The sequence below is a fragment of the Sporocytophaga myxococcoides DSM 11118 genome (genome assembly GCF_000426725.1).
Taxonomy (GTDB): Bacteria; Bacteroidota; Bacteroidia; order Cytophagales; family Cytophagaceae; genus Sporocytophaga; species Sporocytophaga myxococcoides.
Window position 1 is genome coordinate 1 of sequence record NZ_AUFX01000003.1, and the last position, 115,343, is coordinate 115,343.

Here is a 115,343-nt window from a genome sequence, read left to right on the forward strand (position 1 = left end):
AACGCTCTCCTTCAAAGGGAGATGTCCTGCCAGTTAGACGAAGGGAAAGTCAGTAGGGCAGGATTCGAACCTGCGTGCTCCTCCTTCCAAGGGAGGCTAGATAAACCTGACTCCTATACCTACTGATATAAATAAAAAGCCCCTAAGATTTCTCCAAGGGGCTTTATGGACATTATAGTATATCTCAACTACATAGTATTCCCCTTGATGTCTTCCGGCATCTGCTGCGGCTGATGGATATGTAATTGTATTGTTGTCATCTTATTGATTATTATTTATTCTTATAAAATAAAGTTCTTTTGTGTACATTAATTAAGTACCTCATTTAAGTAAATGATTAACCTCTAACAAACTGATATAAAACAAAAAGCCCCTAAGATTTCTCCAAGGGGCTTTATATATAATATATTTTTTAAATTACATAATGATCCCCTGGATGCTTTGTGGCACCTGCTGTGTGTGGGGGATATGTAATTTTATTGTGGTCATGATACAAATGTCGCTAGTTACAATTTCTCCTGCAAGAAATTTGTGTAAAATATTTTTTGAGGTAATTCATGTCATTACTTTTTAATAATAGTTGATGTGATAAAATAAGACATAGTTTTAAGGATGATTTATTATGTTTCTTTAATGTATCAGCAGGATATGACAGCTGTATCATTCATAGCAAGAATGTTTAAATTATGGTAATATAATGCTATCTATCAGACTAGCTTTATTATTTTATATAATTCAATCTTCCAATGACATCATCTTCATTATTGAAATTTACTATAGTAAAACTATTTTTTCATTAATATACATTTATAGGAATGATTTGATACTCAGAGTTAAATATGTTGTAGGTTTAAAAACTAAATTAAAAGAGGGAAAGATATACTAAAAAAAACTTAACTTTCTTAAATATTTAACTTCTTTACCAGACTGATTGATGTCTTGTTTTCAGAAATTGGATTGATCATAAATAGGTGGTAGTTAATTTTTATAAAGTTTTATTGATGAATTTTTGTTGAATATATAGTTAATTGTTTTAATCAGAGTTTTTATGCGAAAGCTTACTTTATTCTTTATTTGTATCCTTTTGTTAAAGGGTGCTTATGCTCAAAATTGTTATTTTAGTTCTGGTTCTATCATTAAGGACCTTTTTATTGTAAGCAAAGACACAGTCTTCATGGTTGGTACGGAGGGGCGTATACTTCGGTCTACAGATTCCGGAAGAAAATGGCAGGTAGTATACAATGATCCTAAATTCAGGACTTTGAATACATTATTTTTTTTAGACTCAAAAACAGGTTTTGTGGGTGGATATGAAGGGCTTTTGTTAAAAACAACTGATGGAGGAGTTAATTGGGATGTATTAACGACAAGCCTCGGGATTGTTCCGGTATTTAAACTTCATTTTAACGGACTTAAGGGAAACGCAGTATTAGGTGGCAGCATCGCTTATACTGAAGATGGGGGGGTAAACTGGACAAGTAAAAGTGTCTGTAACCAATGCGGTGATTTTACTTTTCCAGAGCCTTTGGTAGGTTATAATGGGAACTGTTACACATATGATGGAGGCGTGACATGGATAGCAACACCCTGGAGCTATGCAAATTCTGTTTTCATAACAAAGGAAGTTGGGTTTAGAACTTCATCGGGGGTTTCCCGGACAAGAGATGGCGGACTAACCTGGATATATGAAGGAGATCCCATTGAAATTGTAGATGCTTGGTTTATAGACTCTTTAAACGGCTATGGGATTTCTCGAAATTTAGGGTTCTTTTCCACTTCTGATGCCGGAAGGAACTGGACATCGGCAAATAATCCCAGTGATATAAACAACATAGATGTAATCAAATACGCATATGGGGTAGGATTTGCATATGATTCTGAATCTAAAAATCTATTACGATTAGAAAATGACAAGTCTGAAATTGTATTTGGACAAATTACTTCAATAAACTCAACTAAACCGGATGGTAATTCGATTAATGTAAATGTAACACCGGATAGTTCAGTGTTTGTATCTAGAGGAAACGATATTTATAAATTAACTAGAGGAGAACAGAAGTGGACAAAAAGCTCTGTTTCAGATTATATTCTGGATATGTTTTTTATAGATAAGGATACAGGGTATCTTGCATCCCATATTTTAGCTAAGACTACTGACGGAGGAAAAACATGGAGTTCATCAAAAACAATAGATGCTCAGACAATTTTCTTTCCAGATGCCAAAACAGGATATTATGGTCACGAAACAGGCAATCAGATTGGTAAAACTACGAACTATGGAGCATCCTGGAATTTTCAATATATAACTTCGGCTGGAAGCGGTATAAGATCTATCTTTTTCCCTGATGCATCAACAGGATATCTGGCTAGTACAAATGGAAAGATAAGTAAATGTACTAATGGATTAAACTGGGTAGGTCAGACTACCGGAGTTTCCGCAACTCTTAATGATATTTATTTTGTTGATGCAAATAAAGGAGTGGTTGTTGGCAATTCAGGAACACTCTTAACAACAAATAATGGAGGCACTCAGTGGAACAAAGTTCAACTGCCTACCACTGTCAATTTGAATTCTGTATATTTTGTAAATAAGGAAACAGGGTATGTAGTAGGTAACACAGGCACCGTTTTAGTTACCAATAATGGGGGAGAAACGTGGGATGTTTATCCACTTCCTTTGTTAGATAATCTATACTCCATTTATTTTTACAATGGCATAGGTTATATTGCAGGTGAAAATAACCTTGTCTTAGAACTTAATCATTCACTTAAACCTTCCGGAGAACTTCCTTCTGTGGTTACAACGCACCTCTCATTGGAGAGCGAAACAAGTGCAAATGTGGAAGGTAATATTACTAATGATGGGGGGAATGATATTATTTCCAGGGGATTTTGTTGGAGTACTACTCCTGGCCCGACCATCAATGATTATAAAACAACGATAGGATCAGGTGTTGGTATCTTCTCAAGCCTCTTGGCCAATCTTACCCAGGAAACAACATATTATGTAAGAGCTTATGCAACTAATGGAATTGGCACGTCCTATGGAAATGAAATTATCTTTAGCACGGCTATTGGTACAGGAATAAGCAATAACTTCATGGGGAACAATATAACTATTTATCCAAATCCCGGAAATGGAAAGCTGAAATTGAATGGAAAGTTAACAGATTGGTCAGATTTTGAAGTCAGACTTATGAATTGTATAGGTGTTATTGTGTATAGTAAAGAAGTACATAACTATTCAGACTCTTATGATGGATTGTTAGATCTTGAGTTATTATCTCCAGGAATATACACTATTCATATAGTAGGTAAAAATAAAGTGTATTCAGATAAACTTGTAATTTCCAAATAACATTTATTAATTTATAATGTGTTAATGAAAGAAGTGCAATGTTTGACATTGCACTTCTTTCATTATGTATTATTTTTGTTTTTTTTATATGTTGTTGGTGTCTTTAATTCACATTTTTTTGTATTGAGTTAAGCACGAAAAACTCCTGCTGGGACGTAATTACAATTATGCAGCTAGAGTTTCTTTTTTAATGATAGTATATTTTTCTTGAGTTCAGTTTTATCAGATTCTTCAACTATCAGATTACTTATTTGCAGAGCTTTCAGGAATTTTAAATCCCTTTCATCCGGAAGATCAATTTCATATTTATAGAATGAATTTAAAGGAGACACATCAATGGTTGTTGTCATCCTGTCGTCCATTTATATACAAACATTCCTGATCTCGTACCGATTTTTCTATTGGTATTCCAGTCTTAGTATGAACATAATTAGTAACTTTTTCTAAAACAGGAAATATTGAATCACCTTTAAAAGCAATGGCATCCACAACTCATCAACTAGGGAATCTGGAATCAGAAGTGGTTCCGTTCGTTATTTAAGATCAATTAAAACTAGAATATTTTTTTTCAAATCAACAGCATCCTTGGATTTATATCCATTAAAATAGTATTGTATGCTCACTTTAGCCAAATCATAGTCACTTAACTTCAAATGCGGGATAGTAAGTTTTATTCTGAACCAGATGAAGCATCATTAAGTATTGAGAGATATAGTAGATTTTTTGAAGTTCAGATTTGGCTGTCAGTGATTTGGAAAGAAGTAGTTCCGCGTATTCATTTGATCCATCATTCTTGATAGCAGTAAGAATAAATTCTTCAAATTCATTTAATGGTTTAAGGGGTTCATAATTTGAACCTATAGTCCATAAAAGGTTGTAACGGACACTATCGTTTTAAATTGGTAAATCATTTGCTGTAGGAGACCAGACAGAATAAGCAGTGTTAGATTTTATTGCTTCCAGATAGTCTTTAAATTTCGGAACAGACTTTATATTCTTTTCCAGATATTTTATTCTAACCTTATCAGAGTGTGAGGCGTTTAAAAAAAGTACATATCGTTTTCCAATCTTAAAGGTATTTATCGGTCCATACCTGTTACTAAAACCTCTAACATATATTTCATTAACTGGGACTTTGCCTTTTAGTATCTTTAAAGGTTTAAGCCATTACTGTCCGGTAAAAAAAATTAAAGGAGGCGATTAGGCCTCCTTTTTTGTTTGTAGTTTTCTGGTGACCAAACCTTAAACCAAACAATGAACAAAAGTACTCATTTTACCGGACAGCCGACATATTGTCAATTAATAAATCTCATCCCCAAAGAGTTAGTTTTAAAGCTTGCCAATCAGTATCAGTCTGATCGATATTGCAAAAAGTTTACGACTTGGAATCACTTAGCAACCATGCTTTTTTCATGTTGGGGAGGCTGTACCTCATTGCGTGAAGTTTCAACAGGAATGAGGGCTTTAGAGGGTAAGCTAGTTTCTTCCAGGGTAAATTATTTCCCTACTCGTAGTACTTTTTCAGATGCCAATGCAAGACACAGCAGCAAAGTTTTTGAAGAGATATATTTTAAACTGAAAGATTATTGGGACTCTGTTTTATCGGACAGCCGAAAAGATAATAATATTTTCTTTATGGACTCTACTGTCATAAGCTTATTCCAGGAGATATTCAAAAATTCAGGATCAAGTAAAGCTGATGGAAGAAGGAAAGGTGGATTAAAGGTTCATACAGTAATCAATGAGCAGTCCTTTAGCCCTCAAATTGTTAATATAACTGATGGAGCCGTCAATGATATTTCTTTTATGTCTAAAGTTACAGTACCTGCAGGAAGCACCATTATAATGGACAGAGGATACAGATCATATAAATATTACAATTTATGGACGAAGCAGAATATCAGATGGGTGACCAGGTTGCGTGAACCTTGTTATTGGCGTCCCAAAGAATACTATCTGGTTAGTGAGGAGCAGAAACAAGCTGGAGTATTGTCTGATGAACGTGTTTGTCTTGGATTTCCTCAAAAGAAGACAGAAAAAGTAAAATGTAGATTGATTCGTTTCTGGGACCCAAAAAATAAGAAAGAGTTTGAGTATTTAACCAATGACTTTATAAGCGAACCTGCTACTATTGCGGATTTATATAAGAAAAGATGGGCTGTAGAGCTCTTATTTAAAAGGCTAAAGCAAAATATGCCTTTACAATACTTTCTGGGAGAAAATCAGAATGCTATACGAATTCAAATATGGTGTGCATTAATCGCTGACCTATTAATAAATGTCATAAAGAAACAGGTAAAAAAGTCTTGGGCTTTTTCGTCAATAGTTTCATTGATCAGACTTCACTTGTTTAATTATTTAAATCTTATTTCATTTTTAAATAATCCGGAAAGCGCAATTATAACATCTCAACCAAGCAAGCAAATCAAAATAGTATTTTCAGGGTAGGCCTCTTTTTATTAAATGAAAAAAAGTGTCCTATTTTAATAGTAGGAGCACTTTTTTATGTCTTTTCATTTTTTACCGGACAGTAATGGGTTTAAGCTTTGCGCCGAAAGCCCCTTCTTTAGTAACTTCTGCAATCGTAATCAAATCAGATTCACCAATCATTTCGTCCCATTCAGGATCTTCCCATTGATCAGCTTTAAGGGGATTAGTTAACAATAGAGGTAAAAGACAAATAAGAATTTTTAAGATACTATTCATAGGTAATGATATTACTTATGAATAGAAGGTTCTTATATTTTATAAGAAACAGTACAAAGGTATGCATTTCATTCAGGATGAAACAAAAGTTTAGCGGTGGGAATGCGGGAAGTCGTGCATCTCATTTCAATGAAGTTATTATGTTTAAAAGCTAAATTATAAATCATTCAATTCATCATACTTGCGTTAAATATGTAGAAATAATTTGCGAAAATGAATGGTTGCGCATATATTTGCAACTGTTCGGTTTCGAAAATAAATGAACTGATAAATGAGAAGAGATATTTTCCAGGCAATTGCCGATCCTACTAGGAGGGCTATTATTGCTTTAATTGCAATACAGGCAATGACTCCTAATGCTATTGCTGAAAACTTCAATACAACACGTCAGGCTGTTTCAAAACATTTACGCATTCTTACTGAATGTGAACTTGTAAAACAGGAACATCAGGGCAGAGAGATTTACTATTCACTTGAAATTGATAAAATGAAAGAGATAGACAAATGGCTTGAACAGTTCCGCAAAATATGGGAGACACGTTTTTCCCAACTTGACGACTTATTATCCACTATTAAAAAGCAAAAAAATGAAAAGTAATCTCCTATTTGATTTTACCGTAAATAAGGAAAATAAAACCATTCACATAAAACGTGAGTTTGATGCCGGTATCGAACTGGTATGGCAAGCATGGACAAAAGCGGAGTTGTTGGACCAATGGTGGGCACCGAAACCTTATCATATTGAGACAAAATCATTAGATATAAGAGTAGGGGGAATGTGGCTTTATGCAATGGTTAGTCCTGAGAATGAAAAAATGTGGTGTAAAGCGGATTACAAGGCCATTGAGTCATGCAAACTGCTATCATGGTTAGATGCATTTTGTGATGAAAACGGAATTGAAAATACCATTAAACCACGTTCCTTATGGACAAACAACTTTACAGAAAACACTGGGATCACCACTGTAAACATTACTTTAAAGCATGACAAACTTGAAGACATTGAAATGATGATTGAGATGGGCTTTAAAGAAGGGCTTACAATGGCACTAGAGAATCTGGATGAATATTTATTAACCATTAAAAAATAAAACTAATGAAAAAGAACAGAATAATTTTCTGGATTACAACAAGTATCATATTCCTTTGGGAAGGACTGATGCCTCTTAGCACACTTTTGTTTAAACCTGAATATGCTACAGTAGGGACAAGACCTTTGGGCTATCCTGACTATTTTGCTTATGCTTTAATAGTTTTCAAAGCGTTAGGTGCAACATCATTAATGCTTCCTAAGCTACCAGGAAAATTGAGAGAATGGGCTTATGCAGGACTTACATTCAATTTAATATTTGCCGTAATCAGCCATGTTGCGGTGGATAAAAATATCAGCTATATTTTAATGCCAATAGTAGTATGGGCTATTCTTGCAGTATCATATATTTATAATCAAAAAATTCAAAACAATAGCTAAATCAGAATATTTCTCGCGATATACCTTTGGCAAAAGACCTGATAATCGGAGGTTGTGATTTTTAATCTTATGATATATGATAAAAGATAAATTATTAAGTATGCACAATGTCGGCATCGTTGTAGAGTCACTCGATGGTGCCATTTCTTTTTTCACCGAGTTAGGACTGAAACTTGAAGGGCGTGCCTTTGTGGAAGGAGAGTGGGCTGGTCGTGTTACCGGACTGGGTTCTCAACGTGTAGAAATTGCTATGATGGTTACACCTGATGGGCATAGCCGACTTGAACTCTCGAGATTTCTTACTCCATCAACTATCTCAGATCACCGCACTGCGCCTGTGAACGCTCTCGGTTACCTACGCGTCATGTTCAATGTTCAAGACATTGACGAGGTAGTATTCAGGCTTAAGAAGCATGGTGCCGAGATCGTCGGCGAAGTGGTTCAATACGAGAATATATATCGACTCTGTTACATACGCGGACACGAAGGAATTCTTATAGGATTGGCAGAAGATATTCGATAACCGGCAGCGATACCCATCTATCTTTTATATGAACATCCTCTAATCAGTATTAACAATCCAAACGAAATAAGATGAGAAAATTAATTGCAGGAATAAATATGACTTTGGACGGAATAAGTGACCATACAGTCATCAGTCCCGATAGTGAAATACATCAGCATTACAGTGATTTATTAAAAAATTCAGGTGCTGTTATATATGGCAGGATTACATATCAACTTATGGAGTATTGGCCTACTGTAGTTAAAAATCCTACCGGTAACAAAGCAACGGATGATTTTGCAGTTACCATAGATAACATTGATAAAATTGTTTTTTCCCGAACTTTGAAAGACGTAACATGGAAAAATACAAGGCTGGTAAAAGGAGGAATTAAGGAAGAAATAATAGCGCTCAAGCGACAGTCTGGAAAAGATTTATTAGTTGGTAGTCCTAGTTTGATTATAGAATCAATGAACCTTGGTTTAGTTGATGAATTTCAGTTATGTGTTCATCCGGTAATACAGGGAAAGGGTTCACAATTATTTATAAACATAAGTGAAAGAATTAACCTAAAACTTTTAAAGACAAAGACTTTTACTGGCGGAGCAGTGATTCTTTACTATGAGCCAATAAAGATTTGACATTAATGTGAGACATCAAGGATTTCTGCCCATAGCTCATTCAACGAGGGCTTGTCAGCTTTTGTAAAGATTACAGTATGAGATAGTTGAAATATTAAGGAAGAAAGGTATATATAGTATAAAGAGTAATTCTAATTTGTAATGCGGTTTTTTTGAGAAAAGATATAGAAGTAGCCAGTTTTAGAGCTGGCTATTTTTTATTTTGAAAAAGAGTTGTTTTAGAATACAGCTGGGTATGCATTTAAGCATGCCTGCCACTTATTAGTTGAGCATGAGATAGATATTGTAGCAAGTAAGGATTAATCTCGTGAGTAGGAATTCTGCCTCAATATAGTTTTGAAAGTATATAGAAGGGGAGAGTGTTGGTTCTCTTTCCAAAAGAGCGACAGTCAGTAATAAAGATTCACAAGAAGGATTTTAATAAACTTTACTTGCTCCATCAATACCTGAATGTTCGTCGATGCTTTATTGCCTTTTTTATTTTTTTATAATCATACCTTTTGTTTTCCATCCTCACAATCACATAATTCTAAAACGAATCCATAAAAACAGTTGAATTAGGTTTATTGTCCGGTTTACTTTTGGGAGCCTTAAACGTAGTACGTGCAGTTTAGTTGAGTCGTATTGTGTAAATCGAAAAATTGTACTTTAGGTATAATAAATTGGATAAAAGATGATAAAAATGACGGGATTTAATAGGTTTAGTGCAATTTTAAATAGAAAATTATTATTCATGGGAAGTCAATTCAATGCATTGAATTACATACTATGCACTTTTTTATTATTTCTTGTTGTAACAAAAACAGCCAATGCCCAAACCTGGCCAGGAGATACCATTCATGTAAACATAAACACCAACAATCCGGCTTTTCCGTTTCCGCAGTTTTTAGAGTACCAAGGAGGTAAATCCTTAGCTGCCAATAATGCTGTAGGAGTAACACACGCTGATATGGAAAAATCCATGCGTGAAGCTTATCAGATTATGATGCGGAGAGCCCTAACTGTTCCTGGAAAAACGCTGGGCACCGGGGCAAATGCAACTCCCTATATCGTTTTTAACCATCCTACTGTTCCACAAGGGTATGGTACTTTTGTATCGGAAGGCGATGGATATGCCATGCTGGCAGCAGCACATTTTGCTGATAAAAAGACTTTTGACGGATTGTGGCTTTGGGTTCATGACAACCGTCTGAGCGGAGTTAAAAAGTACTATGATTGTTCACCGCTAAGGCCCACATATACTTATGGAGCTGGTTTTGCAGGGTGGGAGTGTGATGAAAATACAAATATCAGCTCTACCAATATCAACTCTGCTGCAGATGGGGATTTAGATATTGCCATGGCTCTATTGATGGCTCATAAACAATGGGGTGATAATATGGGAATAACTGATGCCTGCGGTAATCAGATCAGTTATAAAGGTGAAGCGTTGAAAATGATCAAGCTTCTTGTTGATACATTATATTATACAACAAGTCCGTTAGGTGCCCAGGCAGGAATGAAAGGCTATTTATCAGGTATTGTGGGTATTGATGGGTATCTGAAAAGTGGTAATACATGGGGGGAAGTTACTAATTGGAGGTATTCAGCAGCCAATACTGCATATCCCTGGGCATCGGTTAAGCCTGATCCTATTCAGGTAACCAGTAAATATGTGGATTATAATGCACCAGCATATTTCAGAGAATTTGCAAAGTTTTTAGAGGCCAACGGAGGGACTGCCTGGCAGATAAGTCAGTGTAAACGATGTGAGGCTTCAGCTGACTGGACGATAAAACAAATGTATGATAAAGGATATATTGCAAGTGCTGGTGACTACACGGTTAGTGATAATGGAGCGACAACAACATTTGGACCGTTTGCTGCAGGAGAAGATTTCAGGTGTTCATGGCGAACAATATTGAATTATGTCTGGCATGGTAATCCCGATTCAACCTGGAATCCTGTTACACATCAGGTTGTGCCGGGAGGCAATACCTATGAATATGATATGGCTTTAAGGCACAAAGAGTTTTTGAAATTCCCAGGCTCAATTCCAAGCAATTCAGCAAGTGCCTTTTGCAGTAAACTGGGAGCTTCTCCCGATCCCGGCCAGCCACAATGGAAAGGAGTAGCACAAATAAAACAGCAATATCTTCCAAACGGTAATGTATTAGCTAATTATGGAGTAAACTGGATGGCTGGAACTGGCACTCCTGCTGCTGTTGCTTCAGGTGATTTGGATTTAACTGCAGAATTGTACAGACAATGTGAACTAGCCTGGGACGACCAGAGTGGCTCAGCAAAAATGCCTACACCTTACCAGCGCTATATAGGAAGCACTCCCAAATATTTTCATGGATTTTTCAGGATATTAGGTATGTTAACGGCCTCCGGTAACCTGCATGCACCAGAAGACATGAAACCGGGTGCCAATATGAAGGTTTATATGGATGTAGACAAAACCTTTGCTTATGAAGGAGACCTTCTGACCTATGAAGTAAGCTACCGAAATTACGGAGTCATTGATGCAACCAATGTTTCGATAACAACGACTTTAGATCCCAATTATGAAATTGTTTCGGTGAGTGGTGGTGGAACAGCTTCAGGTGTAAGCATCACATGGAATATCGGAACTGTACCGGGTTTTAAAACCGGTGAGCTGGCTAAAACAATGGGAGTCAGAAAATTTGTTGTAAGAGTAAGGCCAATTGATATGGCAACTACAGTCTGCCTGACAAGCACCGTCACTTCAACTAACGCACCATCCTGGACAAGTAATGAATATCCAAACAACGCTACCTATACGATGGAGCGAAACTGTGTTGATCTTTTGAAAGACAGAGTTTTGGCAATCAAAAAAACTACTGATAGAAGCGTAATGAATCCCGGAGATGTTGTCAATTTTACATTGGATTTTGAGAATAAAACGGGTTCAAATCTGTGGCTGAACGGTGGTCGTGAGCGTGTGGTTGTTTCATATGCAAACTATGCAGAAGCCAGCGGATCAAGCGAACGGAATTTTTATCAGTTTTATAGAATCTGGCACACGGCACATGAGGCTTATATAGATCTGGGCAACTACCGTGTTTCTTATTTCATGAATGACGCTGCTGCAATCGGTGAATACAACGCAGGAACAAACCCTACTGGTTGGACTGCGGAAGTAGATAACAAGAATGATCTTCAAAAATACGGTTATAACCCTCCGTCTGATCCTATGAAATTTACTTATCAGAAAATTCCATGGGGACAGGATGCGAACGGATCATGGAACCAGCGTATCGTAACACAATTTGCTCATGTATTGACTGCCCCTTCCATGCATGTGTATGATAAACTGGATAGTGAATACCTCATACATAAAGGAGTAGTAGGGCCGAGTATTATAAGGACAGTCCTCAAGTCAAATCCTTCAACACTTTTAATGCCCAGATTGATAGATGACTGGTCTTATGATGGAACCATTAAAACAACAGATAATGACGGGCAGGAGGATAGCTATTTCCCTGTCAGTCCGGCTTATACAAATTTTAATTCAGTACCCAAATTTGAACCTGAGCCTGTCAACAACTATAGCAAAGATGCCTGCGGTGGACCTGTTAAGAACTTTTCAAAAGTCTTGGTTGAGGAATTTGATGGATACACCTGGAGAAGAATCGCCGGTAATGGACCGCTTCCAGGTCGTGAAACATACAATGTAGTGGTGACTGATTCTATTCCAATCGAATTGGCATGGAGTGCATTTACGGATGATAATGCAGTTGGTGTTACAGCAACTTATACACCTTTAACAGGTAATCCGAAATTTTCCGGATATGTAAAATGGACCATACCTGCAATGCTTACAGGAGAAAAAGCTAATTTATCCTATAGAACTATAGCTAAGGCTCCATGCTCAGAAAAAACGTTTATCAATGCTGGCTGGATCTGGTCAGATGTAGATTCACCGGATTCTGCTGCGGTCATTTTAAAACTTACTTGTAATCCTGTACCTCCAACACCACCTAAAGAAACTTCTTTGGTGAAAACAGCCAATACGGCTTCAGCAGTTGTTGGCGATGTAATCAATTATACATTAACGTTTACTAACAAAGACGGATCAACAGCCTCATGGGCAGGAGCAAGCACACAGCTTACAGACTGGCAGACATTAGGTACAGGAGTTGCCATGCCTAAATTAAACGGGACCGTTATTTCGTTGGATCAGAATGGTGGTAACAATCCTCCAGGGGCCAATGGTTATGCCTTTGGACCTAAGAAAGCACATGGAGTAAACGGTTGGGTTGAATCTACTATAGCACCTACCAATTCCAGTTCATTCTCTTTTCTATACCGATATCAATCTGGAACACCGGGCTTAGCGGATTTCAAAGGATTAAGGCTTGAGATTTCTCCAAACATTGGTGGAAATAATTTCATAGAAATTAAGCTTTATCAGAATGGAAGCAGCACACCCATCGCTTCATTTTCAGGTCTGACATTTCCTGGAAGCTTTAGTTCTGTAAAGGTTCGTACCGAGTTACTGGATGATAAATTATATATCTGGATAAATGATTTTACCGGAGCTCCTCTTAAAGTAATTACTGGTATTACAGAACTGGGAGCGGGTTATGCAGGGATATACGGAAAAGGCTCCCAGCAGGCACTTTCAGCTTATACTGCTCATTTTGATTCAGCATTTGATTTGATAATCACAGATCCTGTACCTGCTCAATTAAATAATATTACGAATATATCGAATAGTGGAGTATTGACAGGATCAACAATTACCTGGCCAACGGTTGCCGGTCCTATTTTGGCCAATGCCGTAATTGAAAGGACTTTTGATGCAACAGTTAATACCTGCACAGACTTTATCACAAATATTGGTAAAGCTACTGTTTATGGTGTAACCAATATTCAATCTCAGTATGTAGTTAACTGCGGTGCAATTAACACCTGTATACCGCCAACAACAGTTACAATTTCCGTATCTAAACCGAATATTTGTTTAGGTGCTCCATTAAGTATAGCTGGTGTTGTTACACCAGCGAATCCGAACTACTACTATACATGGTATAAGGGTGGTGTTGCAGTAACGACAGCAAGCAATACTTATGCGCCATATACAAAAGCAGTCACTACTTTGGCAGACACTGGAACATACGTACTCCGTGTAGAAGATGGGAACGATGGTGCCGCTGCCTGTTATAAAGAGTCAGCAAAATTAGTGATCAGGATTACAGCTCCTACGGTAGCAGGTACGATTTCTTCAGACCAGAACCTGTGCTCAGGTTCCACTCCGGCACCGCTCACAGGAACTGCAAGCACAGGAGGAGAAACGGTAAAGAATTATAAATGGCAGAGCTCTACAACGAATGGTACAACTGGCCCTTGGACAGACCTTGGACCATATAGTACAACTGCTACAGGATATGCTCCGGGAGTATTGACTGCTACTACCTATTATAGGAGAATAGATTCTTCCGGATACTGCCTGGGTGTGCCAACCACAAGTATTGCGATCACAGTGACACCGGCAACAGTAGCAGGTACAATTTCTTCAAATCAATCTATCTGTTCAGGTGAAACTCCGGTACCACTTACTGGTGCAGCAAGTACTGGGGGAGTCGCTAATAAGTATTATAAGTGGCAGAGTTCGACAACAAACGGTACAACAGGCCCATGGACAGATCTTGGACCTTATAACACAACGACGATAGGTTATGCACCTGGTGCATTGACCAGCACTACTTATTACAGAAGAATAGATTCGTCAGGTTATTGCTTAGGCATGCCAACAGCAAGCATTGTAATTACGGTTACTCCAACAGTTGCCACATCTGTTGTAATTTCGACCCCTTCAATTACAACCTGCGCAAATACTGCTGTTACATTTACTGCCGTAGAAACAAACGGTGGTACTCCAACTTATCAATGGTATAAAGGTATCATTGGTTCCGGCACTGCGATTCCATCAGCAACCGGAGTTACATATACAACTCCGGCTTCGGGAGCAGGAGCTATAAGTAATGGTGACAGTTATTATGTAGAAATGACAAGCTCATTGGCCTGTGCAACCCCTGATCCGGCAGTATCAAATGCAATTGTGATGACAGTTACTAACGTGGTAGCTCCAGCGGTAACAATAACAGCTAATCCGGGCAATACAATCTGTGAAAATACAAGCGTAACGTTTACAGCCGTTCCAGGTAATGGTGGTACTCTTCCGACTTATGAATGGTTTGTACAGAAAACTACAGATATGACTCCTGTAAGTCAGGGCCCTGCAAGCTCAGCAGTTGATTCTGATAAGTTTACAATCAGTACATTAGGAGACGGAGATAAAATCACTGTTAAAATGGTGAGTAACTCGGATTGTGCAAGTCCTTCGGATGCCACCTCAGCAGCAATTATAATGACGGTAAAGCCGAACGTGAGCCCATCTGTAACGGTATCAGCGGACAAGTCAAGCATCTGTCCGAACGAGAGCGTTACATTTACAGCTATAGTGACCAACGGTGGCACCAATCCTTCTTATGTATGGAGAAACGGTACTACCACTGTAAGCAACTCTGGTGCAACGTATACAACAAACAGTCTTGTCTCAGCTAATTCCATCACAGTAACCATAACAAGTACAGAATTGTGTGCAAGTCCAACGACCGAGGTATCAATGCCTGTAAGTGTGACGGTCAAGCCTGTACCAGCTCCTGCGGTAAGCATAACAGCTGATCTCGTGGGCGTTTGTGAAGGAAACGCAGTAAACTTTACAGCTACTCCTACAGATGGCGGATCATCTCCGCAATACCAGTGGTATATCGGCACAACGAAGCAAGGAGCTGCCACCTCTTCCAATACCTTTACTACCAGTGATCTTACGGTTTCCACGTCAAGTCCGGGTAATACGGTAAAAGTTGAACTTGTAAGCAATGAAGAATGCGCGAATGCTACACCAGCAGCATCAAATGTAATAACGATAGCAGTGAATCCGGGAATAAAGCCAGGTAAAATCAGCGGTGACCAGATCATCTGCAATAATACATCAGCAGCTAAACTGGAAGAAATAGCAGCTTCAGACGCCATTACTGCAATGTATACCTGGCAGCAGACAGAAACTCCTGCAATTGAGGCAAGTTGGGTCCCTGCAACAGGTATACCTAGTAACGGTGGAAAAGACTTTACCCCAACAGCGAAACTAACCACGACCACCTATTACCGTCGTAGAGTAGATGATGGAGCTGCTCCTGCACCATGCAATAAAGCATTTACAACTCCAGTAAAGATCATAGTTAATTCTATACTTGTTGCCGGGAAAATTGGCGCAGATCAGTCAATTTGTTCAGGAGAAACTCCGGATCCCTTTATCAGTGTAAATGCTCCAACGGGCGGATCAGGATCTTACACTTACCAGTGGCAATACACAGATGCAACGCATCCAATCATGACTGATATCGTTAATGCCACCAATGCATCTTATACATCAGGAGCCTTGTCATCGACGACACAATTCCAGCGGATAGAGATTTCCGGTAATTGCGGTTCAGTAATTAGCAATGTGATTACGGTTACTGTAGCAACCCCGGAAGTAGTAACTGCAAGTATAAACGACCCGGGACAGGTCTGTTCAGGTTCAGCCGCATTCAACTTTGTAGCTAACTCAAGCACAACAGGCACAGGAACACTTAGCTACAAGTGGTACCTTGGTTCTGGCAGCACACCGGTAAGTAACGCATCATCATATTTATATAACCCTGTTAGTGGTGATAATGGTAAAACAGTAAAAGTTGTAGTTTCTACCTCTAATGCTTGTAATGCAGGAGATGCAATTTCTAATACTGTTACCTTAAATATAGTAGATGCAGAGCCTGCTGCTGTATCGATTGATGTGAATCCTAATCCGAACTGCGAAGGTATGTTAACTACCTTTAATGTTACATCCTCAAGCGGTACAGGTTCATCACCGGCGTATAAGTGGTATGTGAATAATCCAAATGTTTCTGTAGGAACTGGAACAACTTTTAGCAGTTCAACTTTAATAACCGACGATCAGGTTTGGGTAGGGATGACTTCGAACCTGGCATGTGTAACAGGACCTAACTTTGTGGAATCGGCTAAAATCACTATGAATATCAAACCGATTCCGAATCCTGTGATCAATGAAGGTGATCAGACAATTTGTTCTCCAAACACGGTAACGTTTACTGCTTCGGGAAGTGCCGGAACTACATATCAGTGGATGCGTGATGGGAACGTTATTTTAGGAGCAACGAACCCAAGTTATACAGCGACAGAGAGCGGTTTGTATACTGTCATTGAAGACAATGGAGCCTGTAGTCAGACTTCAGCAGGAAGAAAGTTAACAGTCATCCAGACGCCTGTGGCGTATGCAGGAGAAGATATATACATTAAGGATGGAGAACCAGGACGATTATTGGGAGCTGGAGGCGCATTGTATAGCTGGTCACCTGCAACAGGCCTGAGCGATGCTTATGTGAGCACCCCGACCTTTATAGCCGATCAAACTATTGTATATACGTTAACAGTAGCTGATGCAACAAATATGTGTAAGAGTCAGGATTCAGTAAAAGTATATGTGGAAAGACCGATAAGGATACCTAATGCAATTACAGTAAACGGAGATGGAAACAATGATACGTGGGAGATAGGGAATATAGAGAGCTTCCCTAATGCAGAGTTTTTGATTTACAATCGTTGGGGTAATCTGGTTTGGAAGAGTACTGGTTATCTGAAGAATTGGGATGGGACAAACTATAGAAACGGGGAAGTATTGCCGGACGGAACCTACTTCTACGTCATTAACCTGAACAGTCAGATTTACAAAGAGTCATACAGTGGTTATGTACAAGTCATAAAATAGAACTGGGATTTAGGAGATGCTAGGTTAGGCAGGATTAATTAAAAAACAGAGCCCTATATTATATAAAAAAGAAAAATATAATAAATGCATGTAATGACCTAAAAATCGCAAAAGAACTTGGAGGATATCATATAACTAAAGATCTAATAAATAAATATTGTAAGGAAGGAGAGTAGGTTCCGAGCAGATTCGAACCGCGGTAGTTTTTTACTGAATTAATGGCGGCGACTAAAAATATGCTTTTTTAGACAAGTACTTATCAACTGCAAAACTTAAAACTAATAAGGAATTTGATAGTGTAAAAATCAAAACGACTTTATAAGGTCTGTATTGAAAATTCAGAAAGAGCCAGTTATCGAAAATTATGAGTAATATGATTAAAAGTATAATGGTTATTTTTCGAATGTCAAAGAAAGTCAGTAACAGGTTCAGAGCTGCAACCAAAAAGCCGTAAAATATGAAAGTGTAATGTAATGTTATTCCCCAACTCAAATCATTATGGGGAGTATATTGATAGATTTTTTTATGTAAAAGGACAGCGAAATCGTAAAGTAATCCAAATGAAAATATCTGAAATACTGATGTTAAAATTCCTAAGAGTATAAATCTCGGCAGCATTAATTCTTTATTACTTTAACAAAGGTATGGATTTACATTGAAGTTGGAGGAGAATATTTATAAAAGGGCAGGAGAGGAGGGAAATTGGAGTTCGGAGAAGTAAGGGGTAAAATTTGTATTTGGACTGAATGGTAGGATTATTTTTTTTAAGCTCCTCTCCTGTTAAAATTTTTCGATTGCATGGTTATTAAATTCTCAGCCTCGGAGTTGTTCATTTCTTTTTCTTGATAAAAAGAAACGAACCAAAGAAAAATCAAGAACCATCAAAGCTCCTCTCCACGTGCTTACGCTCCCCTCGCTGATGGTTCGGCCACCGCCCTTTTTAAAGTTATATGATTTACCCATGCCGGATATCCGATCCTGAAAATTCTGTCCTGGAGTCCAGGTCGGGAATTTGGGAAATTGACCGTCCTCCTGAGAATCGCCTGTACGGATTTGAAAAAAATTTTTCCGGTCGTACAGGACACCGACAATTGTCTGAACTGTGATTTTTGTGATTAAATGATTGGCTATGATCGGCCGAACGAAATTGGAAAATTTAGGCGGTCTGAGAATTGTCTGTACGGATTCAAAATGGATTTTGTGGGCGTATACGAGGACGGAAATTGTGTCTTGGAGTCCAGTCGGAAATTTGGAAAATTGGTCGGCTGGAGAATCGCCTGTACGGTTTTAAAAAGATTTTTTCCGGCTGTACGGGAGGGACACCGACATTGTCTGAACTGTGATTTTTTTGATTAAATGATTGGCTATGATAGGCCGAACGAAATTGGAAAATTGGGTCGATCTGTGAATCGTCTGTACGGATTCAAAATGGATTTTGTCGTCGTATACGAGGACGGAAATTCCGTCCTGGGAGTCCACGGTCGGGAATTTGGAAATTTGGTCGTCTGGAGAATTGACTGTACGATTTTGAAAATGATTTTTCCGGCTGTACGAGACTCCAAATCCCGGTCGAAATTGGGAATTCTGATCGGACTGAGAATCGTCTGTACGGGTTCAGAATGGATTTTGTCTGCGTATATGAGGTAAAAACCGGTCTGCCGGAGAATCGCCTGTACGGATTCAAAATGGAATTTGTCTGCGTATATGAGGACGAAAATTCCGTCCTGGAGTCCAGGTCAGGAATTTGAGAAATAGATTGGCTGCGGAATCGCCTGTACGGTTTTGAAATGAAATTTTCTGGCTGTAGGAGATTCCGAAATCCTGCCGGACGAAACTCAGGAAATTAGTTGGCCGGAGAATCGGCTGTGGGGAGCCTAAATGGATTTTGCCCACATATACGAGGACAGAAATTCCGTCCAGGAGTCCAGGTTGGGAATTGAAAAATTGGCCAGTCTGAGAATCGTCTGTTCGGTTTCGAAAAGAATTTTATTTGTAGTAAAAATACTGATAGAATTTCCAGAAATGGGATACTAAAAATTTATTTCAGAAATAGAAAGTAAATGATAATGCCAGTTAATAGGTAGTTCAAGTGTTAGTTTTGTATGAAATATATTTGTTTAATAGCCAAGTATTTAAGTATATTTTAGTTGTATAATTTATATTATGTTAAATTGAGTCCAATGTTCATAATGTTCATAATTGCTAGATCCGCTCCCAATAAACCTATTCTCTTTAATTATGAGAACGTAGAAAATTTTACAAATAAGTTTAAATAACATATACTTGTACCCAGATCGCGACACATAATTATTTTAAAAAAGCACATGAATGATTTATCAGGTGATTTATCATTCATATGAATATATAATTATTCTTAGTGTCGGTCTTATGAACATAATTTATTGTAAGTTCTCCAATGGCTTAAGATTCCCGATTCTCAAACGGGTGCCTGAAAATATCCCTTATATACTGCCATTCACTTTTTCTATCATTTGCTTAAAAGGAAAATCTAATAAAACCATAATTAATACAGTTTCAAGCATTAAGATTTTTTACCAATTCTTTGCTGAATTAAACATTGATATTGAAGAAGAAATTCTTAATGGTAATTTTGCACCAATTACTGAAGAAATTAAAAACTTCTGTAGTTGGGTTTATCTTGGCAAATACAAATCAAATAAATCCAATCTTCCTATTTCCAATCAATCTAACGATTCACATCTAGCGGCAATAAAGCTATTCTTGAGATGGTGCACAATTAGATATAAATGTGATAAAGATATTAGGTTTTCAATAGATGAAAATTTGGCGATAAACTATATTCATCAGTCTCCAAAGCTAAGATCCTATAGAAGCTTAAAACCTGATGAAGTTGTAATAATAAGAAATCACGTTCTTCCGAACTCTCCTACAAATCCATATAGAGAATCATTACAAATTCGAAATTTTTTGATCATAGAACTATTATATAAGACCGGTATGCGTCTAGGTGAATTGCTAACTTTAAAGGTAAATGATCTTAGGAAAAATGAAGACTATCACTATTTGAGAATACGTTATAAAGTTAATGACATTGAAGATAATCGGAGAATCAAGCCTTCCATTAAGAATGCATACTCAGAAAGAGAAATTGGAATTAATCAGGAGCTTTATTCTTTAATTGAACATTACATTAAATATAATAGAAAACCCAAAAATAAGCCCTTGGCTCACGCATATTTAATAACAAGTGAACGAGGTAATGCACTTTCTCAAAATACTCTTGCAAGTTTGTTCAAAGTTCTGGAGATGTCCCTTCATACAAAGGGTATAACTTTTGATATTGCCCTCACTCCTCATGCATTTCGTCATACTTTTTGTGAGCTGTACTTAGAATATTTAATTGAAACTTTAAATATAGATATGGAAAGAGCAAAAGATAAATTACGAGAATGTTGTGGGTGGTCACCAAATTCTGTAATGCCCAATTTCTATGCTTCTAGATATATTAATAAAATGGCTAATAAAGCGAATATAGAAAGACTCAACAATAAATATTAATTTATTATATATGGCATTCATTTTTAATAATCCAGGTAAAGTAAGAGTACGAGATCGTTTAATCGAAGATCAAATAATAGATACTAGTACAGAAGTATGGTCATGGAGAGATGGAGGAATTCAAACTAAAATCGACTGGAAAAAATATCAACTAAATAATGAACTTGAAGAAATATTAAAAGCCTATATTTTTCATAGACTTCAAACAAGGTCTCTTTATACAATCAAATCAAATGATCTTACATTAATCAAGGCTTTTATTACTAATAGGCTAGCTATTGTATATCCTTGGTCGTTAGAACATATACAAAGGTTTATGCTTGATATTCTGAAAATAAATCCCGATGTACTAGTTCCGACTTTCAGAGCCTTTTATACCTGGTGTTTAAAAAAAAACATTCAGGGGGTTAATAAAGATGTATTAGAGTTCATCTACGAAATTAAATTCGAAAATAGAAAACCATATGCTAATGCATTTTTAAATCCAACATACTTAACAAGCGAAGATGAAGCCCTAATAATAAATTATTTAAACAAAGATGATCATAAAAATTACAATAAATTTAGAGATAAGGTACTTTTACAAATTGCTTTTGAATTAGGACCTAGGCCTATACAAATATATTCCCTTAATACCTCTGATCTAATATCCATAAGCTCCCCAAACATGGATTCTTCTTTTTATTCTTTGTCATTGCAAATGGCAAAAAAGATATCAAATACTAATATGGAAAAAAGAACAAGAAGCATATCATCTTCATTAGGAGAAAAGTTATCTAAATTAATATCATGGGGATCAAAGGAATTTTCAGAAAATGATTCATTGGCATTATTTTTAAAAAACTGTGGCAGAACAAATAAAGCAGAACGGTTAACAACTATTGACATTCGCAAAATCATTGTTCAAGAATTGGGAAAACTTGGTTTTAAAAAAGGAGACGGAGCAACATTACTTCGTCATCATCTTGCCCAGTCCTTAGCTGATCAAGGTGCTCCTGCTGAAGTAATCGCTGAAATTCTGGGCCACAACTCTACCCTGCCGGCTCGAGCATATATTGCTGCAACACCTGAGATATCAAAAATAAAGACGAAGGCATTAGGTAAAAGTAATTCTTATAAAAACATTATGGGAATGCTTTTAACTGGTGAAATTATTGATAAAGCATCTGTTCCTAAAGAAAGATGGGTTAAAGGTTTGTTAGGTTCTCAATATATAGGAGGAATTGGCTCATGCGGATTACCTGAAAATACTGCTTGTCCCAAGAATCCAGTTTATGCCTGCTATACCTGTCATAAATACCATCCCTTCTCTGATGGTAATCATGATGCGGTAAAACAAGGTCTGCAGAAGCAGGCTCAATTTTTTATAGATCATGCAGAAGCAGGAAATGACCTTAAAACAAACAGAGCTGTAATTCAGCTTGAAAAGACAATTGAAGCTGTTGATGCAGTGATTGAAAGGTGCAAGTCTCATAAAAAATAATGCTCATGCAATTCCAAGATAGATTAACCGATTTCATTAAAAATGAAAGAGAAATATTCCAATCATACAACACCGGAATAAATTGGGATGAAGATGTTTGGTACGTTAAAAATTGGCTTTTTCATAGAGGCGGTGAAAATTCAATATCATTTAAGACCCAATCTAAAATACTTAAAACATTCCCTGATGGTTTTGAAATTCCTCCGTCACAAGCCCTCCCCTGTCCTTATATTGATTTTACTAAAGCTGTGATTGTCTATTTGCAGAGAACTAAAAATATAAATTACATGGCAGTACGAACTTATGCAATTGAATGTAGAAGGCTACATTTAATAATGCATCAAAGAGGTGAAACAAGCCCATACAATTTAACCAGATGGCACTTTGAAGAAACAATAAATATTCTAAAAGCAGTTGGTTACAAAAATATTTTCGATGCAGCTGCAAATTTGCAAGTAATAGCTGAATTGATTGATAAGAAAGAGTTAACTGAGTATCCACTTAATTTCAAACATGGACTAAAGGCTGGTCACAAATATTTTGAATATAAGACTCTAAAGGAAATAGATATTGAAGACAAAAGAAAAGATGAAGAAAAGCTTCCTTCATTAGAAGCAATGAAAGCCTATGCATTATGCACTAATAATCCAATAAATGAAAGCGAAGAAATTCTACTTCGAACTATAGATCTTTTGATTGCAATGGGACAAAGAGCAAACGAAGTAGCTTTGCTTCCATATGATTGTTGGGTTGAAAAAGCTGTTATTGGAAAGGACGGACAAGTAGTAAAAGATGCTTATGGCGGAATTATATTGGACGTAGGGATAAAATATTTCGCTGAAAAACAATTTCAATCAAGAGTACATTGGTTGGCTGAACAAGATGTTCCATTTGCACGAAGGGCTGTTGAAAGACTAAAAGCTTTAACTGAAGAACCTAGGAAAATAGCTAATTGGCAAGAACATAACCCGGGGAAATTGTGGAAACTAAATCCCGAAGATAAAATTACTGATGATGATTTGATGCAATTCATTCAATATAAACATGTATTTAATTTACAAAACTTTTTAAAAGTAAATAAAGTAACGCCTGTATTGATTGATAAAAATCCTGATAGAGGTGTCCGGTTTGTTCAAGGTGGATACCAGAAACGATATTTAACCCGATTTCATTTTCGGATTGCTGATGTAGAAAGTGTATTACTACAAAAGCTTCCCGATCATGATGCTCTTAAAGAAAAAGTAAACGGTCGTTGGAAGACGGTCCTTAAAACAAGTGAATTGTTATGCATCTCTTTTGATGGTGCATTTAATTTTAAAGAAAGAGCTACTGTATTTAGAGTATATCCCAGAAGGGTGACAGTAAAAGACATTAATGCAGCATTGGGTTCTGTTAATAGCTTAGAATCCATTTTCCAAAGACGAGGCTTAACAGAAGCTGATGGAAGTAAAATTGTAATGACGAGTCATCAGCCAAGGCATTGGAGGAATACATTGTATGAGTTGGCTGGGATGAGCAATGTTCAGCAAGCATTAGCCATGGGGAGACAAAGATTGGATCAAAATCCTACATATCAACATACCACTTTGAAAGAAAGAACACAATCCCAGGTTGACTTTTTAACTTTTAATAGTGTTGCAGACAAAGTTAACTTTTTGCATAATGGAATTAGAAATAATAAAATTATGGGAAGCATTACGGATACGTATAATTTCCTGAAAAAAGAGAAAGGTATTGAGACTGCTGAATCCTTTCTTAAAACTCATGCCCTTGCATTACATATTACTCCATTTGGTGGATGTACTCATGACTTTAGTCAAGAACCTTGTCAAAAACATTTACAATGTTGGAATGGATGTTCACACCTTCATAGAACCAATGAGCCTGGAGAACTAGAACGGATAAAGGAACAATTAGAGTTGAACGAAAAGGTATTGAAGGAGATGAGGTATAACTCTGAAGAATATGGATCGGACGTATGGATAAAAGATTTAGAAAAGAAGATTGAAAACTTGAAAAAAGGATTAAAATTAAAGCCGTCCTCCTCTCCCATTCAAGTCTTTCCGGATGGTATTCAGATGACTATACCACTTGATCACAAAAGAAGTAGTTCAGTAAGCGAATAAATTATGTCAAAGAAAAAACCAAGAGGCAGAAGTCTTGATGAAAGGCTTAAATTGGAGCTTGAAGAAATGATTCAACTTGGCGTTGAGCTAGCTCCTATTTCCAGATCTGCATTACAGAAAAGATTAGGATTAACCAGCAGGGGAACATTAGCAGTAAAGAGCAGAGCTGCATTGATAGAAAAGGCCCGAGAAATGCAGTTTAAAGCTGCAGGTTTAAATGAATCAGGAACCAAAAGAAGGAATACTGTTCTTGAACAAAATCAAAACCTAAAAGGTAAAATCAAATCATTGGAGAGTGAAAGGGATACACTATTAGAAAAGCTCGCAATGATTATAAATGGTATACAGGCCAGAGGTTTAAATCTTGAAGAAATAATGATACCTTTAAGACCTAATTTTAATAAACATGGAAAGCAATAGTAGCTTCTCTATCAATGAGTTTTTAAGTAATAAGGATCATATTCGGTTAAAGAACCACCAATATGCTTTACTTAAGTATGTCGATACAGAAAACATAATTTCAATTATGTGGAAACATGAAAAACCTCAACTTTCCATTTCATATCCTAATGATTTAGTAGAGCCGGAAGTTAAAGTAATTGATTTGAGCGATGATTTTTATGTTCTCGTTAATAGCGAAGAGACAAACTATGAGGCTCTTTTTCTAATAAAAAAGATTCAATCTCATTTTAAAGTTAGTTTAATAAGAAAGCCTAATTTAATGGTGGAACAGATTGATGTGATTGTTAATGGGGAAAAGGTTGATTTAGAAATTGATACAGTTTAGGTCTGACAGAAAATTATTAAAAATTGTTAATAACCTCTTTCCTGTATTCTTTTTATTTTATCCTGACTAATTGCTTTTTTGTACTTTTCCATCCATTCTATCAATATATTACTTACCAAGGCTCCCATCTCAATATCATAAAAAGTAGCTGTTTCTTTATAAAATCGGTGTGTAAATTCATAAATATTTATGGGTTTAGTACCCTGATTTTCATTGTTCTTTTCAAAATAACTACGGAAGTCATTGTTATTCATATATTTTAAATCTGATTTGGGAAATTTTTTTTTCAATTATAAATCTACAAAAAATCCTCTTGCTGTCTATAGACAGTGGATAGAAAATTCGACTAATCATACTTTACGCATTCTTAAAATTAAAGAATGCTGCAGCAAATTTTTGGTAAGGTTGTAAGAGAATTAAGGATCGAAAAAGGTATTACTCAAGAAAAGCTTGCAGAACTTGCTGATCTAGACAGGGCTTTTATATATCATTTGGAAGCTGGAAATAAAGAACCTTCGCTTACTACAATTTTTAAAATTTCAGATGGTCTGAAGGTCTCCCCTTCTGTGATTATTGGAAAAATCGATGAAATTAGAAGAGGTTAACACTATATAATACTTTTCCATTTAATTGTTATCCCCCTATTTCTGTAATAAATTTTGTTTGTACTAATTGTTAATATTATTTAACTTTAGATATCAAACCCTAATATCCTTTTTATCGGCTTATTAAAATTTTTATTTATTAATGCAATTAGATTTTTCCGAATTAGAAACTAAAAAAAATCCGAAAGAAGCAGGAAAGAGATTTGAGGAACTTGTTGCGGCATATTTTAGAAAGTTAAAAGAAGATCCTATTAATAGAATAATGGATGTTAAAGTGGAACCTTCTGGAGAAGGTGGAGATGGAGGACGAGATATTTTAGTTACATTTAACATAAATGATTCAGTAGTTACTTTTTCTCGTAAATGGGTAATTCAATGTAAATTTCATAATAGTTCGATTTCAACTTCTCATTTGAATAAGGTTAATATACCTTCTTTGATTCATCAATATTCTGCCGATGGTTATCTTTTAATTTGTAAGGATGTTCCTGCAATTTCAACAACAAATATGTTTGAAAGCTTAAGAAAGAATTGCAGGTTTTGTTATAACTATGAAATATGGTCTGGTTCAAGATTTAAGGATTTGCTGTATACTCAAACTGACATACATAAATCATTCTTTCCCAAATATTATCAAGAAACGTTACAATTTATCAGGAATAACAAATGAAGGCCTTTATATCTTGTTCAATAAATGAAACCGAAAAATATATAATTTCAATTCTAGCAATAGAACTTGGTCAAAAAGGCTTTGTATTAAAATCATCATTTAATACGGATCATGGTTCTGAGGTAATGGCAGATATTTCAACAAATGAAATTATTAATTCAAGACTTTTTATTGGAATCCTTTCATCAAAAGGAAATAATAAAACAAAAGTGCTTCAGGATTATAAATATGCTAGATTTATGCGAATTCCGAGCCTACTATTAGTTGAAAATAATGTCAAATTTAGACAAGATATAGATAAGTTACCTAATGTAATTAGATTTGATAGAGATAATCCAGAGTTATCTATTCAAAAAGTTAAAAAAATTATTTCTCCTGATAAAAAGCGCCAATTAAAGCCCATTGCGAAAAAAAATAGCATAACTAAAAAGGAAGAATTTTTTGATAATAACGATGGTTTAGCCTTGGTTCTTGGAGGTGCTGCTTTAATAGCTTTAATAGCGTTACTTTCATCTAATGATAAATGACATTCCGGTAACGTTCAATTCTATCTGAACTGCTAAAACCTAATTCAATGTCATAATGAGACAAGCATTTATATTTTTTATAGAGATTACAACTTTTGGTATGGAACAATCAAGTAACTGATACTGCTCATAAAAGAGTGAATCCTTTAAATATATAATTATGAAATTATTAGTGTAAGTTTTGTCCTGAATTGTTCAGCGAATTTGAAAGCTTTAAGAATCCTAGGGAAACAATGTTTATTAGAAACAGGAGAAAACATAACAATTTAAAAAGTAAGTTAAAATAAACATGGCTATAAGTTTAAGAAAGATATTTAGAGCGGAAATAAAACAAAAATGTCCTGAGTTATTGAGAAGGGAAAAATCCTTACTCGACTATGTAGCTGATAAATACATCGCCCTGTTTATAGTAGTTCCAATATACATCATTCTTTATCTTTCAACTATTTTAATCCCATCTCCTGAGTGTTTAAAGGTAATTACTCTTAATAATGCCAAGGACTTGAACAATTCGAGTAATGGCATATTAGCTTCAATCGTGGGAATTACGATGGTGATAATTGGTTTTATTTTCACCGAAATAAAATCAAAAACATTTGTAAGCTTCAAATTCTTCAGCGAAAAAACTTTTTTATTCCCAATTTTCTATTCTTCCTTAGTGAATATTGTAGGTATGCTAATTATAAGTTTATTAGCGGATACTATTACCAAAGACAACAGTATAAACAATGCAGTATTACTAAGTAATTATTTGATTATCCTTGTTAATATTCCTTTGATAATTGTAATTTTTATTAGAGTTGCTAAATACATGGATTACAAGCCTGTATTTAATACTTACAAAGAAATGGTTTTGAAAAAGGCTACTTGCATTTTGTTTAAAGAAAAGATAGTAGAACTGTTTAGCAATAGACTCACTAAAGTTCTTAAAGATAACAATATTAAAACCACATACACTATAAGTGAAATACACAATCCACAAAGGGTAATTCTTAGTAGTCGAAACAATAGTGGAGTATTGTATGATGTATACATTGATAAGTTTGAGGAAGCCATAACTTCAATTAAAAAATCTCACCCTGATAATGATTTTCAATATTCACAATTTCTAATTGGCAAAAACATTGGAGCAGATACTCCTATTCTTTATGCTAATGAAGATTATGCAATTACTCCCAAAGTAATAAAACTATTTAAAGTAAAAGAATCTCAAAGAGAGGATGAAATAGAGTATACAGAATACATGAAAGATATTCATCAACAGTATATTGATGCAGTTAGAAATAACAATGGAAATTTAGCAGTAGATTATCTTTCCATATATAAAGAGCTAAACGAATTATATTGTAACTCCAACAAAAGTTTAAGATGAGAAGACGAAGAACACTATTTAATAGTGTATCTACAACAATTGATGGAATAGAGGAAGTATTATACGATGGCATTGTCCTGTCTTATCAGAACAACAATCAAGAAATACTTTTTGAGACAATATCAACCCTTGATGATATTATCTATAAGTCTATTGGAACAGCTACAAGTATAGTTTTTTATAGAAATCTTCCATTAATCAAAAATCTTTATAAAATTTCATTATCAAGTGGCAAATACTCTTCTAACTTAAAAAATAAATCTTATGAGAGTATAAGAACTAAAATAACACATATTCTTTTTAGAATAGAACAAAAAGTTGACGCAAGAGACAATGAGGTTTTAGTTAAAGAATTCCTCCGCTATTCATTAACCCAGTATAACGGTCTTCTTCATGATATACTACTAAATAAGGATTTAGAATTATACAAAGAAGCAACAAATGAATATTATTCATATATTTTCAAAAAATACCTATATTCTGAAAGAAATAAAGCCAAAGAAGCTTTAGATTATGAGATAGAATATTATGTAAATTCAGTTGCCATATTTCAATACAGTTGGATTATATATCTCTACAGAGAGGGAAAAATTACAACAAAAGAATGTATTGATTATCTAAATACAAATAGACTTTCTGCAAGAAATTATGAAAGAATTTTAGATACATTAATATACATAGATACAATGTCACATTTCGATGCTTTTGGAGTAGATGAATGGGAAAATGATGTTGTTAAAATCAACCACACATTAGCAAGGTCTCCCTTAAAGCCTCAGACATGGACAAATTTAGGAATGATGATTTTTCTTATTAAAAATTCAGGTCTTGTCACCCGTGAGATAAATCCTAATCGGATAAGGAGTACACAAAGATTTTTCGAATTGTACTTTAATGAATTTCAAGTTACATTATCAGAAATAAGAGCAAATAAAGACATATGGATTCCTATCATTTTTAACAATACATTATCAGATATAACTAAAAATTCAACTGAAGAGGATGACTTTATAAAGAGGATAGATTATATATCTGATTCATTAAAGAGAGCTGCTTCTCAATTGATGAAAATAGAGTTTGTTGACAATAATAACCGATTGGCTTCTGAACCTTTCTCAGAAGCTAAGGCTATTGAGTATCGAGAATCTGTAGGTTCTAAATGGTATAAAAGGTCTTTTTTACATAGACTATTTGAAAATTATGGTAATTGGAAAAACTCTGAAGACTCAGATTCAATTACCCCTGTAGGGTACTTTATATTTCAACAAGGAATGAAAATGATGTTTGTCGAAGAGGGGTATAACCTTGTACATGGAAGTGGTGATTTAGGAAGTTCAATAGCTGACTATGAAGACGGTGATTTTCTCAACAACATTAAAAAAGATGATACACCTGTAAGGTCATTTAATAGTATTGTTAAATGTTTAGATAAGCTAATCAAAGTTATAAAAGCAAATAAATTTACTCCAACTGTAATTATTATTGGGGCGCATTGGGCACATTCTACTAATGATTTAGCTTTTCATAAAGACTTTATTCCTGATTGGAAATTAAAAGAGGAGTCGGAGGAATATAGTTCTAATTTTTCTCTTTATAAAGACATCCCCCTTTATACATCATACAATAAGGATTTTGAAGAATACATTGTGGTTGCTGATTTTCAAAATGCTTTTCTGTTAAATCAAGTGCGCAATGATAAATGGTATAAAGAGCAGTTACAGGTAGATACTATTCCTGTAGATGATAATGAAGCAAGGCGTATATTTAATGAAAACCCTAAAGGATGGAAAATTAGTCCTAAAGGTCATGAATTATCCGAAGAAGAAGCATTAAACTACATAAAGACAGGTATTGTATGGGATATTCATGTTAGAGAAACATTTGAGATAAGCAATCCTTTAGCTTATGCCGTAGGTAGAATACCTCTCCCCAAGAAAGGTTGAGAGAGCATTAATCTCAATGGTAAGATATCATATTTCCCCTTATTGTTATAATCCAATGGAAAAAATTGATAAAGACTCCCCTTGTCCTTGTGGAAGCGGAAAAAAATATAAGCACTGCCATTCAGATAAAGAAGATGTTCATATCAACCATCTAGAAATGGTTAAAGGATCCACAATAGACTTTACAGATTTACTTAAGAACCATAGGTCTGTTCAAATTTTAGGGCTATTAGCGGCATTACAACTGCACCCTGAAAATCATGGTAGAAATGTTCGGTTTGAGCGGTTGTGCCGAGAAACCTTGTTAAATTTTAGCTCTAATGATATTAAGCCATTGGCTTCCTGGGAATTAATGAAAGAAGCGATTGAGAGTTATTCCTCAGGAAGTTATGAAGAAGATCCACTGGCGAACGCTTTTACTGAGACCGCAATTTTTGAAGGAGGTAATTATGTTGTGTACTCCGGTATTTACGTCGGATTTACCGACATCCTCAACCAACTCACCGAGTGTATTTTTCAGGTAAAAAATGACCTAAATAAAGAGTTTGTAAAAAAAGTTGGGGACGCAATTGGATTATTGTTATTCATGAGCAATGCCGTCGCTCATTACTCTGGCCATGTTGCTTATATACATCGAAAAAGTGGTACCAGAAATATTGAATTTCCTGATTATAATAAAACCGTTCAATATACCGAAGCCGTTTACTTTACGAGAGAGTTCTTAAACGAAGCTTGCGAAATTCAGGGATATGATATTGCAATATTGGATGACTTTATATTGCAACCTGGAGGAGATGAACTTCAGAATGACGCACCTGAAGAAAATGTGGTTAATTTCAAACCGATTATTGAGCTACAGGATGCCATCCTACTTTATATGCCAACGGGTATCTTGAATTCACTCATTACATACGTAAATCAAAAAGCAAAGGAATATAACTGTTATGATGAACTACTTGAACTATTTTATGCTAGGCAGTTTCATCTAAGTTGCGCAGCACTGGGTAGCAGTGGCTGGTGGGCTGCGGATATAGAATTACCTCCACTTAAAGGTTCTCTATTTGTGCGGGAGAAGGTATTTCAGTTCGATAATCAAAAATTAGGCTATGTATGCTTTGTTCAACCCATTAAAAGCGTACCGACAGAATTTGCTGGCAATTCTGGTAAAGAGGCAACAGATCCATATAAGGAAAGAACTAGTGAGGTAGTTGATTTTCTAAGAAACCTCCATGGGCAGCAACCTTTTGACGTCTTCAGCCTCTATATTATTGGAGAAGCCTGGCAAGATTTCTTTTTTGTATGGTCAAAACCCTCTGCAGGTAATCAATCATTGGCTTTAACTTATCGAGAACTTTGGACAATAACACATTCGTCCACAATTAACAGCTTAACATTATGGAAATTTGCAAAGTGTTACAGCAGAACTAATGAACGTACAAGAGTTATGTCCACGGGTGGGACTTTGGATACTTATGCAGTATACCGGAATAATTATGGCAGTTTGATGGACTCAGATGAAGCTAATCCGTTAGATGGCTTGCTCATAATTGAAAATGGAAGTTCAGACGATTTCAAAAGGGAAATACAAAAGCAGCAAAATGAACATGCTGCTCCGATCTTTTACAAAGGGCAATTAGCTTATACTAAAGTTACACGTTATAAAAATTATGCCCCAATATATGTAGAAAGAGAGTTGAGTGAAAGTTTTCGTATAGTTATAGAGAGCTACAAAATGCCCATCTGGGTGACTAACCCGCAGACGAAAGGAAGGAGAGAAAGTTGGGGTACCTATGTGTGTGAAGCCATTGCTTTTTGGTTGAATAAAATGTCTTACCTCCTATCTCCATATCTAAATGAACAAGATTTCATACAGTTTGAAATAGAAGTTATTGTAGCTGATGAAATGTTAAATCTGCAACAATTTCAGGTTAGACAAGTAGCCCTCACAGAAATACATATCAAGAGCGAAGTAATTCCGCCCACTATAAGGATCACTATCCCCTTTAACTATATCTATGTTGTAAGCCTGCCCGACAACACTGCTGATAAAATGATGATGAGAACAGTAATGCAGGGAATGGTAAATTATATAAAGGCAGCAGGAAATAATACAAAACTTAATGGACAAATTATTGAAGAAATTATTAATAGCACGCTACGTCCTGCTAATGCGAAAATGCTTCTTTTTAATGATGCTTCTTTAAATATAAAAATTGACGATCGAGACCTTCCACCGCTTTATTATATAAATGATACTGACGTATCTTATGTTTTGGATAATCTTGTAAGCTATCTACCTGAAGAATATGAAATATCCATCGATATTCTGGAAAAGAAAAATAAGATTAAGCTCTGTGACGATATTGTAACTGCTCTTATAAATCAGATTTCTGATCGGATTGCTTTATTTGATGGAGCCGGATTACTAAAGTGGCTAATCAAGCTGAATGAAAAGTGCATACAGGTGAGGGAATTTCGGGAAATACTTATTCCTGCGAAAATTGCCTGCTTCAGTGACTTTAATTCTGAAGTTCGGCTGTTAATGGATGACGAAAAAAATCTGGTGATAACTGCCCATGCAATTAGGACATTGATAGAGTTTATAGCTACCCAAATTCCTTCTGGTCATAAATGGCCAAACTATGACGATATAGGCGAGCTCCTTGCTTTAACTAATCAACTTACTGAATGGGGCGCATTGAGCGAAGCTATGCGATTGGGCCTTGACGATCCAAAGATGGGATTATTGCCGTCAGGTCGTATTGGTACTGACAAAACATTGGAGCGGGAAGCATTTAAACCATACGCCGTAGCTAAAACTGAAAGTACATTGTTTAAAAATGTAGAAGATTTTGAATCCAATTATGTTCAGTCGAAGAAATCAAAGGACGTGAGTGAAACAGATGAATCAAAAGCACTCGATACAGCTTTTAGAGCAGAGTTTGGAATAACTCTTACCAATTTATCAAAAATTATCGGTGCTCTAGTAAACGAGGCCTTCACCAAAGGTAAGTCTTGCATGGATATAGAGGAATCTGCAATAATAAAAATTCTATCCTCAATTCAAGGTGTTAGCACCGATGATCTCAATTGCGCGCTTAAATTACTGACGTTATTAGAAAGAACTGGGATTGGTATACCCCCTGTCGGCTACACCCCTATTGATATTTTCCCTTGGCGGTATAATAGATCAATTTCTTATATCAGGAGGCCATTGATTAAACTTCAGAATGAAGGTAGTTACTATTATTATTATGGACATAGGCATTTAATTCAATTTATTGATAACTTATTCTATTTACTTTATTCAGGTAAATTGCCTAATGTTAAATCTGAACTAATGACAAGTTGGCTTGCCGGAGTTTCAGGAGACAAAGGCAAGCCATTCAGGAAAGCAGTAAAAACTTGGATTGAGCAGAACTCAGATTTTCAGGTAATACCTCATGAAGTTAAAATGGAAAATTTAGTTCCTCATGGCTATAAAGAAAGTGATAAGCCCGAAGGGGATATTGATCTTCTTGTGATAGATCATATCAAATACATAATTTATCCCATTGAATGTAAAAACATTCAAGGAGGTAGAAATGTACATGAAATGAAGGTTGAAATAGATGATTATATTGGTCGTAACGGTAATGATAAAAAAGCTAAAATAAAAAAGCATTTGATACGACATCAGTGGCTTAATACAAATAAGAATTCTTTAGCCAGCCTAGTTCCAAATGCAGAAGAATATGAAATTAAATCATTCATATTAACTGCAGATGAGATTCCACTTGGTTATCTAAAAAAAGATACCCTCCCCTTACCTTTGAAGTCATTTGCTTTTTTGAGAAAACTTGGTGTATCTTATTTGTCGGATTTAAAATAATTCGTTCTTTGTGTTACGGTCAACCCAAAAAAGCCATGGATTATAGCCGAGTTAAGATAATTCAGAAAATTATAATTAAACAAATAGTATAACAAATGTCCGCAATTGCTGCCTTAAAAGGTTATAGAACCCAATTCTTATACTCATTACATTTTATCCTATCCAATATGAAAGAAGATTTCATATTTCGTTTGGAAGGAGAAGAGGATTTAGATGTCTTAGACAAGAATGGTAGTCTTTTATACGCCATACAATTAAAAAATTTAGGAAAGACAATAACATTATCAGATATCTTATCAGATAACAAAACATCATTTATAAAAAGATTTTTAGATAAATATCCAAGCGCAATTCCTATACTTGTTTCATATGGTGAGATAAATGCGGAATTAAAGAATTGGACGGTTTATAAAGACAGTATCAGTGAAAAAGATAAAGCGACTTTAAAAAAATATAGGATAGCCGCAGATGAGTGGAAACTAGTTAAGAGCAAAACTCAATTCAAAGAAATTAATGAGGGGGTAATTGCAGAGGAAGTAAAGAAAATGATGAAGGAAAGTTTTTCTTCAGTTGATCCAATTCCTACAATAGGTTTTATGTTAAACTGGTTGCAATTCATTGCTGAGAAGCAGCAGCCCATTACAACAAAAGAGTTTTACAGAAAGGTTGAAGATTTTGCGAAATATATCTCTGAGAGAATTTCAATACATGAACAGTATGGTTTAGTTTTAAAACCATTGCATAAAGTCACAACAGAAGGTGTAAATCAAAGATTATTAGAAAAGGAATTCTATAATGCCACATTGACTAGATATGAGCATATTTTATTAGGGCTTGAAGTAAACAGAGAAAATTACTTAGAAAAAATCAATGAAGAAATAAAAGAGCATAATACCATCATATTAAAAGGTGCTTCTGGGCAAGGAAAGACAGCGTTATTATATAGTTATGTAAATCAATATATCAATGATTGGCTTTCTTTTGAATTAAAAATTCAACAAGATCCTATTATTACTCAAAAGTCCATTCAGGCCATTTCTTCAATAAGTAAGAATCTTGATATTCCAGCTGTTTTTGTAATCAATATAAATCCTAACTCCACTGAGTGGATTCAGATAATTAAAGAATCCGCACATTTAAATCATATAAAGTTTTTGGTTGCAATCAGATATGAAGACTGGTATAGAGCTACAGCAATTGGAATTGAATTTGAATACAAAGAAATTGATTTGTCTCTTTCAAAAGAAGAGGCTGAAGTTATTTATTCAAGATTGAACCAACGAAATAAAATCAGTCATTTTGCTGATTTTGATGAAGCCTGGATTCAAATTGGGAGCAATACGCCGTTATTGGAATTTGTTTATTCTATTACTCAAGGAGATTCATTGCGTAACAAATTAAAACAACAAGTTCAGCAAATTTTAAAGGAAGACGGTCTAAGTAATAATCAACCAATTGAGTTTTTAAGGATCGTCAGCCTTGCCGATTCTATGGGAGCCAAAATTGATGTTTCAAAACTTGATTCAAATTTTGATTACCAGTTTATAATTGAAAAGCTAGAGAATGAATACCTAATTAAAAAATCAGCAGACAAACAATATATACAAGGACTTCATATAGTTCGTTCGCAAAAGCTTCTTGAAATACTTTTCAATGAATATACTAATCATAAAGAAGAATATGGCTATAAATGTATCTCCCTATTAGCGGAAGAAGATGTGTATTTATTTCTAGTACAATTGCTTTATCTTGAAATATTTAAACCTGATCAATTTATATCTGATTTAAATAAGAAGTTCTCTGTAAATGACTGGTCTGTTTATGCATCAATAATAAAAGCCTTTATATGGGCAGGTACTCGTGAGTATGTTGAAAAAAATCGGGAAATTATAGATGAATGTAGAGCAAATTATGGTGATGCATGGACAATGATTTTGGATTTTTTGTTTGGAACTAATTATGATAGAAATGGGATGCTTGACATGCTCAATGTGGATGAAGAGCATAGAAAAAAGATTGATGATATTAATAAAAGATTATCATCCAATCAATTAGTTTATAACTTAGCATCTAATGTTATAAATAAACTTAATTATCCAATTGATACTCCAACTACAAAAATTGAATGGAAATCGTTTGGGGAAACCTTATTTTGGCTAAAAAATATTCCTAATAGTAAGGAAAGTATACCTCTTTTTACGGATAATAGATTTGAAGCTGCTTTTAAAATATTAGACAGTAGTAGCTTGTCAAAACTTATGTTGGGAATGCATTTTTATTCACCTGAAATGAATGCGATTAGAATAAAATATGCTGGTTATTTGGTTGATCGAATAAAAAGTGATTTTGATATTATTCACTTACCTATGGATGAAGATGAAGTAAGCATACATTATATAATTGACATCTTAAAGGCTGATGATGAAAGATCAACAAATGATTTTGTTGTGAATATTCTAGAATTATTAAGAACTGCGTTTCCAGAAAAGAAACAATTCAACTCTCAAGGATATGGTCATAGATTGCAAACACTTTCAGTTGATTATGATCCTACGCATAAAACCATTCCTATTGAAAGTTTACCCTTAGAGGAATGGGTAAACATAAATTCTTGCATTATTAAATTATATGAATATAAAAATCGACCTAAAGATTGGAATGACTATTGTATAAATTTAAACCAATGGGAAACACAAATTAAGGATAAAATTAATGAGTTTAATAGATCTTTTGATTTGCTGCTTAAAGGAAGTAAAACCTATGCACCAGTGACGCGAGTTATGGAGAATATTTTTTTTAATAGACTTGAAAAAATTAAGGAGCCAAAATCAATTATCGATCCTTTAGGTATATTTGTAGGTAAGAAAAAAAGACAAAATTCTGAAAACGAAAGAGAGCAATTAAATCAAGCATTATACTCAAAGTTTGAAATGTTTTTTAAAAGCTTTTCTGATTTTAAAGGAGATATCGAAAATTTTATTCACCAGTCTGCACAAACTTTGACATCAAAGATTAAATTAAAAACAGAAGAAGGACACATTCATAATGAAAATATAGAGCGCTTATCTCAAGTTAATTTATACAATGCAATTAATAAACTTAAAGAATATAATAATCAATATAATCATACTTTAGGCACCATCGATGTTTATCACAAAACCAAAATTGAGATTAATAATTTACTCACTGCCGCAACTTATTGGAAAGATTTTTTGAGTGATAATACCAAAGGACAGCACTCCTATGAAAGAATATTTAAGCTTAAAAGTGATTTTGAAAACCGAATAATTAGAGATTGTAAACAGGCTTCTAAAGCAAATCAATTTTCAATACAATATATTAATAGTAAAACTACAGAGGGAAAGCCAATATTACTTATTGATGGCGAAAATCCTTTCTTGTCATTACAAGGGATGAAAGAAGCCTATAATATAATACAGCAGGCAATAAATAATCCTGAATTTACAAGTCTTAAATACCTAATGTTGCAACTATGGTTTTCTAATATTTATTTCATTCAAACGGTTTATAATAAAAGCGTTAATAATAAATGGAATGTGATAATGCTAAACATTATCAAGGATGATTTATTGGAAGAGTTGTCCCTTATTAATTTTATACAAAAACCTATTGCAACTGATATTCTTGAAAGCCTTAATATCCAGAGTTGGGCACATTTGTATCCTGAATTCAATGAGATAAACAAAGCTATTGAGTCATATGGTAGATTGATTTCATTGGTTGATCATTTTTATGATTTACGATTGTTTGATCAAATTGAATTAAAAGATGAAGACCAGAAAAATTTATCCCACCATATAGAAAAAATAGGTTTAGAATTACAGCGATCTCTTCAATCTGTATTAGATTCAGTGGTGGTTTGGCTTAATATGTTTCCTTTAGATGAACCCACTTACAACTGCAGCGAAGACGAGCAGGAATATTTTAAAGCATTGATCAATATTAGGGATAATATTTTTCCAGAACCTAAAGGCGAAGAAGAAGATTATCAGGTTGTAATAAACATGGAAATTATCTCTAAATGGATTGACAGATTAAGAGTGTGTAATGAAAACTGGGAAGTATTTATACTCTTGCTTTATGGCAAATATGTAAATAAGTACAAATAAATCAATTACAAATTAGAAGCGTTTTTTTTGTGATCCAGTTGTCATTGGATAAAATTCAACAGATATTATTTTGTAACCTTTCCATTGTTAGGACAGCTCTAAAGTAGAACAACTATGGTTTATAATTATCCTGTTAAAGAGTAATGAAATCACCCTTTTGAAAGACATATAGTTCTTTCTTCTAAATCTTCATAGTTAGTATTTTCATTAAAATCCTTAAGAGCTTTTAAAAATTGTCTTAAAAAAATATTACTAGCAAAAGTCAACAAATGATCAGATTAAATTTCATTTTTATATTTATAGGGAAAATTAAGAACAGATGTCCATTCTTGAGAAAGAACTAATTTAAAATATCTTCTTGATTAAATTTTCATTACAAATTATATTAAAATTAGAAATTGATGTTTGTTCAATGGAAGGTTAGTAATTATTATAAATAAGCTTAACTTTTTACCCAGTCTCCTAACTTCATATCTTCTTGCAGTATATGTTTTAGGAGTATTATTTTTTCCTTTCCAACTATTTCGTGGTGATTAGGAATAGCTACAAGAGCATTCTTAAGTTCTTCAGAAAGTTTGTGTTTCTCTATAAGTTGATTTATTATTATAGAGCTAAAGAAAAATTTTAGAGAGATGTTCTTATCAACAAATAATTGAATTAGTGGAATAATATGGCTCTCAAGTTCAGGCACTTTAATCACTTGTTCAATTAATTTTATTACAGTAAAATCAGGATCTAATGCTGGATATAATTTATCAAATATAAAATTTTTGCCCCAAAATTTAAATAGGTCTCTCTTATCCCCAGTTTGTTGCAGTAATTCAATATGTTCTACAATTATTGAAACTAATTCTTTTTCATTTTCTTCATGTTGATATGCTTTAATTATGATATTCCATAATTTTTCTGTTGCGACAAGCGCACAACTTGTAGTAGCAGTTTCATAAATTAATCTTAAAAGTTGTTCCCTTTGCTTATATGGACTTCGACACATATTTCTCCATATCCAAAAACCATCTCGCCAATCGATTGAAAATCCATTCACCCCTTTATTCAAAAGTTCTCTTAAACATAAGTGGTAAAACGGATCCTTCTTTGAATTCAATATATATCTAACTAATATATTCCAAAAATTTTTATTATGATGATGCACTGCAAGCCACCATAAAGGCTGTGGGTGTCCAAAGTAAACATGCAAACAATCCAACAATAGATTTTCAGGGAAGGATTTTACGATCTGTTGAATTTCCATTTGAAAAAAATTGGGATTTCCTAAAATCTCTTGTTGAATTTCTAAAGGGGGATTAGTATATGAATTTAATAAAACTGCCTTGATCCACCGAACATCTTTTCTTGTGGACTTCACTAATGAAATCACCTTTTCCTTTTCTGAAATATGCATATCTTCCCAATACTCAACAATCCACTTTATATTTGAAATCAAAAAAATTGTTACTGGATATGTAATTAACTTATCGAATAATACTTCCCTAACCTTATAATCCATCTTCGTAAACTTCATTAAGTAATCAGCCACGGACATTTCATATTCATCCGGGTATGCACCATTTTTTATTCGATAATCTATTCTTTCATACCATACTTGTAATATTGTCAAACCTGCTTCTTTAGTCAAATAGTTAAGTGATTCCGTTATTGTAAGTCCGAAGAGTCCTGGGTTAAAGTAAACATCTATAGGAATTTGTTTTATGAAAACAGGAAATAATTCTCCCCACACTGTCCAAAGGTCTTTCTTCTCAACTTCATTCATGTTTTCCCAATCAATACCATCAAGCTGATAGTCTTTAGCAAATGTTGTAAACAATTTGTTTAACCGAATAGCTATTGGCCTTTTAATTAGCATTTGCTTAAGTAATCGAAGAAGTTGTTCTTTATTGGAATTCGAAAACATTTTCCAAGCCATTAAGCAAGATCGCACTCCTTCAAACACTACAGAAGGATGTTCATCTGCAAAAATTATATTTAGTTGATCAACTCCAATGGTTTTGCCAGTTCTTAATACAAATATGTGGGCAGCAGATTCCCGAATAAATACTTCTTTATATTTTAAAAATTTTTCAAATACTATATCTGATATTCTTTTATCTTCATCATTTCGAATAGCAAGTAAATAATGCCATGATTCGTATGAAGAAACAAATTCATTTCTTTGAAATCTATTTTCAATATCAATAATTTCTTTATCCTCAATTGAAACAAGATACTCTTCAAAACCTATTCCACCTTCAGTACTTATAAAGGGTATAGATTCATTATTCCAAAAAATGTGAGAAGATGATACTCCTCCAGATTCCAATTTGGAAATTAATATAGTTTTATGATCTTCATCAAGTAAATCCATGTATTCTATTAAGAATACCAAAATTCTGTCCTCAACAGAAGGGTATATTGAATTCAAGCCTTTGAAAGCAATGTCAAATATTTCAGCTTTAAATTCATTTGGAATATATTTAATTAAAAAGGAAAGTTGACTTGCTACTATAAATGAAGTTTTAGGATCAATACAAAATAATGCTTTTTTGACCTTATCTAGAAATCTCTTTTGTGCAGTCCTACTGCTATCAAAAAATAAATAACGTCCAGCCTCTAGATAATTAGGATGAGAAAAAAATAACGTATCATCTTGATTAGTGATAAAAAAACGCCTTTCTAAATATTCTAGAGTGTTAAGGATTTCTTCTTTCAAAGTAGGTTCTGCATCGTATTTAGGATAATTGGCATCTTCAGGTTTCAATGCTGTGGCTAAATAAAAATCTTTATCGATTAACGTATAATAGTTTTCGTCTTCCGAAAGTATATATGCAAGTTCTCGTTTATTTACGCCTTCCGTTGTGTTAGACGTTAAAGCTAATAAAGATAAAATTTCTGCAATTTTTATATTTTTATCACGAATATTTTCTCCAATTTCTAGAGAATTCATTCTAGCAATATGTTCTAACTGATCTTTTGTTTTGCCCCGCAAATCAGAAATATCAGTTCCAGCTAAAAATTGCAATTGCCCTATTTGAAGTTTTCCTTCACCTTCCGTTTTTGCAATAATCTTTTCAATTTCTATTATTATTTCTCTTGGTATATTTCTTTCATTTGTGATAGTCCTCCAGTAATCTATTAAGAAATCACTATTAGTAAGGGTTAAGTCGTGCCATTGTTTTCCATTTATCTTTTTATAATTGAACTCTCTAATGGAATGAATTTCTTTAAGTATCTCACGGCGGGTTGTAATAATTAATTTATGATTAGAAGAAAGGTTTTTGCCTAAACTTTCAATTTTACTCCAAATACTTAAACTTTCAGGTAATTTTTCAATATGTCCCCAGGGGTCTTCTAATATGGCAATTTTGTCTTCTACAGTGTTTTGTGAAAAGAACTGATTTATGAATTGAAAATCAGTGTTAATGGTGTAATTATATCCTTCACAAAAAAAATGGTAAGCAATATGTTTTGCTAATTCACTTTTGCCACAAAGAGTAGTTCCAGTTAACAATAATAGATTATTGTGCTTCAATTCTTCAATTAAAACTTCTTCTTCTATTCTTTTTTTATAGTTATTATCAATTATAGGTGCCGCTGCTTTCTTTTGATTGATCAGGTCTTGAACCAGTGGTACAACATTTAATTTTTTATCTCTACCATCTCTTATTATATCTAATAAATTAGCTTGAACATTGTCTGTTAATGATTGAGCTATATGATATTTTTTATTTAGTAATGATTTTAATTCACGCGTTAAAACATTCTCTAATGCTTCTTCCCAAATAATGACCTTTTTCAATACATCTGTCAAATGGTTCTTGTCTTGAAAAACTTTAGATTGTGATATACAATAATTTTGACGTAATGTTAATAGCTTAGTGGTGTTGTCAGAATATTCAGATAAGGCCTTTGTAAATTCTTGATTCCATTTATGGGTAATAGAAATAGCATTATGAGGAGCTATTTCGGATACTGCCCTTTTTAATTGAACTACATCATCGTTACACCTCCCTTGGGTAATAAATAATACTAAATGATTACTATTATTAATCCTATGTAATAAATTATTATCCACACTACCCTCTTGGAAATGGGTAAGCCAGCTGGTTAGCTTAGGAATATCTAGTTTTGAAGCTTCCCTTTTTACTTGTATTTCTATACAAAACTGTTTAGATTCTAAAGTAATCACAACATAAGCGTCCTCACTACCTTTTTTTTCCACAAAAAAAGATTGTATTTTGTCTAATCCGATAACTAAAGCCAAATATGCAGTTGCTAAATATTGATATTCGTAACCTTGTACACCTGAAGAAGTGATTGACATAATCAGAAAGGAATTGTTAAATGTAAAAGATCAAAAAAGAATAATTTATGATTATGCAATTTTGTTTTTATTCTCTAATTGGAAAAAAAAATATTGAAAAAAAATTGAGCAACGATTAAAGTATTTTTAGTTATGAACATTATATATGAACAATACCTCAAACTGAAGCAAACGAAATTGCATGTAATTATCTATTATTCAGATTTATATATATAAATTATGAACAAATAACATTGAGCACTTGTTAAATAGAAAATATAGAAACCATCCCACTGATTTACCCAGATTTTAAGTTTTGACTTTAATACTATACATCCTATAACTTGTAGAGTTTTACTTAAGAATAATCTCCCAACTTCTACTCTGATTTCTGATTCTATAATTAAAGGAATGCCTTTTATAATCCTTTGATTAAATCCATCTCGATAATTGACTTTGTATAGGTTTTAATCAAAGGATTATAAAATATCACAATTCCAATTTCAATTCTGGTTACGTTTGATTTCTTTTTCTGAAAATTATCGTCTTTTCCTTAGTCATTTACCGGATTTCAGACTCTTATACAATCTTTCAACTACAGTTGACCTCTACCTATATTTTACTTTAATGTATTGATAATCAATATGTTAAGTTGTGTTTTCCTAACAGTAATTCTACTTTTTCCTTAGTTTTTTCTTTAATTCTTTCGTTTCCAATTGGTTAAATTCTGATTCCAGATGAAGAATCCCATCAGTTGACGGTGCTGTTGTCCTCTTTGTCTTTATTCCGGTAAAGCTTCTGGCTGTTGACCAATTTTAAATTTGACCAGGTAAAGGCTTTGCCAAAGAATTTTTTATTAACACACCTAATTCAAGCTTTTAGAATAGAATTTACATTTGTAAACAGTCATCTGAAAAAATGATAGCTAGCTATAAAAAGTTGTAAGACAGTGTGTAAATTATAGTTTAGTTTTGTGAATTATAAAAAAAAGGGTTCTTCTCAATAAGAAAAACCCCTTCTTAAAATTGCGTAAATAGACTCTATTGCTGTTATGCTTTATCTTCCCCTGAATCTTTAATAATCACTACTATTAAATTATTTTAACTCTGATTTTATCGAATACTTCTGGTAAGAACCAAACACTCCTAGTCCTCCTTTTATATTTGTATAAATATTCTGAGGTTCAGAGAATGGATCATCCTGATAATTTGAATCGTAGCTTTTATAAAATTCATAATAATTTCTATCAATATTCAGAAGACTGAGGCCAATATTGCTGAAACGTTTTTTCATAGATTCTAATGGTGTATCCGCCTTGAATGGTCCCAATTTACCGTTTGCAAAACCGATATCTTTAATCACAATACTTTTAGTATCAAAATTCAGGCTATATTGGTAATTATACATGGGATAATTGTAATAGGTGGAGTCATATAAAACCCCTATCTCACCAAAGATTCTATAATAATTGCTCTGATTTTGTATATCATCCCACCACACCGAAATCCGGATGCTCTTGCCTGAATATCCATAATTGGATGTACCTTCTACAGTATCTATTTTGAATGTGAGGCTTGAATTGATTTCTTCCGGAACAGTTGTTTCTGCTTCCGCATAAAGGCCTGCAGGAGTTGAAACAGTCAGATGGTACGTTGCTCCGGGAACTATCGGAAATTGAGAAGCCGGAACTGTATAAGAAGATGATTTTTCATCAAAAAGCAGCGAAGCAGAAACTCCATTACCTGATAACAACACCGACGCATCTTTCACAGGAGGATTTAAATTATACATCTGATCGCTCTTCTTGTAAATCGGAACTGATTTTCCTACAAATATTTTAACTACAGTGTCTTGAGGCGAAATGTATCCCCCAATAACAAGTTTAGGCTCTATTTTGGGCATATCTTTTTCGTCTAATGTCCTGATGCAGCCTGACAAAAAGGAAGACACGAATAAGATAAAAATGATATAAAGATATATACGAGACATATTCTGGTATTAAAATTTGAAGTTATAGGTTATTGAAGGAATGATTGGAAAAAGAGATACTTGTTTAATGACATTCATTCCATTTTCACTACTCATAAAATAGAAGTATGGGTTTCTCCTTGAATAAGCATTGTATATACTTAAATCCCATGTCCTCTCACGACCTGAAGGAAACTTTTTGATAAATTTAATGCCTATATCAAGCCGATGGTATGCTCTCATTCTGTATTCATTTTTTATTCCATAATCTGTAAGGCTTCTGCCGCCAATACTACCATTGCTTCCAGGATTATGCTCAATACCTCCATATTCAGCATTGGGGATAGTGATGGCATTACCTGTTCCGTATACCCAGGTTGCTGAAAGATGAACCTTATCAGAAAGTTTGTACATTCCAACAAGTGAGATATCATGCCTTCTATCGTAACGAGCATAAAACTTCTTTCCAAAATTCACGGAGTCAAATTGCAACTGGCTCCATGACAATGTATATCCTATCCAACCTGAAAATTTCCCTGCTCTTTTATGAAGTAAAAATTCCAGACCATATGACCATCCTTGACCCTGGGTAAGATTTTTTTTCCAACTGCTTTCATTCTTCTCTACAATATCTTCAGATAATAAAAAAGTAGCACCTTCTTTAAATCCTACACTTCTGTTGGTTTTCTTATAATACCCTTCAATACTGCATACCATATTTTTTCCAGGAATATCTTTTGCCAACCCTAAAGCAATTTGCTTTGATTGTGCAGGTTTTATATTGTCGGTTGTGGGAACCCAAAGGTCCAATGGTAAACCAATTCCCCCGCTTGTCACCTGATATATATACTGATTCATTATTGCAAATCCTCCTTTAATTGCAATATTGTCCGTTATCTTATATCCTGCGCTTATTCTGGGTTCCGGAAATACATAACTTTTGTTTGCTGTAATATAGCCTGACAGTCGCACACCAGCATTGATTGTAAGTCTTGGAATGGGTTTAAAGGTATCCTGAAGATAAACTGAAGTTTCAACTGCTTGTATCTTATTGTCAACCTTCACATCGTTAAAACCTGTTTCACGGTATGTTACGGCTTCCGGTTTAAAAGTATGAAGTGTAGAGATCAATCCTATTTTTAATGTATGACTGGAAGATGCTGATATATTGAATTCATGTTTTAATGAAATATCTTTTACATTAGAAATGTAGCGCAGTTTATAGTTATCTGTTCCATATTTCTCATCTATATTAATATCAAAAACATAATTACTATAAATGAGCGATGTCTGAGAATTTATCTTTTCATTATAAATATGATCCCATGCCAGAGTGCTTGCAGCATTGCCCCACCTTAACCAGGCACGGGAATCACTTTCACCATCTTTAAATCTTGCCCAGAATTTGTCTCTCCCAAAATAACCGCTCAGATAGATTCTGTTTTTAGGGTTGATGTCAAAATTGAATTTCCAGTTGAGGTCATAAAAAAAATAGCCACCCTTGTTATCAGATGGAAGTAACGGATACATCAATGCATCCAGATAAGTCCGTCGACCTGAAATAATAAAGGAAGACTTCCCTTTTTTTATTGGCCCTTCTACCGTCAGACGTGAGGCGATAAGGCCCACTCCTCCTTCTGCATGTATTTTTTCGTTGTTTCCATTTCTTATTTCCATATCCACTACAGAAGAAAGTCTTCCTCCATATTTGGCAGGAAATCCTCCTTTGGTAAGTTCTACACTTTTGAGCGCATCACCATTGAACGAAGAGAAAAATCCGAAAAGATGATAAGGATTGTATACTGTTGCATTGTCGAGCAGGAAGAGGTTTTCACCTGGACCTCCACCTCTTACATACAAACCAGCTGTACCTTCACTTCCTTTTTGAACACCAGGCATCAGTTGAATGGTTTTCAAAACATCCTTCTCTCCCATTAGTGTTGGTACATCCTTAATCTGATCTATGGGAATTTCGATATTACTTATGTCAGCCCCATCACTTACTGTTTTAAACCTCTTCCCTTCAACAATTACTTCCTTTATTTCGGCAGCTTCTTCAGAGAGCGGTACATCTAGACGCAAGTCACCTTTTATAGCTATCACTTTCTTAACAGTGCTGTAACCGACAAATGAAAAGGTAATTTCGGCAGAATCAGAAGGTGTAACAGAAAGATTGTAATAGCCTTTAGTATCAGTCGTCGTTCCATCACCTCCGGGGGATACCTGTATCATTACACCTGGCAATCCTGTTTTGGTTTTTGCATCTCTCACGTAGCCACTTATATCATAGTGTATATCTTGTGCCATGACGTTCGAATACATTATTGAAATAAGCAAAAAGAGAAACAGATAATTTAAAAGTTTCATTATAAAAGTTGTTAAAAATTATTTTTATAAAATTATTTAAAAACAAGATCTCAACGGGTTATAGTATGAATTATTTTCTTTGATTCTTGAAAAGTATATTTTGAGGAATTTTATTTATCTTATATTTCTCTCTGTGATTTAATTTCCTTAATCCATTTATTCATCAATTAATTATTATACTTTATAATATGACCAATCTGTGAAGTTAAGATCGTAGCTCCTTAAATAATGTAACTTTTGATACCAACAGATTTTTGCAAACTAATAATGATCCACAGGACATGGATTATAATACACTAAAAAATTAAGCTAAACTTCAACCATGCATAGAGCTCAACCTTGTGTTTACAGAATACCACCCTCTCCTGGGCTTGAGGAAAATTTTACTTGATGATACCAGCCCTGGAAGGGCGACTTTATGCCAATATAGGGTGAAGCCCTATGTTGATTGCTATGCAAAGGGTATGAAGATTAAGTAGCTCAGATGTTTCGCAAGCTCAACATGACCAGAGTAAAGAATCCTTAAGCTGAAAAAATTTCTTAAAGGAGAAAGAAAAAGCCGGCGAAAAAATATTAAAGATCTTTTATATTTTCAAATCTTATAACTTTTTCAGTAGTCCTAAAAACTCTTCCTTTCTTTTTTCTTTCTGAAAAACTCCTGAATAATTTGCAGTTATTGTACTGCTGGATGTGTCCTGAATACCTCGTGAAGATACGCAGAGATGAACAGCATCTACAATGACTGCAACGTCTTCGGATTGCAAAGCTTCTTTTAAGCCTTCTGAAATCTGGTTGGTGAGGCGCTCCTGGACCTGTGGGCGCTTTGCATAATATTGTACCAAGCGATTTATCTTAGAAAGACCAATTACTTTTCCTCCGGAGATATACGCTACATGGACTTTACCTATAATAGGAACGAAATGATGTTCACAATAGGAATATAAGGTTATATCCTTTTCAATCAACATTTCATTATACCTGTACTTATTATCAAACAGTTTAATGTTTGGTTTATTAGCGGGATTTAATCCGCTAAAAACTTCCTTTACATACATTTTAGCTACCCTGTGCGGTGTTCCGCTTAAGCTGTCATCCCTCAGGTCAAGTCCTAACAGATACATAATTTCTCTAAAATGTTTCTGTATTAGTTTGATCTTGACTTCGTCATTCATTTCAAAAGCATCATCACGTAAGGGAGTATCTATGGAAGTCCCGATGTGCTCATCTCCTATTGTATCCGTTGTTTCAGTGACCAGATTCATGCAATTATAGTTTTATTTCCGCCATCACTCTTTTTACCATGGCATCGCAATACACCAGGTTAAACTCAAAAATTTCAGAAGGTGTATATGATTTTTCAATTTCTTTCTTCAACATGCCCTTAGCTCTATTGAGTCTCACTTTAACGTTAGATTCGCTTATACCCAATATGTCAGATGTTTCAGCTACATTCATTCCGTTTATTTCCCTTAAGGAAAAAACCATTCGATAGTCCAAAGGTAATTGCTGTAAGGCATTTTCTATAACCAGTCCAAGCTCTTTGGTTAGAATGGTTTTGGTCATATCAGCGGACTGATCATCAGAAAACATAGGAGTACACTCGGTTTTTATTTCATCAGGGATTTCGTTCTTAAAACCTGATTTTTGTTTTTTCCTAAAGCAATTGTTAAGCATTATTTTGGTTATCCAGGTCTTGAATGATGCACGATTTTCATAACTGGATAAATTTACATAAGCATTTATAAAAGTATCCTGCATGAGATCCTGTGTGTCCTCATGATTGTAGTTATATGCCCTGCCTGTTTTATATAGGTGGGCATTGTTTCTCCGGATAAGTATTTCGAATAATGCTATCTCCCCTGCCAGAATCTTTTGTATTATTTCTCCGTCAGAATATTGGTCAGATTTCATGTTGCTACTCCTAGATTGAGTTGGAGCATTTGATTGTTGTGGTACTAAAATTGGCATTTCCCTGTTACGCTTTAATAAATGTGGCTAGTCTTGACATGGAAAATGCTCCTATAGCCATTGTTAGGTCTCGGACGGCTATGTCAAAATATCGACCGCTTGTGATCAGCGTTATGGCGATAAGTGTTAACCATGCTGCAACAATCAGCCCTCCGATTTGAGGTTTTATTAATACGATGACTCCTGCTACTATTTCAATAACTCCTACTATCATCATAAATATGTGAGGGGAAAATGGCAACATGGGCTCAAGACTTGGGTTCAGATAATTTTCCCAGGTGGTGAGAATATTCGTGAATTTGTCAAGGCCAGCGACAATTGGCACTATTACATAAGTGAATTTTAATAAATTAAAAACAGATCTAAGTGAGTTTGAATTAGCTGTTACCATTTCTATTTTTGTTTTGAGTTATACTACATTAGAGTAACTGAACAAGTAAATGGTTACAAAAAAGTTTTAAGTTTAATTAGTAAGTTTTAAGTGGTGCCTTGTGAATGTAATTTTAAGTGGCAAGTTGCTAATCAGAACTTACCACTTAAAACTTGTCACTTATCACTTTTTTTTTGGTACTTTAGCTCCTTCTTTTCTGGCTTCTGAAAGTCCTATTGCTATTGCTTGTTTTTTGCTTTTTACCGGCTTTCTTGAACGGCCTGATTTAAGCTTGCCTTCTTTCATCTCTTTGATATTTTCTGCAACTTTTTCCTGAGCCTTTTTACTATATTTTGCCATACGTTTTTAATCGATTTTTCCTTATCAAATAACAAGTGAAATTGATTTAAAGTTGGCTTTTATTCCCTTAAATATGTTTAAAGTATTTAATTAAATACTTTAAGTTGTTGTGGTAAATGCAATTGATAATCAATTGATTGGTCGAAAATAAAAAATCCATTCTTTAAGGAATGGATTTTTTATTTTCAGATAAAGCTCATGGACTTAGATTATTCAATTTTAAGTAATTTACCTGAACTTACAGAACCATTTTCATCTTCAATCAGGTAGAAGTAATAACCATTTTTTAAGTTACCTACCGCAAGTATTTTTTCTGATCCATTCAGCGTAGCACTAAGTACAGTTTTTCCATAGATATCTGAAACCTTTACATTATAGTGTCCTGATGCATATGAATTTGCATTTATTATCAGATAATCTGAAAATGGATTAGGTGAAAGAGAAATGTCAATATTTAAAGGTTCTACTGTATTTGTAACATCTGGATTATAATCTATTTCAATATCTTTTCCCTGATTTAAATCTTCTCCGCACTTTTCTACTATCGTTTGTTCCAATTCATTTGTTATTATTGGGCTATTGAAGTCAAAATATATCAGGGATTTATTTTTAATTACAGTCCCAGGAAGTACAGCTGCTTTTGGCTTTATTTTAAATGATATAAAACCATGGCTATTTTTTTCATCGTTGATGCTATCTGGTAAATAAATATTATTAAAGTATATCTTCAACACAGGATATCCTTTTCCCTGCAAATTCCATGTGAAGTTATGAGACCCTCCTGCAAGTGATAAGGTCTCTATATCCAGGCTTTTATCCAGTGTATCTTCAACTATTACGTTATATGCAACATCATTTCCTGTATTCTGAAACCTGATGGTATAGTTGATCCAATCAGTCGAAAAAATACCATGTTCCTGACCGCATCCTCTTGGTAAGACTGATTTGTCATTAGGGTCAAAGCTATCTCTTACTTCAAAGCATTTGGTGCTTTGTTGAAACCCTCCATCTTCAACCGGAAGGTCATTAACAAAATTTTTAGCTATACTACCATCGGTTAATTTCCCACATCCTTCATATGTAGTTATTGCTTTTTCTTTCTCAGGATGAAAAGGATTCTGATCAGCTTCTATTCTGATTGTTTTTCCAGGAGCGGAGATCTTTAATGTTATTGATTTACCAGCTGGAATTTTTATTTTATTCTTATATACAAGCAGTGAATTATAAAATATTCTGAGTTGCGTGCTATCAGACATATCTCCCGTTCCCTGATTTGAAATTACTGCTTGTAGAATTCCATTGGCTAAACAGCGGGTTTTAATAATCAGATCCGATTTATCCCAATATTGATAATTGCTACATGAATTTGCCGGTGAAATTTTTGCTTCCATACAATAAGTTCTACCTCTTATACTTTCATCACCACACATAATAGAATCATTCAAAATGATAGTCCCTCCTCCTGATTGAGGAATAAAGCCAGTTTGGAAGATTAAGGTTGTATCATTCAACCTGGAAAACGGCATTGATGAGTTCTGTATTCTTAAGACGGATGGAATTGTTAATTTAATCTGAGCATCTTCAACATATTCACTTCCTTCGTTTGAATAGTGAATAAATGTTTGTCCTGGAAAACATCTCCTCATGCGGTCTTTTACCAGAGAGACGTTTAGCAGTGCACAAAACTGTCCTTTATTGCCAAAATTGTACCCTGAGTATACTTTACCAGAACCTGTTAAGGAAACTGATATACTTTGATTATTGGCAGGACAGCTTTGCTCTGCAACATAATCCAGATTAGGTTTAATTACCTGTCGTATCTTTAGATCACGACTGCCTTCATCAACAACTATTCTGAAATTTCCGTTGATGTCAGTCATATCATAATAATCTCCAGGCTCTGCAACTACTATCCGACCTGCTAAGCCTCTTTCATTTTCATCTTTATTGCAATTACCATTTTCATCTATAAAAACCTTTCCCTGGATATAATTATAGTTTTTAGAAGTCGTGAAGTCATCTTTGATTAGTAACAATGTTGCATCGCTAAATAGGATATTAAATGTTTTATTTCCTATTTTATAAACATCATCTCTCCTATTGCAAATTGCTATTAATCCTTTTTTATCTATATCAATTCCTCCTTTACGTTCTGCTGTAAAATAGTTTTCTGACCATATAAAGTTACCGGATGGATCAACTTTGGAAACGAAGGCATTGGTAGCACCTTGTGGTTCAGCAAAAAGTGTCTTATCTCCATAATTAAAAAGATTGCCAAAACATCCGAAAATAAAGGCATTACTTAAATTATCCAGTCGAACACCATATGCCTGATCATCTCTTCCTACCTGACCCCATGAATTTTGCCATATAGCAGTCCCCTCTGCATCATATCGGCATGCAAAGATCTGGCTACTATTTTGTCCCAATGAAGTTTGTCCTACCACTACAGTATTTCCATCATTATCAGCACTTATATCCCAGGGGTAATAAAAGTCAGACCTAAGTTGTTTAGCCCATAAGGGAGTTCCACTAGAGTTGAGTTTTGTTAAATAACTTCCCTGTTGAGCTTCGGGGTCAGACAATTGAATAGTACCAAAATTTACATCTTTAGAAAACCTACCGGTTATAAATATATTGCCAAGTGAATCAAGGCATATCCCCGAAGCATTTACATAACCTTCATATGAATCTCCAGCCGCTACCGTTCCCCAAATCCCTGTTCTATCGGGACTTAATTTAATGACGTAAAGACTAGCTGAAGATGATTTTTGATTTCCGGTTAATTCAATTCCGTAATAGAAACTTCTCTGTTCAAATGTACCTGTGATGTAGATATTGTTATTGTTATCAGTGGCTATGGCTGCTATATTATTAGACTGGAGATTTCCCCAAATCATATTACCATTCTTGTCAAGTTTAATAAAAGCATATGGACCGGATCCTGGGATTGGAACATCTCCAATTTTAACATCACTGCCTTGAATATTTCCAACCATAATGATATTATCGTCAGAATCAAGTGTTATAGCTAAAGGTTCATCATAATATATACTTTCATTTCCGCCTATATTTTTTGCCCAAAGGCATATTCCTCTTTTATCAAATTTAGCTATATAGATATCTCCACTTCCATTGGCTGTTAATTTTATGTTGCCAAAAGTCGTGGATTCCATAAAATATCCTATCATGATAATATTCCCCTGACTGTCAAATGCAGGTTTATCAGCATATGTGTATGAAGGGCCTGTTGAAGTTGTTCCCCATAAAATACTTTGAGCATTGCATTCCAAGCGCAAAAGTGTGCAGAATACTAATAAGACATTTAGAAAAAATTTACACATGTTATTTATGCTTATTCTATTATTAAAAACTTACCTGATTTTACAACTTCTCCATTATCTTTTAGAAAATAATAATGAATGCCCTTTTTGAATAGTGATTTAGATATTTCAATCTTATTTGAATATACTTTCTCATGGAAAAGCAAACTCCCTGTTACGTCTAATATCTCAAGATCAAGATCCTTATGTTGGTCTATTTCAAAATAAACATTTCCGTTTGATGGATTCGGATAAACCATCAGAGCTTTCATTTCATTTTTAGAAGAGATGTCAGTCGATACATCTTCAAAAGTAATCAGGTCTGCTTGTGAAAAATCACTTATGTATTCACTTTTAATAGTATGGAAAACGGTATTGGTTAATATAGGGCTATTATAATCAAAGTATATTCCAGCCTGGTTTTTAATAACAGTTCCTTCCGTTACTGAAAGCTTAGGTTTTATTGAGAAATCAATAAAGCCATTGCTCATTAAAGAATTAGTTGAGCTGTCGGGCATATTAATATCATTGAATACAAATGTGAGTACTGGTTTTTTCTCACTTCTTAAGCTCCATTGAAATGGATGAGAAGCAGCTCCTACAGACAATGTAGAAAGATCAAGGGCATCATCAAGAGTATCTTTAAGGATTACAGTGAAAACAGTATCGCTACCTGTATTTTGAAAGTAAATTTTATAATTAAAAGTCTCACCTGGTTTAATTGCATTATCACTTCCAATTCCTGTTGGAATTGATTCTTTCAAATTAGGATCATAGCTACCTACTATTTCTGCGCATGATATAGAAGATTCTGGTCTTGCATCATCTTGTGGCAATGCATTCACAAGACCTTTTGCAACTTCTCCTTCAGTGCTTTTACACATCTCAACTGTAAGAAATACATACTTAAGTTCAGGATGATTTTTAGTCTGATTTGCCTCTACCCTTAGTGTTCTTCCTATTCCTGATACCAAAAAACTTAAAAGGTCAAGAGACTTGAGTTGAAGCTTAGAAGTATAAATTAATTTATTATTGCTAAGTATCCTGTATTCAGTTGGTTCCTGCATATTTCCGGTGCCTACATTTTTTATAACAAATCTGACTAATCCGTTATCCAGGCATTGGCTGAATATCTCAAGGCTGGACCTGTCCCATTCTGGGCTGGCAATTCTGCAGGAGGATGATTTGGGACTTATTACTGCTTTGATACATTCCGTTAATCCAAGTAATTTCTCATTCCCACATACAACAGAATCGACTATATTGATTGACAATCTTTCCCCCGATTTGAGAACAGGAATTTTGTATGTTACTATACTATCGTTTGCAGAGTTCCAGGAAATTGATGAAGAAACAGGTTTTACATTTTGAGGGAACAATACTTTTAATGTTAAATCGGAAGCATCTATACTTCCGGAATTTTCACATAAAACAGACAAGTTGTTTGTAAAGCACCGTCTTAATCTGGCCTGGGTAACACTAACAGAAACGTCGGTGCATGGATTGGTCTTTATACCAAAGTTTTTATTGGAATAAACTTCTCCCATAGCAGTTGCTGAAATTTTTAATTGCTTGTCAGCAGGACAATATGCATTGATTGTCGATGATCCGAAATTTTCTTTTAGTAATGCAATCGTATAATCACCGGGAGGAAGCACAAAATCATAATTACCCTGCGGATCTGTCAAAGCATAAAATGGCCCAGGAGTGGCCATTAACAGTGTATTTCTGACACTTTTTTCACTATTGTCTTTCTTGCAATCTGAATTGAAATCATAAAACACATTTCCATTAATGATTGCAGAGCTATTCATAATTGGGGTATTGAGAAAAGGAACAGTTCTACCCATTGCATTGCCAGGATTACTTATAGTATCATAAGACATATAATACCCTCCGCATAGAAGTTTATTATCTTTATTTACAGCAATGCTTTTAATTATGAATGTTGAAGAAAATACCGGAATCCGACCAGGATCTCCTATTGTTTTAGAAGATAAAAGTTCGTTGGTTTCAGCATCATGTGTTTGTATATAAACCTGCCAACCGACAGTATAGTTGACCACTGGATTTCCGGCAGTATCCAGACATAAGTTGTCTCCCCCATTGTCATGATTTAATGTATTTGTATTTAAAATGATGTCCCAGGCCTTACTTCCATCAGCATTAAATTTCCCCAGAACTCTTGGAATTGGATCAATACTATTATTTCCGTATACACCACGGAAACCTGTATAAAAAATATCACCTTTTTTATTTACAGCAATATCAGTAATTCCATCATCATTAAAGTTGCTGTAATTCATAAATGATAAACAATACCCATTTTGGTTAAATTTAATAATATATCCATCAGAACCAGTACCATAGTTACTGGAACTACCGCAATCGGTTACGTATCCACAATGCGTTGCTCCTGCTAGATAAAAATTATCGTATTGGTCCACCGTAACTGCTCCGGCATATTCTCCGGTACAAATAGATGATGGATTTGCAATACTTTTTGCCCAGTAAAAATTTCCTGAAGGGTTTAATCTTGCAACAAAGGCACGTCCTGCCTCCTTACCTATGTTCACGCCATTGATAATTGTATTGTTAGCGATAGATCCACATATAATAACATTTCCTTTACTATCCACGGCAATGTCCCTTCCACAATCTACTGACCATCCAAAACTACTTACAAGAAGATATGGATTTTGAGTAGGTCCTTCCCCTCCTCCACCATTTACCCAAACTGTTTTTCCCTGTGAGGTAATTTTACATACGAATAAATCATTGCCTCCTCTTGATGGCCAATTGATCTGCCCTAATTTAAGCATAGATGAAAAGGTACCGGTGGCATAAATATCTCCTTTCTTATCAATAGCTAAACTTAATACTGCGCTCGGCCCTTCATTAGATGAAGAAGTTTTTAACCAGACAATTTCTCCTGAGCTGGTTAATTTTGCTATGAATAATCCAGTATAATTCTTGGAGCCAACCAACTGGTGATTTTGCCATTTAACAGAATCAGTGAATACGCCACCTACAAACAGATTACCATAATCATCCTGAATAATTTTGTATATGTTTAATGCTCCTGGTCCCTCTGTTTTAGCATACCAGTTGGGTTGTTGTGAAAAAAGGTTATTACAATTGAATACAAAGAAAAAAATGAAAATGATAAAAGTTTTCATAGATAAAATGACTAAAATTTATGACACTAAATTTATGACACTAAATTTATCATTTTATATTTTATTAGAAAAATTTCAGGAGGTACAGTTTTAAATAAGTGAAATTTTAAGCCTACCTAAATAAACTCATCAATTCCTTCTTAGTAAGAGATTTAACTATATCTGCATCTGTTTTTACAAGATCATTTACCAGTTCCTTCTTGGTCTGCTGCAATTTCATGATCTTTTCCTCAATGGTATTGGGACATATAAGCCTGACTGCTACTACATTTTTCTGCTGTCCTATTCTGTAACTTCTGTCAATTGCCTGATTTTCTACTGCAGGGTTCCACCATGGATCTACCAGGTAGACATAATCGGCTTCCGTCAGATTGAGACCTGTACCACCTGCCTTCAGACTGATTAGAAAAACTCTTACCTGATCGTTATTCTGAAAGTTATTGATCACAGCACCTCGTTCTTTTGTCTGTCCTGTCAGATATACATGTGATATGCCTTTATCATCGAGCTTTGCTTTTATGAGGTCAAGCATGGATACAAATTGAGAAAAAACAAGGATCTTGTGCTCCTTATGTTTGTTCCCAATCTCTTCCATCAATACTTCTATTTTTGCAGAATCTTCTCCATAGGCTTTGTTTTCACTGATCAATGCAGTGGAGTTACAAAGCTGTCTTAATCTGGTGAGACCTTTCAGGAAGTGCATATTTTCCTTATTTAGCTCATCCTCGTTTCTGGAAGCAATAAAGTCACGCATATCCTGCTCATATGCATCATATATACTTCTCTGGTTCTCTCCCATTTCACAGTACAGAACCATCTCCGTCTTTTCAGGCAGCTCTTTCGCCACTTGCTTTTTTGTCCTTCTCAACAAGAATGGATTAATCTTTTGGCGAAGCTCCTTTGCCCTTCCGCTATCTTCGAATTTGTCTATAGGCATAGAATAATGCCCTTTAAACTGTTGCTTGTTGCCAAGCAATCCCGGACAGACAAAGGAAAATTGTCCGAAGAGATCAAAGGTGTTGTTTTCAACAGGAGTACCAGTAAGTACAAGCTTATTCCTGGATTTAAGAAGACAGGCTGCCTTGTATCTCTGAGATTCAGGATTTTTTATAGCCTGAGATTCGTCCAGAATAATATAGTTGAAGTTGTATTTCTTCAGAGTAGAAATGTCTGATAATAATGTTCCATAGGTTGTGATAATGATTTCATAATTATCAAAATCAGACGGGTCTTTTATTCTTCCTGCACCATGAAAGGTGTGTACTTTGATTGAAGGCGCAAATCTATCTATTTCCTCCTGCCAGTTAAAAATAAGGGATGCAGGAACCACAATAAGATTTGTATTATGAGCTTGCTTCTTTCTCTGCAAAAGGATAAACGTAATGATCTGAATCGTTTTCCCCAGACCCATATCATCTGCAAGACAACCACCGAATCCGAAGTCATCAAGAAAGTTAAGCCAGTTAAGGCCTTGTTTCTGGTAGTCACGAAGGGTAGCATTAAGTTCCTTAGGGATTTCTATTTCCTGAATAGATTCGAAATGCTCAAATGCATTTCTGAAATTTTTTAGTTGTTGCAGTGTCTCATTTGTCAGAAGATGTTCTTCATACAGTTCAGCGATCTCATTAAAATTTGTTTTGGGAGTTTTCAGCATTCCTGCTACCACATCTATATCTGCAGCATTGAAGTAAGCCGAAAATTTCTTCAGCCAGTCAGCAGGAAGGATTCCCAGAGTTCCATTATCCAGCTGGATATAGCGGCTTTTATCTTTAACAGATTTCTGTAATTGCTTCAATGAAACTTTCTGATCGCCGAATTTTATATCAATAGTTGTTTCAAACCATTTGATACCACTGTTGACTTTTATGTTAATGGAAGCTTTGTTCGGGTTGTATTGAATACTCTTTAATTCATTGAATCCTAAAATAGTAATGCCATAACGCTTCCATTCTTCAAAGGCATCAAGAAACCAGTCGTTTTCCAGCAGCCTCTGTTTGTGAAGGTAGTAGCAATCGCCATTCACCTGTTCCTGGAAGAATGGATGTTGTCTTAATAAAAAAGAAACGTAACGAACTTCAGCTTCCTGGTCTCTTTCCACCAGAAAAGTATTTCCATTCTGATCTTTTGTATAAATCTGTCTTTTGGAAAGAATTGGTATTTCAACATTACCATACTTCATGACAGGTGTGATGAGGACAAAATTTTCCGAATCGGAAAGGTAAATGATTTTTTCTGAAAGCGCTGTAAATCCTTGTTCTTCCAGAAGAGTGGGTGGTGCTTTTTTTATATGTGAATAGGTAATCCGGAATTTATTCTCCAGTCCGACTAATAAGTTTTGCTGAAAAGCATCAAACTTGGATGGATGGATCAGTACTTTGTGGTTTTGTTGTCTGAAGAAACTGATAACCCGCGCAAGATCTTCATCCTGTATAAGATGCATGGTATCTCCTATTCTGATGAAATATCCGAATTTCATCTGCAGGCTCTTTAGATCATAAAGTTGGTCTTCAATGACAAGTTCTGCAGATACTTCATGAAAGCGCTCTTTCAGATCAACAGAAAGCGAAAGTTCCATTCTTGAGCTTTTAAGCTTCACAGGAATGATGGATTGAGCCGATATTTTTTCAGAGATATTATTATCATGAAAAAATGCCGGATGGCTCAATGGATTTTTTACAACAGCCTTTAATCCTTCTATGTCAGATTGGGATTTTGTTTCAGAATAGTTATTCTGGAAACCTACAATAGCAGCATAAAACTTAAGAACATCAACTTCTTGTGTTTTCCAGACAGCATCTGTTGAATTAACCGGAACGAGTGGGTTTCTGACATTTCCATCTTTTGTTGTTTCAGCTTCAAACAGTTCAATAACAAAGTGATCGTAATACCGATGTTTTCCAAAAACAAGAATTGTCTGTTTATATGAGGCAAAGTCCTCTTCCTGCTGAGCTTCTCTCTTGGGCAGGACCTGTTCTTTAAAATATGCATCTGTTACTTCGTTAACAGCAAAGAGCCCTTTCAGCTTCGGTTTTACAGATAATGATCTCCTGTCATATTCTATTTGAAATAGTTCATCAGGATCTGGCTCATTTTCAAGCCCATATTCTCTGGCAGCATCTCTTATTTTTTCATGCCTTAGTTTTTCATCAAAAAAGGTCCGCAGGTTGGGACGATCCATTATGTTATATAGAATCTGAATCTGATGGCTGCAAAGTTTATCTCCCGGAAATCCGCAGGTGCAAGTAAACTTTAAAGAGCTCTCCTCCTTTTTGACTGAAACTGTTGGTGAATCTCTGAGATTGGAAAGTGTTGTAAACGAGACAAAATTAATGTCAATGATTTCAGGCTGAATATCAAAGAATCCTCTTGAATCTGTGGCGACAAGGGTTGAGCTATGTGTAAAAAGAAGTCCTTTGTTTAATGAAGCAAAGTTTACGTCTTCAATAATATATCCATGAATTGGCTTGCTCATTTATTGTCCTTTCCTATTCAAAATTAAAGGAATTTGTTGGGATGGGAAAGGAATTAGAAAAATTGATAGCAGAGATATTTGTTTTGGTTTTAACTTTCTGAATTTAATGGATTTAACAGGTTTGTCTAATTCCAAAATTCAACCAAATTGGGTGAAGAACGCAAATAATTATTTATTAGAAACAGAATTTCCCTTTTTAATTAAGTGAAGTTTATTGCTTGATGATTGATCGGATTTTAATTTATCCTTAAGAGCTCTAAGCTTCAATTGTTTTGTTATCTTTTCTAACAAAATTTCCTCCTGAACTTTATAGATAAAATTGAACCATAAAGTTATTAAAGCAAATGTGCCAACTATGATCAGGGTAGGTAAAAAAGATTTGCTCATAAGTGCAGCAATAAAACTCAGGATGAAGGCGAATCCAAAGAAGTAATTTTCTGGTCTAAGACAGGTATATATTTTAACGATCTGTTCTTCTGGAAAGCGTTCTTCAATGGTTACATGAACTTTAATAGAAAAGCCGCCACCTCCCGAGAAGTTAAGTGTCCCCCATGATATATTGGCATATACGGTATATTCACTTTTATTTTTATGAAATAAAATCTTATCCGTATTTTTGCCTTGAGAAGAAGACCCCATTTTTTGTTTAAGATCGTCCAGGCTTCCTTTATATCTAAAGGATTTATTCATAATAAAAAGTGATCTTATTTTTTTCATATTTTGATGTACATTATGAGTTCCTATACTTCTATTTGCTTAGAGATCAGAAAAATTAAGTGCAGACTTGTCCTTCTCTTAAAAGGAAATAATTCTTTTTAAAATGCTCAATTTTATATTGTTTCTTTACTTCTTCTCCGTTTCTTTTGAAAGCTTGAAAAATTGATTTTTAAAAGTAATTTATTCATCCATAAACATTTCAAGTTAAAAAAAGATTTATAAATTTCTTCAAAAAGGTAATGACAATTTTTCGATGAAATTTATTGAAGTTAAACGGAGTTAGTAGCTTTTGGGAAAAATCAATTTTCATTTTTTTGAAATTTTAAAGTCCTTGTATAAAAAAAATATTTGAATAATATTTCGAACAGGAAATTGACTCTATGTATTTTACTGTTAAACGATTAATAGAGCATTTAAAACCCGAAATTTAACTTAAACACAAACCATTATTATGAAAAAGATTGTTTCATTTATTGCATTCTCTCTATTACTAACATTTGCATCCTTTGCACAACAACAACAGAAACATCAACCTACAGATCAAAAGGAACCTAAAACACCTGAAGAAAAAGCTCAGAAGCATTCAGCTCATCTTGCAAAGGAGCTTGGTCTGACACCTGATCAAACCGCTCAGATTAAAACAATAATTTTAAACCGCGAACAAAAGCAGGATGAGATCAAAGCCAAATATAAAGATGCACCAAACAAAAAAGGTCAACATCAGGAATTGGAAGCTGCAAAGAATAGTAGTGAAGCTGAAATTGAAAAAGTGTTAACTCCTGAGCAGTTGGCTAAGTTTAAGGAAAAGAAAAGTGAGAAGCAAAATGCAAAGCAAGGCGGAGGCAATAAAGGAGGACATAAAAAGACTAACCAATAGTTAAAGTAATATATTCTTTCAAACATAAGTCACCCTACCCAGGTGACTTCTCTATGTTTTTTTTAGTTTTAACCAAAAATTCAAGAAAACGATCTCAACATTCTAATAACACTCCAGCAATATTAAAATAATATCTGACATATACTTTTGGCTCATAAAAATAAAGTATAGTTCAAATGAAAAAGATTATCAGACACTCTCTTTTGCTATTTGTGATCTTATCTGGATTAATTTCCTGCAAAAAGAACAGCGATGATGTCCAACCAACTAACCCTTCAACTGTCTCTTCAGAAAGACACATCGCACTTGCCGGAGAAGACAATATGCGAGATCTGGGAGGTTATCCGAGCAGTGATGGAAAGAAGGTTAAATTCAGAATGCTTTACCGATCAGGTGAGTTATCAGGACTTACAAACGAGGATGTGGCTAAGTTAAATGCATTCGGGATAAGAAGAGTCATTGATTTAAGAACTTCCTCAGAGCGCAAAAGCCAACCTGATAAGAATATTGAAAGAACAATAATATACTACCTATCTCTGATCGCTTCTGATGTTTCTGGTGGTATATCGCAAATAATGGGTCAGATTATTTCCGGAAAAATTACTGCAGAACAGATCATGCTTCCTGCATATGCAGTTAACTCTGTTAAAATAGCTAACTGGAAAATAATCTTTGATCTGCTCAGAACAGGTGATCCAACATTATTTCACTGTACTGCGGGAAAAGACCGTGCAGGGATGACCGCAGCTCTAATTCTTTCTTCTTTGGATGTGCCAAGAGATACAATTGTTGCAGACTTTATGAAATCAAATGTTTATTTGTCAGAATCAATTGAGAAGACAGTATCTCAAATCAATATTGCTTATGGCGCCGGATCAGGAGATAAGCTAAGACCTTTGCTTGGTGTAGAACTGTCATTTATTCAGACATTCTTCCAGGACATTGAACGTCAATATGGAACAGTTGACAACTTCCTGACGAATGTTCTGGAAGTTGATAAAGCAGAGATGAAAAAGTTGTACCTTGAATGGGTATATCTATAGTTGAGTAACCCACCAATGAAGGGAAATAGAGAATTGGTTATTTATAAAAGAATGCCATGTAAGTCTTTACATGGCATTTCTTGTATAGGTGATTTTATAAAATTAGGAATTCTTGGCAAATGAAACTGCCATGTATACCTTTTTGTCTTTGTTATTTTTGAGGAATGGAAATATACTAGAACTGTTATCAACTGAAAGAGTCCAGTTTTTAGATGAGTCGATGGTTAGAGGGACGATCTGTGTTCCGATATTCAATTTGTTTTTACTCCAGTCGATGCAGCAGAAAGTAAGATTAATAACATCGTCCATACCAAGTTTATTAACCCAATATGGGAACATATCCTTGTTCAAAGAAATACTGAGCGTCCTGTCGGCGTCTTTTGAAGCTGATTCAAATCGGTACCACGCAGTGCTGAAATCGTAATTAAGACAGAATAACTGAACTGAATTTGGTTCTGTCAAAACATTTTCTTTGATAAAATCAACGGCTTTCGTTTTCAGCAATCCAGCTTCTCTTGCGGTATAACGGATATGCAAGACCACATCTGAAATAGATTCAAAATCGAACTGCGGTATGTCGTTTGGTAGTTCCAATTTCCATGTACTTTCTGCTCCAGCCCCTTCAAAAGGTAAGAATCTCTCATCTTTAAGATTCATTTCAAACATACCATTATCATTTTGGCCTGTGCTTGTAACGATAGATTGAATAGTTCCCGTAAAGTCTCGGAATCTGTCGTCCTCCTCGCTTAATACTCGAGCATACTCTCCATCTTTGAGAAGATTAGATGTCCTGATAGAGCTTTTTACCAAGGCCAATTTACAATGCACTCCAGTGTAAGGTCCGGTAATACATGGAATTGATAATGCAACAGTCTTGATTCTTCTCATATACTGTCCAGGGCTATCCATGTCGTACACCCATTCCGGAATTTTAATCTCACAACTACCAGTGGCTTTTAGTTTCAGAAGTCCGATAGGATCAAGCTTGCGAAGAGACACATGTTTTACCATTTCATAGTCACGAGCATTTTGCTTCAGATAAGCCATTTCGAGCCTTTTCAAATCCAGATAGAGCGTTTCTCCAGCCAACAGGCCTTTCCTTGTGCTATCCCAGTAACCAAATTGAATGATATTTAAATTGTCAAATTCTTTTCTCATCAATTCGTATTTCATGGTCTCTTCTGCAGCTTTCGCGGTATCATATGCGAATTTATAAGTATCAAAATAAGTCTTGGATATCGTACTTTTCATCCACGAGTATAAGTCTTCCTGAGTAAATTTATTTGTCATGAAATCGTATACCTCCTGAGACTGTTCCATCTGCTTAAGGTGATTCTCATATTCCTTTTTGGCCATTTGTTCTCTTATCAAAGAGCTTACTATTTGACGTCCATATTGAACCAGCTCGCTAGCAGCAAGGTTAGACTGTAACACGTACTCTTCTGCTCTGCGATAATATCCAGCCATTTTGGATGCCCTTTCAGCACTTCCAGCAAATGCATTTGCCACTTCTTTAGTTGCTTTTGTAGCTGCTTTTACACTATCACCAAATTGATCCCCACCAATTTCTAATTTTCCACCGACTCCAAGGGGAGTGCCATGAAGAGCAGACTTAGGAATTAATTTAAGGCCTGCTTCCGCTATCTGAATTCCCATAGCGATTTTATTAAATGTATCAGATGTTGGCAGGAAGATATTTAGCTCAGCATTTTCATTCTTATTTAAAGGAAGAGTTTTTCCAAGTTTCCCTCCAAAAATATCAGTTACGACATTACCTGCAAATTCCATTAAACCTCCAACGGAATCTTCTACTCTGTAGGGTTCATTGGTAATATCTGCAGCATATTTGCCTACCCATTCAGTATAAATTCCATCAAATGATTCTTCATTCAGGTTATTTCTATCCAGATCAAGTTTCTTCAGTGGGTCTAAATCGCCATCCTGGCTGCCAAGTATTTTCTTATAATGCTTGTACCTTTCAAAGGCTGTATTTCTACTTTTTACCAATGCTTCGGTTGAAGATTCGGACTCTTTCCATTGCAAGAACCGCACATCTCTTACAAGTTTCTGAAGGTTTATCTCATGTTTTTGTCTGAGAACGGCAAGATGCTCTGCTTCTCCTTTTTCTATAGAAGAAAGTAGTGAGTTACCCAATGATTTCAGTTCATTGCATATCTCCATCGCCTTCTGAAGAAGCAAAGGACCTCTGACTACAGATAATGGTTGATTGATATTATTCACTATACTTGCTATATCAAGTCCTGCGGCAGTTGCTTTTACCAACAATCCAACATCTATGGGAGGATCAAAAAGAGCAAGCTTCTGAACAATACCTTCAATATTCATACAATGCCTTATCTTGTAAAGACGATCTTCTACTGTATCCCAATAGCCAAGTAGCTTATCGTTTTGTGGAATGCAGAAATACAGACTTCTGGTTATTCCGAATACTGAATTACTTCCTTGATTCTGATTTATAGAACTCGTGGACGCAGTATTAAAAGGAAAATCATTTTCCATTTCAGCAAACGTATTACCGAAAGCATCAATCCCCATTGCTTTAAGCTCTGCATAACTTTTCGGTTTTAATTTTCCCCTAGGTGGTATTTTTTCTGGTCGGAGTCCAAGTATATTAGATGCGAGCACATATATCTGAGTGGCTTCATTAATGGATTCAATGGTATTTTGTCTGAACAAACTATCTCCCCAGGCAATAAGATTGTCAAGATACTTCATTAATACATTTAACTGGTACGCAAGATATCTGCCCCGGGCGATCACATGTGGTTGAAACGGCTTGTCTCTCCAGGCCTGTATGCTTTTCTCTATCCTGGTTTTAAGTTCTGAATCTTCAGGAGCACTTAATTTCTTCATCATTTCCTGAATAAACTCAGGAGATGTTTCCTGTCTGAAACGAAGGAACTTCCAAAAGCGCTGGGGAGCTTCTACTGTATAATCATTGCTCGTAGGATCGAATATATGGTGAAACCATCGTTGTGCTTCTTCAAACTTCTGATTTGAACTTAAGTGGCAAGCTATTGCAAGAGGAGCATGAAAGAAAAGTTCCCAATTATAAATTGAATATGCGCCATCATCACTAACATCAATATTCTCCTGAGCAAAAGTTTTTTTAATGGTGCCGTTTGTAAAGTCTACAGGTTTGAGTATATGGTTTTGGGCAATATAGTAATCAGAAAGATTTGCTTTTAGTGAAGCCAGTTTATTCACATCAAACAATGAATTCAGTCCTTTTTTATTAAGCAATTGAATAAGTTCATCTACATAAGGATGATAATGTACCGATAACTTATAATTTATTACTCTTTTATTTTTTTTAGTCTGCACCCATGAGCCTAACTTTGATTGCAGCTCCTTATTGATTGTATATTCATGGAAGTTTCCTGAGTTTTTCATCTTTATTATTTTAGAAATTCAATGAGTTAAAATGAATATTTAATTAAAAATTTCTACTGATGATTGAAGACTGTTCTGCAGTTTTCCATCCACTCCGAAATTAACTTTGCCAAGAGAGAATATGTCAGTAGAAGGAAGAATAACAGTATAATTTGGATTGGATGTAATTGCCAGCCCATCCCAAGGATTAACAACTGGTCCTTTAGGGTCCTTGAATTTCGGCTTTTCAGCCAATTGAGGAATTTCTTTAATTGGAGGTACCGTCAGTATTCCAAAATCATAATAACCGGTAAAATCTTTAATTGGTACTAGCTCCTCATCAGGCTGGCCATAAAATATACTTCTTTCATCACGATAAAAGAAAGGGGCTTCCCATTGATTTCCGGTAACCTTATATCTCATCGGAAATAACTGAAAACTTCCTATGCTACCTGATTTTCTTGTAAGCAATAATTCTGTAATGCTTGCTTTATTATTAGGCTGATCAACATTTACTTTGAATTCTGATGAATTGGTATCAATGAATATTCCTGCATTAGATTGAGCTCCAGAAGACTCGTAAGGTTTTCTAAATAGAGCAGCATTGAATTCACCCGCTGATTTTAATTTTGAATCTTCTTCCTGAGTTATTATTGGAGGACTATTTTTACTTGTGTAAGTAATTTTATAGATATAATTTATATCGCCGTAATAGTATAGACTAAAAATCAATCTTTCAGATGTATTACCTGTTGCAGGTTCTATTCTTCCATATAGAATTATATTTTTTATATCAAAAGAAGATAAATAACTTAGTACAATTGGCTTATCCAGATCGGATGATTTAGGAGAACTCCATTTACCATCGTAGTATTCCAACCAATGCATAGTGAGTTCCACTCTAATCTTTACATTGTCTTTCCAATCACCAGTGCTCAAATTTTCCATTGAAAAATTAGCACCTCCACTTTGAGCTCCCTGGGCTTTTTGAGAAGATTTTAACCAGAAAATAAACAATCTATTCTTCCACATGACAGGATATATATAATCTCCATCAATGGTCACAGATATCTTTTCCCATGGTGTCCAGTAGCCATATTCGAAGCGACGATAGTAATGTTCTCTGTGTTGGCCATTTGTTCTTCCGAAAACGTGGACTATATCATCATTCTGATTTCCTTTTTCATTTTCTTCAAGATACATCCCTACAATTTCAAGCCTTGCTACTTCATCCAGCTTTTTAAGGTAAGTGAGATATGCCTTTTCTGCCAGATCCTGATTGAGATCAGATTGGAAAAGTTCTCCTTCCAGTTCTTTATAAAATGATGATTTATTGTCACGTAATTCCGGCTCCAGCCAGTTTTCCGGATAAAGGAATACTTTTCTGTTTGCCTCCCATATTCTGTATCTTCTCATCCACTCCCATTGTTCTGCCTTTATGGATGATGGCGCTACCTTTGGCTCCAGGTTTATAAGGCATCTGTTAATAAATAACTGAACGCTAGATAGTGCCTGTCTGATTCTGGATGTCTGCATACAGGCATCCATTTCAACATCTATTAAGAAATACTCAAATAGCTTATTTGCAGTATTAACCTCTTCAGAAGGTTTGTAATAAGTTAATATAAAACTAACCAAGGCATCGCGCTGTCTATTTCGCAAAGGGTCACTAATGCTTTGCATTGTTTCAAGCCAGACAGTTCCATCAATCTTTGCTTTTATCTGGGCTTTAATATCACGAATAGTCTCTGCATCAGGACTATTTGTTATCCAATTCAAAACCTGTAATGTTGGATATCCGGTAGTAGTGACAAAAGCCATTGCATTCAGCACCTTTTTAAGATTACTGATAGAAGTCAGATTATTTTTATTCCAAGAGAATTTTTCTAAAACCTTATCTAAGTCTGTTTCATTCCAATAGTTTATGGAAAGCAACAGATTTTTTCCCTGACCATTTTTTACTTCAGGATCTTTCAGAATGTTTATCCAATTGTCTTCTTCTGAATCATAATCGTTTTTAATCTTAACAAATTCCAACAGCAATAACACCTTATCCCATAACTCATGCAATGCTGGATCTGAAATGTTATGCCCGGTATCCAGGTCGTTCAGAATATTCTTTGTCTCTTCATTATTACCTGTCAACCATGAAAGTTCCATCGGAGTAAGCTTAAGAATATTGTGAAGATAGACCGCCTTCTGAAGTCTGATAAGAGAAGCCTTTGCATTGAGAATACTTCCTTTATCAAAAATATTGTTGGCTGGCACTATGCTCTTTGCCATGGCTTTTGTTCGCCACAAAAGATTTACTTCACCACCTGTTGGTAAATTATTAATTTGCAGACTGGCAGCATAGATAACACCAGTCTTCAGTGGAACAGGAACGGTTATTACAGCTTCTTTAGACATTCCTACTGAAATATTATCCAAAACTTTTATTCCGTCAAAGGTGAATGTAATTAAAGTATTTTCGGGAGCCTGGATATACAAAAGATAATCATCAGTGGCAATTGGATCTACATAGAATTCATATATCTGATTATTATTAAAGAGAACTTTCTTCTGAAGATTGATAAAATCATTTACTACAGATTTACTATTATCTGACATGGCCTGAACAACTTCAGGTCTCTCTGTAAGGATACCGGTTATTTCAATGTCCGATTTTAATATAGCGGATAAAGTATTCTTCAACCCGAAAACTTTAAGTCTGAGTTTCAGATCTGGTAATATTTCATCCAATAATGCCTGTGTTTGTTTTGCCGGATCACCAATGGGTTTTACTATATCAAAGACTGATTTAAGTTCCGGATAAGAATCTCCGAAGCTCTTCAAATCGTCTTTGCTAAGATTAAATAATGAAGTAACTGCATCCTTAAAATCATTTTTAAAATTATCAAGATCAGCTGGGGAAGTTATGTTGCTTAAATCTGCGTCTACAAGTAAATCAGCCTTGCTTTTCAGATTATTTTGAGCTTCGTCAGTCAACACTCCATTATATGTTAAAAGCTTGCTAAATGCATCATAATTAAGTTTTAAGTCAGCCTTAATTAATTTATCAGGGAGACTTTCTTCCTTTAAAATAAGAGGTGTAGAATAAGTTTTCGAATCTGTAAGAAAAGCAAAAAAATCGTTTACGATAGTCGGATCATAGACTTGAGACATCCTGTCTTTTGCAAATGAAAAATCTGCGTTGACTGGAGCACTTCCATTTTCAGCATCCACAGTATTCAACACCTGACTGATGACTTTGAGATTATTAAGAATTTCTGATTCTGATGATTCAAGCTTTCCACTTATATCTTTACTCCACAGAATGTAATCCAGATCTTTGACTTTGACAGAAAGATCTTTGAGCAAAGCAACTATTTTTAATAATTTGATCAGAGAAGGTTTGTCGGTATCAAAATCATCTGCAAGAGGATCTATATTACTTAAAGTGCTCAGATCGTTCAGGTCTGGAACAGTAAACTTTAAAAGCTTGGCAAGCTGTTCAATTCTTACATCTCTGCTTATGGTTTTATCCCATAGTATCAGCCAATCTTTCTGCTTTTTATCAGATATAGATTGCAGGTCCATAACACGAAGGAAATTTGCAATGCGTGCAAGCAATTTTACAAATGCACCATCCAGATTTCCTTCATTTAAATCCTTAGGAGGCAGAGGCAAAAAAGTATTTATTAAACTATCTGTTTGAGTAATGCTCCACCCCTCTTTTTTCATCAGACGAATGAAACGATGTAGCTTATGATATTCTAGTGCAGTTAATTTATCCGCATTTACATCAGGATTCAAATAGCGCAATTGAACTTCTGCAAAATTACAATCACAGGGTTCATCCGGATTTATATCTTTAAGTACTATGAGTTTCAGAATTAAATCCTGGTTTTTTCTTATCCATTGCGGGACATCACTATCATAGTCAGGCAAATTTAGATCTTTAGGAAGGTTGCCTTTAAACTCATCATCACTTATAGAACCATTGATCACTTTTACAATTTCATCCATACCAATTTTAAGCCTGGATAGCGCAGGAACCAATAATGATCCGGGATTGATAAATTTAGTTTTTAAAATATCAATAAGATCTTCATACGAAATTTCTACTCTATGACAGAAGTTTTTCCCACCGGAAATTGCAGTATTTAAATCATCTATAGAATTTCCTTCTGGTTCGCCAAAATACTCCGGAAGGTTTTTATATGTAATATTGGTAAATATCTGATATTCTTCCTTTGTCAGCCCAAGTCTTTCAATCCTTGTTTGCTCCTTTCCCTCAAAGATTTCCAATCCTTCCTCAAGTGTAAGGTCCCATATTTTAAATATAAGTCTCAAGGCTTCAAGTGGCTGGTCAAATGGAAGATTATAAGGAAATACCTTTTCTTTAATAGTGCTATAAACACTATCAATGACAAACTGAGGATCAGCCAATAGGTCATCAGTCTTTACACCTTCTGTAACATCATGTCCTTTGAAGTTGCTCAATGATCCTTTATTAGCAATATAGTATTCCAGTATTTCATTGACCAGGTCTATATAAGGCAATACTGTATTGGTATTTTCACAAGTAAGCTGAAGGTGTTGTATATCTGGCCTTCTATCGTTAAGAACTTCAATTGGATTTTGCTTTTCAGGATATTTTACATCTGTGAACTGCAACAATTCAACGAGATAAGCCGCTGGACTAAGCACTGATTTACAATGGTCGCAGGCACAATAATCCATGTTTCCGAATAACTCCTCCAGCGTTGGATAAGCTATAATTTCCTGTTGTTCTTTTTTGAGCTTGCCTGATATGCCATAAACATTAGGCATTCCCCTATAGGTAAGATAAGTAGTTGCCAGATTAAGGACGGAAGAATAAATTTCATTGGCTTTGGTGTACACCATGTCAATTTCTTCTTCATTTTTAAAGGCTTCTGAAACTGATTTTTTAAATTCATTTCTGGTAAAATTCATTACGTGAAATGCTGAATCAAAATTCATGAAGGATAAAGCTTTCATAGCGTCGTTGGAAGGTGTGAGCTGGTAAAGACGTTCTATTTTCTTCACGGCACTCTGCATTTCAGGTTTTAGATCATGAAACCCATCCCAGCTTTTTACAGGCTGTTGACCAATTGTATATTTATCTGAAGTCTTTTTGAAAAAATCCGAAAGCTCTTCTTTGAGGACATTTGTTCCCGTGCTGACTTCATTGCGTTGTATCATCTCTGAAACCACCAATGAAGGATAGCTTTTTTGAACCATATTAGCCATTCCTTTCGCATAATCCTTAAGGCTGATATCTGTAGGTAGATCTTGTCCAATAATCCTTTCCCATTCTTCCTCCTTGTAAAGCCCTGCCTGTACAAGCTCTGCTGGGTCAGAGATTCTGAAATTCCCATATAAGCGCTTCATTAGAGGAGCATTCTGTAAAGTCAGATAACCTAATTTGCCATCTGTCTGTAAACTTGAAACAGTGTGCTCATCGAAACCCTTTTCTTTTAATGATTGCCAGAACTTGTTCACGTCTTCGCCTGACTGCCGGTAACTCTCGACAAATGACTTTTTCTGATCATTGTTTAATCTGAGTTCCAGTAAAGAATTTAGAGAAGATACTCCTGAAACGGGAGGTTGATGCAAGATGTAGTCAGCGCTCAGGGACTCCTGAATTTTAATTGTTTCCTGAATATTAGTCCCTGACTGAATCACTTTATATTCCACTGCCTTGTTTAACAGATTTCCAAGTGATTCAGAAGAAAGCTTGCTCACTGCTTCACTATTTCCGGCAACACCTGATCTGAATATTGCATAATAGTGTTCTGCAGGAATTTTTGTTTCGGAACTCAATTGGTCTGCCTGTGATGCCATGGCAATTATCCTGGCATCCCATCCGGTTTTGTTGGCTATTAAAGTGATATCACTATGAGTTTCATCTTCTTTCAGTTCCTTTAATGTTTTATCTCCCAGTATTGGTCTTATATCATTCAGAAGTCTCTCAAACTCTACTGGTCTCAAAACCTTACTAGCAGCGATAACAACGTCGATTGTTTCTTCTTCTGAGGCATTATATTTTATTTCAGATCGAATTATTTCCTTCTGATTATTATCCGCTTCAAAGATTCCTAGTTGAATATCAGGACTAGTCTTTCCTTCCAATTTGTCCTTTGGATAAACGATTTTATAATTTCCGAAAGGATCTGTATAGCCCTCGCCTATTGCAACTTCACCACCAAGTCTTTTATCATATGCTATAATATGACCATTTGTAACAGGCAGCCCACGGTCTGAAGAAATTCTACCGCTTATTTTGTTAAACCCCGGAACAGTGCCGCCAGATGTGCTGCCCTCTAAGGGAATGGAGATGATAATATTTGAAGATTTTCTCTCTGCATTCCACCTTACATTGTTTGAGGTATCGACAAGCAGGTAATCACCTTTAAAAACTTTAAAATATATATCGGGACGACGGTCAAAAAGAAGTTCCGAATAATATTTCTCATTGAATTGAATAGAAAAAAATCCTTTATCATCACTGGTTGCGGAGCCTAAAAGATCATCTATGATGTAATCTTTGTCCCAGGCTTCTATTCTTAGATTTGCAACTGGCCTTGCAGTCTTTTCAGTCAAAACAAAGCCGCTGATTTCAATATTTCCCATGGTCTAAAAATTTTGTTATTGTTTAGTGTTAATGTTTAAAAATATCTACGCTGAGTATATCTGTTTGTATCATTTAATATCCCAGGCTTATCCTCAAAACCATACCTACTCCTTAAGGAACCAGATTCTTGGTCGGCGATTTCATCTCTTCCTAAATCTTTAACAATTCCCAATCCTAACCCCAAAACGTTCCCGCCTATAGCAACTCCATAAGCTTGCCCCCTAATTCTGCCTGATTCACCACCTTTAATACTGCCATAGACTACTTCCCCAATGAATTGTCCAATGTGTCCTCCAATATTTGCGAATAAATCACCAAAAGCGCCGTATAAAGCAAGTATAGCGCCTAAAACTTTAAGTCCCGTGCTATTAGCTGCCATTAAAGTTACAATACCTCCAACAGCAAAGACTAATGATGCTCCCATCCTGATTTTATACCAGACATTTTTTACATCATTCTTTTCCTCTATAGCTTTTAGATTGTCGTAAATTCCTTTCCAATCTTCTTTGGTCAGTTTAGCAATAGTTGCTTTCTCTTCTTTTCCAAATACGCCTTTTTCTTTCATCAAAGCCAAACCTTTTTCAGTATCAAGGACTACTTGATAGAATTCTTCAAAGGATTTTTTACCCACAGCCAAGTCAATTTCAGCTTCAAGGCTATGTCCTCCTCCAACACCAAATGTATGATTCGGCAAATGATAATGAGCATCCTGAATGGGGTGTAAAAGATTAACACCAGCGTTCTTTATGGGGTCGGTTTCTTTGCCTATCACATTCCCTGTTCTATAATTATTAAGTGAATCAGTTACCTTCTCTTCCGTACTTCTTTTATCCAGCACATGAATATTTTTATTTATACCCTTTGGATCTCCTGCTTTGCTGTTACTTGTAGAATCATATTCTTGTTTGGTGTCAGGAAGGTTAGCCGCTTCTCCTACCTTAATTGCAGTTTCTTTGCTAACGTACTGCATTGCTATAATGGTAGTAAGATCTCTGTGAATCGGTGCATTTGCTCTTCCATTCGTATCAACACTGTGGACTGGCTTATTCAAAACATATGTATAGATATTCAGCCCATCTCCAGTGCCTATGGGGTCTGGGCTTAACCACCTGCCAAGCCATGGCAGATAATATCTGGATGTATGGTATTCAAAACCCGTTTCTTCATCACGTTCCATAGCAGTATATCGGTAACGCTTGGCGGCCGCATTAATAGCAGCGTTTTTAGCCTGATAGGCTGTTGTTCCGAAAGGGTGATATTCTTCATAGCTTATAACCTGAGCTTTTTCGTCCAGCTCCAAGCCAACGGACCCAAGGTGATTATCGAGTTGGTAACGGGTCAATATGGTACCGCTTGCTGTTTCACGATCAATCATGACGAAGCGGTGGTTATCATTCATTAAACTCAGAGTTGTCCTTTCTAAGCCTGCCTTTGTTCCGCTATGGATCTTATACAATTCGTAGTTAACTATATAAATTCTCTCATCTTTGATTACAGCTTCCACATTAGCCGGAGCCTGCATTTCGGTGATCTTCCTGATACGTTTACCTTTGCCATCGTATTGATAATAGGTAGTTTCAGGAGTTCCGTCATTTTTACGTTGCTTGATTGTTTTGACAAGTTCTTCTTTAAAATTCCATGACATACCACTCAGATGTGGCATTGATTCAATATAACCATGCTGGGGATGATGGACATATTTATAATCGATGTTACCAATACTCGTTTTCTTAAGACGGTTGCATTTATCTTCGTACTCATATTGTCTCGTCCAGCTCGTACCAGCTGAATGGATCATTTCTGAAATATTTCCAGCCCGATCATATCGATACGATTGATTATAATTCCGCATTGCCATAGGACCTCCTGGATTTAACTGGTTCATGAAGGATGCATCATTCCAGTTATCACCGGTATCAAATATCATTTGAGAATCATTCTCCCTCCCGGTTGCTCCAACTAGGCGGTACAGACTGTCATAGGTATATTCGGATAAACTCTCGACTATCTGATTATTGAAGAATATTATTGGAGCTTTTTTATCTTCTATATGTGTAATATTACCAACCGCATCATAGGTATATCTCCAGTCCTGAATAGGATCACTGTTCTTCGGCCTGCATTCCAATTGCTTTAATCTGAATGTCTCTTTATCATAGAAAAATTTGGTAAAGACATCGTTACCATATATAACCTTACTTTTCTGACCTTTTTCATTATAATCAATGTCTTTTATGTAAGGCTTTGATTCCGCTTCTCCCGGAAGTTTCACGTATTGACTGTTTAGCAAGCTGCCTTCATTATAAAAAAATGTAACAACACTCAGATCAGGAGCTGTTTCGCTTGTGATTCTGCCAAGAGCGTCTCTCTTTATTGTGAATGTAAAACTCTTTTCATCAAGGTCATCTTCCAGATTTTTTCCTTGCCAGTCGGGCACTTCTTTATATTTTTTGAAGAGTTTCCTGGTAGTATTTATAGGTTGTCCATTGAAATCGAATGCTGAAATAGAAAGCAACCCTCCAGTATCAAAATGCAGAACCGCTCTTCCCAGACAATTTTTATTTTTTAATTCTGTTTCATTGCTTCTGTCTGATAGCAGTTGATCTTCGCCATAGACAATGTAGTCATATACAATATTGTCTAAAGGAATAAGTCCATCTCCGCCGGAAATGATGCTTTTAACAGGGCGTTTCAATTTGTCATAGAAGTATTGAAATTCATGATTACGTTCGTCCCAGGTTCTCAAAGGATGATTCAGAACATTAGAAAGCAACCACCTTTTTCCAGCATCCATGCTTTCCTGATATACTTTATGACCAAGCATATCATATTTATATTGTATAACAGTATTTTCTCTGGGATCTGTAACCTTTATCTGATTGCCTTCAATATCTAAAGTCATTTTTGAAGGAAGATATTCGTCTTTATTGGTATCAACATTTTTTAAATGTTGTATAAATAAAATACCTCTTCCAAATGCATCGGTATGAACTAAAGAAGGAGTATTAGCATGTTTTGCAGCATTCTGAGCAGCCTCTTTTTCCTTGGCAGGATCTTTTCCTTCTTTAATTAATTCTGCATCCAGACTGCCGTTAATTCTCTTCTGGTACCAAAGCGAGTCCAGAATGTTGTCATTCGTGTCGTATGCAGCTTGTTCCCATGTATTAAATTCTATTTTAGAAAATGTATCATCAGGCATGATAGTTTTAATCAATCTTCCCGGAGCATCGTAGTATATCAGAGCTGTCATGCCTGTTTCAACTAATTCCTTCTGGTCTTCATAATGTTGGCTGACGGAGAAATATGGTTCATATTGTTTAACAGCATTTCCTTTATTGTTCCGTATAGTTCTTCCATTTCCAATCCAACGCAAATGGTTATCATCTGCAGTATTTACTTCGTCGATCACATAAGTATTATTCTCATTAATAGTTACCCTCTTTGCGATGCCTGGCTCAGCCTGAACTTTTTTCATAATGACTTCACTGATGCCGTTTGAATACTCAAAGCTCAGTTGAACCGGACTTTCAGAATCGGAATAGACTTCTCTCATGATTCCTGCGACTACAACAGGTTTTTTGTCAATTCTAAAAGCATCAAGATCATAGACAAACCTCATTGTAGCCTTTTTTAATAAGGATTTTGCTTTTATAGTCAGTTGTGTGGAATCATTTTCCTGCAGAAAACTTTGAATAGCTAAGGCTTCCGTTTTATCTGTAATATCTGACAAACCAGCAAGATCATCGGCTTCATCACCTTTGCCTTTTACAGCAATAGCTTTTACCATCCCAAGCTCGTCCGTAATAACTTCTGTTAAATTATCATTGATATCTTTTACCAGACTTGGCGCAAGCGTTCTGTAATTGAATTTTTCAATATTGGATTTGCTTCCTAATGCATCTTCTGTTTCGATTACATGAAGGAAGTAATTGTCATATTTAACTTTAGTAACAGCGTCAAATGAATCTTTATAGGATGTCGGTACATAGAATCTATTTTGTGCATCTGTTTGAGTCTCTGAATTTGCAATAAAATTGACCGTACCCGAACCTATCCACCAATTTGGGTCATCTTCAAATTGGATAAATTTTCCTTCGGTCATATGTGAATTCTGCACTCTACCTTGGTAAATATCCTGAAGAAGTTCTGGAGTATATGCCAATTGATAATTTGCATAAGAAATCCCCTTGGAATCCATCTTATATAATGGTAATGCTTTATCCATAGCATCACGATAATAAGTTGAACGCACATGTTCAATAAGTCTTTTCTGTGCTTTACCTGGTAGTGGAGGTTTATCGTGTTCATGATATTGGATAGTTTCTGATTTCTGAGGCAGGAGAATATCTGAAAAATCTTCTAGTGTATAATATTGTCCCGTTTTCTTTACATTCTTCAGTTCAAATGTTTGGCTCTCTCCAGGCATTCTCAATCGATAAGTCTCTTGAGTAATAATATCGTTGGTGAAATCCTTTTTAAGGTATACGATATTTGTTTTGCCTTGCTCATCACGAGTTTCTTTAGGTAGATTATTATCGGCTATTTTTCTGGGATATACTACCGATGCAGATTCGAGCACATTACCATAATCGTCGAACTGAATATTGAGTGTATGACTTATCCTTGGATCTTCAGGATTTCGTTCATAACAATAAGTAATCGCTTCACTTTCTTTGACAACAAAAACTGCATGTTTATTCTGCCCCTTAGGTTGCAACATCTCAATAAAGCAGTTATGTGTAGCAACTGAAAAAGGAGTCAATGCTTTTTGCTTTGCCTTGACAGTATTACCGTATTTTGCTGCATCGTTAGCAAATACTTCTGATCTGAGTCCCATTCCTTTACATGAGCGCAGAGCCTCTCTCCATTCCTGTTCAGAGAGCGACTCCTGTGTCAATACATCCGTTCCTGTTGTTGAAATGATTCTTGCATCATTTAAATCCGATTCATGGTGGGGTACTTCATATCTTTGCCTTTTAATTTCAGAATACCAGTAATCCTCTTTAAACTGATCTAGTATACCACTCTTGTTTACAAAGGCTCCTGTGTGAAACCATGACTTTGAAATGACTGGTTCCTGATGAAGAGGTTCTTCCACAATATTTGATGCATTTCCTTTTACCCAGTGATCAAAAGTTTCAGTATCCACTTGTTCCACCATTCCGAATCCTCTGAACTCTTTTTCAGCCCTATCATAGTATCCGTGATGGTATCGGTATTGACTTACAAAGGAAGCTCCAGAAATCTTATCTTTAGTAATAGTCTTAGAAATACAGTGAATAGGAAAAGGTATTTTAGTGGCCCAGGTTTTCCCTTCTGATTTGTCCTGAAGATAATACTTTGTGGAAGGTATATATTCCAAATGAACCTCTTTGCCAAGGTTATTTTTAAAGCAAGTAATAATGTGAGGCTTCTTGCTGTTCATTAGATCAATAAATCTGAGAGGAGCCTGCAGACCTTCTTCGTGAGCTGATGACCACACTATACATGAAAGGCCATTTCCCAAAAGGTCCATTGCTGACACTTTAGTCTGAAGATTTACCGGTGGGAAAGAACTAATTTCAAATGGAGTTTCAGAAAATCTATTTCCGGAAAGGTTTTTCCAGCAAGTAAATTTATTTTTGCCAAGATAAATGATATCCGTTGTACCCGATCCGTCTATATCTGCTAACCTGATAAGTGAAGGGGTAAAAGCTTCTTCACGATCAAAGAAAGGAGATTGATCCATGGTAATTTTTGCACTGAAGTTTCCATACCCGAGATTGGCCCAATAACAAACTTCACCATTTCTTATTCGGACAATATCTGTCAACCCGTCTCCGGTCATATCCGCAAGAAAAATAGTCTGTGCATTGTCTGCAAAGATGACCGCAGGTCCGTCTTCTTCATTTTTCGATTTGAGATTCCTCAGAGCTACAGAATATCCATCACGTCCTTCAGAAGGATACCAAGTAAAAATATCGTCTTCTGAAACTAACAAGTCAGGTTTACCATCGCCATTCAGATCAAGCATTCGAACATCAGGAGAATGGATATCGATGTTAGGAAAACCTTTAAAATATCTGAATGGTTTCCAGGTTGCGTCATCGTTTATTTCAAAATATCCTCTTGTCTCAGCCTCAAAGCTGACTAATTGCTTTTTGCCGTCTGCATCAAGATCGGCTAGTTGAAGTTTATTTGCTAATCCTTGAAAAGATGGTTTTGGACTAACCAATTCAGCTTGTGCAAACCGGCCATTTCCAAGATTTGATTTGTAATACCATGCAGATGCTTGTTCAGTAAGAATTCCAGGCAATCCTTCTCCATATAGATCGGTGAATTGATAATTTTGATCATCTACTCCAGCCGGAGCGTTCATCAAATTTTCCCTGGAAATTGTTTTTATTTGATCATTCCATTGATGTTTTTCATATTGAAATTCCATAGGGGGCAGACTCTTCTCTGAATAGCTTCCGTCTGGCTTTTTAATATGCCCTGTGCTGGTGATAGATTTAAGAAATGTAAAGTCTTCCGGTGCATCATTATCATATTCAAAATTGAGAGATCTTACAAGTCCATCGTATTCACCATTACCTTTAAAATGATGAAATAAAAGTACTCTTTTGCATACTCTTGTGGTACGTATTTCAAAACCTGCTTTGTAATTTGAAAATGCATCCTTGCGAAAGGTCCATTCATTTACAGGCTCATAAGTATCATCACTATATTCTCCATAATCCAGTATTGTGGAAAAAAGATAGTCAGAATCGAGAGGATAAGCATCTCCAAAACTTTTATATGGTGTTTTGTTTCCATATAATATTTTTGACAGATATAGATTTGTATAAGTGATCTTTTCTTTGTCATGTCTGTTTTTATTATGAACATAAGAAATGTCAAGCCCTACATCATTCTCTTTTTGATATATATAATGGGCACAATTTCCCTTGTCATCAAAGATAAATTCAGGCAACCATTCAAATATTTTATGCGGATCTTTAGGGTCAAAAATTTTAGAATTGGAACTCCATCCAAAAAGGGTTGTCACATTTTCCTTTGTTGTCACTCTCCATGTAATCTTAGATGTATGCTTTTCACACCAGCGTTCGATTCTTGCAAAATTGCCCTCGATTCTCGGAAGATAAGTCCGTATAGTATATAAATGATCTTCAGAATCTTTATCATCAATTTCATAACAGCCATCAGACTTCTTTACAAATTTGCCATCAATTCCTTTTTTAAATGCAGGAACGAGATCTTCGGCCTCTGAAAATAAAAAAGTGTCTGAATCTTTTTCATCAAAATATTGTGGAAGGTATTTGTCAGTCTTTCGTTTAATAGATGGAAGCCCAAAGCTCCATCCTAGTCCGAATATGCCATTCCCACTTCCTGAATTATAAGATAGTTGAAGTTGAGGCGAAACTCCTCTAGCTGTGGCAAAGGGAAGCGGAATAGACAATGACATGGTTCCATTCACTGCATTTACAGAAAATTTTTCATCTATCCCCTTTATAGCCCCGCCTCCTTTAGGCATTGAAATAACAGGAACATTGATCTGCATATTATCCTTGCCTTCCTTAGACTGACTTTCATTTGTCGAATCCATTGGTAAAGTTGCAGTAATTCCGGCGCCATTATTAAAAAATGAGTTTTTCATTCGTTCCATTTTTAGGAATTGTTTGCTGAACTATATATTGAAATATTAGAACTGATCGATGTACTTAAATGGGAGACTATACTGATGAAGTATAATCAATGAACTATATAAATTCTATAAATACTGTCTTCAGGAAATGACAGACTTTAAAAACTCTTAATATTCTCAAGAATAGAATATTTGTATAATCAATTGCAAAAACTAAACTGGTAATAAATATCTCCGCTTGCAGTGTGTGGAGAATTAATATAAATGAAAATAAATTAACTTGCAATATGATCTTTTAAGTAACTGTAAAGATCGAAATAGAATCAGCTATGCATTAGGCCTGGCTAAAGTATTAAATATATAAATTTTACACCAAATTGTAAGATAATCTTATTTGGTAATTTAAAGTTTTTAATATTGATCAACAAATAATATGATTATTCCTATTAGCTTGACAAAACTATGATTATCTAAGACAAGAGAATTTTCTGATCAAATTAACTATTTATTAGTATTCATTGAGAATATACCTTGTTTGAGGTAATTACTATAATTGAATAACCTACCATTGGAATTTAGTGTTATGTTCTACAAAATTTCACTTTTTTACTATACCGTAAAAAGGTAATTTTATATCTATCCAACCTTAAATGAACAAATATTTCAGCATAATTGACAGCTTAAAATATTTAATGTTCTACTTTTAATTGTTGGAATAATTTTTCCTTAATAGGAGTTAAAACTTGAATTAATTTGCCAGGTATTCAATTTTTGATTTGAATCTTTATTTTTATAACTCTAGTTCTTTCGAAATTTAATTAGGACTCAAACAAAATTACGTTCCTAAAGCCAAAACCTTCATTAGTAAATTGACCCCCTCAATTAATAGAATATTTCCTTAATTATGTAATTAAAGAAGACTGGAAAAGGCAGAAAATGTGGATAAAATAACCCACTATAAATCAAACTATAGTAAGTTCATTTGACAGAACTCCATGCTTTCTTGACTATTGTTAATTATTTAATAGTCTTTGTCTTGTATTTTTGTAGAACTGTTTAATAATAAAGAGGGACACTACAAACTTATTCCGGCTTTACAACAATCTGAAATTTTGAATAAAGATTGCTGATTGAATTTGGCTTTTTAACATGATTATAATGATCAAATCAACCACCTGCAATGAAAGAATAGACTTTCATCTATTGACTAATATCTTTTTCCCAAATCTTTCTCAGAGTATTCACCCCTCTCCTATTGAGTTCTTAAATAGCTTATATTTAAGCTCCATCAAGTATAGTCTTATTAAAATACTTGAATGATTCGAAACTGATCAGAGTATTACAATCAAAACATAGATCAGCTTTTATAAAAAACTTTCAGACTTTCTTATAAAGAAAAATATAAAATGAAAAATAAAGTATTCATCTCTTTACAAATCATATTTCTTTTTACAATCCTTTCATTTTCATCCAAGGCTCAGGTCATGCTGGTGTCTTCTTATTATTCAAGCTCACTGCATACATCCTATGCCAAAACAATGGACATGGCCTTTGGAGCTGGAAAATGGAAACAGTTGTATTATGATAATGTAAATACTGATTCATTGCTGAACTCGGCTACCAACTATATTTATATGGAAGGAGATGAAGATCATTTTCGTTATCTGAGAGATTACTGGTTCACAAACAGAACCAAATATGAGGACTGGGTAAAAAAGGGTAATACTCTTTTTATCAATTCAAATCCTCCATATGATGATGATTTATCAATAGGTTTCGGAGGAGTGGAATTAGACTTTAATTTTATTGCGGATACGATAGTAAGTGCGAATAAGAATCATAAAATATTTAATGGTCCTCAGAAGCCTGTAGGTGAAGAGTTCTGGGGATATTCATCCTATAATGGAGCAAATTTAACAATAAAAGGTAGTGGTTTGAACCCTCTGCTTGTAAGTAAAGAGGATCCATCAAACATTGTACTTGCAGAAAAGGCCTGGGGGGGCGGATCTGTTATTTTAGGTGCTTTAAATAGCATGAGATATGTTTTTCCTCAAGCAACCTATACTAATTTAAGAGCTAATATACTGAGCCTGAAAAACACAGCTTCAGAAGTAAAAGCTGCATTGGAAACTCCAGCATCCAAAATCAGCGTTCGTTATGGAAACCAGGACATTTCTGTATCACTTGTAAATTATGGATCTAAAGCTTTAACAGAGGCTACTGTCAATTGGGAGATAAACGGAACGCTACAGACTCCATTCAAGTGGACAAAAAGCCTGAATCCGGTATCTGATAATACCTTCAGCAAGGATTCTTTTTCTGTTGGTAAGTTTAATTTTGAAAAAGGTAAGACTTATAATTTAAAAGCATGGGTTTCTAAATTGAATGGAAGCATTAATCCAACTTTACAGGATACAGTAATCCAGAAAATTTATACAGCTCTTGAAGGCAGTTATACAGTTGGAACTGAAGATGCAGATTTTGAGAATTTAACAATTGCAGTAAATACCCTTATTGAAGCAGGTGTTAGCGGACCTACTGTATTTAATCTGGCAGATGGAGGACATATTATAGGCCAAAAAATCATAGCTATCAAGGGAGCTTCTCTGTTGAATACTATTAAATTTCAATCTGTTTCAGGAGATAGTAGCAGTACAATCATATTCAGAGACGGAAACACACGGGCAGACCATCTTCTTGCATTCAATGGAGCGTCATACATAACATTTAAAGACCTTACTTTATCTAATTCTTATGATATATATGACTATGGAAATATTATAAAGTTTGAAAAAGGTGCACATGATATTTCCATCATCAACTGTAGAATTCTGGGTAAATATTATAACACCGGTTCAGCAAGTGCATCCACCATATATTTTGAAGAAACGGAGTCTACCCCTTGTTATAATATACAAATCAAAGACAATGTCATATCACAAGGTTCCTATGGAATTTATGCAAATCAACCTTACAATAGAGAGACCAGCGTAATCAAAGGGATTACCATTGAAAATAATGAAATTTACGGACAGTTCTCCGGAGCCATGTATCTTGGAAATATGTCTGGTCTGAAAATAGATGGGAATAAAATAAGTGGAACTCAACTTCAAAATTATTACGGTATATATGCAGATTATGCAGAGGACTTTTCAATTGCCAACAATCAATTGTATGTAAAAACTGTTGGTTATGGTATCCATGTTTCAAACTCCAATTCACCAGAAGGAAAAGTATCTTTAATCTACAATAATGCGTTTCATGGAGATGGCTTAGCTAATGTATACGGCATTAATGTAGCCCAGTGTAAAAACCTTTCAATCTTATATAACACTTTTAATATTACCAATAGCAGTGCAGAAAGTGTGGCCTTAAAAATTATCGGTACAAACAGCAACCTTCGAATATTTAATAATAACATTTGTGTACGTGGACTTGGCTTTGCTGCTGATTTTAAAACCAATGAATCTTTTTCTGATATCTCATCTGATCATAACAATTACTATTCAGGAGGCTCTTATACTTTCAGAATAAATGAAAATAATCTGAAAGGATTGGAGGACTGGAAATTACTTTCGAAAAAAGATTCTAGCTCTGTTTCTGTTGATGCTGTCTTTATTGAAGACAATGGATATAAATGTTCAAAGGGGTTGCTGGATGGGGCCGCAATACCTCTGGCAGAGGTTTCTAAGGACATCGAAGGAAAACCTAGAGATACCAGCCATCCGGATATCGGTGCAGGTGAGTTCACCTCTTCAGGAGCTGACCTGCAACTGCAGTCACTGTTGGTTCCGGTAGCACCATTCCTGGCAGGTAACTATGATATAAAAATTAAGGTGGCTAACAGTGGTAATGAAAAGATCACCTCTTTTGATTACCAACTAACATTTAATGGTGAGGTTAAACCCTTACAAAAATGGAATGGTAATCTTGAAAAAGGAAAATCTGTTGAGATTAACCTTGGCTCTCAAAGTTTTCCTTTTCTCAAAGGCAATGCAGTTAGCGTTGAAGTATCTTTCCCTAACGGAAGGGATGATCTTAACACGGCTGACAATATTCTCTCGAAGGAAAACCTGTATGCTGCATTACCTTCCAAGACTTATACGATCGGAGGAACAGCGCCTGATTTTGCGTCTTTCGGAGAAGTGCAAAACCAGCTGAAAAACGGAGGTATAAAAGGAAATGTAACTTTCCTGGTGAGAGATGGCATCTATAATGAACACATTGCATTGTCTGATATATCCGGATCAGGAGCAGATGGCAAGATTGTTTTCCAATCAGAATCCGGAGATAGCAGTAAAGTTACGATGAGTTATTATGTAACTCGTTATGAATCTGATTCCAGCTATGTTGTAAAACTTGAAAACACTTCCTATATCACCTTCAAAAATATTGGTTTTAAAATTGATGGTGAATATTATGCTAAAGCTATAGATCTTCAGGGAGCTAATTCAAATATTCTTTTCACCAATAACATCATTACAGGAAGAGCGAGTACTTACCCAAGTGAAAACAATACACTTGTAAATATACAAGGATCTGTGAGTCCGTCAGGAGATGTTGTATTTGAAAAGAACTTATTACAAAACAATGACTATGGCTTTTATTTGCTTGCAAAATCCACAAATGAATCCGGTAAAATCATAGTAAGAGGTAACGTTTTAATAAACCAGGCTGCATATGGTTTCAAGCTCAATGATCAATCTTTTACACAGATAATCTCCAATACAATAACTTCTGCAAGCACCAATACAAACTACAGAGCTATTGATATATATTCTTGCAAGGAAGGTCTAAAAATTCTAAAAAACCGTATTGCTACCAATGGAGGGTTTGGTATAAACTTAGGTTATACTAAAGCTACTGCCACGAACAGGATTTTAATAGCAAACAACTTTGTAAAGACTCAAGGAACATCTGAATCGAGGCCCATTAGCATGTCAGATGTAGAGCAGGCCGATATTTACTACAATACCTTTTTATATTCAGGTGCCAGTACAAGCGAGCGTTCAGCTTACCTATATAGTTGCATTTCAATAGATCTTTATAACAATCATTTTATTAATAATGGTGGTGGTTATGCATTATATTTTAGTAATAGCAATGATTACCTCAACATAAAAGCTGATTTTAATAACTATTACACTAAAGGTGCTAATCTATTATATTCATATAATAATACCAGCGCCCAGTTTAAGAGTATATCTCAGTGGTCTACTTATTCAGGCCATGATAAAAATTCTACTTCAATAGATCCGATGATTGCAACGGATTCTTATAAAGTGACCAATCCACGTCTGAACGGAACAGCCACCCCTGCCCTTCTTGTAACAGAAGATATAGATAATATAATTAGAAGTAAGTTTCCGGATATTGGCGCTTCTGAATTCAGTCCGGCTGGATTGAACCTTGCATTGAACAAGCTCCTGCTTTCTGATCAGAATTTTGCTGCAGGCATCAATCCTGTATCTATTGTTGTAAGAAACAATGGATCAACAACAGTAACTTCTTTTACAGTTAAATGGAAAACTAATGAAACTGCTCAGTCTGATTACTTATGGACAGGCAACCTTCAGGCAAATGCTTCAGACACTGTTGTACTTGGTAATTTTGACTTTAAAGTTGGACAACTTTATAAATTTGAAATCTCTGTTTTAAATCCTAATGGATCAACAGATTTAGATATAAGTGATAATACACTTGTAATCGCAGATCTTGCCGCTCCGTTAAATGGTACCTATACCATAGGCGGAACAAATCCGGATTTTGCCAGCTTTAATGCCGCAGCATTAATACTAAATAAAAAAGGAATAGCTGGAAACGTTACATTTAATGTAAGACCTGGCACCTATCAGGAACAAGTAAGACTGAGACAGATAGCAGGAACAAGCGCTGAAAGAAGAATCATCTTTCAATCTGAAAACTCTGATAGTTCTAAAGTAATCCTTTCCTTTTATGCAGGAACGTATTCTGCCAACTATGTATTGAGATTGGACAGCACAGATTATGTAACAATAAGAAATATCACTTTAAGGTCTGAAAACAATAGCTACAATGGGGTTTTAAATTTGCTTAATGGTTCTAATAACAATATTATTTCAAATAATATTATTCAGTCAGCATCAACAGGTAGTTATAATACGATAGAAATGTATTCCGAGAAAGCTGGACTGAAAAACAACAATAACCTGTTTGCAAACAATAGAATTCAATATGGAAGTACAGGTTTAGCTATTTCAGGTTATTCATCATCAGGAGGCAACAATGATGAAAATAATAAACTGGTTAACAATACCTTTACCAGTCAGAAATATTCAGGAATCAGTCTTTCAAATCAGAATTATTCTATCATAGAGAATAATACAATTGACATCATCGAAGATCGGGGAATCTATCTCTCTAGTACAATTGGATCAAAAATAACTGGTAATAAAATACTTTTAGGAAATGGAAATGAGGGTATCTATGTAAGCAGTGCTTCAAATCCTGATACATTACAAACAATTATTGCAAATAACTTTATTAAAATATCAGGCACTAACAATGCAGAGGCAATAAGTCTTTATAATGCCATTAACTTCAAGATTTATTTCAATACGCTTATTCTTAACAATAACTATCCATTATCAAATTGTGTCAACATTGAAAACAGTACAAATTGTATATTAAACAACAATATTATTGTCAGCCGAAACAAGGGATATGCGTTAAGTATTAACAATTCAAAAAACATTACTACTGATTACAACAACTATTATTCACAAGGGCTATATCCTTTCAGGCTGAATAAAAATGATCTGACTATAGGGGCTTGGACTGCTACTACAGGACAAGATAATCATTCTATAAATTTAGATCCGGTATTCAGTGCGGCTAAAGTGTGGCAGACTAATGACCCGAGAATAAACAACAAAGGAATTGCCATTGCAGGTTTTAATACAGATATCGACGGAGAGGCCCGTGGTGCTCAACCGGATCTGGGTGCTGATGAAAACACAATCAAAGGTGTTGATCTTGGGCTTTTATCCATAGTATCTCCCCTATCACCTGTAAAAGCTGGAAACCAGTCAGTAAAAGTTGTCCTTTTCAACAATGGAAGTGCAACAGTTAATACCGCAAACCTTAGCTGGTCTGTCAATGATACAACAAAAACTACTACCTGGACAGGTTCTCTTGCACCTTCGGAAAGTATTGAAGTATCAGTTGGAAATTTTCAGCTTCCGTCAGGAGTAACTGCGTCTGTAAAAGTTTGGATTAATGATCTGACAGATAATAACCATTACAATGATACATTGAAAGTAAATAACCTTCGTCCTGGTATGAGAGGTATTTATACAATCGGAAAACAGAGCTCTGACTTTGTTAGCTTTACTTCAGCAGTAGCTGCGCTCGCTACTGCAGGTGTTGCCGGGAATGTTGAGTTTCATGTAAAACCTGATACCTATTCTGAACAGTTTTCAATACCTGAAATTTTCGGAACATCAGATACAAGTACAATAACCTTTAAACCTCAGACAGAAGGTGATGTAATTCTTACTTATGCAGGAAAATCAGGTTCTAATTATATAGCTCAGTTAAACGGTGCGGATTATATAAGGATTTATGGCATACAATTTCTTCCAACCAATACAACATATGGAATCTGTATTAACGCTACCGATGGGGCGGATAACAATATAATAAGAGGAAATACTTTTAACGGAATAACCGATAACTCTTATAGTACCTCCATTATAATGTTTCAAAGGTCTTCAAGTGAATATACCAATCTCAACAACCTCATAGAAAACAATATATTTAAAAAAGGTGGTTTTGGGGTCTATTTCAGCTCCTCTAATAATAATGACAGAAATAACACTATAAAGAACAATCACTTTGAAGGGCAAGGAAATATGGCTATTAATGTATCCTACCAGCTTAACCTTCAAATTACAGGCAACAAGATTATTTCAGGTAACAACTATGAGTATTATGATGGTATTTCTGTCAATTATTGTACAGGAACATTTTTAATCGATAAAAACAGAATAGAGGTTACAAAAGGAAGATCAGGAATTAACTGCTCTGATAACAAAGGTACTAAAGCCCAATCTGGAATTATCTCGAATAACTTTATTACGATAAAAGGATCAAACAACAATTTTGGAATTCAACTTTATGCGTGCGAATACCTTGGGGTTTATTTTAACTCAATACTAAATGCGAGTACAGGAATAACTGCAAGTTGTTATAAGAGTTCAAGTTGTAAATATCATTCAATTGCAAACAATATCCTTTTAAATACGGGTCTCGGTTTTGCCTCAACTTTTGAAGACATATATTATGCACTCCTATCGGATCACAATAATTATTTTGTAAGCGGCACAAAGGTATTTGCGTCTCATGCAACACTATTGGAATGGAAAGTAAATAAAGGTGTTGATTTCAATTCGGTTTCACTTGATCCTAAATTCCAGTCTGATACAATATTGCGTTCTTCAGAAGTTGCATTGAATACATTGGGTAAACCAATATCCGGAATTACCGAAGACATTGATGGTGAAACCCGTAGCCTATCAAAGCCATCCATTGGTGCTGATGAGAATGTTCCGGATGCCAATGATGTAGGTATACATAAAATAGCAAGCCCGGTGCAGCCATTTGTTTCAGGAGCGAGTCCGGTAGCAGTTCAGCTAAGAAACTACGGAGATATACCTCTAGAGACAGCAACTATAAACTGGTCGGTTAATGGCATTCAACAAACTGCTATATCCTGGACAGGTAATCTGACATTGGGAGATACTTCTCTTGTAACATTGGGTAACTTTAATTTTGTTCCACAAACAGCCTATACAATCAAGACCTGGACAAGCGAACCTAACGGTATATCCGACAACAATCAATTGAATGATACAGTTCTTACAGGTCCGGTTTATGCTGCATTAAGAGGAACTTTTACTATCGGCGGAAACAGTCCTGACTTTGCAAAAATCAGTGATGCAACAGATGCTTTAATTAAAGGCGGCATAGTAGACTCTGTTCAGTTCAATATTAGAAATGGCATATACAATGAGAAGGTAATTATTCCATCCATTATCGGTGCTTCAAAGAAGAACTCGATTGTATTTCAGGCAGAGAGTGGCTTGAGGTCAGATGTCGAAATATCAAATAGTGGTACTGCAGATAAAAATTATCTGATTCAATTGTCTTCTGCGGATGGGATAACCTTCAGAAATCTGTCCTTCCGCAATAGCAGTAATATGTATGGCAGAGTTCTGAGCATCTTAAACGGGTCCGATAATATTACTATTTCAAATGTAGTATTTAACGGATCGGCTACAACAAATAATACAGAAAATCAAGCTTTGGTTTATAGTGAAGCCGGGGATTTCAGCAATGACAATCTTATTATTAAAGGCTCCTCTTTTATTAAAGGTGGTTATGGAATATATGCCTCTGGAAAGACCAGTACGAATAAATATCAGCAAGGACTTTTAATTCAGGGAAATGAATTTAAAGATTCATATGCTCAGTCGATAAATCTTATAAACCAGGACGAACCTGTTGTACAAAACAATAAAATAGAAAGTAACAGCAACTCCCCTGGGCATGCTGGAATAAAACTAAACAGCTATGCTTTCAAGAGCCGAGTAATTGGAAACAGAATAAAACTTTTCAATGGAGGATCAGGCATAGAGGTCTCTTCAGCGACAGGCTCTCCGGTAATAGCCAATAACGATATCCTGGTTTCCGGCTTAACAGTTACAAGAGGTATTAATGTGTATTATTCAGACTATATTGGTATCTATCATAATACTATCAGAATCAATAATAAAACGCTGAGTCTTGATGCTACAGCAGTTACACTTTCGGGAAATAACAATAGCCTGTTTAATAATAACCTGGTTGTTTCACAGGAAGGATACATCATTTATTATTACAATGGTTCTTTCTCATCCAACTATAACAACTTCTATTCACAAGGAAAATATTTAGGGTATTATAGTGATAAAATAAAAGACCTGACTGACTGGAAGCAGGTAACCGGAAAAGACAATCAAACGTTGACTGTTAATCCCAACTTTAAAAACGAACAGGAAGGCGTTATTTCCAATGCCCTTTTAAATGATGTTGCTCCTCAGGCAGGCGGTATTCTGAGCGATATCAATGGAGTTGCAAGAAAATCCTTAACTGATATAGGTGCATATGAATTTACGCCTTCAGGAACAGATGCATCACTTATTCAAATTGAAAAACCAGCAACACCAATTATTACCGGACCGCAGGAGGTTACTGTTACATTATACAATAATGGATCTGAAATTCTTAACAGTGCAAATATAAACTGGTCAATAAATGGAATTTTGCAAAGTCAGGTAAAATGGTCCGGATCATTATCCTCTCAGAGAAGCATCCCAGTGAATCTCGGTATACATGAATTTCAAAGATTAAATTCCTATGAAATAAAAGCCTGGGTTTCTTCTCCAAACAGCACAACGGATAATGAAATTTCAAACGACACAATAAAGAGAAACATCTCTCCTGCTCTTTCAGGTATTTATACGATTGGAGGGACAGGTGCTGACTTTCCTAACTTTACAAAAGCTACTGAAGCTTTGATGGCCAATGGAGTAGCAGGTCCTGTAGAATTCAAAGCTGCAGACGGTATCTATAACGAACAGATTGAAATACTAAAAGTACCAGGGATCTCTTCAATCAATAAAGTAAGCTTTTCGTCTGCATCTGGAGACAGCACCAGGACAACAATCAACTATCAATCGACCATCGATAAAAACTACATTGTTTTAATAAAAGGAACCAATTATATAACATTTAACGGTATTACTTTAAAGTCACTTGATACCGAATATGCTAATGTATTGGTAATGAAAGATGGTGCTAGTTATATCAATGTTCTGCATTGCGTACTGAGTGGAAAAAGATATAATTCAAGCGGAAATCAATATCTTATAAGTACATCAGGTTATACAACAGGAAACCGTATTGAAGAAAATGTATTTCAGGATGGTTCTTATGGAATCTATATGGATGGTTCGGCTTCAGTTAGTCAGACAAATGAAATTTCAGGAAACGTTTTCCATACTCAGAGTAAATCATGTATTTACCTGAGTTATCCAAGAAATACGATTGTTGAAAATAACATCATAACCCCGCTTTCACACTATACATATTATTATGCGATATATGCAGGTAACTCAAGAGGTAGCCTTCGTATTTCTGGAAATCAGATAATAATTCCCGGAACCAGAAGCAGAGGTATTTACCTGAATTCTGCTATCGGAACAAGTTCAGACCCTGTATTGGTTTACAACAATTTTATAAGCCATACTCAATCAGAAGAAAACTCTGGTATTTATTTAGCTTCTTGTGAAAATGTTGGAGTGTATCATAACAGTGTCAGAATTTCAGGAACAGGTACTCCAATATATGAAGCCTTTAATCTGGAAAACAGCCGATACATTCAGGTCAAAAATAATATATTCGCTCACTTTGGTAAAGGACGTGCAATTACTGTAACAGGCAATACACAAAGTCTGACTTTTGACTATAACGATTACTTCTCCACAGGTGAAACTCTGGCTATATGGGGTAGTTCGTCAAACACTTATGCATCAGTAGAAGCGCTTCAGGCTGCTACAGGTATGGATAGTCATTCATTATCTATCGATCCTGTTTTTGTAAGTTCTACAAATCTGCATGTAAGCCAGTCAAATCTTGACGGAGCAGCAATACCTATATCTCAGGTGAAAACAGACATAGACGGACATACCCGTCATGATAAAAATCCTGATATTGGAGCTGATGAATTCGGTTCAGGGCTTGTAACCAAAGATATAGGTATTACATCTGTAATCGGACCCAAGAGTAGTTGTAACCTGAATGGCAATCGGTTTATTGCAGTAAAACTACAAAACTTCGGCGTTGATACACTGAATAACATTTCCATACATTTTGTTCTCAATGATACTCTTAACATTAAAGAAGAACTCACAGGTATAAAGCTAAAAGGTGGACAATCTTACAATTATACATTTAAAACCCCGGTGGTGATGGATGATCACACACTGTATTCATTTGATATTTATACATCGATGGATTTCGATTCCAACAGGGATAATGATTCCATAAACAATTATATCATCCACCACTACCCTACTGCAGATGCTTATGCAGGAAAAGACACTATAATTTGTCAGAATGCCCAATATTCATTGGTTGCAAGCGGAGGATCTAAATATACCTGGCAAATATTAGGGTCTGATGTTGTTTATGCCAATCAGAGAGTTCAACCTGTTAGTCTCAACTATAAAACTATTTTTGTATTAAAATCTTACAATACATATGATTGCTTTAATACAGATACGATAACAGTTGATGTGATACCAAATCCTGAAAGACCTGTAATTACATCTGAAGGAACTTTAGGAGGAGCTTGTAAAAAAGATTCGATTACACTTACTTCCAGTATAAAAGATAATATCATCTGGTCTACAGGACAAAAGACAAAAACCATAAAAGTAGCCAGTGCTGGAGATTACTCTGTGAAACATACAGCTCCACTTTCCAGCTGTTCATCTACTGGTAGCATTGAAATCAAAAGTCCGCTTATTCCAAGACTGACTCAAAATTTAACAATTTGTCCGGGTCAGGAAGTTAGACTAGAAGTTTTTAATGGTGGCCAGTCATTCTTATGGTCCACAGGAGAAATCACTAGTTCAATTCTTGTTTCACCAACCAGCACAACAACTTACAATGTTAAAATCAAAACGGAAGAAGGTTGTGAATTGGATAAAAGTGTAACTGTAAGTGTACGTGGTGGTGATTTTATTCCTAAAATAACATCCTTGAAAGGTGATGCGGCAGTATGTGCAGGAAGTGAAGCATTATTAACAGTAGAAGGTAAAGCATCCTACTTTTCCTGGTCAAATGGCTCATCAGGCAATGCCATTAAAGTTTACCCTACTCAAAAAACAACCTATTCTGTGACAGCGCATGGAGGTACATGTTTTGGCAGAACTGAAACAGCATCTATAGTTGTAGATGTTTTACCAGGTCCGGACAAAGCTCCTATTATTGTTGCTACTGGCTCAAGCACATTGTCATTCTGCGAAACAGATGCTATAACCCTTACCTCTTCTGATTATTCAGAATTTATAAAATGGTCAACCGGAGATACAACTCCATCTATCACTGTTTTAGCTCAGGGAATTTATTCTCTCAGCCATGTAAGCAAGGAAGGTTGTGCGAAAACATCTTCAGTTAAAATAGAAGATCCTAAAGTACCTTATATAGAAGGTCAAAAAGAAATCTGTAAAGGTGAATCCACGACACTTACTGTGATGAATGGATATCACTACCAATGGAGTAATGGAGAAACAAGCAGTTCCATCATAGTTTCACCGGATACTACAACAGAATATACTGTTCTTATTGAAAATCGTGAAGGTTGTAAATACGAACAGAAAGTGAAAGTAACTATTTTCGAAACACCTATAGTTACAGGCATTAGCTCGGATACAGCTATCTGTCAAGGAACAGAAATAGACTTGTTTGTTACAGGAAAAGCAAAAGAGTTTTTATGGACTGACGGCCATGTCGGAAGCAGGATAAAAGTAAAACCTGAAGAGACAACTGAATTTGGTGTTAAAGCAACTAACGGTTGCTCTAATCAGAATGGAAATGATTATTTAAATGTTAAGGTAACTGTGTTGCCACTCCCAGAGCAACCTGTTATTCTTCAAGGAAATAATAAAGTATATTGTTCTGGCCAGAAGATAACGCTGGAGAGCAAATACTCAGACAGCATCAGATGGTCGAACGGTGCAACAACCAAATCAATTATTATTTCTGATACAGGGATATATAAACTTCAAAGGTTCAACCAATATATGTGTACCAGAACGGCTGAAATATATACCTCCTATCCTGAAAAGGCTTATATTACTATAGAAGGAAAAGGTTTTCAGACTATCTGTAAAGGTGATGCAGCACAGTTGCGCCTTGTAAATGGCTCGGATTATTTATGGTCAACCGGAGCAAATACGGCTGATATTGAAGTTAGTCCACAAGTCACAACAACGTATTATGTAAATGGAATAAATGAATATGGCTGTTCATATGCTGATTCCATGAAGATTACAGTGATTGACCCTGTAGCACCTGCTGAAGTTAAAAATCTTATTCCATTGAATAACAAAGCGGATCTGAGTCTGCCGCTTTCATTGTCCTGGAGTCCATCAGCGAATGCAAGCCATTATGATATTCGTATATGGAAAGAAACAGAATCACTTCCTGAATCACCTTTTGTGCGAAATACCAGTCAGATTCTATATCGTATTGAAAACCAATTGGATTTTGGCACAAAGTACAACTGGCAAGTCACTGCTAAAAATTCATGTGCTGAAACTACCGGACCGATCCAACAATTTGAATTGAGAAAACTTCCGGATCTGGAAGTAAAAAATGTACTAGTACCGGCATCAGCATTCTCTGGTCAGGAGGTATTGTTGTCGTGGGAAGTCAAGAACTCAGGCATAGGCAAGACTGTATCAAATGAATACTGGTTTGATAAAGTATATCTTTCAAATGATAGTATTTTAACGTTTGGAGTTGATTCCTATTTAACAGGAATTGCAAATAAAACCTCACTTGATTCGGGCCAGTCCTATATTGCATCTGCAACGGTCCGACTTCCTGAAGGAGTTGGTGGTCCACATTATGTTTTCATTGTATCGAATCAAAACAATGAAATAAAAGAGCTGACCCATGATAACAACATAGGAAGGAATTCAAGATATCTTTTGGTAAACCTCACTCCTCCTCCGGATTTACAGGTGCTTGAGGTATCAACCCTTTCAAATGTATTTTCAGGACAAACAATAGATCTTAAATGGACAGTTGGTAATAAAGGAGATGGCAAGACTCATTCCAGCATATGGAAAGATCAGATCTATTTGTCACAAGATTCTGTGTTGCGTTCAGGTACAGCACTTATACTTGCTACTATAACTCACAGCGGGCAACTGGAAGCTGGAAAGTTTTATTCGAATACAATTCCTGTAACTCTGCCTCACGGAATCTTCGGAAAATACTTTATCCACGTGAAGACTGATGAGGATGATCAGATATTTGAGCACGCTTACAATAATAATAATTCCGAAAAAAGTAATGCAATTTCTGTAACGCTATTACCTCCGTCTGATCTTGTACCAAGTGTAACTTCAATACCAGCTTCAGCAAGTAACAGAGACAATATCAAAGTAACATGGACTGTTAAAAACCAAGGAGGTTCCGCTACGAATGTCGGCAGATGGACAGATGAAATCTATCTTTCTAATAATATCTTCTTTGATGCAAAGAATGCAAAATTGCTGGGTTCCAAAACGAATTATTCCGCATTAAACCTTGGAGAGAGCTATAGCGCTGAAGCCACAGTTAAAATCCCGGATAATATTACAGGAGCCAATTACATATTTGTGGTAACAGACAGAGCTAATGAAGTTTTTGAACATGAAAACAAACATAACAACACGGGCAGAAGCTTTACCTTGCTGACTATTAAGTCTCCTGATCTTATTGTTGAAGAAGCTATTGTTTTAAATACAGAAGTAAACTCAGGAGAAATCATGAAAGTCAGATATCTATTGAGAAACAAAGGTACCGGAACTGTTAATGCAAATACATGGATAGACAGCCTGTATATAAAAGAGTCTGTAGCTTCAGATACAACCAAAGCAAAAACGGTAGCTGCAATGGTAGTAAAACCAGAAAGGATTTTAAATCCTAATGAAACTATCTATGTAACCAGTTCTATCAAGCTTCCGGAAGGAGTTAACGGCACCATTTACCTTCAGATTCAGACAAATGCAGACAGAAGCGTTTATGAAGTAACAGAGGGATATGCAAATAACAAGTTTAACAAAGCTGTGGTAGTAACATTGTCTCCATGGGCAGATCTGAAAATAAGCAAGTTATCTGCTGACAGAGATACCGCGGAAACAGGCTCTGCATATCCACTTCATGTTAAAGTAACAAATCAGGGAAAAGCTGCAACCAAAGATTCGTCATGGATAGATAGAATTTATATCTCTCCGTCACCTGTCCTTGGAAAAGATACAGTATTGCTTGCAGGAGCAAGAGCTGACTTCAGATTGAAGAAAGACTCTTCATATAGCTATACTATAGATGTTCCTATACCATTTGATATTGAGAAAGGAACTTATTATTTCTATGTAATTACCGATGCGACCAATAAAATTTATGAGCATACAGATGAAAACAATAATATTACCATGTATGGCCCTGTTGCAGTTACTTATGGTCCAGGCCCGGATCTTAAACTATCTGAACTGAAAACACCAGAAACTGTTTTGACTGGCATCAGCTATCCTGTAGAATGGAGAGTTAAAAATATCGGAAGACAAGGTGCCCATGCAGAATGGAGTGATGCTGTTTATCTGTCGAGCGATACGATATGGCAGCCTAAGACAGACATCTATTTAGCTTCCTACTTTGGCAAGCATTCGCTTGACTCAGGAATGACTTATTTCGATTCCCGCAAATTGGAAATACCAGAGGCTATATCAGGACAATATTACTGGATAATGGTAACCGATTATTCACCTAATGGTAAACCTTTAACAAACTCAGGAGACCAAAACAGAGCTAATAACTATTCTGTAAAACCAGTTGCAATTACCTTAAATACAACACCAGATCTTTACATTACAGACCTGAAGACTCCGGAAGAAGGTGTCTCCGGACAACCGGTAACTATTCAATACACAGTCACCAATCAGGGTACAAGCGCAACCCGTCCTAAAAGGTGGACTGATAAATTTTATCTGTCGACCGACTTCAACATTGATAAGAACGACAGATTACTTGGATCTATAGACCGGTATGATTCGCTTCCGGTTGGGTCAGGATATAGCGTGAATAAAGAAGTTATATTACCATTGTATGAATCAGGTAATTATATATTACTGGTAAAAACAGATAATGATAATTCGCAATATGAAGGCGATCAGGAAGGTAACAATGTATCTTCCTCCCCTATCCATCTTGAGATGCCACTGCCTGTAGATCTGATTGTATCAGAGATTACAACTGATAAAGAGCAATATACAGCGGGAGATGATCTGAAAATATCATGGGCAATATTGAATAAAGGAATCAACCCGGCAGTGGGTTATGAAGAAGATCAGTTTTATTTGTCCAGAGACCAAAGCTGGGATCTCAGTGATATCTATCTTGGCAATTCCAAAAACTTTTTGAGATTGGCATCAAATGGTGTGCAAGCATTCACTAATTCATTCAAGATTACAAATGCTTCTGTGGGTAACTACTATGTAATTGCAAGAACAGATTCAAGAAATCAGATACCGGAAACAGATGAACGAAATAACGAAACAGCAAGTCTGAAATCAATCCTGCTGGATGTTAAAGAACTTGTGCTGAATGTTGCAGAAGATACAATCCTTGCAAACAAAGGCGGTCTTTCTTATAAAATAATCATTCCGGATTCGCTTAAGAATGAAACTCTTCTTGTGGAGTTAACTGGTGAAGATCAGAACAACCACAACGAATTGTATATTCGTTACGGCGATGTACCAACAAGAAATACCTATGATGCTGCTTTCAGCCGTCCATTCTCTGGAAATCAGGAAGCAATCATCAGCGAAATGAAGCCGGGTACTTATTATGTAATGGTGTATGGTGAAAATGAATTTGGTCAGGCCCAGGATATAACTCTGAAAGCTTCCATACTTCATTTTGAAATACGATCTGTAAAAACAAATGTCGGAGGTGATTCAGGACCGGTTACGACATGCATACAGGGAGCGAAATTCAAACCAAGTTGTAAATTTTATATTTATCAAGACAACCTTCCGATAAAGGCCAGCAAGGTATTTTATGTAAATCCTACCAAGGTATTTGCAACATTCAATCTTGCAGGAGCAGCGCATGGTTATTATGATGTAGTATCTGTAGACTCCTTATCTGGTGAAGAGGCAGTAAAATTGAATGGATTTAAAGTAGAAAAATCCACACAAGAACTTTTGCTAACTGATCTAGATCACCCGCGTTCAGCAAGAGCGGGACAGATAGTTCCTATACATGTACATTTTGCTAATGGAGGAAATATAGATATACCGACACCGAGAAGAGCAATCGTTTGCACAGGCTCCAAAGTGCCTCTGGGATTGACTGTTCAGGATCTTCAATATTACTTTACATCATTAAGTATGGATTTTTCAGAGCCAGAAGGTCCTCAAGGTGTGTTAAGACCAGGAGCTATAAGTGACAAGACATTCTATGTTGCAGCCTGGGCACGACGTATACAATTAAAAATATTAACCAAATAATTTTGCATCATATAAAAATTGAAGATTCCAATGCGAGCTTATATTAAACTATCGACTGTACTTTTCTTTCTCCTTATATGTATGCAAAAAACCTTTGCCATAGATATAAATCCTGGAGAAAACAGAACAGAGTGCCCGGGAACAAAAATAACCCTTGGAGGGAGTCCCACAGCAGGGCCAGACTCACCGAATAACTATACATACCAATGGTATTCTATACCTGGTGGATTCAGCTCAACTGAATCAAATCCGGAGATTACAGTACCTGATGTTAAGACTATCTATGTAGTCCGGGTAACAGATATTGATGGCTTTACATGTCAGGAATCTGTTACCATCACCCCTGTTCTGGTTAAAGGAATTGATTTCAACCCAAGTTATTTGCCAGCTGACGGTAAATCTATATCACAGGCAACAGTTACCTCAGAACCAGGTGGCCGGACTTTTGTGTGGTCGATATCAGAAGCAGACGGATCTGATGCAACTATCGGAGAAAGTAACGGAAGAATTAAAGCATCCAGTAAGCCTGCGACTATAAAGGTCAAGGCGCAGGATAAGCAGGCCGCGGACAACAAAACTCAAACATGTTTTGTAGAAGAAAATATCTGTATGGGGGATCCGGAGGAATGCTGTCCTGATCTGGCTGGAGAAGTAAAGTTTGGATTGTTAAGAATACATTTAACCGAATCCATTCAATCAACAGGTTCAGATGGTGACGGTTATTGCTCTTATTCCACCAATAAAGTCAGGCTACACCTGGATATGAAAGGTTTCTTCCATACTCCGGTTTCTATCGATCTTGATGGGGTGAAGGCTTCCTGGAAACAGAAAGGCACCGGAGCAGAAATAAGTTTTAAGGAAGTATCATTGGAATGGAGTGGTACAGCTCCAACGAGACAATTCGGTCCCTTACAAGCAAATCTGACAGGTATGAAACTTACAGTTACTTCAGACGGAGCTATTTCAGGTGAAACAAAATTTACAGTTAATCAAGTTGAATCAGTTCCCTTAGGAGGCATAGCCGAACTTGCCAAAGGCACCTCGGGAGGGTTTGTATACAAATACACTTCATCTACAAGTTTTGAAGGTTCTTATGATTTCAGTGGTGTAAAAAACATTACTATCAGGTTAAAAAAGAACACTTCAATAATTGCTGAAGCTTCAGGTGATCTTAAATCAAATGGAGTATTTGATGGAGAACTGACCGTCAAAAATGCGGCAACTTACTCTACCAAAGGCTTTGATGCAACTGTAAAAAGACTAAGGTGGAATTTTACATGGGTACTTAATGAAAATGAAGTTTCTTTTAAAGACGGGGAAGCAGAGATAACAATAAAGAACATTAGAAATACTAAAGGAGAAGTTGCAGTGGACTTTGAATTAAGGGGACATACTGCTAATGGAGTTGCCAAATTTAGTAAACTTGTGGCCTTTGGATGCAATATAGAAGGAAGTCTGGCTGCTAAAGTAGATCATGAGTTCAATATTCATGAAATAAGCGGAAGTAATATAAAAGCCAAACATCCTGATTTTGACAATTCCTTTGAAATCAATGAATTTAATATTACTAATGGTGAACTGAACCAATTCAGATTTAATGGACATACTAAGTATAAAAACGTAAACTTCAAAATCAGTAATGCAGCATATGTACAGAACAAAGGGATAGAAATCACAGCTGGCCTTGAAATAGGTAAATCCTCCAAATGTGAAGTAAGAGATTTCACTATATCAAGTGAAGGTGTAGTCTCTAAAATTAAATTGTATTTTGAATCGACCAGTTATCCTCTTTCCATAAAGGCTAATCTGTCCTTTGTAGATAGTGAATTTAAAGGAGACTATTCAGGCTCGATAGAAGGAGGAATAAAAATAGGAGGAAAAGTTGTGATTGGCTCAATGGAGACATACAACTATGGATTCTTTGAACTTACAATGCAGGTAGCCAAAGGATTTCAAGTAGGTCCTGTTATCAAGATTGATGAATTAGGTGGACGCTTCGGATATAACTACGATCACAGGGTTAATTCAGCCAGTGAGGGAACGTATCTGATAGGATTCGTGCTGGGCATAAAGGATGTTGCTGATATTATAGGACTTAAGGGAGATGTAACCCTGGTTATTGGCAACAAGAGTTCACTAGAACTTGAAGGTGAAGTAAGAGTTCCTGCAAAATCTCCTCATTATTTTAAAGGTACTTTGAAAGCCTCTTATTTACTGGGAACCAATGATGTGTCCGGTAGTACCAATGCAACACTTAAAGTTCCTGCAAGAAATGGGAATATGCTTTCTCTATCCACAGGTAATATGAGTTTTAGACTTAATCAAAGTGGATGGAATGTAAAGGCTATGAATATTTCGGGACAGATTATGAAGGAGGTAACAATGACTGGTTCATTTGATCTCAGAGGAGCAGCTGGAGATGACGGAGGTATTGCAGGAACCGTTGCAGGAACTATTGATTACTCTAAAGATATTAAGATAATTTATCCGGATAAATTTGATGGCACAAACTGCGTAACTGCAGATCATACTGACTCTAAGCTAGGGTTTGGAATATATGGACAATTCAGCCTTAAATTGGGAGGATCATTCAACACTCAGGTAAATCCGGAAGGGTTTAACGGAACTATAAAAACATATGTTAACGGAGCCAGCAGAGTAAGTGTCAAATGGCCCTGCATCGCTACCTGCGTGGATTGTGTGAGGTTTACAAATGTAAATGTAAATGGTGACATGGAAATGAGTTATGATGGCTCCTTTACAATACTTAAAGGATATCTAAAGTTTTCCGGAGCTGATCATGAAGAGGAAAGCCGCCCTATTGTTTTAAAATTCTAATTAAGTACTTGTGAGAAATATATATAAACTGACATTACTTATTATAGTCATCACCTTTTCTAATCCTGCTGTTCAGAGTTTTGCTCAAAGAAACGGAGCAAGTCTGAGAGGTGGCGAATCGGACAAGGCTATGAAGCTTTACTGGGAAACATATGACTGGCCTCAGAACCTCACTGGCTTTAACATCAAAAAGCAAAGTGGAGAAAACAGTGGCTGGAACAAACTTAACAAGGACGTGATCTTCCCACAGGTAGATGAAAGAAATTGGATAAATCAGGGACTTAATGAAGAAGAAGCAAAAAGCGTTCAACAAATATTTTTAAAATATCTTTCAGAAGGTAAGTTAAGTAAGATCGCTAAAGAAGAATTGCTTCAGAAGCTTCAGCAATCAGGAGGACTTAAATCTGGTGACAGATTAAATATGAAGCAGGATTATAATTTGGCATTGATATTAGGCTTCGCTTTTATTGATCATACCTACTCGAATTCTGAAAACGCAAATTATGGTTTGTTTTATGTATTTGAAGATGGACATGAGTCTGAGCATCCCATCGCAACCTTCTATCCCGGAGATGTTAAAATCAAACCTGTGGTAGAGGCAAGTGTGAATAAAGGGAAAGTAAAACTCATATGGTCAGTAAATGAAAAAGATTATTTTAAAGCAGCACTATTCGGATTTAAGATCAACAGAAAAGAAAATAAATCTGGAAAGGAAACAAGTCTTACAGAAGAACTGATAGGATACCAGAAGTCCGATAACGGACAGCTCCAGTGGTTGTATACAGACGAAAGCGCCAACGCTTCTCTGGATTATACCTATACTATTATCCCAGTAACAATTTTACAAACTCAGCTTAAGCCAATTGAATTTAAATTTAAAGCAGCACAGTATTATAATGTGCATATCCCATCAATTGATTCTATCTCTGTTGTCAATGATGTTGATCTTAGGATAATCTGGAGAACAGACTCTCTCCTATCAGATAAAAAACGGATTAAAGAATTTTATCTGGAAAGGAGAAATGTTGACACTTTGCAATTCAACAGAATAACGAAAAGGCTGGATATTAAGACCAAATCCTATGTAGATACCGCCAATCTTAAGTATGGTCAAAGCTATATTTACAGGCTTTCGGCTGTAGACCAAAAAGGAAAGCAATGGTATGGCACTCCTGCCAATGTTTTCTACACAGGAGTCAGAATTCCTTCAAAACCTGACAGCCTTAAAGCTGAATTCAGGATGATTCTAGATAAACCTCACGTACATCTTTCATGGGCCAAAAGCACAAGCAAAAATACATTTGGTTTTGTGCTTCAGTCAGATGAAGAAGGTACCGGAAAGCTTATTGAAAACCTGAGTGTGCCTCTAATTAAAGGCAATGAACTCTTATATGAAATTTCCGGAGATGGGGGTATAAATTATCAATTCAGTATTGTACCCGTAAACGAAAAAGGTATGCGTGGAGAGGGAAGTTCCGTAAAATGCAGCATTCCTCTTTTGAATCTTCCACTATTCAAATCCATTTCCGCTGCTCTTAATAATAACAACCTGGTGGAGTTGTCTTGGGAATATCCTAAAGAAACCGAAATAAAGGGGTTTAATGTACTTGTAAATGGACAAATCATTGCTACAACGGAAGATCTTCCAAAGGAAAGCAGGAAATACATTGTACAACTTTACTATCCTGAAGATGCAAAAAAAATCAATGTATATCAGCTGGAAGCCATTGGAGCCGTAGTTTCCAGAAAGAGCTCTGTTGCGCCACTTTACCAACCGTCTTATAAATTATCTCCACCCGAAAAATTGAAGGTTATATTGATCAAAGAAAAAGGTAAGTCTTATGCAGGGCTGTCCTGGGAATATGATAAGGAGCAGGGCAAAGACATAAAAGGATATATTCTTTTCACAGATGAAGGATCTGAAAATACCTTCCATGAGATTACGAAAGCTGACTTGTACAAGGAAATGAAGTTCAACTATCAAATCAATAATCCTGACCGTGACTCCTATACCTTTAAGGTTTCAGCAGTATCAAACAAAGGAGAAATCAGTTCAGCGGCCAGTATAACATTAAATTTAAAAGACATTAAAAAGTAAACGTTATGAAGAATCAGATTTCTACGTTTTTCTATACCTATAAATACATTCTGTTATTTCTATTTATATCTGCAATCAGTATCCATAGCTATGCACAGGTAGAGATAACGGTTACCCCGGCTACTTGCAATGGAAAAGAAGACGGGAAAATAGATGTATCCGTAAAGGGAAAAAACGGCCCCTATACATTTCTTTGGAGCGACGGCTCCACGCAAGACCATCTTCATGACATACCCAAAGGTGATTATTACCTGATTATAAGAGATCGTAACAGTTGTGTCTTCGAAAAGAGCATTCATGTAGATGTGCTGGAAGATAAACCAAGAGTCTCTATTGAAGGAGGTGGAGAGCGCACTTTCTGCGAGGATGATGAAGATCAGGACGTAGAGCTAACTGCCAACATTGCTGCATGTAAAGAGTGTGTAATAAAGTGGTCTACAGGTTCTTCGGAAGAAAAGATAAAGGTTAGTACCGATGGCGATTATTCTGTACTGGTAACAGATGATGAAGGTTGTTTTCAGGGTGATACTACTGAGTTGACAATAGAAACAGAAGATTGTGATGACGACGACGATGATGATGATGATGACGATATTGATATTCCTGTTATATGGTCTGGAGACCCAAATGACATCCTTGGCCCTGATGGGTTTGGACCACAGAGGTGGGTTTCGGTAAAGGATATCCTCCCCTATACAATCCGATTTGAAAATGATCCGAAAATTGCGACAGCACCTGCACAAAATGTTGTCATACGCTCTCCTATTGATCCTCATCTGAACATCTATTCATTCAGACTTGGCAACTTTGGTTTTGGAGACTTTGTTTTTGAAGTACCACCAAACAGCACCTATTATACCAAACGATTGGATGTAAGCGACTCATTAAAAGTTGTGGTGGATGTCATCGCCGGAATTGATGTAGTCAAGAAAGAAGCTTTCTGGATATTTGAGTCTAAAAATCCTCTTACAGGTAATGCTCCTGATGCCGATCATGGATTCCTGCTTGTCAATGATTCTATTACTCACAGAGGTGAAGGATTCGTCTCTTTTTCTATAATACCTGATGCTGCCTCGTCTACAGGTGATACTGTTCATGCTATAGCTGCAATAGTATTTGATACAGAGGCGGAATTGAAGACTCCCTTAATATTCAACACGATTGATGCGGTGCCTCCGATATCGGCTCACAAGCATAGTGATATAATGGCTGATTCAACTTACTTATACCAGGTAACTGTCCATGACGATTATGGACTTGGTGGATCAGGCGTTAAAAACTATGATCTATATCTATCCTATGATGAAGGATTCAGTTTTACTAAGTACGCTTCAGAAATTCTTCCTGATTCAGTTATTGCTATCAAAGGGGATCCGAATAAAAAATACTGTGTTTATACTATAGCCAGAGACAATACGGGCAATGAAGAGACAAAATCATCTTCAGAGACATGTTTCTCTCCAAAGGCTCGTCCATTTGTAAGACTAAAAGAATCAGACAAAAAAGAACCAATTTGTCAAGGCGGGGGCCACGCAATTGAATGGAATTCATTTGGAGTAGACAGTCTTGATATACAAGTATCAATTGATAATGGAAACACATACAGCATTCTAACAACGAAGGTGCCTGACAAACTTAAAAGTTTCTATTGGACCCTTCCATCTGATATTTCAACAGAGAAAGATTATCTGATAAAAATTACAAGTTCCGTTTCAGATACAATCTTTGACATAAGTCAAACTCCGGTAAATATTATTGAGCATGTTCATGCCAAGATCTTTTCCACTAAAGGGGAAGCAATATGTTCGGGAGATACAGCGCTACTGAGTGTGTTGCCTATTTATTCTACATATAATTGGTCAAACGGTAGTACTATCAATGGGTTTAATGTGACCGCATCGGATAAATACATTGTTGAAGTAAAAGATGCCAGTGGTTGCACTAGTAAAGATTCTTTAGACTTTATAGTTCATAAATTTCCTGAACACTTGATTTCTGCAAGCACAGAGTTTAAGTTTTGCGAAGGAAAACCACTTACATTGAAAGGGCCTTCCAATATGGCCTCCTACTCATGGTCTACCGGAGAAAATACCTCTCAGATTATTGTAAGCACAGTAGGAAAGATTGCCTTGAAAGTGACTAATGAAATTGGATGTATTGCAACCTCTGATACTATACTTGTTGAACAGATTACAGATGCAGCAGAATGCGAAGCGCTTCAGGTTAATACAGGTTTAACATACCTGAATAAGTTTATACAAGTAGCTCCTAATCCATTGACTGATTATACGATCTTCCAGATCTATTCTCCTCAATCACAATTAGTCAACCTGAAGCTATTTGATAGTAAAGGAATTGAAGTAGCTGAGATCTTTAACGGTAAAATTACTGGAGGAACAACGGTGCCTGTATCTTATAAGCCTTCTGAAAAATTATCAAACGGTTTGTATATATACAAACTTCTTTCTGCTGATGGTGAATTATTTAATGGTAAGCTAGTGATAGGAAGGTAATAGTACTTAGTAAAACACAAAATAAAAGAACCCTGACTGTTTATTTGGGGTTCTTTTTTATATAGTTGTTGTTCTTAACAAAAAATTTAGAAGTGGAGTACAAAAAAATCAATAGACCTCTACTTCCTCTGCTTTAGCTCAATTACCTGCTCCTTTGATCCACATATAAATTTTATTCTGTTAACACCCCATTGACTGGAAAAGACAATATGTTCATTTTTAAACTCAAATGGATAAGTGCTGTCAGTAGTATTTTCATTTTTTTTTGCACTAACAATCGGTGTTATTTCTATAATTCGTTCATAAGGCTTTGATGTATCTGAGTTAAAGCGTTCCGAAATATGCACTTTATAAATAAAAGACTGCCAGCGGGCTACAGATTTTAGACTCCCGGATACTTTATAGGCTAAGAGAGATTTACTGTTGAGTAAATTTAATTTACTTTCGATAATTTCAATATTGAAACTTTCAATAGTCATTTTATTCTGTTCCGGCCACCATTCAATAGTGTAAGTAACCGGGACTTCTAAATTTGGTTTTCTGGGTTGTTGTGAAAGAATACTTTTATTACCTGAACCTTGTTTAAATAAATAAAACCCGATACATAAAATGCTAACTATTAAAATTATAAAAAACATATTATTCTTAAATTTATAAAAAAAATATCCGCCTTAAACTGTCATTAAAAAGTAATAAAATTAGTACCATATGTTTATCAGCGTTGCTCTCACAGAAGTATTCAAATCTTTCTTCAAACCCTCTCTTGAACCAAGGATGGTGCTAATTACAGCCTCCACTCCTTTTACAGCAATTTTATTTTCATTAATATTCTAAAAAATATTAATGAAGAACATTTATCAAAAATAATCCTACATCCCTATACCTGAATAATAAACCCTTACCTTCCAGCCAATAAAACTCAGATTCATTAAAAAAACGAATCCACCTTTCATAGTCAAATGGTCTGTAAAAATAAAAATCACTGAATGAATAATATTTCCAGTATTTATCATCTTCAGAATACATGAAATAATAATTGAAAAGTAAAATCTTCTTATGATTGAATTCATAAAGCTTGGGATACTCAGGATTTATATAGTCCATTTTTTGAGAACCTGAGTTCCAAAATTTAACATTACGAATAATTTGAAAAACAGGCCTCCTATTATATCTATAAGTTAAAGGACAACTATCACAATCATATTCTGAATATTCATCTGTTAAATATTCATCATCAACATTTTTATCTTTTAATTTAAAAGCAAATTTATTTAAGGCATCGTTCTCTGGACATACGATATTACGCCATCCAGGATCTTCAATAAGATCTTTTAAACTATCATTTTTAAAGTAATTATTAAAATCAGATCTATAGGAATGGTTTCCCCTTTTTATAATTAAGTATTTATTGCCATCATCTGTGAAACAGACATTTCGAAGTTTATCTTTAAATCTCGGTTCAATTTTATTCCAATGAACTCCCAGGTCTTTTGTAAATAATATGGAGTTAAATTTACTTGTAACAAAAATCGAAGTATCAACCGGATCAATCTTTAGTTCTTCAAATTCTTGAACTGCTTGCCGAAGGCTTGTAAAAAATGAAGGTGTAGTATAACTTCTTCTCTCAGGGGTTATACGATCTAATTTAAAAAGATCACTTACCAATTCAATGCTTATCTCTTTAGAAGGTATAATATTGAAATAACTTGCAATGCTTAGATCATAAGAATATTCACCTGGCTTAAAAACCAGCGAATCCATTGATACACTGGTAAAAATGATCATCGAATCATTTTTAGAGATTATTTTTAAAAGTAAGTTTTCGTTAAATTCAAGGAAAGCGTTAAAACAATATTTTCCCGGATCACTGCAAGTGTCTGAGAGCTTGTTATACTTTTTGGAATATAAATTATACTTACCAGCTTCCACTCTCACATTTCTGGTTTTATCAGTAACTTGTTTCCCCTCCTTAAATATTCTGAATTCATATTTATAAAGACTTTGAGTGTAGCCTTCAATATTACCCGAGAACAAAAAATAGAATACTAAAATGATAAAGTAAAAGTTGGTCATTGACAGCAAGCTTATTTACACTTAAATAATTAAATCCTTATAAAAAATATAACCTTTTGTCTGTTATAAATATCTTAAATAATATACTTTGTAAAAATAATCATTTTACTTTTTAAACCCGTAAGGACAATGTTTACAACCGTTTTTACAACAATACCCTCTTTTCAAAAGGTACTTAGCTGTAAATACCCAGTTGCCATGTTCATTGTAATAATAGTCTTCCTGCTCAACTAAGGGTTCTGTATTTCTTTTAGTATCAGACAAAGAATCTACTCCAAGTTTCTCACTAATGATTTTCTTTAAACATAGAGGACAATAACAGTCGCCTGCTTCAGACAAGGACATTACCGGGGGCAATTCACTACACCAGCAGTTCTCCGTGCTACATGCAAAATTTGTATTACAACGTGAACAGGTTTTAATTCTGATATTTTTATTCATTTTTAAGCTTCATTTCTTGAAACCAATAATTATTATGATTTATCTTACTCAAAAAATCAACATTGATTTCGTTTTGATAAAGAGGACAATTAACTACAAGTGTATGGTATTCTCCATTTTCACCACAAACGTCTGCATTTAATGCTTCCAGCTTACAAATTAAATCTTCGTCAAGTCTTTTACCTAGAAAGTCTTCACCCAACTGATGATTACAGGAAACAATAACACAATGAATGCCTTCTGAAAGCATTTTCAGTACAAGATCTTTTCTATCTTGTTTCCATAATGGTAATACAGGTGCTATACATGCTGCTTCACAGACCTTCTCTTCCCACGCTCTGTTTGAATCAAAATCAATATCACCAAAAACAGCTGAATTAACTTTATAATGTTCTACAAGATGTTTTAGTGTATCAATAAAGTTTCTTTCATAATCATTCCATGTGGATGGAACAGTGACTATAGGCAAGCCCAATTCAGAAGCCTGTTTTTGTAATATTTTTTCAGGGATGGCATGAGATCTTGATATCAATCCATTTTCGTTCATCATATTCATAAGAACTCTTGGTTGGTATTTTAACTTCACTGCTTCCATAAAGGCAAAGCAACTGTCTTTTCCTCCACTCCATGATGCTACAAAGCTTTGGTTATTATTAACCTTCATTGATTACTATTTAAATATAATTTCAGCTGATCTTTTTAAATGTGAGGAAAAAGATAGGCTTAAAATACTAATTTACCTAACATGATTATAATTTGCTTTAATAATATCAAGTAATTCAAGTGGGATGAAATAAAAATTATTTCAGATGCAGAAGAGATATCAGAAAACTGTTATTATTGTTATCCAATTTAAGTTGTATTAATTTGTTATATATTGATTTAAGATGATAAAATTTGGCTATACAATTCTTTATGTTCAGGATGTGAACAAATCAATAGAGTTTTATGAAAAAGCTTTTGGCTTCCAACGCACATTTATTGCACCAGATGGTGATTATGGAGAATTAACTACTGGAAATACCAAACTATCTTTCGCCTCCGTTAAGCTGGCTAAAAACAATCTAAAGAATGGTTTTATTGAAAGTGATCTTAACAGTAAACCATTTGGTATTGAAATAGGATTTGTAACTGAAGCTGTAGGGGAAACAACAGAAATTGCCGTTGCGGCCGGTGCAGTATTAGTTGAAAAACCAAAGACAAAACCTTGGGGGCAAGTTGTCAGCTATGTAAGAGATCCTGATGGATTTTTAATTGAAATTTGCTCACCAATGAATTAAATTTCTATACAATAAGGCTCAAAAGAGAAGTGTATGAATCATTCAATTATTAAGGAAATTAAATCAGATCAAAAGGAGTTTTACAAGCAATTTTTAGGTCATGGCTTGATTCACGATGAAGAGAACTTCAGAATCTCTCCCAATGATGATTTGCATTTAGAATTTCCTACTAAGGATAAGGAGGACAGTTTTACTCTGGGGGCTTATATCGATAATACACTTGCCGGTATTGTAAGTTTTGAACGTGATGGTTTCAACAGGGAAAAATTAAGACATAAAGGTACGTTGTTCAGGATGTATGTATCTTATGAATTCAGGGGACAGGGAATTTCAAAGGAATTGATTGATGCACTTCTGGTAAGAGTTAGAATGATTGTTGATATTGAACAGATCAATCTGACAGTGATCTCTAATAATGATAAAGCCAAAGGTCTTTATGAGAAATTTGGCTTTAAAACATTTAGTTCGGAAGAGCACGCTATTAAATGGAAGGGGAAATATTTCACAGAAGATCAAATGGTTTTAAGGCTTAAGTGAATGTTTTTTTATTCCAATACTTGTTCTGAATTATGGGTCTCTTGTCTATCTTTTAACATCTTTAATTTTTTTGAGATTGATAAGAAAGTTAAGGCAGAAGTTATGCTTATTCACATTTTGAAAGTTTTTTTGGGTAATAGCAATATTATAACCATATACAACTCTGAAGGCATCAAAGCCTAGGCCAATTTCTGGTCTGCACCTTAATGTCCCCTTTTCTGAGTCCGAATAATAAATGAGATTTATACCTAAATTCATTCCGGAAGCTCCTCCACCAAGCCACACTCCTGCTTTAGGAGCATAAATAAACTTGTCTGTAAATTTAAATTCACTGGTTAATGCAAGCACTCTGGTAATCGGATGATGACCTGCTACTCCGTTGTCTTTGATTGCAATGCCAGCTTCCGCAAAGAAATTTTTGTGAACATTAATTCCAGTGACTAATGCAATATGCCTTTCAATTTTATATTCAATCTGTGGAGATGAATAATGGCTTGTGTCAATTTGAGAGAAGGATTGAAAAATGTTGAATAATATAAATTGAAGAAAAAAATAGTACTTCATGGTTGTAAAAATAAAATAGGTATTTGATGATGGCTAGCAAAGGTATAAATAGAAAATATAAGGCGCTAAAAAATACCCCTGAAAAATTAATAATAATTAATTGCTTAAAATAAAAAACAATGATTCCAGACCTTCAGGTGGAATTTATAATCAAGATTTTGTATATCATTCTATTCATTCATCTGGTTTAAGCTTTTAAGCATCTTATTTAATTGTTCGGTTCTTGTGGCTCTGTAATCTTCGCTAAAGGTTTCGACAAGCAATGGTAGAAGCTCCCTCTTGATTGCTGTCTGTGCCAAAGCTTTTAGGTTTGTATCTAACTTCCCTTCTAAAGCAAATTGAGCATAAGCAACTGCAATGATTGCATTGTCCATCCCAATAAGGTAACTATCTCCCGAAGCTCCTGTAACGTTTGCCAGTAGTTCTTTAAACTGATTATCATCCGGCTCATCCTCCATTTCAGAAGCCATTTGCTTGAGCTGGTCTGCGAGCATATTTCCGGAAAATGGACCGTTGTCTACATCTTTCTTTTGAGTAATATATTCCTGAATTTTAGCCGGATTCAATTCTGTCAGATCAAAATATGGAAAGTCCCATTCGTTAAGCAATTTTTCAAGGTATTTTAATGGGCTTACATTTTTATTTTTTTTTCTCCATTTCCAGAATCCGAAAGAAGCTTCTGCCCCATCATCATTCCCAAATGGACTTGTTTCTTCTTCATCGCTCCAGTAGAAGTCTTCTGTTAAAAGGCTTTTTGCCTTAGGATGTGATGTTTCAGGTGAGAATTCGAAATCTTCCATGTGTTAAGTTTTTGATATTATAAAGACCTGAATGATTTTTCAGATATATATTAAATATTACTGTTAAAGGATCTATGTTGTTTATGGTAAATATAAAAATGATAAGCATAATTGATATAGAGAAATTTTAGTATTCATAAAGTATTTATTTGTAAGTCAATGGTTTAATGTATTTGTTGATTTTTTTTAAACATTTTTTTGCAACGTTTTAAAATTGATGCGTCATAAAAGGTGAAGCCAAAATCTTTGCGATCAATATGAATTGTAGTTCGATTAATCCATTGTTTTTTACCTGTTGGAATGGAATAGTCTTCAAGATTTTTGTAGTACTCTTTTCTGCTTATTCATTTTTAAACAAATAAATAACTTATGAAAAACAACAATTACCGCCGCCTCTTCAAGAGAGCAATCATCTTTCAGAGCAGGTCAATCGCAAGGCTCTGCGCATTGTTACTCGTATTGGTTCTATCTGCTGAAGCAATAGCTCAAAGACAGACAGCTGCTAGTTTCAGATCGAAGTTCGGCCCCAACTACCTTGTTGGATATCTAGCTTATACACCGGTTGACTATGCAGCTAATCCTACAAAAAATTATCCTATATTGATCTTCCTTCATGGAACAGATGAAAAGGCCTGGAAGCCTACCGATCTCAGTCAACTTAATAAAGTAAAAAGGAATGGCCCTCCCAAAGAAATTGAAGCTGGGAAGGATTTTCCTTTTATAGTAATATCTCCTCAATGTCCTTTTGGAGGTTGGGATGACATCGCTATGGATGATTTCGCTACCAGTCAGTGGAGACCAGGTGAATTCGTAGATGAGATTATTGAAAAAATGAAGACCTTATACCGTGTTGACCCGAACAGGATATACATAACCGGTTTAAGTATGGGTGGAGCCAGTACTTGGGAGTATGTGGCAGCTTATCCAACCAAAGCAGCAGCAGCTATTCCAATTGCAGGCTGGCCTATCACTAATACTTCAAAAATATGTGGTATAGGTAAAACTCCAATATGGGGATTTCAGGGAGCGAATGATAATGGCTCTGGTATGACCAATTTTGTAAACTCCATTAATGCTTGCACTCCTACTCCTAACCCACTTGCCAAAATTACTGTTTATCCTAACGTAGGTCACGATGCATGGACTCAGACTTATAATAATCAGTCTACCTCTGAAGATATTTATGCATGGTTAATGAAATATTCAAGAGCTAATCTTGTAAATCCAATTGCGAATGCTGGCGCTGACAAGTCTATCACTCTTCCTACTAATTCCCTTTCCATTACTGGAACAGGCGCAGACAGCGATGGCACCATTACTTCTTATACATGGACTAAAGTAAGCGGAGGGGCAGCAACTCTCTCAAATGCGAATACTGCAACAGTTTCATTAAGCGGACTTGTCGCGGGCACTTATGTTTTCAGATTAACTGTAACTGACAACTCTGGTGCAACAGGATATGATGATGTAACAGTAATAGTTAATCCTGCTGTAAATGTACTTCCATCAGCTAATGCAGGTGCTGATAAGTCGATAACACTTCCAACTAATTCTCTTTCAATTACAGGAACAGGCACAGATAGTGATGGTACCATTGCATCTTATGCATGGACTAAAGTAAGCGGAGGTGCAGCAACCCTTTCAAATGCGAATACTGCAACTCTTTCATTAAGTGGTCTTGTGGCTGGGACTTATGTTTTCAGACTTACAGTAACTGACAACAGATCTGGAACCGGATCGGATGATGTAACTGTAGTTGTGAATCCTGCAGTAAATACAGCTCCTGTTGCCAATGCCGGTGCAGATAAGACAATTACTCTTCCAACTAATTCACTTTCTATTACCGGTACAGGCACAGACAGTGATGGTACCATTACGACTTATGCCTGGACTAAAGTAAGCGGAGGTACAGCTACTCTTGCCAATGCTGGTACTGCAACTGTTTCTATAAGCGGATTGGTAGCTGGAACTTATGTTTTCAGACTTACAGTAACAGATAACAACACAGCATCAGGATCAGATGAAGTTACATTAATTGTGAATCCTGCTCCTACAGGTACAGGCGATGGTTTGAAAGCTGAGTATTTTAATGGCGTTAACCTGGCAGGAACTCCATTATTAACAAGAGTGGATGCAACTGTAAATTTTGATTGGTTAGACGGTTCTCCTAATGCCGTAGTTCCGGTTAATCAGTTTAGTGCAAGATGGACAGGTAAAATAAAACCACTTTATTCTGAAGCGTATACATTTTACACTTTTTCTGATGATGGTATAAGATTATATGTGAACAATACTTTAGTAATTGACAACTGGACCTATCATGGAGCAATTGAAAATACAGGTAATATCACACTTGTTGCTGGTCAACTTTATGATATCCGCCTTGAATACTTTGAAGGAAATTCTATGGCTACAGCAAAATTATCATGGTCAAGTTTAAGCCAACAAAAGCAAATAGTTCCACAAAGCCAATTGTATTCAAATACTGTGACGCCTGGTGTTGGTCTTAAGGCAGAATACTTCAATAGTCTTGATTTTACCGGGACAGCATTTACAAGAGTTGACTCTGTAATAAACTTTGAATGGAATAATACTGCACCTTTAACAGGCGTTAACACTGATAATTATTCAGTTCGTTGGACAGGTAAGGTAAAAGCTGATTTCTCTGAAACATTTACCTTCTACACTTTATCAGATGACGGAGTTAGACTATGGGTAAATAATATTCTTTTAATTGATAACTGGACTAATCATGCAGCGGTAGAAAATAGCGGAACTATAGCTTTGACAGCTGGTCAGCAGTATGATATCCGTATGGAATATTATGAGAAAACTTCTCTCGCAACTGCCAAGTTATTATGGTCAAGCACCAGTGTTCAGAAAAAGGTTATACCGAGAGCTAATCTATACCTTCCTGCAGCTGCAAGACAAGGCATTATTAATGCAGATGCATTTAATATAAATGCTGACAATTTAAAACTTAATGCTTTCCCAAATCCCACAGGAAACGCTGTCAATATAAACTTTAATGCTTCTGTATCTGGGAATGCCGAGCTGACTTTGTTAGACGGATATTCCAATGAAATACTTAAAAAGACTATTTCAGTTCAATCCGGAGAAAATACAGTTGCTTTAAATTTATCTGAAATTGAGAATGGTTTGTATATGCTCGTGATATCAGGTGAAGGTAATAAAGCTGTTACTAAACTTGTTGTTAATAAATAATATTAGTGAGAGATCCATCACATTTTTTTAACTGGAAGGGATGTTGGTAACAACATCCCTTTTTTTAATCTATTTTTTTCAATTCAGAGCCCTGTTTTAGAAAAAGACCCAAGCTGCTATTTTGGACCTATGAGCTACATCGTAGAACCTCGGAAGTCCGATTGAGAACTTCTGAACTACGTCGTCGGACCTCGGAAGTCCGATTTAGTACTTCAGAGTTACGTCATCGAACCTCAGATGTCCGATTTAGAACCTCTGAACTAACAAATTGTATTTCTAGAATATGATTTGAACAGGGTGTGGAGAATAAGAAAATATTTTTCTTAAAAGCTCAATTTATGTTGTTTTGCTCCCTACTTAAATTATTTGATCAATCTTCCGTCCCTTCAATTAGAATCTGATTTTTTAGGATAGGTCATGTGATTAATACA

Annotated in this window: 52 protein-coding genes and 1 tRNA gene; 29 read left to right on the top strand and 24 right to left on the bottom strand. The window is 35.4% G+C overall.

What is annotated here, in order from left to right; translation table 11 throughout:
• Nucleotides 1–49 precede the first annotated feature (49 nt).
• A tRNA-Pro gene (locus tag K350_RS0100005) sits at nt 50–125 on the bottom strand.
• A 923-nt stretch (nt 126–1,048) separates the two neighbouring features.
• On the opposite strand from K350_RS0100005, the gene K350_RS0100010 reads away from it, so the two are divergent.
• Nucleotides 1,049–3,358 carry a YCF48-related protein gene (locus tag K350_RS0100010; RefSeq protein WP_028978163.1) on the top strand — a complete coding sequence of 770 codons (2,310 nt, stop codon included), beginning with the start codon at nt 1,049–1,051 and terminating at the stop codon, nt 3,356–3,358.
• Nucleotides 3,359–3,531: 173 nt separating this feature from the next.
• On the opposite strand, the gene K350_RS26740 is transcribed toward K350_RS0100010, so the two are convergent.
• Nucleotides 3,532–3,708 (bottom strand): hypothetical protein, encoded by a 177-nt coding sequence (locus tag K350_RS26740; protein ID WP_156026781.1) that lies wholly within the window; start codon nt 3,706–3,708, stop codon nt 3,532–3,534.
• A gap of 904 nt (nt 3,709–4,612) precedes the next feature.
• On the opposite strand from K350_RS26740, the gene K350_RS0100020 reads away from it, so the two are divergent.
• Complete coding sequence (locus tag K350_RS0100020) at nt 4,613–5,806, top strand: IS4 family transposase (protein ID WP_028978164.1); 1,194 nt, start codon at nt 4,613–4,615, stop codon at nt 5,804–5,806.
• A gap of 72 nt (nt 5,807–5,878) precedes the next feature.
• Here K350_RS0100020 and K350_RS0100025 read toward each other — a convergent pair whose 3' ends face one another.
• Nucleotides 5,879–6,064, bottom strand: a complete 186-nt coding sequence (locus K350_RS0100025) for a hypothetical protein (protein WP_028978165.1) — start codon at nt 6,062–6,064, stop codon at nt 5,879–5,881.
• A 271-nt stretch (nt 6,065–6,335) separates the two neighbouring features.
• Between K350_RS0100025 and K350_RS0100030 the strand changes: the two genes are divergently transcribed.
• The 11 genes from K350_RS0100030 to K350_RS0100100 all read left to right on the top strand — a co-directional run bounded on the left by K350_RS0100030 (nt 6,336) and on the right by K350_RS0100100 (nt 25,459).
• Nucleotides 6,336–6,662, top strand: coding sequence for an ArsR/SmtB family transcription factor (locus tag K350_RS0100030; protein WP_028978166.1), 327 nt, complete (start codon nt 6,336–6,338; stop codon nt 6,660–6,662).
• On the top strand, nt 6,652–7,155 hold the full coding sequence (locus K350_RS0100035) for an SRPBCC family protein (RefSeq protein WP_028978167.1): 504 nt from the start codon (nt 6,652–6,654) through the stop codon (nt 7,153–7,155). The genes K350_RS0100030 and K350_RS0100035 overlap by 11 nt, the downstream gene beginning before the upstream one ends.
• A 5-nt stretch (nt 7,156–7,160) precedes the next feature.
• A complete protein-coding gene (locus K350_RS0100040; protein WP_028978168.1) occupies nt 7,161–7,535 on the top strand; it encodes a DoxX family protein in 375 nt (124 codons plus the stop codon).
• Between the two features lie 76 nt (nt 7,536–7,611).
• A complete protein-coding gene (locus tag K350_RS0100045; RefSeq protein ID WP_028978169.1) occupies nt 7,612–8,058 on the top strand; it encodes a VOC family protein in 447 nt (148 codons plus the stop codon).
• A 71-nt stretch (nt 8,059–8,129) separates the two neighbouring features.
• Nucleotides 8,130–8,681 carry a dihydrofolate reductase family protein gene (locus tag K350_RS0100050; protein ID WP_028978170.1) on the top strand — a complete coding sequence of 184 codons (552 nt, stop codon included), beginning with the start codon at nt 8,130–8,132 and terminating at the stop codon, nt 8,679–8,681.
• A gap of 733 nt (nt 8,682–9,414) precedes the next feature.
• Entirely contained in the window at nt 9,415–17,523 is an 8,109-nt protein-coding gene (locus K350_RS0100055) for a T9SS C-terminal target domain-containing protein (protein WP_028978171.1), read from the top strand.
• Between the two features lie 2,328 nt (nt 17,524–19,851).
• The gene (locus K350_RS0100080) at nt 19,852–21,063 is read left to right on the top strand and encodes a tyrosine-type recombinase/integrase (protein WP_028978175.1); all 1,212 of its coding nucleotides are present in this window, start codon (nt 19,852–19,854) and stop codon (nt 21,061–21,063) included.
• Between the two features lie 10 nt (nt 21,064–21,073).
• Nucleotides 21,074–22,546 carry a site-specific integrase gene (locus K350_RS0100085; RefSeq protein WP_169716565.1) on the top strand — a complete coding sequence of 491 codons (1,473 nt, stop codon included), beginning with the start codon at nt 21,074–21,076 and terminating at the stop codon, nt 22,544–22,546.
• 5 nt (nt 22,547–22,551) lie between these two features.
• On the top strand, nt 22,552–24,672 hold the full coding sequence (locus K350_RS0100090) for a hypothetical protein (protein ID WP_156026783.1): 2,121 nt from the start codon (nt 22,552–22,554) through the stop codon (nt 24,670–24,672).
• A gap of 3 nt (nt 24,673–24,675) precedes the next feature.
• On the top strand, nt 24,676–25,092 hold the full coding sequence (locus K350_RS0100095) for a hypothetical protein (protein WP_028978178.1): 417 nt from the start codon (nt 24,676–24,678) through the stop codon (nt 25,090–25,092).
• Nucleotides 25,079–25,459 carry a hypothetical protein gene (locus K350_RS0100100; protein ID WP_028978179.1) on the top strand — a complete coding sequence of 127 codons (381 nt, stop codon included), beginning with the start codon at nt 25,079–25,081 and terminating at the stop codon, nt 25,457–25,459. The genes K350_RS0100095 and K350_RS0100100 overlap by 14 nt, the downstream gene beginning before the upstream one ends.
• A 26-nt stretch (nt 25,460–25,485) precedes the next feature.
• Here K350_RS0100100 and K350_RS0100105 read toward each other — a convergent pair whose 3' ends face one another.
• Nucleotides 25,486–25,713, bottom strand: a complete 228-nt coding sequence (locus K350_RS0100105; RefSeq protein WP_156026785.1) for a hypothetical protein — start codon at nt 25,711–25,713, stop codon at nt 25,486–25,488.
• Between the two features lie 126 nt (nt 25,714–25,839).
• On the opposite strand from K350_RS0100105, the gene K350_RS0100110 reads away from it, so the two are divergent.
• From K350_RS0100110 to K350_RS0100140, 7 genes are all read left to right on the top strand, one after another.
• Nucleotides 25,840–26,064: a helix-turn-helix domain-containing protein gene (locus K350_RS0100110; RefSeq protein ID WP_028978181.1), complete on the top strand. Its 225-nt coding sequence runs from the start codon at nt 25,840–25,842 to the stop codon at nt 26,062–26,064.
• Nucleotides 26,065–26,206: 142 nt separating this feature from the next.
• Entirely contained in the window at nt 26,207–26,734 is a 528-nt protein-coding gene (locus K350_RS0100115) for a restriction endonuclease (RefSeq protein WP_028978182.1), read from the top strand.
• Nucleotides 26,731–27,261 carry a hypothetical protein gene (locus K350_RS0100120; RefSeq protein WP_028978183.1) on the top strand — a complete coding sequence of 177 codons (531 nt, stop codon included), beginning with the start codon at nt 26,731–26,733 and terminating at the stop codon, nt 27,259–27,261. The genes K350_RS0100115 and K350_RS0100120 overlap by 4 nt, the downstream gene beginning before the upstream one ends.
• Nucleotides 27,262–27,550: 289 nt before the next feature.
• Nucleotides 27,551–28,633 carry a hypothetical protein gene (locus K350_RS0100125; protein ID WP_028978184.1) on the top strand — a complete coding sequence of 361 codons (1,083 nt, stop codon included), beginning with the start codon at nt 27,551–27,553 and terminating at the stop codon, nt 28,631–28,633.
• Nucleotides 28,630–30,576, top strand: coding sequence for a hypothetical protein (locus K350_RS0100130; RefSeq protein WP_028978185.1), 1,947 nt, complete (start codon nt 28,630–28,632; stop codon nt 30,574–30,576). Before K350_RS0100125 ends, K350_RS0100130 begins: the two co-directional genes overlap by 4 nt.
• A gap of 55 nt (nt 30,577–30,631) precedes the next feature.
• Nucleotides 30,632–34,447 carry an SEC-C domain-containing protein gene (locus tag K350_RS26745; RefSeq protein ID WP_051312722.1) on the top strand — a complete coding sequence of 1,272 codons (3,816 nt, stop codon included), beginning with the start codon at nt 30,632–30,634 and terminating at the stop codon, nt 34,445–34,447.
• Between the two features lie 167 nt (nt 34,448–34,614).
• Nucleotides 34,615–38,577 carry a hypothetical protein gene (locus K350_RS0100140; RefSeq protein WP_028978186.1) on the top strand — a complete coding sequence of 1,321 codons (3,963 nt, stop codon included), beginning with the start codon at nt 34,615–34,617 and terminating at the stop codon, nt 38,575–38,577.
• Nucleotides 38,578–39,019: 442 nt separating this feature from the next.
• Here the strand turns inward: K350_RS0100140 and K350_RS0100145 are convergent, their stop codons facing one another.
• The 11 genes from K350_RS0100145 to K350_RS0100200 all read right to left on the bottom strand — a co-directional run bounded on the left by K350_RS0100145 (nt 39,020) and on the right by K350_RS0100200 (nt 60,598).
• Nucleotides 39,020–42,895 (bottom strand): nSTAND3 domain-containing NTPase, encoded by a 3,876-nt coding sequence (locus K350_RS0100145; RefSeq protein ID WP_028978187.1) that lies wholly within the window; start codon nt 42,893–42,895, stop codon nt 39,020–39,022.
• Between the two features lie 1,074 nt (nt 42,896–43,969).
• The gene (locus tag K350_RS0100150; protein ID WP_081670829.1) at nt 43,970–44,863 is read right to left on the bottom strand and encodes a DUF4249 domain-containing protein; all 894 of its coding nucleotides are present in this window, start codon (nt 44,861–44,863) and stop codon (nt 43,970–43,972) included.
• Between the two features lie 9 nt (nt 44,864–44,872).
• Entirely contained in the window at nt 44,873–47,149 is a 2,277-nt protein-coding gene (locus K350_RS0100155) for a TonB-dependent receptor (protein ID WP_051312723.1), read from the bottom strand.
• A gap of 659 nt (nt 47,150–47,808) precedes the next feature.
• Entirely contained in the window at nt 47,809–48,471 is a 663-nt protein-coding gene (gene folE, locus K350_RS0100160) for a GTP cyclohydrolase I FolE (protein WP_028978190.1), read from the bottom strand.
• A 4-nt stretch (nt 48,472–48,475) separates the two neighbouring features.
• Nucleotides 48,476–49,177, bottom strand: a complete 702-nt coding sequence (locus tag K350_RS0100165; RefSeq protein ID WP_245598394.1) for a sigma-70 family RNA polymerase sigma factor — start codon at nt 49,175–49,177, stop codon at nt 48,476–48,478.
• Nucleotides 49,178–49,184: 7 nt separating this feature from the next.
• Nucleotides 49,185–49,568, bottom strand: a complete 384-nt coding sequence (locus K350_RS0100170) for a hypothetical protein (protein WP_037573456.1) — start codon at nt 49,566–49,568, stop codon at nt 49,185–49,187.
• Between the two features lie 162 nt (nt 49,569–49,730).
• On the bottom strand, nt 49,731–49,907 hold the full coding sequence (locus K350_RS32600; protein WP_169716566.1) for a DUF6496 domain-containing protein: 177 nt from the start codon (nt 49,905–49,907) through the stop codon (nt 49,731–49,733).
• Nucleotides 49,908–50,116: 209 nt separating this feature from the next.
• On the bottom strand, nt 50,117–53,251 hold the full coding sequence (locus K350_RS0100180) for a DUF7619 domain-containing protein (RefSeq protein WP_081670830.1): 3,135 nt from the start codon (nt 53,249–53,251) through the stop codon (nt 50,117–50,119).
• A gap of 11 nt (nt 53,252–53,262) precedes the next feature.
• Entirely contained in the window at nt 53,263–56,409 is a 3,147-nt protein-coding gene (locus K350_RS0100185; RefSeq protein WP_028978194.1) for a DUF7619 domain-containing protein, read from the bottom strand.
• 112 nt (nt 56,410–56,521) lie between these two features.
• Entirely contained in the window at nt 56,522–59,881 is a 3,360-nt protein-coding gene (locus K350_RS0100195) for a DEAD/DEAH box helicase (RefSeq protein WP_028978195.1), read from the bottom strand.
• Between the two features lie 168 nt (nt 59,882–60,049).
• On the bottom strand, nt 60,050–60,598 hold the full coding sequence (locus tag K350_RS0100200) for a hypothetical protein (RefSeq protein ID WP_156026787.1): 549 nt from the start codon (nt 60,596–60,598) through the stop codon (nt 60,050–60,052).
• A gap of 451 nt (nt 60,599–61,049) precedes the next feature.
• Between K350_RS0100200 and K350_RS0100205 the strand changes: the two genes are divergently transcribed.
• Nucleotides 61,050–61,475: a hypothetical protein gene (locus tag K350_RS0100205; protein WP_028978197.1), complete on the top strand. Its 426-nt coding sequence runs from the start codon at nt 61,050–61,052 to the stop codon at nt 61,473–61,475.
• Between the two features lie 176 nt (nt 61,476–61,651).
• Nucleotides 61,652–62,518 (top strand): tyrosine-protein phosphatase, encoded by an 867-nt coding sequence (locus tag K350_RS0100210; protein WP_028978198.1) that lies wholly within the window; start codon nt 61,652–61,654, stop codon nt 62,516–62,518.
• Between the two features lie 102 nt (nt 62,519–62,620).
• Here K350_RS0100210 and K350_RS26750 read toward each other — a convergent pair whose 3' ends face one another.
• Genes K350_RS26750 through K350_RS26755 form a run of 3 tightly spaced genes read right to left on the bottom strand, consistent with a single transcriptional unit; the run spans nt 62,621 to nt 80,187 of the window.
• On the bottom strand, nt 62,621–65,932 hold the full coding sequence (locus K350_RS26750) for a Tc toxin subunit A-related protein (protein ID WP_162144103.1): 3,312 nt from the start codon (nt 65,930–65,932) through the stop codon (nt 62,621–62,623).
• Between the two features lie 39 nt (nt 65,933–65,971).
• On the bottom strand, nt 65,972–72,550 hold the full coding sequence (locus K350_RS0100220; RefSeq protein WP_028978199.1) for a neuraminidase-like domain-containing protein: 6,579 nt from the start codon (nt 72,548–72,550) through the stop codon (nt 65,972–65,974).
• 35 nt (nt 72,551–72,585) lie between these two features.
• On the bottom strand, nt 72,586–80,187 hold the full coding sequence (locus K350_RS26755; RefSeq protein WP_245598395.1) for a SpvB/TcaC N-terminal domain-containing protein: 7,602 nt from the start codon (nt 80,185–80,187) through the stop codon (nt 72,586–72,588).
• 1,394 nt (nt 80,188–81,581) lie between these two features.
• Between K350_RS26755 and K350_RS0100230 the strand changes: the two genes are divergently transcribed.
• From K350_RS0100230 to K350_RS0100245, 4 genes are all read left to right on the top strand, one after another.
• Nucleotides 81,582–98,543 carry a CARDB domain-containing protein gene (locus tag K350_RS0100230; protein WP_028978200.1) on the top strand — a complete coding sequence of 5,654 codons (16,962 nt, stop codon included), beginning with the start codon at nt 81,582–81,584 and terminating at the stop codon, nt 98,541–98,543.
• Between the two features lie 81 nt (nt 98,544–98,624).
• On the top strand, nt 98,625–101,381 hold the full coding sequence (locus K350_RS0100235; protein ID WP_028978201.1) for a hypothetical protein: 2,757 nt from the start codon (nt 98,625–98,627) through the stop codon (nt 101,379–101,381).
• A gap of 10 nt (nt 101,382–101,391) precedes the next feature.
• Nucleotides 101,392–103,479, top strand: coding sequence for a fibronectin type III domain-containing protein (locus K350_RS0100240; protein WP_028978202.1), 2,088 nt, complete (start codon nt 101,392–101,394; stop codon nt 103,477–103,479).
• A 5-nt stretch (nt 103,480–103,484) separates the two neighbouring features.
• Nucleotides 103,485–105,992, top strand: coding sequence for a DUF7619 domain-containing protein (locus K350_RS0100245; RefSeq protein WP_028978203.1), 2,508 nt, complete (start codon nt 103,485–103,487; stop codon nt 105,990–105,992).
• Nucleotides 105,993–106,111: 119 nt separating this feature from the next.
• Here the strand turns inward: K350_RS0100245 and K350_RS0100250 are convergent, their stop codons facing one another.
• From K350_RS0100250 to K350_RS0100265, 4 genes are all read right to left on the bottom strand, one after another.
• Nucleotides 106,112–106,630 (bottom strand): hypothetical protein, encoded by a 519-nt coding sequence (locus K350_RS0100250; protein ID WP_028978204.1) that lies wholly within the window; start codon nt 106,628–106,630, stop codon nt 106,112–106,114.
• Between the two features lie 202 nt (nt 106,631–106,832).
• Nucleotides 106,833–108,065 (bottom strand): hypothetical protein, encoded by a 1,233-nt coding sequence (locus tag K350_RS0100255; RefSeq protein ID WP_028978205.1) that lies wholly within the window; start codon nt 108,063–108,065, stop codon nt 106,833–106,835.
• A gap of 105 nt (nt 108,066–108,170) precedes the next feature.
• Nucleotides 108,171–108,506 carry a C1orf53 family protein gene (locus K350_RS0100260; RefSeq protein ID WP_028978206.1) on the bottom strand — a complete coding sequence of 112 codons (336 nt, stop codon included), beginning with the start codon at nt 108,504–108,506 and terminating at the stop codon, nt 108,171–108,173.
• Nucleotides 108,499–109,170 (bottom strand): Dph6-related ATP pyrophosphatase, encoded by a 672-nt coding sequence (locus K350_RS0100265; RefSeq protein ID WP_028978207.1) that lies wholly within the window; start codon nt 109,168–109,170, stop codon nt 108,499–108,501. The genes K350_RS0100260 and K350_RS0100265 overlap by 8 nt, the downstream gene beginning before the upstream one ends.
• A gap of 223 nt (nt 109,171–109,393) precedes the next feature.
• On the opposite strand from K350_RS0100265, the gene K350_RS0100270 reads away from it, so the two are divergent.
• The gene (locus K350_RS0100270) at nt 109,394–109,786 is read left to right on the top strand and encodes a VOC family protein (RefSeq protein ID WP_028978208.1); all 393 of its coding nucleotides are present in this window, start codon (nt 109,394–109,396) and stop codon (nt 109,784–109,786) included.
• 33 nt (nt 109,787–109,819) lie between these two features.
• Nucleotides 109,820–110,323 (top strand): GNAT family N-acetyltransferase, encoded by a 504-nt coding sequence (locus K350_RS26760; protein ID WP_051312725.1) that lies wholly within the window; start codon nt 109,820–109,822, stop codon nt 110,321–110,323.
• Between the two features lie 45 nt (nt 110,324–110,368).
• Here K350_RS26760 and K350_RS0100280 read toward each other — a convergent pair whose 3' ends face one another.
• Both K350_RS0100280 and K350_RS0100285 read right to left on the bottom strand, forming a co-directional pair.
• A complete protein-coding gene (locus K350_RS0100280; RefSeq protein ID WP_028978209.1) occupies nt 110,369–110,887 on the bottom strand; it encodes a hypothetical protein in 519 nt (172 codons plus the stop codon).
• A gap of 170 nt (nt 110,888–111,057) precedes the next feature.
• Nucleotides 111,058–111,687 (bottom strand): hypothetical protein, encoded by a 630-nt coding sequence (locus K350_RS0100285; protein ID WP_028978210.1) that lies wholly within the window; start codon nt 111,685–111,687, stop codon nt 111,058–111,060.
• Nucleotides 111,688–112,056: 369 nt separating this feature from the next.
• On the opposite strand from K350_RS0100285, the gene K350_RS30595 reads away from it, so the two are divergent.
• Complete coding sequence (locus K350_RS30595; protein WP_051312726.1) at nt 112,057–114,912, top strand: PKD domain-containing protein; 2,856 nt, start codon at nt 112,057–112,059, stop codon at nt 114,910–114,912.
• The last annotated feature ends 431 nt before the right edge of the window (nt 114,913–115,343 follow it).

Bases quoted from the DNA above. Each gene is read 5' to 3' on its own strand.
- K350_RS0100010 (WP_028978163.1), top strand. From the start codon at position 1,049: ATGCGAAAGCTTACTTTATTCTTTATTTGTATCCTTTTGTTAAAGGGT.
- K350_RS26740 (WP_156026781.1), bottom strand. From the start codon at position 3,708: ATGACAACAACCATTGATGTGTCTCCTTTAAATTCATTCTATAAATAT.
- K350_RS0100020 (WP_028978164.1), top strand. From the start codon at position 4,613: ATGAACAAAAGTACTCATTTTACCGGACAGCCGACATATTGTCAATTA.
- K350_RS0100025 (WP_028978165.1), bottom strand. From the start codon at position 6,064: ATGAATAGTATCTTAAAAATTCTTATTTGTCTTTTACCTCTATTGTTA.
- K350_RS0100030 (WP_028978166.1), top strand. From the start codon at position 6,336: ATGAGAAGAGATATTTTCCAGGCAATTGCCGATCCTACTAGGAGGGCT.
- K350_RS0100035 (WP_028978167.1), top strand. From the start codon at position 6,652: ATGAAAAGTAATCTCCTATTTGATTTTACCGTAAATAAGGAAAATAAA.
- K350_RS0100040 (WP_028978168.1), top strand. From the start codon at position 7,161: ATGAAAAAGAACAGAATAATTTTCTGGATTACAACAAGTATCATATTC.
- K350_RS0100045 (WP_028978169.1), top strand. From the start codon at position 7,612: ATGATAAAAGATAAATTATTAAGTATGCACAATGTCGGCATCGTTGTA.
- K350_RS0100050 (WP_028978170.1), top strand. From the start codon at position 8,130: ATGAGAAAATTAATTGCAGGAATAAATATGACTTTGGACGGAATAAGT.
- K350_RS0100055 (WP_028978171.1), top strand. From the start codon at position 9,415: ATGGGAAGTCAATTCAATGCATTGAATTACATACTATGCACTTTTTTA.
- K350_RS0100080 (WP_028978175.1), top strand. From the start codon at position 19,852: ATGATTTATCAGGTGATTTATCATTCATATGAATATATAATTATTCTT.
- K350_RS0100085 (WP_169716565.1), top strand. From the start codon at position 21,074: ATGGCATTCATTTTTAATAATCCAGGTAAAGTAAGAGTACGAGATCGT.
- K350_RS0100090 (WP_156026783.1), top strand. From the start codon at position 22,552: ATGCAATTCCAAGATAGATTAACCGATTTCATTAAAAATGAAAGAGAA.
- K350_RS0100095 (WP_028978178.1), top strand. From the start codon at position 24,676: ATGTCAAAGAAAAAACCAAGAGGCAGAAGTCTTGATGAAAGGCTTAAA.
- K350_RS0100100 (WP_028978179.1), top strand. From the start codon at position 25,079: ATGGAAAGCAATAGTAGCTTCTCTATCAATGAGTTTTTAAGTAATAAG.
- K350_RS0100105 (WP_156026785.1), bottom strand. From the start codon at position 25,713: ATGAATAACAATGACTTCCGTAGTTATTTTGAAAAGAACAATGAAAAT.
- K350_RS0100110 (WP_028978181.1), top strand. From the start codon at position 25,840: ATGCTGCAGCAAATTTTTGGTAAGGTTGTAAGAGAATTAAGGATCGAA.
- K350_RS0100115 (WP_028978182.1), top strand. From the start codon at position 26,207: ATGCAATTAGATTTTTCCGAATTAGAAACTAAAAAAAATCCGAAAGAA.
- K350_RS0100120 (WP_028978183.1), top strand. From the start codon at position 26,731: ATGAAGGCCTTTATATCTTGTTCAATAAATGAAACCGAAAAATATATA.
- K350_RS0100125 (WP_028978184.1), top strand. From the start codon at position 27,551: ATGGCTATAAGTTTAAGAAAGATATTTAGAGCGGAAATAAAACAAAAA.
- K350_RS0100130 (WP_028978185.1), top strand. From the start codon at position 28,630: ATGAGAAGACGAAGAACACTATTTAATAGTGTATCTACAACAATTGAT.
- K350_RS26745 (WP_051312722.1), top strand. From the start codon at position 30,632: ATGGAAAAAATTGATAAAGACTCCCCTTGTCCTTGTGGAAGCGGAAAA.
- K350_RS0100140 (WP_028978186.1), top strand. From the start codon at position 34,615: ATGAAAGAAGATTTCATATTTCGTTTGGAAGGAGAAGAGGATTTAGAT.
- K350_RS0100145 (WP_028978187.1), bottom strand. From the start codon at position 42,895: ATGTCAATCACTTCTTCAGGTGTACAAGGTTACGAATATCAATATTTA.
- K350_RS0100150 (WP_081670829.1), bottom strand. From the start codon at position 44,863: ATGTCTCGTATATATCTTTATATCATTTTTATCTTATTCGTGTCTTCC.
- K350_RS0100155 (WP_051312723.1), bottom strand. From the start codon at position 47,149: ATGGCACAAGATATACACTATGATATAAGTGGCTACGTGAGAGATGCA.
- folE (WP_028978190.1), bottom strand. From the start codon at position 48,471: ATGAATCTGGTCACTGAAACAACGGATACAATAGGAGATGAGCACATC.
- K350_RS0100165 (WP_245598394.1), bottom strand. From the start codon at position 49,177: ATGCCAATTTTAGTACCACAACAATCAAATGCTCCAACTCAATCTAGG.
- K350_RS0100170 (WP_037573456.1), bottom strand. From the start codon at position 49,568: ATGGTAACAGCTAATTCAAACTCACTTAGATCTGTTTTTAATTTATTA.
- K350_RS32600 (WP_169716566.1), bottom strand. From the start codon at position 49,907: ATGGCAAAATATAGTAAAAAGGCTCAGGAAAAAGTTGCAGAAAATATC.
- K350_RS0100180 (WP_081670830.1), bottom strand. From the start codon at position 53,251: ATGTGTAAATTTTTTCTAAATGTCTTATTAGTATTCTGCACACTTTTG.
- K350_RS0100185 (WP_028978194.1), bottom strand. From the start codon at position 56,409: ATGAAAACTTTTATCATTTTCATTTTTTTCTTTGTATTCAATTGTAAT.
- K350_RS0100195 (WP_028978195.1), bottom strand. From the start codon at position 59,881: ATGAGCAAGCCAATTCATGGATATATTATTGAAGACGTAAACTTTGCT.
- K350_RS0100200 (WP_156026787.1), bottom strand. From the start codon at position 60,598: ATGAAAAAAATAAGATCACTTTTTATTATGAATAAATCCTTTAGATAT.
- K350_RS0100205 (WP_028978197.1), top strand. From the start codon at position 61,050: ATGAAAAAGATTGTTTCATTTATTGCATTCTCTCTATTACTAACATTT.
- K350_RS0100210 (WP_028978198.1), top strand. From the start codon at position 61,652: ATGAAAAAGATTATCAGACACTCTCTTTTGCTATTTGTGATCTTATCT.
- K350_RS26750 (WP_162144103.1), bottom strand. From the start codon at position 65,932: ATGAAAAACTCAGGAAACTTCCATGAATATACAATCAATAAGGAGCTG.
- K350_RS0100220 (WP_028978199.1), bottom strand. From the start codon at position 72,550: ATGGGAAATATTGAAATCAGCGGCTTTGTTTTGACTGAAAAGACTGCA.
- K350_RS26755 (WP_245598395.1), bottom strand. From the start codon at position 80,187: ATGAAAAACTCATTTTTTAATAATGGCGCCGGAATTACTGCAACTTTA.
- K350_RS0100230 (WP_028978200.1), top strand. From the start codon at position 81,582: ATGAAAAATAAAGTATTCATCTCTTTACAAATCATATTTCTTTTTACA.
- K350_RS0100235 (WP_028978201.1), top strand. From the start codon at position 98,625: ATGCAAAAAACCTTTGCCATAGATATAAATCCTGGAGAAAACAGAACA.
- K350_RS0100245 (WP_028978203.1), top strand. From the start codon at position 103,485: ATGAAGAATCAGATTTCTACGTTTTTCTATACCTATAAATACATTCTG.
- K350_RS0100250 (WP_028978204.1), bottom strand. From the start codon at position 106,630: ATGTTTTTTATAATTTTAATAGTTAGCATTTTATGTATCGGGTTTTAT.
- K350_RS0100255 (WP_028978205.1), bottom strand. From the start codon at position 108,065: ATGACCAACTTTTACTTTATCATTTTAGTATTCTATTTTTTGTTCTCG.
- K350_RS0100260 (WP_028978206.1), bottom strand. From the start codon at position 108,506: ATGAATAAAAATATCAGAATTAAAACCTGTTCACGTTGTAATACAAAT.
- K350_RS0100265 (WP_028978207.1), bottom strand. From the start codon at position 109,170: ATGAAGGTTAATAATAACCAAAGCTTTGTAGCATCATGGAGTGGAGGA.
- K350_RS0100270 (WP_028978208.1), top strand. From the start codon at position 109,394: ATGATAAAATTTGGCTATACAATTCTTTATGTTCAGGATGTGAACAAA.
- K350_RS26760 (WP_051312725.1), top strand. From the start codon at position 109,820: ATGAATCATTCAATTATTAAGGAAATTAAATCAGATCAAAAGGAGTTT.
- K350_RS0100280 (WP_028978209.1), bottom strand. From the start codon at position 110,887: ATGAAGTACTATTTTTTTCTTCAATTTATATTATTCAACATTTTTCAA.
- K350_RS0100285 (WP_028978210.1), bottom strand. From the start codon at position 111,687: ATGGAAGATTTCGAATTCTCACCTGAAACATCACATCCTAAGGCAAAA.
- K350_RS30595 (WP_051312726.1), top strand. From the start codon at position 112,057: ATGAAAAACAACAATTACCGCCGCCTCTTCAAGAGAGCAATCATCTTT.